Genomic DNA, 115,343 nt, shown 5'->3' on the forward strand with positions numbered 1-115,343 from the left:
ATAGATTAATAGGGTTAGTTCAGCCAGCAATCAGTGGTTTTCTTGCGAATAGTGATAATGGTTTGTCTCAAATTGGTTGTATTGGTCGTATCACGTCTTTTGTGGAAACAGATGACGGTCATTATATTATGACTGTAATCGGTGTTTGTCGATTCCGATTGCTAGAGGAAGCCTATCAGTTAAACTCTTGGCGTTGTTTTTATATTGCTCCATTTATATCGGATCTTGCGGGAAATGATAACGATGGTGTTGATAGGGTCGCTTTGTTAGAAGTGTTTCGCAATTATTTAACGGTGAATAATTTGGATGCCGATTGGGAAAGTATTGAGGAAGCTAGTAATGAGATATTGGTTAATTCACTTGCGATGCTTTCTCCTTTTAGTGAAGAGGAAAAACAAGCCTTACTAGAAGCTCCTGATTTTAGAGCTCGTGCACAGACTTTGATTGCAATTATGAAAATTGTACTTGCTCGCGCGTATACTCATTGTGAAAATAGGTTGCAATAGATTGTTTATTAGTAATGAGAGAAACTATTTTTAATATAGATCCGCAATTGCTAGAGATTTTAGTGTGTCCTTTGACAAAAGGTAACTTAACACTTATTTCGGAAGGTACGGAGCTATTATCAAAAAAAGCATCTCTAGCATATCCAATACGGTCTGGCGTGCCTATCATGCTTGTTTCAGAAGCGCGTCAGGTAGATGATCAGGGTTAGACTTAAGAAAATTTACTAAAGATTTATCTTTTAAGATCTTTACCTGACGGGAGGAGAGGAGGGTAGGCATCTTGGAGTACAGGATAAGAAAGATAGTGTTCCTGGAGTATAAACTCGCACAGTACTTTGTTCATTTGCAAACGTAGCTATTTCTGTGTCAAGGAGTATATCATTGTTGTGTCCCAAAACGATGATGTTAGTGGATCCAAGATTTTTGCCTGTAATGACTACGGTTTTTTCTTTTTCCAAGGCTAAAACATCTACTATTTTATCATCACCAACAATTACTTGCTTAGGGAGTACATCGAACTGCAAGATAAGTGACTGTCCGACTGCTATACGGATACGATTGCTATTATCTTCAGGTGTTTTTTGAGATGCCGTTGTTGGGATTCCTTTTTTTCTTACAGTCTCATTTTTAATTTCTCTTTGGCGCTTACGATGCAAAGGAGGTAAAGGCGGCAAGGGTTTTTTTTCTTGAATTTCATGCTTCATGAGGACGATGGGCTTTTTTTCTAACGTAGGATTATTCTTCTTAATTTCATCTTGCGAAAACGCATAATAACTATGAGTTATCATAAAAAAAGATAAAGCCAATGCGATCTGAGTGCGTGCCATAAATTTAGCCTGTAAGTAATATTTTTAATAAAAATAAATGTATAAACTGTAAATCTTATTTGTTAAATTGTAGTAAATTTTTTGAAATTTCTTGACAAGAAACCATTCTATAGAGGATTTGCCGGTCATCCAATATATTATACGCTGATTTATTAATAAGTGTTATTTTTTAACTGTACATATGTGGATTATTTTGAATTAAGTTGAACAAAGTCAAGCTTGAAGGATAAAGGAAGCCTTGCTTTTTTTCATTTAGCAAAGGGGTATTGGGAGGTGATTGATTTGTGTCTATTTGTTATCGAATTAATTCATTTGTAATACTCCATGCCGTATTCGAAGTACCAACCATTTACTCAGACAGTAGTAAACCGTGCGATCATGTTATATACTTTTCTGCAAATATTTTTATCTTTCTAGAAAAGTTGATCAACATATTTTGTTAATGTAAGACTGATCGCTTATTGAGGTGCAACGAATATTACTCTTAATATATCAAGGAAGTACCGACAAATTTTATTAAAATGGAATATATTTTTCATTTTTTACTATAATAATTTAAGGCATTTTAAACTTTTGACTATTAAGTTGAGCGAGAGATGGCAAACAATCCTTGGTTTTCTCAAGGATGTTGTGAACACAATAAACACAATAATAGATACGTCTAACCCGTTCTATTTTTTAACAGTACTCTGCATCTGGTTCGAAAATGATAAGGATTGTTTTGCTAAATTCCAATGTCGCATTGTCATCAGCCTAAGTAATTAATAGCCCTATGTTTGTTAAGGGTGTATTTTATGGCTTTTGATCTTTTTGCGTCTTTAATTTAAGGAGTTAAAGCTATGATCAATTGTATGAATAAATTATTAAAAGACGAGTCGGGTGCAGCGGCTATTGAATATGGTATGATGGTTGCTCTTATTGCTGTAGCTATTATTGCCGCCGTTACAATGCTTGGAGGTTCGTTAAAGGGAGTTTTTGAAGAAGCCGCAAACCGGATATCTAACGCGAAGTCTGCAAAATAATTAAAGGTATTTTAGACTTTCGACTAGTAAGTCGAGCGAGAGATGGCAAACAATCCTTAGTTTTCTCAAGGATGTTGTGAACACAATAATAGATACGTCTAACCCGTTCTATTTTTTAACAGTACTCTGCATCTGGTTCGAAAATGATAAGGATTGTTTTGCTAAATTCCAATGTCGCATTGTCATCAGACTAAGTAATTAACAGCCCTATGTTTGTCAAGAGTATATTTTATGGCTTTTGATCTTTTTGCGTCTTTAATTTAAGGAGTTAAAGCTATGATCAATTGTATGAATAAATTATTAAAAGACGAGTCGGGTGCAGCGGCTATATGAATATGGTATGATGGCTGCTCTTATTGCTGTAGCTATTATTGCCGCCGTTACAAAGCTTGGAGGTTCGTTAAAGGGAGCTTTTGAAGAAGTCGCAAACCAGATGTCTCACCAAACAACTAAGCCTCCGGTTACGAGACCAGTGACGCCTACGTCTACGGAGATGCCTCCGAGATCGAGATATAATACTGGTATTGGTTATGGTAGAACATAATAAGAAGAATATTTGAAAGCCTAGAATATCTAGGCGATTGCGGGTAATAGAAGTTATCGGCAGTCGCCTAGGGTTTAGGTGACGGGAAATATCGTTGTCATTGCCTTGATAATTCTTTTAATTATTGGCAATATATCTTTGCATATCATATTCATCTAGACTTTTTATTGTCGCAAACTGTAAATAATCTTGATTACGATTCGGGTGTGGCGGCTACTGAATATGTTTTGCTTGTTGCCCTGTTGTTGTAGCTATTATCGGCTTTGTTGTCGCGCTTGGCGGTAGCGGTAAGTTGAAATAATTTTCACCACGGTTTCAACGGTACTTTCTAAAGGCCAGTGCTCAACCAGTCTAAGTGTCAATAATCTCAGAATAATTGCAATAGTGATAGGAATTTGAATTATTGGCGGCTGTTTGAGGTTTCGCCATTTTATAGTCAATTTGAATAATTACACTTTTAATGCAAGCAAAGTCTATCAAGTATGCTCTGCTGAGCTTTTGTTGAAGCGGGCAGTGCTTTTGGCAGGATTATAGCGACGCTGGTTAACAGCATTTACTCTTATTTTGAATAGCCACAATTGATGGTTCAGTCCTTCTGACAGTGACTCTACAATACATTTTGCATTAATCCCACGTATTATCTTGATTGTTTTAGGATTATTTTAATGTTAATATCGCCTATAAATCCCTTTACTGATATGTTTCCGCATATTAAGGGGTTTGTTAATTTAATTTAATTTAATTTAATTTAGGAATTATTTTTATGAAAATGCATATTGTGAAGAATTTTTTGCAGGACGAGTCGGGTGCAACAGCCATTGAATATGGTTTGCTTGTTTCTCTTATTGCTGTAGTTATTATCACTTCCGTTACCACGCTTGGCGGCAAGTTGAAAAAGGCTTTCGAAGCTATCGATAAGGCAATAGTTACGACTTCTCCAGCTGCTTCCTAGACTACTATAGGGTAATCACTCCCCTCTGTTATCAGCTAAAGTTGGTGTTTTAATATTAATATCGCGTATGGGTTCCTTTCTGATATGTTTGGCATATTAGTAAAGGTTCCTTGAGTGATTTTATTCAACCGCTTGAGCATCAATAATACCCAAATAATTGTAACAGTCATAGGAATTACTAACGGTTGTTTTTGTTTTTTACCATTTTAGGTTTATTTGAATAACTTAAACTTTATCTTACTGTTTTATGAACAATTTGAAGACATGTGTACATTGCATGCTTTTGCTTGATTTGCAGTTTTAGAAAACCGTTTTTCGTCGTTATAGTTAGAGAAAAAACGATGAGTTAGACGTGTGATAGCCTATTAAGTATGCCTTTTTATAGGGGAATTCTAAAGAAATATTTGGGCAGTGTTCTTGGTAGGATTATGGTGACGCTGGTACAGTACTTACCTTTATTTTGAACAGCTACAGCCAACAGATAAGTCGATCCTACAACATATTTTTGCATATCGCATTAATTATACATATTATGTTGCTTATTTCGCAATATTTTTAAGACTAACATCGGACGTGGATTCCGTTGTAATATGTTTAGCATATTAGTAAAGGTTCCTTGAGTAGTTTTATTTTAGTTCAGGAATTATTTGTATGAAAATGAATATTGTAAAAGATTTTTTAAAAGACGAGTCAGGTGCAACGGCTATTGAATATGGTTTGCTTGCTTCTCTTATTGCTGTAGCCATTATCGCTTCCGTTACCACGCTTGGCGGTAAGTTGAGCAAAGTTTTCGAAGATATCGAAAAAGGAATAAAAGCCTAAATTTGGTATTGTAATACTAATGTCGCATATAGATTATTTTCTGATATGTTGCGGCATATTAAAAGGTTTTTTAAGTAGTTTTATTTTATTTTATTTTAGGAATTATTTTTATGAAAATGCATATTGTGAAGAATTTTTTACAAGACGAGTCAGGTGCAACGGCTATTGAATATGGTTTGCTTGCTTCTCTTATTGCTGTAGCCATTATCGCTTCCGTTACCACGCTTGGCGGTAAGTTGACAGCAGTTTTTGCGGATATTTCAAGTAAGCTAAATCCAAAATCATGACCAGAATCATAATCAAGATGGATATTTAACAGCAATACCCAAACAATTGTAACAATCATAGGAATTACTAGCGGTTGTTTGGGTTTTTGCCATTTTATATCTGATTTGAATCATTGAACTTTATTGTGCTTGTATTCTGAATAATTTAAAGTTCTAACGTATATGTATACTTTATTTGATGTTTATTTTAATATTTATCCCATCATCTTGTTTTGATCAAAGAACAATAAGTTATGCGTTAATGCAACGACTTATCGAGATTCTTTTGCTGAGTTCTTTTGCTGTTATAGCCATTATTTTTTTATGGGCAGATATTAGAGAGAAATCGATCAGTGCTTTTTTTAGAGATATTCCAATAGCATTGGTCAAATAACGTTTTCTATTATCTTTATTTTATCGGTAATTCTTAATCTTGTTTTTCGGTTCTAATTCTACATGTTATTTTGATTATTTTGCAATTATTTGAATGATATTATAGTATAAAAACTATATTTTTATATTCCGAGGTATATAATATTTTCCTTGGGTAATTTTACTCTAATTCAGGAATGATTTTTATGAAAATGAATATTATAAAAAAAATTTTAAAAAATGGTTCGGGTGCAACGGCTATTGAGTATGGTTTGCTTGCTTCTCTTGTTTCTGTGGCTATTATTAGCGCTGTTAGTACGCTTGGAGATAGGATGAAAGGTGTTTACCAGACGATCTCAACGGAATTAGATAAGGGGGATGTTCCTCCTACTAAGCCAGGTTCTGTTCCTATGCAGCCTGAATCTTCGAATCCTTCTACAAGACTCCAACCTCCTGCTAAGCCAACTTCTATTCCTGTGAAGACTAAATCTTCTAAGAAGTCTCCGAAGAGAATCCAATCCCCTGCTAAGAATAAAAAATCCTATGTTAAGCCAAATAAAAGCTCGTGAAGAAACGATCCGTTAAGAAAAATGCCTTAGTTTATGGATTGTCAATCTTTAGGACTATAAATTTTTTTTTTGAATTTAAAAGGATACATCTAAAGGAATTATTTTAATGGAACTTGATAATATAGAAAGAGGCGAAGCTTGCATCGGATGTTAATGTTATGCGAGTGATGTGTTGTTTTTTTGAATTAAAAGATATTTTTATGCGATTGTTGATGAATTACCATGACAGCAGAATTCACGATTACAAACAATCATTTATTCTCAGGGAATCTATTCGCTTGAAAGTTATTATTGGGTTATATACAGTCAGTCAGTCAGTCAGTCAGTCAGTTATCAACGTTTTGTGAGTTTCGGCAGGATTTGATTGGCATCTTTATGAATGCTAATCAGTAGTTTCTTGTTAAAGGCTTAGGGTTCTTCTATTCTTATGCATAATTGTGCTCTAAGAAGTAGAATCTATGAAAGAGAGTAAAATGGTCTTTTCTGCTGTATTTCTTATACCTCCTTTTTGTTTGGTTTTTGCTGCATTATCTGATCTTTTCTCTGCAATGATACCTAATAGAGTTTCGATTGTCATGCTTGGTTCTTTTTTGTTGACTGCTTTTCTTTTGGGTATGGATTATGAGTTAATAGCTTTACATTTATTGGTTGGTTTGATTGTTTTTATCATTTGTTTTTGTTTTTTTGCGTTTAATATTATGGGTGGAGGGGATGTAAAATTATTGACGTCAACGGCTGTATGGTTTGGTTGGACGCCCTCTTTTTTAAGTTTTTTATTTTTTGTTGCTATTTTAGGCGGAATATTATCTGTCTTTATTTTAACTGTCAGGATGATTACTAATCATATTCCTATATTTGGAATGTTTGTTCCGAAAAGTTTTCTTATGAAAAACAAAATTCCTTATGGTATTGCAATATCTATGGGAGGATTAATTAGTTATCCGGATTCATACTTGTTTAAAGTTGCTTTAATGGGCCTTTCTGCGTAATTTTGGCGTTTTTTAACCTTATTGATACTATTAAATATGATCTTTATGTTATTCAGATGATTGTTCTTTATTAATTATATTTACTATTTTTAAATTTTTATAGGAAAAAAAATGAAATTAACTCGACTGATGGGAATAGTGGTTTCGGGAGTCTTTGCGCTTGTGGCAGGTATTATAGCGATGCGCCTTGTATCTCCCCATCATGTTCAGACAGAAGAGGTTATAACTGAGAATCCAGCTAAGTTTATTAACGTATTGATTTCTAAGGGCGATCTAGCGGTAGGGATGGTGGTGACTCCTAATATTTTAGAATGGGTTGCTTTCCCTGAAGAGAATGTATTTGATGGTTTTATTGATGATGTCCATCAACCCAATGCTATGCAAGAATTAGATGGGGTGTTAGTACGAGTTCCCATTTTGAAAGGGGATCCCATTCGTCTTGAGAAGTTGGTGGATCGCGGGAATGGTGGACTGTCGTCTCTTCTTCCAAAGGGTAAGCGTGCTGCTACGATGGACATTTCGATTTCTAGTGCAGTTGGAGGCATGATTAAGCCTAACGATCATGTAGATGTTGTAATGGTGCGTTCTCTTTCTGAAAGAAAACCGACGGTGACAGTGGTTCTCAGCAACATACGTGTTATTGCAATAGATCACAATATAGATTCGGATGAACGGGTATTAGTCGGGAGTACTGCTACATTAGAGTTGACGCCTATGCAAGCAAAGGCGCTAGTTGCGGCACAATCGGTAGCTAAGTTATCACTAGTATTGCGATCTATAGCGGATTTAAATCCTTCTAGTTCAGAGGATTCTGATGTTTGGGATGTTCAAGAAGAAGGTAAAGAAATCCAAATTATCAAAGCAGGTGTTATTGTGAATAAGGATGGAGAGGGAATATCATAATGAGGTATTTGCAACGCACTTTCTTTACGATGATGAGTATTTTTCTTTTCAGTTCGAATCCTTCAGTAGCAAAGTTACCACCAATTAAAGAGGCAAATGCTGCTGTTATTAATATCAGTGATGTGGAAATAGGTAAAGGTAAGAAGATCAGTATTGGTTTAAATAAGGTAATTATTTTACAAGTACCCGTTGATGTGCAAGATGTTCTGGTATCCGATCCAACTAAGGCAGATGTTGTTGTGCATTCTCCGAGAACTATGTATCTTTTTGGAAAGAATGTAGGTCAGGCGAATGTCATCTTGATTGGGCATGATGGTAAGCAAATGTTGAATCTTGATATTTTAATCGAACGCGATATTGCTCATCTTGAAATGACTTTACGACGTTTCATAGCTGATTCAAACATCCGTGTTGAAATGGTATCTGATACTGTTGTTTTACATGGGATGGTGCGTACTATTCAGGATTCGCAGCGGGCTGTTGAGCTGTCAGAGACTTTCCTTTCACAAAGTGGCAGAAATCAGTATGCGAATTCTTCTAGTAAAAAAGTGATGAATCTGTTGAATATCGCAGGCGAAGATCAAGTAACCCTTAAAGTGACCATCGCAGAAGTAAGGCGAGACATATTAAAACAAATAGGATTCCAACATAGTATCACGGGCTCTTCTTCTGGTCCTTCGAAAAGTTTTGCAGCTGATTTTGGAGGTAAGTTTGTTTCTGAAGGAGGTGATTTCTCTGTGAAGGGTGTTCTTGATCGATTTTCTTTTGAGACTGTTTTGCATGCTTTGGAGAGAGCAACTGCTATTCGCACTTTAGCAGAGCCAACTTTGACGGCTATTTCAGGTCAAAGTGCTAGTTTTACATCTGGTGGACAACATTTGTACAAAACTGTGAGTAGTTCTACAGGTGCGACTAGTGTTACCACTCATGATTATGGTGTTGTTTTACATTTTACTCCGACTGTTCTCTCTCCGGGACGGATTGGATTGCGTATTCAAACAGAGGTTTCAGAGCCAGTAATCGGAGTCAATGCAGGTGATATGCCATCATATCGTGTGCGTAAGGCGGATACTACTGTTGAATTGCCATCTGGGGGTACAATAGTTTTGGCGGGGTTATTGAAAGATGATATACAGCAACTCAAGGAAGGGATTCCATTATTGTCTAAAATACCGATTCTCGGAGCTTTGTTTAGGAATAGTCGTTTTAATAGGGAGGAGACAGAAATATTTATTGCCGCGACTCCTTTCCTTGTTAAGCCTGTTGCAATGAGAGATTTAAGTCGTCCAGATGACCATTATAGTGTTGAAGATGATGCTAAGGCATTTTTCTTTAATCGGGTTAATAAAATTTATGGGCCTAAGGAAGCATCAGAGGTTGAAGGACAGAATTATAAAGGTGCAATTGGTTTTATTTATAAATGATGGTGGAATATATGATAACAATTTTATTCGGAGGTGTGTGTTTCAAGGGGCTAGCTAATATGAGAAGCTTAATAAGCTGTTTAAAGACAATATTCTGGAAAAATTTTTTTTTGAGAACCCTTATGCTGGGACAGTTGTTTTTTCTCCTATTGTTTTATGGAACAAGTGCATTGGCTTATTATGATGAGGGAAGTGATTACCGTGATAGATATCCAATTTTGATGAGAAAAGTAGAGCAAATTGTAGACATACCGTTATTAGCAGGCAGAGGAGAGATAAAATATCCTATTCATGATACGATACGTGGATTTTTAGAGAAATACAAAAATGATAGTGCGAGTGTTCTTTTTCTATTGATTCCAAGTCCGACGGTGTCTTCTGCTTCTATACGGCGTGCTGTCAAAGATATACGTAAAATTATCATTTCTAGTGGGATTCCAGTTTCGTCTATCTCTGAAAGAATATACGATGCTGATTATGGAATGGATGTGGATACTATTCGGCTTAGTTATTTTGCAAGTAAGCCTAGTGCTGGGAAATGTGGCTTCTGGCCAGAAGACATGTTAGGTAACGCTAAAGGAAATCGTAATTGGACTAATTATGGATGTGCATATCAGAATAATTTAGCAGCACAGGTAGTGAATCCTTTGGATTTATTTTCTCCGCGCATGGTTACGCCTCCTGATGCTGAGCAACGTGATAAATCTATTCAGCGATATCGTCAATAGTCAAAATAACAAATAATAGTGGTATTGAATGTCTTAGATAGGGGAAAAGAAGCGCATGAATATTGGATATGATGGACATAATTCAGATTTTCTAGAGAATGAGGATAATCTCTCTGAGTCCATGTGTTCTTTGCCACGTATATCTGTTCATGTTTTTTGTGTAACTGATACCCTCTATTCTGTAGTAGAAAGATCTAAAATTGATCCTCGGATGAGCCAGGTTAATATGAGGATTACTAGAGGATCGATTGCAGAAGCAGTGAGTTGCTTTTCTGATTCTTCTACGCCTGATCTTATTATTGTTCAAACTAAAGTGGATTCTAGGGAAGTCCTATCTGCATTAGAACCTTTGGCTGAGGTTTGTGATTCTGGCACAAAAGTGATTGTGATAGGGGATACGAATGATGTATCGCTTTATCGTGCATTAATTTCTAATCACGTATCTGAATATTTAATTGAACCTTTATCTGTTGCTGATATTATTAATTCCATTAGCGCAATTTTTACTCCTCAAGAAGAAGGAAAAGGATCATCTGGTTGTTCTATATCTTTTATAGGATCTAGAGGAGGGGTGGGTTCTTCAACTATAGCGCATAATTGTGCGTTTAGCATTGCTTCTGTTTTTGCAATGGAAACTCTTTTAGCAGATCTAGATCTTCCATATGGAACTGCTAATATTAATTTTGATAAAGATCCTATAAATAGTATTTCCGATGCTATTTATCCTGTTGGTAGAATTGATAAAGCGTTTGTTAGTCGGTTACCTGTGTTTTATGCAGAGAATCTTTCAATTTTGACGGCTCCAGCTATGTTAAGTCGTACTTATGATTTTGATGAAAAAATGATCGTTCCAGTACTTGATATATTGGAACAGATTTTTCCATTGGTTATTCTTGATGTTCCTCATGTTTGGAATTCTTGGACTCAGGAGGTTCTTACTCTAAGTGATAAAGTAGTGATTACCACTTCGCTAGACCTTGCTGGTTTGCGAAATTCTAAAAATTTAATCGATGTTTTGAAAAAGTTGAGACCGGCAGATAAACCTCCTTATCTTGTTCTGAATCAAGTAAAGACCCCTAAAAAACCTGAAATTTCTATTAGTGATTTTTGTGCGCCATTAGGGATAACTCCTTCTGCTATTATTCCTTTTGATGGTGCTGTGTTTGGTATGTCAGCTAATTCAGGTAAAATGATCCATGAAGTCGATCCTAAATCTGCTATTGCGAATTTATTAGTAGATTTTTCACGCGTTCTCATGGGTCGGGTAACAGTATCGAAACCTCAAAGTGCTATGTATACAAAGATCAAGAAAATTTTCAATATGAAGTGCTTTTCATAATAGGATGCATCTATGTTCGGAAGACGTGATAAGAAATTGATGGGCTCAGTAAAGAGGGAAGATAATAATCCTTTACCACAAGAAGTAGTTGTGAGCTCGAGTAATATTCAAAAACAAAATTTGCAATCATCGTCACCTTCTGCAGAAGGTGAGATTGGTAATTTTGTGAATCGCACTCCTCATTATTATGAAGTTAAGTCGACTATCTTTACAACTTTGATTGAAATGATAGATATAACTCAACTTTCTCAATACGATTCGCAATCGGCAAGGGACGAAATAGCGACTCTCATGAATGAGATTGTTTCTGTTAAAAAGATAACCATGTCGCTTGATGAGCAGTTAGATCTCTTTGAGGACCTTTGTAATGATATTCTGGGATATGGTCCGCTTCAGCCTCTTATCGCACGAGATGATATTGCAGATATCATGGTCAATGGTTCAAATAAAGTGTTTATTGAAGTTAATGGGAAAACTGTTGAAACGGGTATTAATTTTCGAGATAATGAGCAGCTTCTTTCGGTATGTCAGCGTATTGTAAATCAAGTTGGTCGGCGTGTGGATGAATCAAGTCCTATATGTGATGCTCGTTTATTGGATGGTTCCCGTGTAAATGTCATTATTCCTCCTCTTGCTCTTGATGGACCTACTTTAACTATTCGTAAATTTAAAAAAGACAAGCTTACCTTAGATCATCTTGTTAGCTTTGGTGCTGTGACTGCTGAAGGTGCAAGGTTATTGCAAATCATAGGGCGTATCAGGTGTAATGTTTTGATTTCAGGTGGAACTGGTTCTGGGAAAACAACACTACTCAATTGTTTGACTCGTTATATAGATAAAGATGAACGTATAGTTACCTGTGAGGATACAGCAGAACTTCAGCTTCAACAGCCACATGTAGTCCGTTTGGAAACACGACCTCCTAATATTGAAGGTGAGGGAGAAATAACCATGCGTGATTTGGTAAAGAACTGTTTGCGTATGCGTCCTGAACGTATCATTTTAGGAGAGGTGCGTGGTCCAGAAGTATTGGATCTATTGCAAGCAATGAATACAGGGCATGATGGGTCTATGGGAACTATTCACGCTAACAATGCTCGTGAGAGCTTTGGTAGGATGGAAGCAATGATTGCCATGGGAGGATTTACTTTGCCATCTCAAATGGTGAGAGAAATTATAACTTCTTCTTTGGATGTAATCGTCCAGACACAGCGTTTGCGAGATGGTTCTAGAAGGATTACGAATATTTGTGAAATTGTTGGGATGGAAGGGAATGTGATCATTACTCAAGATCTGCTTAAATATGAGGTTATGGGAGAAGATGAAACGGGGAAATTAATAGGCCAGCATATTAGCACTGGTGTTTCTCGTCCACGATTTTGGAATAGAGCAGCTCAATATGGAGAGGAAAAGAATTTAGCGGAAGTTCTTCAATCTCTGGAGAAACAGAGTCGTGCATTGTAGAGAGGTTGATGATGTTTGATGTAAATAGTTGGTTTTTAGTGGGATTGATTACTGTTTCAGTATTCTGTTTTTTATATGCAATATTCTATAACGTGATAAATCCAGGTGATTCTAAGTCACAGGATAATGCAAAGGTTGTAAGGGCTGATAGAGTCATTCCTACTGCTAATACAAAACGGCGTAAAGAATTGCGGGAAGCAATACAAAAGATAGAGCTGAATCACAAGGCAAAGATCGGTAATACCAAGAGTATAGATTCTTTGATATCTTGTTCAGGTCTTCCTATTTCAAAGCAACATTATTACATTGGTAGTTGTGTTATAGGGTTTATATGCGGTGTTTTATCGTTAACTCTATCAAGTAGTTTTTTTACTTTTTTATGTGTATCTGTGTCATCTGCGCTAGTTTTCCCGCGTTTTTTTTTGAAACATTTAATAAAGAAAAGAACAGCTAAATTTTTAGATGATTTTCCCAATGCTCTAGATATTATTGTCCGATCGGTGCGTGCCGGATTGCCGGTCTCGGATGCTGTTGCTGTTATTGTTGGTCAGTCTTCTGATCCTGTTCGATCAGAGTTCCGTCGCGTTATTGAAACACAACATTTAGGATTGAGTCTTTCTGAAAGTATCTCTCGTATGGTTCGCTATATGCCACTTCAAGAAGTTTCTTTTTTTTCAACAGTTATTTCTGTTCAGTCTCAATTAGGAGGTAATCTCTCAGAAGCTTTGGCTAATTTATCGAGAATCTTGCGTGATAGAAAAAATATGAAAGCCAAAGTTCAAGCTCTTTCTATGGAGGCGAAAGCCTCAGCATGGATCATAGGATCTTTGCCTTTTTGTGTGTCCACTCTTGTGTATTTCACATCTCCAGGATATATGAATGTGCTTATTAATGATCCTAGAGGACATATGCTTTTAGGAGTAGCAGCTGCTTTCATGTTGATAGGTATTATGGTTATGCGGCTTATGATTAACTTTGATGTTTGATCTATAGGATTTGAAATGCCTCATTACTTTTTTGATCTGTTTGATGCCACCGAACTTGCTGTTGCTATAACAACTGCGGTTTCGATTTTTTCGTTGATTTATGCAGTGGTTATTCCATCTTTAGGTAGTGGTGAACTAGAAAAACGCATGAAATCTGTTGCTGTTGAAAGGGAAATTTTACGTAAACAACAAATTACGAGTTTACAGAAGGATTCTGCCAGTTCTCGATTACGTACTCGTGATAGCAAGTCTTTGCGAAACTTTGTGAAAAAGCTTAATTTGAAAGCTATTCTAGTAGATGAAAATATAGTAAATAAGTTGCGTGCTGCTGGTTTTCGATCAGAATATTCGTTGAATATTTTATTGGTCGTGCGCTTGGTTGTTCCAATTATTTTTCTTATTTTAGGAATAATATGGATATTCGGTTATGATAAACTTCTTGAATATCCTTTTCAACTTCGTGTGGGGGCTGTCATCCTGATAGGATATGTTGGATTTTGTGCTCCGAGTGTATGGATTTCTAATCTAGTTCAAAAAAGACAGTCTTCTATAAAACGAGCTTGGCCAGATGCTCTTGATTTATTGTTGATATGTGTTGAATCGGGGATTTCGATAGATCAAGCTCTTCGTCGTGTTGCAGAAGATATAGGGGGACAATCAGTTCCGCTTTCTGAAGAAATGCTGTTGACTATAGCGGAGCTTTCATTTCTTCCTAACAGACAGGTGGCATTCGAAAACTTTTATAATCGCACTCAAATGGATTGCGTGAGAAATGCGACACAGGCTTTGATCCAATCTGATCGCTATGGAACGTCAATAGGTGATTCTTTGCGGGTTCTGGTATCGGAAACAAGATCAGAACGTTTGATGGAAGCGGAAAAGAAGGCCGCCTCATTAGGGCCTAAACTCACTGTTCCCATGATTATATTCTTCCTGCCTGTTTTAATTCTTGTCATTATCGGTCCGGCAATATTGAGTATCATTGATACTATGAAAGATCACTAAAAGACAGATCCAATTGCAGGAAAATCCCCCCATGTCGTTTCTATGTACACGACATTCCTTGTTATTTAAAAAAAAAGAGGAAGGAGGGATATAAAGTATACTGAACGCACGAAAAATTTAAACAATCAACTTTTGTTTGCAATTTTTTCTATTTCCAGATCGAACATATAGCGAGAATGAGGGCCAGATCCTATTAATCTAATTTTATCCAGTATCCGACGGAATAAAGCCATTTCTTCATGCTGCTCTTTCACAAACCATTGCAAGAACTGGAAGGTTTGATGGTCCTTTTCTGCTAGGATAGTTTCGATAGCATCATCGTATGCAATTGTTACTTTGTTTTCATGCTCGTACATTAACGAGAAAAGTCCTTCGACGTCATTAGCACTAATCACAGGCGCTTCAATGCTAGAGAACTTTGCTTCTACACCTAAATCTGTTAAATGTTTGAATATCCTTATGACGTGAGAGTGTTCTTCCATTGCATGTTTCAATAGGAAATTACAACACCCATCAAGATTATGAGATGCAGCCCAAGCGGCTGCTTGCATGTAATGGTACTGTGCCACATACTCCATATTCATGAGCTCGTTAAGAACTCTATCTCTTGTATTTGTCATTTAGATTCCCTCTAAAAATTTATAACCAATTTCTGTATAAGGCGCTTGGCTATCCTATTTAATAGAGGTTTGAAATACAAGAGGTGGGATATGTGATTCAACATAAAAATGCAAATATTTAAAATATTTCAGTTATTTTTTATAGAAAAAGCTTAATATAAATAAGAATAAAGAGGTAATGATGATAGATGGTCCAGAAGGGGTATCAAAAATTAATGATCCATAAAGGCCAATGATTATTCCTAAAATTCCAATGATTGTTGCCAATATAGCCATGTTTTCAGGAGATGTTGAAAAGCGTCTCGCTGTAACTGTGGGTAATATCAAAAGGGATGTTATAAGTGTGATGCCAATGAATTTTATGGAAACAGAGATCATCAGTGAGGTTATCATGATAAAGATTAATTTTATTTTTTCCGGTTGCATACCTTCTGCTTTTGCGAGTTCATAGTTTACGGTGGTTGCTAATAGGGGTTTCCATATTTTGAATAGTATCATAATATTCAAAAATCCTATTCCCCAGATAAGCAAGATATCAGTTGTGTTCACTGCCAGAATATCACCAAACAAGAAACTAGTTAGATCGGTATTTACCCATTTCATAAAAGATAATATGACAAGGGCAAGAGATATTGTTGAATGAGTAATAACCCCAAGAATAGCATCAGAAGATAAAGCTTCATTTTTTTGAATTTGTAGTAAAACGAGCGATGTTAAAGTGGCTATCATGAATATACATATGGTTAGTGGTAGTTGAAAGATCAGTGAAAGAGCTACGCCTAAGAGTGCTGAGTGTGCTATTGTATCCCCAAAATAGGCAATGCGTTGCCAGATAATAAAGCATCCAAGCGGTCCAGTAGAGAGAACTATGCCAATTCCAGAAAACAGGGCACGAATGAAGAATTCATTATACATTATGTGATTCCATTTGTTATGCCTTTCCGTTCGTTGGAAAGAGGATTGATATTACCGTTGTATTTTAGTGATCATGTTTGTGATTATGAATAGCTAATATTTCTGTTGCACGTGTTCCAAAGAGGCGGATGTATTCTGCGTTATCCTTGATGGTTTGAGGAGGGCCTTGATAACAAATACGATTATTTAGGCATATAACTGTATCTGTGGAGGCCATGACCATATGTAAATTATGGGATATGAGTAATATTCCGCAACCAGTAGATTGACGCACCGATGTTATCAATTCATATAAAGATAATTCTCCTGGAAAATCAATGCCTTGTAATGGCTCGTCTAAAACTAATAGATTAGGTTTGCGCAGTAATGCTTTTGCGAGAAGAGCCCGCTGGAATTCTCCTCCTGAAAGATCTTTTATATTTCTATTATATTTTCCTATTAGATTAACTCTATCTAATATTTGCAAAACATCATCTCGTGAAGAGGGCATGGAAAGTGTCATGAATCGCATCAAACTGAGAGGTAATGTATTTTCTATGGTGACTTTTTGTGGAACATATCCTACAATCAGTTGAGGATGGCGTTTTACGCTGCCTATAGTAGGCTTGATTATCCCCGTGATAAGCTTGGCAATTGTCGATTTTCCAGAACCATTGGGTCCTATTAGTGTTACTATTTCATTTGGTTTAATAGTGAAGTTAATGTCTTGTAAAATCTTATATCCGTTTTTATGAAAGCTGGTGTTAGACAAGCTGATCAAGGGCGTAATAGATAGGGCGTTAGACATGACCGGTTATGTTCCATCACATTTATTACGGGGAAAAGTATTCGGATATCGACAAAAAGTGGCAGCTTAATGAGGGTTCCGCATCGTGAAAAATTTTTTAATAATACTTATATTTCTTTTTTTTATATTGTCTAGTGTAGCTAGAGCAGGTTCTTTGCAAGTGGTTGTCTCTATTAAGCCTATTCATTCGATAGTATCTTGCATTATGCAAGGGATAGGTACTCCTGCTTTGCTTGTTAAAGGTGCCAGTTCGCCTCATGAGTATAGCTTACGTATATCAGAGGCGATGATGTTGGAGAATGCTGATATTATTTTTTGGCTCGGTGCAGAAATGGAATCTTTTTTAGTTAAGCCATTGCATTCTTTAAATAAACAATCCAACGTAGTTACTCTTTCGCATTCTCCTGATTTACATAGGATTCTATTGCGGGATAACCATTCCCACTTTCACGATAGTGAAGCAGATGATTTACATCTGTGGCTGAATCCTCTCAATGTTCAATATATCGCTCATGTTATTGCTATGGAACTTATTAAGAAGGATCCTCGTAATAAGATAATTTACGAGAAAAATGAAGAAGAATTTAAGAATCAGTTATCCCAATTGGATAAAGAACTACATAGTATATTGCAACCAGTCGAAAAAAAGAAAATCATAGTTTTCCATGAAGCATATCGGTATTTTGCATCTCACTATAATCTTAGTATTGTTACCTTTCCTATGTCTCATTCGGTTTTTATGGGTGCTGCATCTTTACGAAATATTAGAAGTAAAATTATTTCGGATAAAATTTCTTGTTTATTTTATGGTCCAGAATTTGATTCCAAGATAATAAGGTCTATAACAAATGATACTGGAGTTATGTCGGCAATTCTTGATCCAGAAGGAATGTTGATCGCAGAAGGACCTGAACTTTATTTCCAACTAATGAGGAGTATGTCTAATTCAATAGCTAAGAACTGTTCTTAGGATTCCGTGCTTACTTTTTGCCAAGGCCCATGAGGTTCCGATATTTTGTCTTTTCTATCGAAACCATGGGAACCAAAAAAGTCACGTTGCGCTTGTATTAAGTTGGCTGTTCCGCGATCATGTATAAAAGTATCAAAATAAGAAAGAGCTGCTGACAAACTTGGAACTGGATATCCATTTTCTGTGCAAGTGACTACGATGCGTCTTAATGAAGGTATTGTTTTTTTCACTTTTTCTGAAATGCTTGGAATATTGAGAAGATTGGTGCTACTAGGATCTTCTGTTAAACTTTTTACAATATCATTAAGAATTTGCGAGCGAATAATACATCCTGCACGCCAAATACGCGCTATTGTTGCAAGTGATAAACTCCAACTGTATTTTTCTGACGACTTTCCTATTACCCAAAATCCTTGTGTAAAGGAAAGGATGGTAGATGCATAGAGAGCATTTTCCAAATCTTTTACGAAACTATCAAAACATTTGAGAGGAAAATGGGAAGAGGGATTGAAAAACGACTGCATTTTCTTACTCTCGTCCCTATATAGAGAAAGGTTGCGAGCAAAAATTGCCGTTTCCGTAATTGTCATGGATGAAGATAATTTATGTCCTTCAATAATGGATCTGATACCTGTGCCTTTTTGAGATGCTTTGTCACAAATTACATCAATTATCGGCATGCCAGTTATAGTATCAGAGGACGATAGTATTTCAGCGGTGATTTTTATCAAATATGAACTGAGTTTTCCTGTATCCCATTTTGAAAAAAGATGACTGATTTCTAAGGGATTTTTATTAAGGCTATCCCTTAAAATCCCGTAAATATCCGCTATTAATTGCATATTTGCATATTCAATTCCGTTATGAATCATTTTGACAAAATGTCCTGATCCATCGGGTCCTAGCAAGGCGCAACAAGGGCTATTTTGATATTTTGCTGATATAGATAACAGAATATTTTCAACACGGTTATACGCTTTTTCATTCCCTCCTACCATGAGTGATGCTCCAGATCTTGCACCTTTTACGCCGCCTGACACTCCTATTCCGATAAAATAAATTCCCTTTTCGCTTAATTGTAAGGAGCGTATTTGCGTGTCGCAAAAATGAGAATTTCCTCCATCTAATAGAATATCTTCAGGAGATAATAGTGGTTTTAATTTATCTATTAATTGGTCGACAGGATCACCATCAGTTACCATCATAAGTATTTTGCGAGGTTTGCAAACTGCTTCTACCATTTGTTCAAGATTTTTGGTGACGATAACTTTTTGAGATAATCCAGATATTTTTTTAATAAAAACATCTGTTAATTCAAAATCTTTATTGTAGACGGCTAATCGAAAACCTTTGTCAAGAATATTTAAAGAAAGATTCGATCCCATAGAACCAAGGCCAATTATTCCAATATCTGCTTGTTTCATATGGATTTTTTCCTATTTTGTAAATGCTCGTCTTTGTCAAAAATATTGTAATTTTCTTCGCGTACATTGAGAAGATCAAATAGCCTACGCAAAGATCACCATAAAATATATTTACGGATGCAAGAACATATTTTTGATGCAATACAGACGTCAGAGACTCAAAAATTCTATTCCTGCACAAAAATTCTTTGCTCAAATAATTGAGAATGCTACTTAGACATTTCTTTCTCTGGGAGAGCTGCTCTACGTACTTCCTCATTGAGTGCTTTTGCACGTTTTCCAGTGTTTTCTTTAATACGTGCCGCTTTCCCGCGAAGATCTTGTAGATAATATAGCTTGGAACGACGGACTTTTCCGCGACGTATTACAGTAATATCTTGTATCATTGGGGAATATAGAGGAAACAAGCGATTCATACCTTCTCCATAACTAATTTTTCGCACAGTAAAATTCTTATTAATTCCGCGTCCAGAGCGTGCTATACATACTCCTTCATAAGCTTGAATTCGACTTTTATCACCTTCTGTAATAATTGTTTTAACACATAGAGTATCTCCTGGAGAGAATTTAGGTAGACTTCTCTTTGATTCTATTCGAACCATTTCTTCGTGGTCTAATTCATCAATTATATTCATTTATTTCCTCCATTAATTATCATGATATTTATCGAATTTATTTTCTAATACGCAATTTAGCATATTTATTTCTGTAAAATTATTGTGTATTGAGCGTACCTTTCTTTGAAAGAAGATCAGGTCTGTGTTTTTTTGTTAACGCAAAGGATTGTTCTTTGCGCCACTTCTTGATTCTTTCATGATCACCAGAGTTAAGGATAGGAGGTATTGCCAATCCTTCCCATATTTGTGGTCTAGTATACTGAGGGAATTCCAATAATCCGTTTTCAAAGCTTTCATGAATCGTTGATTGTTGATTGCCTAAAACTCCAGGGAGAAGGCGTACCACAGCGTCAAGTAAGATAAGGGCAGCAGGCTCTCCACCAGAGAGTATATAATCTCCTACAGAAATTTCTTCAAGATCACGTGCCTCAATAATACGTTCATCAATTCCTTCAAAACGTCCACATACGATAATGACGCCAAGTTTCTGCGAAAGCTGTCGTACGCGCTTTTGTGTTAAGGTTTTACCGCGAGGACTCATGAGTATTCGGGGAATATCTTCGTGCGTATATTGAGATACTGCGTGATCAATGGCTTTACCCAAGATATCTACTCTAAGTACCATACCTGCTCCACCACCTGCCGGAGTATCGTCTACGCTGTGGTGTCGATCCGTGGAAAAATTGCGTATTTGTATTGCATCCATTGACCATAAGTTGCATGCGAGTGCTTTCCCTGCTACGGATTTTTCCAAATGACCTGGAAACATTTCTGGATAAAGGGTGAGGATACTCGCATGAAAAGTCATGATTTTTTCCCAGCCGAGTCTAGCGGACAGTCGTATTGCGGATTTTTCATAGTCGTATTATTTAATCCTGCAGCAATAGGGTCAATTAATATTTTGTTTTCTTGTAAATTGACCTCCAGTACCGCAAATTTAGTAAAGGGTATCAAAAAGGTTTTCTCCATAGTATTTTTGATCTCAAGTATGGACCCGGCACCAAAATTATAAACTCCACACACTTGACCCCAGTACTTACCTTGGCGATCAAACGTTTCCATTTCTTCTAGATCAGTATTGAAGAATTCATCTTCTTCTAATTCTTCATCTTTGAAGTCTTGGCGTTTAGCATATAGTTTTAGATCACGGAGCTCGGACGCAGAATGGATATTATCAATTCCACTAAACGTAGCGATGAATCTCTTGTTTTTACGATACATCTTTAATATTCTGAGTTCTCGATTGTCATTTGAATACAAAACATAGCGATTTAAATCAATGGGATTATTTGCATATGAATCGATGTACACTTCGCCATTCAACCCGTGGGTAGTGCCAATGGTAGCCATGAGAACTAGTTTGTCAAGTTTGACCATGGCGTATACCGTATGCACACATTAAATCAAATTGGAGTTTCAAATATTCTAAAAATCTAAGCATTTATCTGAATTATAGTGTTAGAACACACTTACGTGGTAGCATGTTCATCTGCATTTTTCTTGGACGCAAGACGCTCTAGTGCTTTCTTTTTAGGTTGGGATTTTTTGGGATTATTTTGAGGGGAGCGTTTAATCAACCCTGCTTTATCCAAGAAAAAAAGAATACGATCTGTTGGCTGTGCACCCTTGCTCATCCAATGTTGAATGCGTTCAAAATTCATTGTGAATCTCAACGGATTTTCTTTTGGTAAAGTTGGATTCCAAGTTCCAAGTTTTTCGATGAATTTTCCATCACGTGGACTACGGGAGTTAGCAACCACAATGCGATAATGGTGACGACTTTTGGATCCTCCACAAGCAAGACGAATTTTCAATGTCATTAATAATTCTCCTTAGAATAATGAATTTTAATTTGGCGATAGCTTGAACTGCATGATTCTTACACACTGCCATTCCCAATACATAATTATCTTGAAATCATCAAGATCACAATACATTAGAGCGTTTAGTACAGGGATAATAGTTATAAATACGACTATATAAATATAAAACCATATCTTATGTAATTATTATAGGTATAAAAAATAATTATTTTGAAAAATTTTTTCCTCTTTTTCTAACAGAGGATAACAATCTACGATACATTATTTTGTTAGATTCAATCCTATTGTGCATGTGCGTGTTTCTTTTACTAAAAACCTTTTCTTGATAAGAAATAATGTTGATATGGAGTGGAGATAGATATTCCTGATTAATTGGTTAACGATTTAGAAGTCTGGGAATCTTCCATTTTTGCCAAATCCTATTTTACTTTTGAGTCTTCCCATTATTTGCTGAGTCAGTGCATTGCCACCAAGTCCTTGTGTAGAATGCATCATCTCTGCTACTTGACGATGTAATTTCAAAAGCTTGTTTATTTTTGCTGCATTAGTTCCTGATCCTGCGGCTATGCGTTTTTTGCGAGAATGCTTTATAATACTTGGGTTAGCACGCTCTTCTTTTGTCATAGATGCAATAATTGCAATATGATGATTAATGGTTTTGTCATCAAAGCTGGAAGGCATGATATTTTGTTTGAGAGAGGGCATTCCGGGTAACATGCGTAAAATAGAACCGATTCCTCCTATTTTTTGTGTTTGACGAAATTGTTCTGCTAGGTCTTCAAGGTCAAATTTCCCTTTGGCAATTTTTTTAGCTGTTAAAGCTGCCTGCTTTTCATTTAGATTGCGGGCAGCTTTTTCCACTAAAGATACTACATCGCCCATACCGAGGATTCTATTGGCAATTCTATCAGGGAAGAAGTTTTCTAAATCATTTATTTTTTCTCCTGTACCGATGGCTTTAATGGGTTTTCCTGTGACTGTGCGCATTGATAAGGCTGCCCCGCCACGACCATCACCATCCATGCGGGTGAGAATAATACCTGTTAAGTCTACTATTTTATCAAAATTACGTGCAAGATGAACAGCATCTTGTCCTGTTAGAGCGTCTGCTACAAGTAAAATTTCATGAGGATTGGTTAGTGATTTAATTTCACTTATTTCTTGCATGAGAGAATCATTGATATGATTACGCCCTGCTGTGTCTAAAATAACGGCATCATAACCACCATCGCGCGCACTTTGTGTGGCACGTATTGCTATTTTTTCAGGTGATTGTTCTGGGATAACTTCGAGAGTATCCACTTGAATTTGCTCTCCAAGATATCTCAATTGTTCCTGTGCGGCTGGACGGTGTACATCAAGAGAAGCCATCAAAATTTTTTTCTTTTTTAAAGTCTTTAGGTGGTAGGCAATTTTAGCAGTTGTTGTGGTTTTCCCAGATCCTTGTAGACCAACGAGCATGATAACAAGAGGAGAAGGAGCGTTGAGGTCTAATTCTATACTCTCCTTTCCGAGCACTTCAACTAGTTCATCATGGACAATTTTAATAACCATTTGTCCAGGTTGAATGCTTCTGAGAATTTTCTCTCCTTTTGCTTTCTCTTGGACTCTTTTACTGAAAGATTGCACCACTTCAAGTGATACATCTGCTTCCAAAAAAGTGCGGCGTATTTCTCGTAAAGTGTTAGAAATATCTGTTTCTGATAAACTTCCTTTTCCAGTAATATTTTGAAAAATGGATCCGAGGCGTTCTTGTAAATTATCAAACACTGCTTTTACCTTCTGAGAATAATTTATCTGGCTATAGATAGTTTAATAAATTTAACATATAAAAAGAGAGATTAAAGAGATTTTTTGCGAGTAAAAACACCAAATTATTTTGACAACGTTATACTCAACAATTTGCATATAATCCAGCGTCACTGATTAAGAAGTAAATCATTGAAAATTTTGTGAATCAAGTTTGAATGTATGACTTTGGTAATGCTTATACTCGCACTTGTGATGGTGGGAAAATAAGGAGGAAAAATGCAATCATCTATGGTAGATTTTGCAAAAATGGAAGGGATAGGGAATAAAATTCTTGTCATTGATATGCGGGGTTGTCACGATAATATAACCTCAGACGCAATTAATGCTCTATCCACGGACGATAATACCCATTTTGATCAAATTATGTTAATTCATGATTTTCAAGATGCATCTGTCGATGCCTTTATTCGTATTATAAACTGTGATGGATCCGAAGTGCAGTCTTGTGGGAATGGGATGCGTTGTGTTGTGCGATTTCTTACGTCTAGGATGAAGAGAAAGTCTTTCACTTTTGAAACCATACGAGGAATTTTAGTGGCTAAAGAAAATAGGGATGGATCGATCTCTGTTGATATGGGTGAGCCGATTTTGGATTGGAAGCTCATTCCTCTGGCACGATCATTTGATAAGATGGATAGGGATCGATTTCATATAGGTCCAGTTAATCACTTGTTTTTGCGGAATCCGTTTGTGGTTTCTATGGGGAATCCACATGCAATTTTTTTTGTAGAAGATGACTTATATCATTATGACCTTGCTAGTTTTGGAAATCTTTTAGCAAAGCATCCTATGTTTTCGGAAGGTGTTAATCTTTCTATAGCACGGGTTACTTCTTTAGAATCTCTTGATTTACGCACTTGGGAGCGTGGCGTAGGTTTAACTGCTGCCTGTGGATCAGCTGCTTGTGCTTCTGTTGTTGCGTCTGGATGTTTGCACAAGACAAATCGTGCGGTATCAGTTAAGATGTTGGGAGGAGGGCTTTTGATTGAGTGGCATGATAATAACCATGTTTTTATGACTGGAGAGGCGAAAAAAGAATGGGAGGGGAAACTGGATATTAAAACGGGGAAATGGATAAAGAAAAATGAGGATGATGAGGCATATTAATCCAATATTATTGGTTTTTATTTTTTCGCGCATCTAAGGTCATTTGTTGCAATTAATTATAAGATTGTGTTTGTTGCAATGGGAAACTTTTTTATGGATTTTTATTATTGTTCAAAGTTTCTACTTGCAACAGCGTAATGGTTTTTTGTCTATTTTAATTTAAATAGCTATAAGAAAATTCTTTTTCGGAGAACAGATTGAGTAATCAAAAAGTCGCATCGGAATCTTTATCTTGGATACGAAAACTAACTAAAGGATTTGCATCTACATCTTTAAAATTGAAGGAAGGGATTACGGATATTATATCAAGCAGACGACTTGATGATGGTGTTCGAGAAGAATTAGAAGATCTTCTAATTCGCTCTGATATAGGAGTAGCGGTTGCCCAGAAGATAGTGGAAGAATTGCTTACAAAGCGTTATGCTAAAGATGTGTCTGTTCAACGTGTGTTGTATGATGTCTCTGAGCTGATTCATAAGATGTTGATGCCACTTTCGAAGCCTTTTAATTGGGACTTTTCTCATAGACCACATGTTATTCTTGTTGTGGGAGTAAATGGCGTAGGGAAGACTACTGTTATTGGTAAATTATCGAAAAAAATGTCAGATGCTGGTTTAAAGGTAATGCTTGCGGCAGGAGATACTTTTCGTTCTGCAGCTATTGATCAATTGAAGATTTGGGCAGATCGTACATCTGCTGATTTTGTGTGTTCTGAAATTGGTTCTGATGCTGCAGCCCTTGCGTATGAGGCTTTCAAACAAGCGCAAGCGAAGAAAGTAGATGTCTTGATCATTGATACCGCAGGTCGTCTTCATAATAATTCTATACTTATGGCGGGTATTGGTAAGATGATTCGGGTATTAAAACGTTTAGATCCTCATGCTCCACATAGTGTATTACAAGTTTTAGACGCCACAACTGGGCAGAATGCTTTACGTCAAGTAGAAATGTTTCATGCTGTCGCAGGGACAACTGGGCTTATTATGACAAAGATGGATGGTACAGCGCGAGGAGGAGGGCTGATTCCTATTGTTGTGACACATAAAATTCCTGTTTATTTTTTAGGGGTAGGAGAGGGGATTAATGATCTTGAGCCTTTTGTAGCAAAGGATTTTTCTGCTGTTATTACCGGATGTTTAGATTATGGTGAGGAGAAGATATGAGTAGATCGCAATCACAAAGTAAAATCGTTTGTTTTTTATTAGAATTCAGTCCTGGGATTGCTTTTTGGTTGTGTAACTTTTATGGGGAAAAGCTGTTTTTTTATTTCCCCATGTTATCAAATTTAGGGGGGATTATCTTTGTTTCAACTCTGTTATTTATGGTGTTGACTGCTGTATCGTTAGGGATGTTTTGGTTTTTTTTTCGTGAATTTCGGGTCATTCCAGTAGTCTCTGGAGTATGCGTATTAGTATTTGGCAGTTTGACTGTTTGGTTGCGTGATGAATCTCTTATAAAAATGAAGCCCACATTCTTCTATTTTGTTTTTTCTGTTGTTTTATTTGTTGGCTATTTATCTGGAAAGAGTTTTGTCAGATTTTTTCTTTCTCAAGTAATATGTTTAGATTCAATAGGTTGGCGTAAGCTGACTCTTCGGTGGGCATTTTTTTTCTTGTTTTTATCTTTTTGCAATGAAATAGTGTGGCGTAATTTCTCTACAGAAACATGGATATTTTTTAAAGCAATAGGAATATTCCCTATCTTTTTAATATTTGGTATAGTGCAAATGAATCTCATTAATAAGCACACTATCCTTCCTGAAGAACGAAAGTAGATCGTCAACTGGTGCCACTTACGTGAATCGAACACGTGACCTCATCATTACGAATGATGCGCTCTACCTAACTGAGCTAAAGTGGCTTACCTGATGGTCAGAAATATATAAGTGCCAGTGCTTCACGCGTGGAATTGACTAACTCGCACAACACATTTTATTCTAAAGTTGTAGAAAAATCTATGATTGATAGATGATTTTTTTAAGTTATTTTGTTAGAATTGGTGGTTGATAGAAGTTAGATTGATTCCTTTAGAGGATATGCTTATTGGACTTATTATCGGTTGTAAGAGTATCTAAGAGATCTTTTGTTATTAAAGTATTTTAAATTCACGTTCTGTAGCTATTGAGATAACCTTTCCATTATTTTAACAGATATAAGTTTTTTGAGGATAACCGAGAATAATATACGGTAAAATGCGTAGAAGGCTTTCTTTCGGTGCTCTTACTGGTTATGAGGAGTGCCGTGAGATATGATTTGTCTTGTATGTGGGGGTACATTCTGTCTGTAATTAAGAGTGCATATTTGAACTGCGGTTAAGAGGTGATGTCGTGCAGGAGCATTGTCGAGAAAGATAAGAAATGTACATTCTTGGGTTGTTGTTTGCGCATAGAGTAACTTAGAGTTTTGAACTGTAGAGGTTGCGGTGAGATTTTTTTTTGTAGTTCTTATGTGTTTTGTTGTCTTGGAAGTATATTGTGGTACAGGAACCTTTGCCCGTAACCGCATCAGGATAGCAGGATCTTCGACATTATTTCCTTATTCCAAGATTATTGCCGAGAATTTCAGCGAATATTTTCCTGAATTTAAGACGCCTTTTGTGGAGTCTGGGGGTTCTAGTGTTGGTCTAAAAGAATTTTGCAGGGGTATTGGCGATGATACTATTGATATTGTCAACTCTTCCCGAAAAATAACTCAGAATGAATTAGATGAGTGTAAGAAGCATGGTGTTTCTGATATTCAAGAAGTGACGATAGGGCATGACGGTATATTGCTGGTAAGCGATAGAGATATGGTAAGTGTTTCTTTGACTGTCGAGGATCTTTACAAGGCATTGGCTTCTTATTTAATCGTCGATGATAAAGTTGTGTTCAATCCATTGAAAAAGTGGTCAGAGATCAGACCTGATTTTCCTGAAGTTCGCATCGCCATTTATGTTCCAAGTGGGAAGCATGGGACTCGAGAAGTTTTGGAAAAAAAAGTCTTGCAAGAGGGTTGTGTGAGATCTAGAAATTTTTCGAAAATGCGTGATATGTTTAAATATAATGTTCAGCAATTGAGTGTGGCATGTACATCTGTTCGACAAGACGGAATTGCTATTGAAGTAGATGGAGATTATACTGAAACTTTAGCAAGGATAGAAGTAAATAAAGATGTTTTTGGTTTCGTCGGTTTATCTTTTTATAAAAACAATGCTGATGTTTTAAAACTTGTGCCAATTGATGGGATTGTGCCTTCCATGGGTACAATTGTATCTGGGTTATACCCTATTTCGCGTCCGCTTTTATTTTATGTGAAGAGACAGCATTTCAATAGTGTCCTTGGACTTAGGGAATATGTTTCTTTTAGTGTGTCAGATGAAATGATGGCTCCTGATTCTCAGCTTTTTCAATATGGTTTAATCCCTATTTCTAATGAAGAACGGAAGTCTGTTCGAGATTCTATTGCAGTTGGAAAGAGCGGTTAGGAAGAGTAGTTCTGGAACAAACTTGTTTAGTAGTTATGTGAGTTGCTTTACCTAGGAAGGATGGTTGCTCTTGTTATCCGGTTTTAGTATAATCTTTTTAGGTCTTGTATCCTATTTTTTAGGATGTTTGCGTGCAAGATTTCTATCCAAGAAAAATGCCATTCGTCTTTATTCCAAAGAAAGTTATTATGGTGTTTATGTGGCTCTTTACTCAATTATACCATATATTTTCATTTTTCTTCTGTGGTTTTTATTTTCTCCGTATATCATTGATTTTCAAGTTAGTAATAGTTTTTCCCACTACCTGAATAGTTTGGCAGAAGGTGATAGACAATTTTCCTATAGTATCCTGCATAAAATTGTTGACTCATTGTCTTCTCTTGATCCTGATACGAAATTCAAAATACAAAAAGGTGATGGGGATATATCCGATTTGTTAAGATATCAGAATGTAATCTCAGGATATGTTCCAAGTCCTTGGATTATTGAAGCGGCGTTTTATCAAGAAATTTTATCACGCAAAAGTCGGATTTTGATGAATGTATGCATGTTCTTATTTTCTTTTCTGGGATGCTCTTATGCTATTTTGCGCATTAAGCCAAGTTTTTGTGCGCGTAGTGCAGTGGAGAAATTTATTGTTTTTTTATTGCGAAACAGTTTGCTTCTCTCTATTGTAATATCGTTTGGTATAATAATCTCTCTTTTTGCTAATACTTTTAAATTTTTTAGCATAATTTCGGCAACAGATTTTTTCTTTGGAATTGTTTGGGATCCTCGTTTCCCCGCTCTTGGTTCGAGTAATGTTATGGGGCAGTTTGGTCTCATTCCTTTGCTGATAGGGACTTTCTACATTGGATTTATAGCCATGTTGTTTTCTGTGCCGATTGGTTTGCTAATTGCTATTTATATGGCAGAATATGCTCCTAAGAAGTTGCGTGCTGTCATTAAGCCTATTACCGAAATGTTGGTTGGTATTCCAACAATTGTTTATGGTTTTTTTGCGTTGTCTTTGGTGGGACCGTTTTTGCGAGATATCTCGATATATATGAATGGTTTAATTACAGGGAATTACAAAAGTTTTATTGAAGCGCAGAGTGTTTTAACAGCTGGTTTAGTAATGGGTATTATGCTTATTCCATACGTATCATCTCTATCAGAAGATGTTATTTCATCGATTCCTCGTTCTTTAAGAGATGGTTCTCTGGGATTAGGGGCGACACGTTCAGAAACTATGAAATATGTTATTTTCCCAGCAGCATTTCCTGGTATTGCGGGGGCTATTTTGATGACTGCATCACGTACCATCGGAGAAACAATGATTGTGGTCTTGGCCGCTGGTGTTGCTGCTCGTCTTCAATTTAATCCTTTCGAATCAATGACCACTATAACTGTTAAGATTATGAATCAATTGACAGGTGATCTTGATTTTTCTTCTCCTCAGACACTAGTGGCTTTTGCATTGGGATTAACTTTATTTTGCATCACATTTTTTCTTAATATCTATGCTATGTATATCATGAAAAAATATCAGAGAAAGTACGAATGAAATCGTTTTCTATCAATAAAAAGAACTTAAAATATCGTTACATTTCTGAATGGTTATTCCGTTTTTATTGCGTAGTAGCTGTTTTGGTGGTTTTTGTGTTTTTGATTCTGTTGTTATCTTCAATTGTTTCGAAGGGCATAGGTGCCTTGTGGCAAACTCATATTTCTTTGCCAATAGAATTCTCGGAAACAATTGTTGACCCCCAGAAAAAGCGTTTTATGGATCCTGCTATCTTGTTAAGGGCAGACTACAATCTATTGGTTCGAAAAGCTTTAGCGCGTAAATTGAGTATTTCTGATTCTAATCATGCGTTATTAAGGCAAGCGAGTCAGATGTTATCTACTACAGCTCGTTATCATCTCCGTAAGACTTTAATGACAGATCCATCATTGATAGGCAAGACAGTAGAAGTATCATTATTGGCTAGTGCTAATATTGATTCTGCTTTGAAAGGATATCTTTATTCGCCTGCAAATGTACACAGGATGTCTGATTACCAGTGGAAGTGGTTTCAAAAATTAGATTCAGATGGTGCTTTATTTTTGGATTTTAATTATGGTTTTTTTATAAATGGTGCTTCTAGTCGACCAGAAGTAGCGGGTATTGGGGTGGCGGTCGTTGGATCTTTATATATGATGTTGATCGTTATAGGGCTATCCTTTCCTTTGGGTATTGCTTCTGCTATATATCTAGAAGAGTTTTCACATAAAGGTTTTTTTTCTAGTTTTGTACAGGCTAATATCAATAATCTAGCATCTGTTCCTTCTATCGTATATGGTATTCTTGGTTCAGCTGTGTTGATTAATTTTTTTAAAATGCCACGTTCAACAGCACTTGTGGGTGGTTTGATTTTAGCTTTGATGACATTGCCTAGTATTATTATTGCTACAGGTGTGGCATTGAGGACAGTTCCTTCATCTATTCGATCTGCTGCATTAGGATTAGGGGCGTCTAAGGTTCAAACTGTTTTTCATCATGTTTTGCCATTAGCAATGCCTGCTATTTTGACGGGGTCGACTGTTAGCTTAGCGCGTGCATTAGGGGAAACAGCACCGCTTTTATTTGTAGGAATGGTTGCTTTTGTAACAGATTATCCAGTAGGTGTTACAGATATTGCTACAGCATTCCCAGTGCAAATTTATTTGTGGGCAGCTGATGCAGAAAGACCGTTTGTTGAAAGGACATTTGGCGCTATATTGCTTTTATTGATTTTTCTAGCAGTTATTAATACAGCTATGTTATGGTTGAGGAATCGCTTTAAAAAGCGTTGGTAATGGGGATTATTGATATATTGTCATGAATCAGATTTATAAAATGATAAGCAACAAGGTGTCCGTATGCTATGGTGAAAAACGTGCTTTATTTGATATAAACTTGAAAATTCCTCAGAATTCGGTTACGGCGCTTATCGGTCCTTCAGGATGTGGAAAATCAACGTTCCTACGCTGTTTAAATCGGATGAATGAAACGATTGATAATTGTGTTTTTACAGGTGAAATTATTTTAGATGGAAAGAATATTTATCAATCATCTGTTGATGTTGTAAGATTGCGTGCTCGAGTTGGAATGGTATTTCAGAGACCTAATCCCTTTCCAAAATCTATATATGATAATGTTGCATATGGACCGCGTATACATGGTCTAGGGAATAATAAAGCAGATATAGATCAAATTGTAGAAATGAGCTTGAAAAAGGCAAGTTTGTTCAATGAGGTTAAGGATAGACTTTTTCACGATGCTTCGCTTCTTTCTGGGGGACAACAACAACGTGTCTGTATTGCACGTGCTTTAGCAGTTAATCCTGAAGTCATTTTGATGGATGAACCTTGTTCTGCTCTTGATCCAATTGCTACAGCTTCTGTAGAAGAATTAATTCATGAATTGCGTGAAAGTTTGACTATTGTGATCGTCACTCACTCTATGCAGCAAGCTGCCCGTGTATCACAGCGTGCTGCGATGTTTCATATGGGACACCTAGTGGAAGAAGATGATACTGATAAGATGTTTACAGCTCCATCTGATCAGCGAACTCAGGATTATATTATGGGGCGTTTTGGCTAAGGTAGTTGTAATTGTTCGTTTTCTTTTTAAGATAGGAGTAGAGAGATGTCTTGTCATATACTATCTGCGTATGATGAAGAGTTAGATTTTCTTTCTCGACGTATTGTTGAGATGGGAATTGTTTCTAGAAAAATGGTTGATTCTTCAGTTCGGGCTTTTATAGAAGGGGATACCGTTCTTGCGCATAAGGTCATCGATAACGATGTTGTTTTAGATCAGTTGGAGAGGGATATAGGAGACAAAGCAATTATAACGATTGCTAAACGTCAACCAATGGCATCTGATTTACGTGAGATAGTTGGATCAATTAAAATAGCTGCTGATTTAGAGCGAATTGGAGATTTAGCTAAGAATACTGCAAAGCGTGTATTGGCTTTGCAGATGTTTGGTGTCCCTAGGAAGTTGGTTTGGACTATTGAGCCTTTGGCAGAGCTATCGTTAGAACAGTTGTCGGAGATTCTAGACGTATATGGTAGTAGATCAACAGAAAAAACGCAGTCGATTTGTAATCGCGATGGTGAATTAGATGCCATGCATACTTCACTATTCCGAGAATTATTGACATATATGATGGAAGATCCACGTAATATCACATTGTGTACACATCTTCTTTTTTGTTCTAAAAACATTGAGCGTATTGGAGACCATGTTACCAATATTGCGGAAACTATACACTATATGACTACGGGAGTGCAGCCCTATAAAGAGCGTGTAAGAAAAGAGGATTGTGAATAGGTTTGGTTATGATCTGAAAAAACTTTTTTTAATTATTCTCCTCCAATAATTCGGTTATATGGGCTTTGTCTAGTGTTTATTTCTTTCCTCAACATGAGGAAAGAAGCGCATATCAGATGCAATAGGATTGAGATACGAGGCACATTGAAAATCAATTCTTTGTTTGCGTCTTGTTTCTTTCTTCTATGTCTAGAGGAGAAGGTTGTTCTATTGTTTCCTTCTTTTCTTCTGTTGGATTCTGGGTCTTGCCTTTAGAAATGCTAACTAAAGCAGGGCGGAGGACGCGTTCATTTATAGCGTATCCATCTTGAACTACTTTGATTATGGTATTAGCAGGTACTGTATCGTGTGGTTCTTCAAACATAGCCTGATGCATGTTGGGATTGAATTTTTGATCTTTAGCATCAATCTTTTTGACACCATATCTTTCTAGCGTTGACATCATTTCACGTCTGGTCATTTCTATGCCCTCAATTAAGGATTTGAGGACGCTTTCGCTTTTCTTTTCGCTATTTGCAAGGTCTAGAGGGGCAGAGTCGAGTGCACGAGAAAGATTATCTGAAACAGATAGCATGTCACGAGCGAATTTCGCTATTGAATAAGATTGAGCATCTTTTTTTTCTCTATCGGTTCGACGACGTAAATTCTCCATTTCTGCAATGACACGGAGATATTTATCGCGAAATTCTTCTGATTGATTCAGAGATTCTTCAGGGATATTAATCTCGGATTTCTCTTCTGCAGTACTTGAATTTGCATTAGAAGGATTTTTTTCTTTGTCAATGTTTTTTTCACTCATGAAAGTCTCCATTGTTTTATTGGCTTGATTTTGTAAAGGTAAAAGATCTTTTTAGAATAATCAGCATTATGACTATTTTTAATTCCACTCACAAGTCTAATAAAACTATACTCGGGAAATAGTTGCCTATCAATGGTTAAAATAGCTGAGCCAAATCTATATCATGATAATTAAGATTTTAGTTCGAAATGATATTTTGGCACTATACTAGATGGACTATAATATGCCAGAAACGCCTCGACGGATTTTTTATCCTAGGGAATCTAAAATATTCTATTGCACTAGATCAATTTTTTTTTGCTTTTTATGACCATCCTTTCATATTAATTTTATTTTAAACATCCTGTTCGTATAGTGAGAGAATTCGCATGGTTTTCACGTAACATAACATAACTATCCGTAGTGATTTATGTCAAAGAACAATAAGAGTATAGTGTATAGGTCAAGAAAAAATAAAGAAAAGGATGTTGGTCTTCTCATATCTCCTACTGGAGACCATTTGGGTTTAGAATATCCTTCTAAGATGGATTTTGACAGAGAAATTATTACTTTGCATGTTGAATCTTTGTTTCGTGTTTCTCCAATTTTACCACTTTTTGTTTTGCTCGTTGCTAACATAGGGACTTGGTTTACTCAAAACCCTATATTCCCTATGTGGTCCCTTATAACATTAGCAGTCTATGCTGCTAATCTTTCACTGGGGAAAAAAGTGATGAATAGTGATATCAAAATTGGGGAAGTATATGTGTGGCGTATATGGCTTCTTGTAGGTCAGATTGCCATTGGATTATGTTGGACTCTTTTGACATTGGTTGAACCGGGAACATGGACACCGGAATATTTGACAATTTACAAAAGTGCGACCCTTCTTATTGCTTTGTCAATTAGCGCATTATCCAATTTCATGCTCCCATACGCTGTTTTTTTATCGTTTTTCCCAGTAGTAGTAGCGCTCAGCACGCAGGCAATTATGAGTATGCATGTTTTGGATATTAGTCTTGCTGGAATGCTTGCTACGGCATTATCTTTTTTCACCTACATTACGTATCATTTGTTTAAATCTAATGTGAAAATTCTTTCTTGTCAGGCTGAAAAAGATGATCTTATTGCTGAATTAGAGGTAGCAAAATCTCTTTCTGATGAGACGAGAAAGCGTGCCGAAGAAGAGAATCTCGCTAAATCCCGTTTTCTCGCATCAATGTCACACGAATTGAGGACTCCTCTGAATGCTATTTTAGGGTTTTCGGAAGTGATAGAATTAGAGACAATGGGTCCATTAAATAATGAAACTTATAAAGAATATATTGGTGATATTCATCGTTCTGGACAACATCTGCTGAATCTCATTAACGAAATATTGGATCTTTCACGTATTGAAGCAGGACGATATGAGCTCAGTGAATCTGCTATATCTCTTATTGATATTGTACGCGAATGTATAATTATGTTACAGCTGAGAGCACAAGAAAAAAATATTGAGATATTTCAAAAAATCGATCCTAGCCTTTCATCTGTATGGGCTGATGAAAAAGGTATGCGGCAGGTAATCTTAAATCTTCTTTCTAATGCTGTAAAATTTACTGCTATCGGTGGGAGAGTGCATGTAACAGTTGGTTGGACTTCTGGAAGGGGGCAATATATCTCTATAAAGGATAATGGTCCTGGAATTGCTGAAGGAGAAATACCGACTGTTTTAACTTCTTTTGGACAAGGATCTATAGCCATTAAAAGTGCTGAACAAGGAGTTGGGCTCGGTCTTCCTATAGCACAGTCTATTATGGCTAATCATGGCGGTCAATTTCTCATTAGGTCTAAGTTGCGAGAAGGGGTTGAAGTCATAGCCATTCTTCCTAATACCCGCGTTTTGAATTTTATCCCTGAAGATAATCATGAATCTACTCAATACAAATGCTATGCATAGTGGTATAAGGTATTTCCACATATTATTTTAGTATTATTTGTGATGTTTTGACTACAAAATGTGGTTTTTTCTTTTTATCTTTATGCGGTGAGAGGTATAGATATTTTTTTGATTCCTGCGATGTTTTCGTCATTGCTTTTGATATCACTATTTGATAGCTATGAGTGCGTGATGATGGGTTTTGACTACTTATTTTCTCGAAATTTATTATCGAAAATATTTTAATAAATGCATTGTTAATTCTCGTTTTTTAAGGAAATATTTTCAAGATCGTCGTATTATACTATGTTGATTCTAATAGTTTAGTTGAATGTATTGAAAATATTTTAATAGATCGTTGCAGGTTGTAGCCATTATTATATGGTAAAAAAGTGCGTTTTTTCCCATTTTTCTTGTGTTTGGTATCAGTTACAATAGTTCTGTGTTGTTTTATGACTTTTATATGATGTAGGAGTAGAGTTTTTAAATATGTTTAAAAGACAGATTTTATCCGTTAAGAGTATTTGCACTGTGGCTTTAACGTGTGTTATTTTTAGTAGTACTTATCTTGTTTTAGAGGCTAAGCTTCCCCCATCCTCTGTAGATCTTCCTCCTGTTATTGCACGCGTTTCTCCTTCTATTGTATCCGTTATGGTTGAGCCAAAGAAAAAGGTATCAGTAGAACAAATGTTTAACGCTTATGGTTTTGGAAATCTTCCTGAAGATCATCCTCTGAAAAATTATTTCCGAAAAGATTTCCATAAATTTTTCTCTGGGGAAGAGCCTATATTATCAGATACAGTAGAAAGGTTAATGTTTGGATCTGGTTTTTTTATTACTGATGATGGCTATATCCTGACGAGCAACCACATAGTGGAGGACGGTGCTAGTTTCAGTGTCATCCTCTCAGATGATACAGAATTACCTGCAAAGCTTGTTGGGACAGATGCGCTTTTTGATTTAGCTGTATTAAAAGTGCAAAGCGATAGGAAATTTATCCCTGTAGAGTTTGAAGATGCTAATAATATTCGTGTTGGAGAAGCAGTATTTACTATTGGAAATCCTTTTAGATTACGTGGAACTGTCAGTGCTGGGATTGTCTCTGCGCTTGATCGTGATATACCAGATAGACCAGGAACTTTTACACAAATTGATGCACCAATAAATCAGGGAAATTCTGGGGGACCTTGTTTTAATGCGTTGGGACATGTGATAGGCGTGAATGCCATGATTGTCACGAGTGGTCAGTTTCATATGGGAGTTGGATTGATTATTCCGCTGTCTATTATCAAAAAAGCTATTCCCTCATTAATCTCAAAAGGAAGGGTAGATCACGGATGGTTTGGCATTATGACTCAAAATTTGACACAAGAATTAGCTATTCCTCTTGGTTTGCGTGGGACAAAGGGTTCATTAATTACAGCTGTTGTAAAAGAATCTCCGGCAGATAAAGCGGGGATGAAAGTTGGTGATGTTATTTGTATGCTTGATGGAAGGATTATAAAAAGTCATCAAGATTTTGTATGGCAGATTGCATCTCGTTCACCTAAGGAACAAGTAAAGATTTCTCTGTGTAAAGAAGGAAGCAAGCATTCTGTTGCCGTGGTTTTAGGAAGTTCCCCTACAGCTAAGAACGATATGCATTTAGAGGTGGGAGATAAGGAATTACTCGGGATGGTATTGCAGGATATTAATGATGGTAATAAAAAGCTGGTGCGTATTGTTGCTTTAAATCCAAATAGGGAGAGAGAGGTAGAGGCTAAAGGTATTCAGAAGGGAATGACTATTGTTTCTGTAAATACTCATGAAGTTTCTTGTATTAAAGATGTTGAACGTCTTATAGGAAAAGCCAAAGAAAAGAAACGTGATTCTGTTCTTTTGCAGATCAAGTATGATCCTGACATGCAATCCGGTAATGATAATATGAGTAGGTTCGTTTCTCTAAAAATTGACAAATAAAAAGAAACCTTGCAACAAGTCGGTGATCGCATTGTATATCGTTAGGGTAACCTTGTTTTTTGCCTCTTGTTGCAAATTCTAGATATTTGGTGTTTCTTAAAAATTATTGATATATTTTTTCTTCAAATTTTTTTATTTTTTTGTATATTCCCAATGTATATGGATACAGGAATTTTTTTTGATTGAGAAGCAATATGAAGGTTCAAGTATGTTCTCGGTTTGCTTGTTCTCCAAGCACGTGAACTATGTGCAATCCAATACTCCATGAATTCTTTCGTGATTGATTTTATATTTTTGGTTCTATTGGCTAATACGGTGCGGATTGCTATTCTCTGGAGTTGCGCTAGTGATTTGATGTTGTTATCTTCTCTATCTTCTTTTAGAATATTTTCTATAAATTGGTTGTCGAACAGCATTGATCAGCCTTGTATGCTTTATGAAATAAGGATAATTTTCCCCACGATATACAAAGACTGTGAATATAGAGTAAAAAATTTTTGAATATTCAAATGGTAATTCTCTCAAATTATCAGGCATTTTTTTAATTGTCACGTATGTATGAAATTTTACATGCCCTATATATCAAAATATTAGCTATTAGCACTTGAGATATTCTGTTGATTTTCCTTTAAACTACCCAAGCTGCGTTGGTTTTAGCAAGAGGTGTAACTCAATTGATTGAGATGAAATGATCATCATGGTTCATTTGATATCGTTTATTATTGAGTGGAGTGTGCTTTTGCGTCAATTTTTTTGAATTGAGAGTACGTACGTTTGAGTTTCTTTATCATCAAAGATTTTTTGAGAGATGTAGATGAAAGATTATCTTTTCTGTGAGTTTGTTGATGTTTCAAGGTTTTCTTTTCCAGAAATGAGGTAATGAGTTCTAAGGCTTTTTGATCTCTTTCCTGACTGGTTGGCATTCCCATAACAACAGCAACTATTGGGTCATCTTTATATCGTAAAGAGGTGACAATGTTAAACCCTGAATTTCGAGTATATCCGGTTTTGATACCGTCTATGTTATGCATCTTATTTAATAACTTATTGTGGTTTGTAATAATTCTATTTCTATATCGGAATTTACGAATCGAAAAATATTTATAGTATTGTGGGAAGTTTTTGCGAAGCAATATGCCAAGAATTGCTTGATCGCGTGCTGTCGTTATTTGGTTTTTGTCATGTAGTCCGCTAGCATTTTTATAAATGGTATTCTGCATGCCAATTTTTTTAGCTTTATTAGACATGAGGATTGCAAACTTTTTCTCTGAACCGCTAATGAACTCTCCAAAAGCTGTAGAAACGTCGTTAGCAGAACGTGTAATCAGTGCTAGAATGCCTTGTTCTGTGGTAAAGTACGTTTTTTCTTTTAAATAGAGTTTAGATGGATTTTGTGTGGCTGCTGTTTTGGATACAGGGATTTGTGTATTTAAGTGTAATTTTTTTGACTGTAAGTATTCAAAAATAATATACAGAGTCATCATTTTTGTTAGGGATGCTGGATAGCGTGGTTCGTCTTGTTTAAACCCAGTCATTTGGTTTTTGTTAACATCAATAACAATACTAGAATATTTGGGTTTTGCATGTAATTCTGATGCCATGCTAATCATTATTATAGAAAGAAAGAGTATTTTCCCCATTAGCTGGATGTTTCTTTGTATGTAAATGGACCCATATGGGTATGTTAGAAACGTTTTTTTTGCTGAAGATTGAATTTTTTGTTGTAACATGTGAAAATTCTGTTTTTGGAATAATGTAAATAGTCCTCGAATGATCTATGAATCCTCTGTTACAGAATCATTCTGATAATAGTCGCGTTCATTTTTATCACGAACACCGTCAATCTCTTAGAAATTAGAATTATATTCTAGTAGAATTTATGACTACTAGATTATCTAGTGACATTTAACTATAGCATTCTTATCTCCTATCTGCTTAATAGTATAGTGTTTATCAAAATGATACAATATTTTAAAATTGAAAAATTATTTTGATAACAATCATATGAAATATTAGCAATATATATATTGATTTTAATGAATGATTTTTTGATTTTAAGTAGAGATATGTGATGATTATATAACTATTATTTCTATGATTTAATATGTTTAACTGAAAACGTTATTTAATTTTTAGTATGCCCATTATTTACTTATGAGATACGTTTTAATGTTGATAGGTGGATAATATATATATGAATTTTTCCAATAACTTTTATCGTTAGTAAATTATTAAAATTTTATATACAAAATTATAGGTGATTTCTACGAAGGTAGGGACAAGATAGAGTTATCTCTTTTATACGATTATGAAGTTCTGCAAAGAGGATAAAAAATGTTTCAAGGTACTCCCGTATTCAATGAGTTTAAGAAGTTTATTGCCCGTGGTAATGTGATAGATCTTTCGGTAGGGATTATAATCGGAGGAGCTTTTAATCGTGTTGTTCAATCTATTGTTGAAGATATTATGATGCCATTGGTAGGCTGTGTCATGGGCAATGGGACTGATTTTTCTAATTATTTTCTTCCATTGAGTTCAGAGATTAAATCTTCGCTTATATCGGAAGCACGTAAACAAGGAGCTGTGTTTGCTTATGGAAGTTTTGCTAGTGTCCTAGTTAACTTTTTTATTTTAGCGGGAGTAGTTTTTGTCCTTATACAATTTATGAACAAGCTGGTTAAGCAGACAGAAAATGTCAAGAATCCTCCTGCTGAAGTACAGTTGCTAACTGAAATCCGTGATTTGTTACAAAAGAATTAAAAATAGTTGGACTTAGCAGTAGGGGCGTCGCCAAATATCGTATTAGAGTTGTATTATATTCTGATTATTTGATGTCTTTTATTTGCATATAACAAAACTATCCTAGGTTTCTTTTATTTTTTCGATTCCATCCCAGAATAGTGAAGCTACATTTTCTCCGCCATTTCGATGGATTTCACGTATGCAAGTTGGTGAGGTGACGTTAATTTCGGTTATATAATCACCAATTACATCGATGCCAGTGAAGAAAAGTCCGCGTTCGCGTAGACTTTCTCCAATGCGTTTGCAGATATCTAGATCAATCTTCGTTAGTTTTGTTAGTTCGGCTTTTCCCCCAGCGTGAATATTAGAGCGATTGTCGACTTCAGAAGGTATGCGATTAACGGCGCCAACGGGTTTTCCATTTAATAAAAGGATGCGTTTATCTCCGTCGCGTATTTGTGGTAAATATGATTGTATCATAAGGGGTTCTGGATATTTTTCGAATAGCATTTCTATTAAAGAAGAGAAATTACGATCTCCTAGTGTGATACGAAATACACCTGTACCACCGTTTCCATATAACGGTTTGATGATGATGTCTTTCATCTCTAAATAGAATCTAGTAATTTGAGTGATATCTCGAGAGATAAGGGTCGGAGGCATCAATTCGGAGAATTCGGTAACAAAAATTTTCTCGGGAGAATTGCGTATCCAAAAGGGATTATTTACTATCAGTGTTTCAGGATTTATTTTTTCTAGAAGGTATGTACTAGTAATATAATGCATATTAAATGGAGGATCCTGACGTATCAGTATGACATCCATTTGTGAGAGATCAATAATTTTCTCTTCTCCAAGGGAGTAATATTGTTCCTTTTTTTCATCTAAGGAAAGTGGTTGTGTATTGGCGTAGATTTTGCTATCGCGCATATAAAGTTGATCTGGTGTGTAGTGAAATATCTGATACCCGCGTACTTGTGCCTCTAATGCTATTGCAAAGGTTGAGTCTTCCTTTACTTTGACAGTTGAGATGTGATTCATCTGAATTGCGATATTACGGATTTTTTTCATGTACAAGACTCAAGATCATTTTTTTAATACGGGCGACTACTGTACACATTAATTCATGATATGACAATAAAACATGTAAATTTTTTCTTTACGCAAAATTAGTCTGATTTTGAAGTTAAGAGAATGTTTGATATCGATTAATTTCTAGTTTTTATAGATAGTTACGTTTTTACCTTCCAATATGCCAAATATTCTTGAGATAAAATTCTTTATAAAAGTGTAACTTTCGCACAAGCTTATATCAGTAGAGACCATGCAGGTAAGTGTATACCATTGTATTCAGTGGGAAAAAAGTGGCTATTTTAGATCAATTATTGCAGTTTTTCAAAAGTGGAACGTCTTTAGGGCGTACGCGTATATTAATTTTGGCTTCGGTCATTCTTGTTCCCATAATGTTATTTATGGCAGCGAGATTTTTCGTGAATAGCCCACATTATGACAATCTTTATGTAAAGTTAGAGGTTTCAGATGTAAATAGAATATCTGTTGCATTGTCAGAAGCTAATATAGATTTTAGAATTTCCGATAATGGTTCTAGTATCTCAGTGCCATCTAGTATGGTGGGAAAGGCACGTATTCATCTTGCTGCTCAAGGGTTACCTAGTAGTTCTAGTAATTCTGGCTATGAACTTTTTGATAAAGTCAATTCTTTTGGTCTGACTTCATTTATGCAAGAAATTACACGGGTGCGTGCGCTTGAGGGGGAAATTGCTCGCACTATACAATCTATTTCTGGGATTGTAGCTGCGCGTGTACATATTGTTATGCCTGATATGGGAAGTTTTCGAAAGATTGGTGCTAGGCCAACGGCTTCAGTTATGATTCGAGCTATTAACCCATCTGTCTATAAATCAGCTGAAGCCATCAGACATCTTGTAGCCGCTGCAGTTCCAAATCTTGATATGGGTGATGTGACAGTACTTGATTCCACTGGAAAATTGTTGACTGCCAATGAAATGGAGAGAAATATTCTTGGAAAATCTCTTAGTATAGTACAGGCTATCCAGCATGAAATTGAAATGAATATTAATAAAGCCTTAGCGGCTTTTTTAGGAGTAGATAACTTCCGATCAGCAGTAGTTGCTGAGTTGAATATGGATACACAGCAGATTAGGGAGATAGTTTATGATCCTGATTCTAAGGTAGAGCGATCTATCCGTTTATCTAAAGATGCTCAAAGATCAGAGACTAGTCAACCAGAATCTGCTGTTACTGTGGAGCAGAATATGCCTCATGTCTCTGATAGAAAAGTGCCATTGCCTCGTTCTTTAGAAAATACTGATAAAAAAGAAGAGCAGAGTAATTATGAGATTAATACCAAAAGTATTGCTACAACTCATGATAATTATAAATTAGAACGTTTATCAATTGCGGTTGTTGTTAATAAAGGGCGGCTTACAGAAGTGCTAGGTCGATCAGCTGATCAAGGTAAGATTGATTCTTATTTAGCAGAAATAAATAAGATAGTTTCTGCTGCGACAGGTATTAATTCTAGACGTGGCGACACCATTACTATTACATCAATGGATTTTTTGGAAAATCAATTGTTCAACTCTGGGACTGTTCAGGTGAGTTTCATGGATATTCTATCGCGTCACTTTGCTACTGTAATCAATGCATTAGTATTTCTAGTAGGCACATTACTTGTAACTTTTTTAGGACTACATGCATTACGCCGTCTCCATAACATAGATGATGCAAAAAAAGGGGAGGTTGGGGGAAAATCTATTTTGAGCCCACCTCCTATTTCTTCCGCGGTTACAACAGGACTAATGCCGAACGATAATATAGCTTTAGATTCTAGTAACCAAGATATTTTTTCACATAGTAGAAATTTACAGTCTCGGATTAATAGTTATGTGAGCAAACAATCAGACCTTCGTCTTTTGCATATGATTGAGATCAACGAGGAACGCTTTGCTAAAATTCTTCGAAAATGGGCTAGATCTGAAATAGAAGATCGATATACTCAACATATTAGCTAGCAATAATACTCTTTTATTGATTTTTAATGGCACATATATCACAAGGGTTAGGTATTCATTGTATCATTATATAACAAAATTGTTTTTTTACTCTTTAACAGATCTCTGAAAAAGAGTAACATGACTGTTGGTGTAGTGTTTTTTTTAGATATTTATTTTTTTAGTGAGTTTACTGTTATTATTTGTGTTTGAAAATTTTATTTTTCTGTCACTTAATTTCTTTTCGATTTTTAGACTTTTTATATTAAGCCGATATAAGTAGAGCTTTTTATATAAGATAAGAAAAAATATTCATTTCCCTCATGTGAAACATGTGGCCAACAAATGTGATTTTGATTGATACTGAAATAGCATATCTTTGAAGGTAATTTGCATCATGAATTTCGAAATACAGCAGGTGAATATTGTTTTAAATAGAGAAGATGAGCAACGGACGTCTTTCGTATCACATCTTCCAACACGCAGTGATTTGTTGGCACGTATGATTCCTTTAGATTGTACGGTTTCTTGGACGATGAGAATGTATGCGCTGACTGAATATGTTGGAGCGAGTCACTTTTTATTAGTGCGGTGGGATTTATTCCAAGAACAAAAATTGGATTCCATAGTGAGTTCTGATTGGCCATTTGATTTAGTACGATGTATGGCATTAAGTGAAAAAGATAAGTACTATAATGTTCTACAACGTCCAACAGAATTATTTTGTCCTGTTTTTCATACGTTGCCAGAAAATATAACTCCACCTGCTGGTATGGATAATCGTTATTGTTCTCTTACATTTGATGTAGCGCGCATACGTATTGGGTTGATGTTATTGTTCCCCAAAGGGCGGATTATTCTACGAGATCGCTTATGGGAAATAGGTTTGCTCGCTGCGTATCAGGCTAATATGTTCAAAAGTTATGATGTACATTGGGGTAAAGACTTCGAATTAACAGGGCGCGAAGTTGAATGTTTGACTTGGATTTCAGAAGGAAAAACTAGTGACGAGATAGCCGTTATACTTGGCATATCTCGTAATACCGTCAACAACTATATTGCGAGCATTATGCGCAAAACAGCTACAAAAACGCGATCTGGAGCCATAGCTTATGCTGTACGTAACAACATTGTTTAAATTGAATTTGTACGAAGTAACCAAATAATTTTGAGGTAAACAAATTTGTCCGAAAATACGCTCACGGGGAAAAAATCATCTAGTCTTCAAGAACTCTCTCCAAGGCTACATTTAATACAAAATAGAATAAAAGCAAGAAATTTTGCTTTGTATACAATTAATAGTGCGCTGGATTTTCCAAGGCGTCAGCAATTGATTTGCGAATTGCATAATTATGATTTGGATAGTGGTGATATTCCCAATATTTTAATCGAGACATATGGGGATGATTTCTTATTTCACTTTAATTCAGGACTTTTACCAATAATATGGCAGAGTATACAAGAAGAAACTGTGATTGAATCGTCAGGACAATTATCCGTTAGATTAGAGGGAGGATTATTGCCATTTGCCGGCATTGCCTTTCCTGTCCGTCTTGGTTTCCATAAGAATGGATATGTGATTTTTACTTCAGAATTTCTGATGCTTGCTAACGAAGTTATTATTGAAGCGCATGGAGCTTGTTATCAAGTAATCACGGATTTTTTGGAACTCTTTAAAAAACGTTCTTCCGCTGCTAGAAATCTGACAGAACGAGAAACTTCATGTCTACAGTTGGCAGGAGATGGTTATACTAGTGAAGAGATTGCCGAAAAATTAGGCTTATCAGTACATACGGTCAATGCATACCTTGGATCAGCAACAGTCAAGTTAGACGCCGTCAATCGCATTCAAGCAATTGCCAAAGCAATTCGTTTTGGATACATTTGCTGATACTTTGGTGATCTTTCCTCTTGGGAATGGTAGGAGATGAGCTTTGTTTGAAAGAGCTTTGAAAATATTAATAGCATTTTGAGGATTACCTACGCAATCCTGCCAAGGTTGATTGCAATCCTTGGCAGAACGGGGTATGTGTTAGATACAAGGAACTAGTTAGTTCTGACTCCTCCTTCCAGTACGTATTTCTCAGGTTCATTGTCATTTGGCTTTTTCTTTTGGATTGCTTTTAATGTTCTTCAGTTCGTCCTTGCATGCTTTGGTTAAATTCTCGTCTTGCGTATGCCTAGCTTCTTCGCATGTCAGTCTTGTGCGTTCAATGTTCAGTCTTGTGCGTTCAATGTCCTTTTTTTCTTTTTGGTATCCATTCATCATATATAAACATATGATCGTAAATATTATTCCCCCAAGAAATTCCATCTCTTATCTTCCTTTGTTTGGATCTTAATCTCTTAGTATTATAAGATATTCCTCACGGTGAATAGGTATGATCAAGGCATCGATCTCCTTTCTTCGCGTTTTTTACCATGCGATACAGGCGTATATTCTAACCAATATTGCTTGCTTTCATATCATGTATCCAAGCGCTTAGTTCCTGAAAGATAGTATCAAGCCACCTTTTTGACCGTTTGAGTCGTAACTCATTCTTGATATTTTTTGGCTCTAATAACCGTTTTTACTCTTTTATAATATCTTTGCAACCCTATATTTTTCATATTTTGTAGTTTTAAGAAGAATGATGATCTTAATAATATGTCATGAACACCTCTTACATGAGAGGTGCGAAAAACTTCTGCATCTTCTTCCATGGTGTACAAGCGTGTTCTTTTCTATCAATGTTCCATTGAATCAGTAACAATATGGACTCCTGCTGTAATAATCTATTTCGATTTAATGTATCTAAAATTCTCTATCGTAGAAGAAAAGATGTGCAACCATTGAAAAAATACTTTAAATTTTTTTATGGTATATTTTGTATATCAGTTGGGCAACTGCTTTATAAAAAACTGGTGGTATGGCGCTATTGATAGGTACTTGTTTAAATAATGATCGTGCTAGTGAAGGCTCTTCAAAAATAGGAATATTGTGTTCATAAGCAATTTTTCGCATTTTTTTAGCAATTAAATTTTGGCCTTTAGCTACTAAAACTGGTGCATCATTTTCCGTTTGTATGTATCGTAATGCTAATGCATAGTGTGTAGGATTAGTTATGATGATTGTTGCGCGCGATGTGGCCTCCATCATCTTGTGTCTTATTCTAGAGCGTGCGATGGATTTTTGGCGATTTTTAATTATAGGATTGCCGTATGATTGTTTTATTTCGTCTTTGATTTCTTGTTTGGACATTTTTAATTTCGAATACCATTGATGGTAACTCCAACCTATGTCTAAAACTGTTAATGTAGCTATGAATAGTAGTATCATGATTAGTACTTTGCGTACTGTAAAAAAAGCATGATATAGTATCGAGTGAGGATTAGCGCTTATAAAATCGAGCATTGTGAAATAATTTTCTGTTAAAGAAATAGTAATGATAGTTCCTACAAGTATTATTTTCACAAATGATTTCATAAAGTTGACTAAATTATTGATACTGTAAATTCTTTTTATCCCTTCACGTAACGATACCCTTTTAAAAGACGGTTTAACATGATTCAGATTAAGAACTGGGATTCTTTGTATTAGATATGATCCAATACCAAACATCATAAAAAGCAATAGTCCAGGTATTACTAGTCTACTAGCGCTTAGACTTAAATGTGTCAAAAGAAAAACTATATGGGAGATGTCTTCTAATTTTCGTTGTGTAGCGCTTGCAAGTAAAACGTGAAGATCACTAGTTACACTATAGATTCCTGGAGAAAAGAAGAATAATAAATAAATGAGACAGGCTAGTATTGAAGAAAATAAAGATGCTTCACGTGAAATAGGTGCATTGCCTTCGTTGAGTGCGTCCTCAATTTTTTTAGAAGAAGGGGCTTCTGTTTTATTATCAGGTGCATCATTTTCAGACACATTACACTCCCTATCTTATTTCTTTTACTTTTTAGTTATTCACCTAATTATTTGCGTATCACTGCTTATTTTATGGGATTGCTTAGCTCTATTTTATTTGTTTTTAAAAGGGAAATCGCTTCTTGTACTATAGAACGACGAGCCATCGCGACTTCTCGTGGAGCTATGGAAGAATCATTAAGGACAATATTTTCCTCTATTATTTTGCGTTGACGATTACTGAGGCAATGAAGTATTGCGTTTTGAGTTTCTATAGAGGTGCCATGAAGGGCTTTTCCTAGTACTTCAAGTGATATATTATTGAATACGATGGATAGATCGTGGGAAGATAAAGTGATTAGATCGTCAAAAAGGAATACTTTAGGACGTACTTTGTCGAAGGCTTCTTTGCTCACTTCCTGCAGAGAAGTGAGAAGTTTATCAACTTGAGGTTTTTCAAGTTCATTTATAAGGTTGGCTACTTTTTCTGGTCCTGTACTGGTATTGGAGTTCGATTGAGGTAGCATTTCTACAATGCATTTTTCTATAGTTTTTTGTATATAAGGGCTTATTTTTGGCAAATTGACGGTACGTTTCATAATATCAGCATGTATTTTATTGGGGAATCGTAATAAAACACTGGCTCCAATTGATGGTGGCATCATGGATAATACATAAGCAGTGGTTTGAGGATGTTCTTTTGATAGAAAATCTGCTATAACGCCGGGATCGGTTTCTTTCAAGTGGTCCCAGATAGAATTGTTGTTTTCTTGGGATATATCTGATTTGTTGAGCAATTTCTCCAACTCATTTTGTTCCAAGCCTTCTTCGAGGATGCTTTCTATATTCTTAGAGTTTTCTGTAAGTCCAATTCCTGCAATGAATTGGGATTCAAACTCATCAATGATATCTTCTAGTTCTTCAGGTGATATTTCTGGTAATAATTTTGCCGAAGCAACAATTTCTTTTAATTCAGCATGTGTAAAATGTCTTAAAAGTTTCCCAGAAACTTGTTTTTCCATTGCTAAAAGGATAGCTGTTGCTTTGTCTTTTTGTGTAAGAGAAACGGGCGAAATTTCTTTATAAAGATTTTTGAAAGATACTGTATCTGTTGTTTTGTTCAAAACCAATACACCTTTTTATTCAGTTTATATGTAATTATTGACAGAGAAAAAGATTGTATTAAAAGACAATTTTTACTGAGCGTTTAAAATTTCTATTACCCGCACTCCAAAGTGTGTATCATCTTCTTCCATGATTGTTATTTCTCCCTTAGCTATTTTTTGATTATTTATTGTAATATCCACGGATTCTCCTACGCGTTTATCGAGTGTGATAACGTCTCCTTTAGATAGATTGACGAGGTTAGAAATTTGCATGCAACAAGATCCTAATATAATTTGCATTTTTACTGGGATATTCATGATAAGATCAAAATTATCAGTCGATTTTTCAAGTATATTATTTGAATCAGAGGATATTGGTTCCGATATATTATCAACATCATTTTTTTGAATGAGCATTTCACTATTATTGGTTGGAGAAGATACATTCGTATCTTGTAAGGGATTGTCGATATGCATTGATCTACCTTCTAAGTTATCTTTTATGTAAGAAATTTTTGAGACTTTTTTGATCAAAATTTATTCTATCTGTTATGCGAATCGTGTAATTTTTCCCAACACGACCTAATTCACAGGAATAAATTTCTTTTCCATTTGCACTTAAAATGGCACATGTCTTTTCTCTATGCAAAAAAGGGATTACTTGTCCTATTTTTAAGGTTACAACGTCTTTCAAGGTGGTTTTTTTGAGATTAATACGAGTATCAATATTTACGTTTAATTGATATGTTTTTCTCGCAAATGGATCAATTAAATCTTCCGATTGATTTTCTGATTTATTTTGTGAGGATAGAGATATTAGTGTGGTTTTAAGTAATGTTTCTTGGGGTATAATCAGGACAAATGATGATGCGACATTTTCTATTGTCATGTTCATATTAATTGTTGTCACAAATTCGTTAGATAATCGGTTTGTATTCTTCTTCAAATAATCAATATCGTAAAAATCTTCAAGATTAGGAGAACTCTCTTGAGTAGTGGATATACATTGATTAAGAACAGCAGATATTTGAGCTATAGTGCGCTTTGCTAATTTCTTTTCAACGGTTGATAAAGAGCGATTATATAACTGTGGTATTGTTTCGTGCGATGCCCCTAATAGGTTTTCAAGGAGTGTAATGACAAGATTATTGCTACAACCAATGAAAAAATTAGATGACCAGCTACTTAAAGAGGCTTGAGAAAAAACAAAGTTTTCTTTGAAGGAATGTATAATGTGAGAAAATTTTCCTGATTGGCAACTAGTATAAGAGATATCTACATCGAGATCCATTTTTTCTTTGAATATTTTCGGCAGAAATTTCTTGTATAAATATCCTAAGCTAGATGATATTTTTTCAATAGTTTTCTTATCTCCTAACTTGCCTGTAAGACGAGCGAGTAGTATAGGATGCAGCGGAGATGTATTTTTATGTATGGATTGTCCGCGCATATTTTAAGATGCTTTCTTATTATGATTGTATTGTAGTACTTCCTGTGCCACAATTTCTATGGAAGGTCTTTCAGACAAAGGTAGTACTTTGCGCCCATATTCGATGGCTACTTGGGGTATCGCCCCATTCATATAAGCAATGAGTGCTTTTTTCACTATGATGTACAATCTATGTTGTTTTAATCTTGTGGATTTGATCTGTGAAGTGAGAGGATTGCAGAGGGAGTATGAAAGTATAATTCCCAATAATGTTCCAGTTAAGGATACTCCGATTGCTGTTCCTAATATCTTGGGTGATTGTGATAGGTTTCCCATAGCCTTGATAATGCCCAGTATAGCACCTACTATTCCAATGGCAGGTAAGGATTCGCCCATGTGGGAAATTGCATGATAAGGTTTTAACTTTTCATATAATATTATATCAATTTCTTCATCCATGAGATTTTCAATTTCGTAGCTTCGAGCATTTCCAACTATTATCATTCTCATATAATCACAAATGAAAGTTGTTAATTCATTATTCTCTAGAACTGTCGGTATAGAAGTGAATATTGTGGAGTTGTACGGATCATCTATATGATTTTCGGTTTCATTGCGAGATCCTTTTTTTAAATTGTACATTAAAATGTACAGTAGTTTTAAGACGTCGCAGTAGGTGTCTTGCCCCAATGCTTTGTATCCGAATATTTCTAATAAGGATACTCCTGAATCCTTGATAACTTTTAGGGGATTTGCCATGACAAATCCTCCAAGTCCAGCTCCTGCTACAATGACTATTTCAAATGGTTGAATTAGAATGTATGGATTGCCTCCCATGGCATAAAATCCACCTATGATACATAAAATTGTTATAAATAACCCTATGATTGTACTCATCTATTCATAACTCAAATTTGGACTTTCCTGTAGTGATCAAAATATGGAGTTAGACTTGTGTGAAGCTATTATGGATGGATCTGTCGTTTACTGACAGTCTTGCGCAAGTCTTTAAAGTATAATGTTAACTAAAGATTAAAATGATGAGGAGCAGGAATGAATGCAGACATCTTTTAACATTGGTCTTGCTGCACAACTTGCTTTGGAACAGAGACTTTCTACTGTAGCAGATAATATGTCTAATACCGATACTGTGGGTTTTCGTACGATTAAAGTTAAATTTTCTGAAGTTGTAGGTGCCATCAAAAATGATATTGATCAAAAAATATCTTTTGTTGCATCTGGAAAGGAATATCTTTCAAAAGAAGTTGGATCCTTTATAAGTACGGGAACGGAATTAGATTTTGCTCTAGAAGGAGATGCTTGGTTTGCATTGGAAAGTCCTAGAGGAATTATTTTGACTCGGGATGGTCGTTTTAAGGTTACAGACGATGGATCATTGGTATCGGCAAGTGGGAAATATCCCGTTCTTGATATGGCAAGTGTACCAATTCAGATACCTCAAAAGGATGAAATATTTAACGTGGGAGAAAAAGGAGAAATATCTCAAAAAGGTAAAGTGATCGCGACCATGGGGCTCTATTCTGTAGATATGTCGCAAGGTTTTGTTCGGCGCGAGAATAGCGGGATATCGCCTAATATTCCTCCTACACCTCTTGAGGATCTTTCTGGAGTAACGGTTAAACGAGGTTTTTTAGAAGATTCTAACGCTAATTCTATGTATGAGATGGGTCAGATGATTCATTTAACACAAAAATTCAATTCTATTACTACGTTAATTGACGAGAATGAAAAATCCATGTTGGAGGCGATAAGAAATATCGCATCGTAATAGTATTTCATATCAAAGATCATCAAGAAATATGCAGAAAAATTTGGAAACGTTAGCACAATTAGCAGAGGACTATTCTAAGAATCTAGTGGTTCAAGGTGGTTATATAAGTAGCATTACGTCTGTTTATTATACGGTTACATGCTTATCTCAATACGTGTGTTTGGGGGATTTTGTTGTCCATCAAGGAAAAAATTCGGATAATTTAGGTCAGGTCATACGTATTAATCTGGATATTGTATACATTTGTCCCGTAGGAATAGGGGAAGAAATAAGTTTAGGGGATTTGGTCTTTCATTGGGGGCGCTTTCGAATTTCGCCTAGTGCATGTTGGTGTGGACGTGTCATAAATGCATTAGGAAAGCCTATTGATGGAGATGATTCATTAGGGAAAGGTGATCTATCCATGGAAATTATGTCGAAAGTTCCACCTGCTATGAATCGTCAACGAGTTGAGAAAGGATTTAAAACGGGAATACGTGTTATTGACATATTTACCCCACTTTGTCATGGACAACGTATTGGTGTTTTTGCTGGTTCTGGAATAGGGAAATCAACGTTGTTGTCAATGTTTGCTCGTTCTGATTGTTTTGATAAAGTTATTATATCTTTAGTAGGTGAGCGTGGACGTGAAGTACGTGAATTTATTGAAGATTATCTTGGAGATAATTTAAAAAAGTCAGTTGTAGTAGTAGCAACAAGTGATGAGAGTCCAATTCTTCGTAAAATGGCACCATTAACAGCTGTCACTATTGCGGAGTATTTTTCTTCTAAAGGAGATAATGTACTCCTAATACTAGATAGTATTACAAGGTTTGCACATTCTATACGAGAAATTGCGACAAATTCTGGGGAATTACCTGTTGCACGAGGATATCCTACTTCAGTATTTTCTGAATTACCTCGCCTTTTAGAGCGTATTGGTCCTAGCGAAAAAGAGAAAGGGAACATTACAGCTGTTATTTCAGTCCTTGTAGACGGAGATAATCATAATGATCCGATAGCGGATTCTGTTCGTAGCATTCTTGATGGGCATATTGTTTTAAACCGTTCTTTGGCAGAAGAGGGACGCTATCCCCCCGTAGATCCTCTTGCATCGGTTTCTCGGCTTGCTGATAAGGCTTGGAGTGCTGATGAGAAAAAATTGGTTTCTTCTTTAACCCATCTTATCCATCGATTTGAGGAAACTCGAGATATTCGTCTTATAGGTGGATATCGTCCTGGAGTTGATCTCATTCTGGATAAAGCTGTTCATCAAGTACCTATTATTTATGATTTTTTGAAACAATCTCCATCGGACTTATCTTCAGAAGATGTTTTTCAGGAAATAACAAAAAAATTACAGTGACAGCTTTATTCTAGTGAGCAATAGAACAAGAGATGGTAAGGTAATATCATTCAATTGTATTGTTTAATTATTGCCGCATCTTTTTTGTAAGGTACGAAGATAATCGACAAAGAAATGAGCTTTAAAGATTGAATTCTCAACTATTTTTTGTCCGCTTCTACTAAATTTCACTCATATATTGTCATTAATTCAAAGGTTGTTCCTCTCCTGTTTCTGCTAATAAATGAAAGGGTAACTTTTCTCTCTACGATTTTCCCATGACTCATTTTTTCAGTCTTATTTCCAAATATCCTTTAGTCGTCTCACCTACCTAATACCGCATCCAAGAGAACGTTCGCCTCAAAGATGTACTAGGCTATCCCTGATACGTGTCTGGAGATGTTCGTATTCAATGGTATTGGATATCTTGGAGGACATCTTCCTCCGAGAAGAGATGTTCTTGTCTTTTATCCTGCTATTTTTTATTTTCTCTGTTACTTTTAAGTCGAATTTTTCTCTAAAAATCTATGACTTTCGAGAGATATGCCGAAATCCATGACAACATAATCTTTTTTAATAACGCTTGGGAGAATATTAGGATCAACAGTTCGTAATTCTTACCCTACCATTTGAATAACAACAGATTTGTAAGAAGATGGAAGAAAGAGAAAATACAAGAGCAGATTTGACAAGCCCATCCCTCAATTAGAACAGCAACATTGAGCAGTACTTGAATTTTATTTGTGCGAACCCATCCAGAACTTCTTTGCTGAATTTTTCCCCTATCTTCTCCTAAATTATCTCAGCCTTAATTCCATTGGCATAGAAAGATTCTATTACATCATTAGTAGTCTTTTCTTATACCTTTAGATGAAGGTTTCTATCAATTGCCATGGACTCATTATACGAATAGTAGATTTGTGAAATTACGATATTTATCGATCGTTTTTTATGGTATTTTCTCTTCTAGAAACTTTATAGGATCCATTGCTATTGCATTTTTTCTTAATTCAAAATGCACTTGAGGGTGTTGTGCATTTCCACTTTTCCCTGAGAGTCCGATGGTGTGTCCGCGAGATACTTTTTGTCCTTTTTGGACATAAGGTGTATCAATATGGCTGTAGACGGTTACTATTGAGTCATCATGACGGATTAAAATCGTATTCCCTAATTCCACAAGATCATTGCCTACATAAATGACCATGCCATCTGCTGCCGCCTTTATTGATGTATTAGGAGGGGTTAAGATATCAACGCCGTTATTATTCTTTTTGAAATTAACTATATTTCCTGTAACAGGCCAAAAATACTTTCTAAGTTTCCTCTGATTGTTTTCGATGGTTTTGGGAAATAAGTAATTGCTTGTATTTTTATTACTGACAGTGTAGGCGTGGTTATTTTTTTTATGATGTATATTTTTGATTTCTTGATTATTTTTTATTTTTAATCTGTGATTTGTGTCTTTTAAATTATTTATATTTTTTCTAGGAGGGATTAACTTTTTTTCTTTCACGCAAACATTAGGTTTTAAATTATTTGGTAAGGGAATTTTTGTTTCTAAATTTGTATTATCGAAGGTATTTATATCAGTGCGTAATCTTTCTTTTAAAAGAGCAATGTGATCAAGTATGTTATTGTTAGCATTCTTTGGAGATTCTTGTTTGTTTTGTGATGGGATATTAATAAGAGAATACTGTAAATTGTGATTTTTTTTTTGTTCTAATAATCTGTGATAATCGATAATCTTTCTAGATGGGATTAAGATATTTGCTGTATTTGCGGTGCAATCTGTTGGTGATAATATTAGAATTATCCCAGAGCTTATGCTCATCAAAGCTTTATGTATTTGATGCGAAAGATAAGGAAATAATGTGCGAATGTACCAAAAGCTTTCATTTATTTTCCCTTTTGACATGATGTTTTTATGGAGTTTTAGTTTGTGTTTGATTAAAAATAAAATAGTTGATCTCATCCCAAAGCTCCTTCTCTAGAATTGGTCATTTCTTTGTTGAGCAAGAAATTGATAAGAGATACCTTTATTATATGTTGTAAAATACCTTTTCAGGTATTTTTGCTCGGGATCATGTAGGTCTGTTGAATCCAGCACTGTGATGCTTTCTTTATTAAATAGAATCTCATGTCAAGAGGATAGCAACTCTATTGTCGCTATATATGTAATCATGTTTCAAGGGATAAAGAGATATATTGTTGAGAATTATAATCGGTAAGATCGGTTGTAATAGGTGTCACCGAAATCATGTTATGTTGTATTGCAAAAGCATCAGATTTTTCACATAGATTTTTTAGATGATCGCCAAATGTTAAGCAATAATGAGACATGTTATCGTTTGTAGATATTTGCTTTGCGTCAATTGAAAAACAGGGTTTCCCTTGTGCAGTGACTACTGTTTTTTGTACTTCTTCTGGAGAACAGCGGGGAAAATTAATGTTACATAGAGTGGTATTAGGAATCTGAGTTTTCAGTAATTGGCGTAAAACGCGAGGTGCATGTGTCTCTGATACTTCCCAAGGAATCATATTTTCGTAGGTATAGGCTTGGCTGAGTGCAAATGAGCGAATTCCCTGTAAGCTCCCTTCGAATGCAGCTGCTAATGTGCCAGAATACGCTACATGATTAGAGGTATTGGTTCCGACATTTACTCCGGATAATATCAAGTCTGGCTTTTTGTCAGACATTTTTTGAAGAGCTATAACAACGCAATCGACTGGTGTGCCATGAACTGCAAAGCGTTTTTTACTGATTGTACGACAAGCTATATTTCTAGACATTGTTAAAGAATTGGCTAGACAGCTTTGATCCATTTCTGGAGCACATATCCAGATATCATCTGAGATGCTTCTAGCTATATTTTCCAAGGTTATTAACCCTTTGGATTTAATGCCATCGTCGTTTGTCAGTAAAATTCTCATTTGTTACTCCAGAATATGTTCTTTTTTGATTACTGCTAAATTATTCATATATGGTCGTAAAACAGTTGGAATGGTAACGGAACCGTCTGCATTAAGGTAGTTTTCTAAAATTGCAATCAAGCAACGTCCTACCGCTACTCCTGATCCATTAAGTGTATGTGTAAATTTTAAAGATTTGCTATTTGGATCGCGGTATCGAGAATTCATCCGTCTTGATTGAAAGTTTCCACAAGTGGAACAAGACGAAATCTCGCGATAGAGGTTTTGACCCGCTAACCATACTTCTAAGTCATAGGTTTTACAGGCACTAAAGCCAAGATCTCCAGTGCATAATGATACGACCCGATAATGCAAATCTAATCTTTTAAGAATTTCTTCTGCGCAAGATAGCATACGTTCATGTTCTGTGAAGGAATCTTCTTCTCTAGTTATAGAGACAAGTTCGCATTTCCAAAACTGGTGTTGTCTTAACATGCCACGAGTATCTCGACCGGCAGATCCTGCTTCTGATCTAAAAGAAGGTGCTAAAGTCGTAAAACGTAAAGGTAGAGATTTAGATTCTATTATTTCATGAGAATAGAGATTAGTTAAGCTTACTTCGGAAGTTGGGATAAGCCAGCGTCCATCGGTTGTGCAAAACATATCATCTGCAAACTTTGGAATTTGTCCTGTACCATACATTGCTTCATCACGGACTAATAAAGGAGCAGATACTTCAGTATAACCATGTTCTGAAGTATGAAGATCGATCATAAATTGACCTAATGCTCTTTCTAAATGGGCAAGGTGACCTGTTAATACCGAAAAACGCGCTCCTGATAGTTTAGTAGCCCGATCAAAATCCATCAAGCCGAGTGCTTCGCCGATTTCAAAATGTTCTCTTGATAGATGTATTGCACTTGGCTTTTTGCCCACGGAACGTATCAAAATGTTTTCATTTGCACTTGTTCCTATAGGAACTTCTTCTAAAGGAACATTAGGGATACAAGAAATCAGCTTTTTTAATGAAGAACACACTTCATGTTCTTCCTTTTCTAGTATAGGTAGCTGTTCTTTGAGAGTAGAAGTTTCATTTTTGAGTGCATCAACAAGAGATAGATTGCCTTCTGCTATAGCTTGTCCAATTTGTGCAGAATTGGAATTACGACGCGCTCTTATATCTTCAATTTTTTTGATCAAGATGCGATTTTTTTCATCTAACGATAAAATGTATTCAGATTGAGGCTCAAGATGGCGTTTTTTCAAAGCTATATCAAGATGTTCTGGATTTTGGCGAATCCATTGTATATCCAACATCATGTTTCCCTATAATCCGATAACACAATAGTCAACTTTAGCGTAGAATCACGCTTTTTTATATCATAGATATTTTAATAGAATCAATAGAAAGAGATCTTAAAGGAGATAAGAGTGATTTCCAAAGGATCTTGTTATGTTGTGATCTATAAAACAATATTAAAAACTATTTGCAAAAGATAAATTTGCAACATGGATCAAAATATTAAATGAAACAAAGATATTTGTTCGCCATCAAAACGAGGAAGGCTACATAATAATGGTTAAAACAATAAAAATGTTCATTAATTAATTTTCTTATACAGTGAAATTTATTCTAGTATAATGCCGTTCATAATAACTTATCTATCGTTATTATTCTGCATAGGATTAGATCGAGAGGCGAGAGGAATAGGATTTTTCTTTTGTTTTGTAATAGGTTTTCTTTGAGGTTGTTTTTTTTCTCGAAGATTTATTCGGGGCTTTTTATCTTTATTGGTATTTGTAGATATCAGTTGTGATGAATTTCCTTTTTTTGTTGGTGTTGCGCCTATATCTTTTTTTTGTAAGGAAGCACGATGGAAGGATGCTGTGTTGTGCTTTTGCTGATAAATGTTAGAAAAAATTTTGTATATATTACGAGGAAAATATTTTAAGCTGCATATTAAATGTAATATGCTCTTAAAGGTGCATGTAAATATGATACACAGCAACATAATAGTGAGAAGATCAAACCAATTTAAATACGACATTTAGCAATTTCCATTTTAAGATCCCGATAATGCCACATATTTTATCATATTTTTCTGGTTCGATCTATATATGAGAACTTAACATGTACATGTGATGTATTATTTGTTTTTTTGCATGACTATATTTGTATGAGTCTATGATGATTGCCTTATTATATATATAAAAAAATGACAATTTCTCCATTACGATTTTGTGATACGATTCATCAAAGTACGATTATGAAATAAGAAAAATGACTGTAACTCAATGTGATCTTCATCATCTTTTAAAGTAAAATTAACTTTATTGATAGAAATTCCTTTTAAGGTTGTTCACAATGCATATTGTGTTCTACCACTTGGTATGTTTTGCAATCGCGGAAATATGAAAGGATGTTTTTTTGAATGATTGAAAAGGATTCCTTTGAAGACGCAATACTTAAAACTTAAAGCCCTTGTGTAAAGCTTGATTGGAGAAAAACTTATACTTGTTAAGGTTATTCGTAAGGCAAGAATAGCAGTTCGTAAGGGAAAAGGGATATGATTAAAAAGAATTTTTCTATCATTATGTTTACCACGTTTTCTATGGGTATTTTTCTTTCTTTTATCTGGTTCTAAAAGTTTTTTATTTGTGATAAGAAGAGGCGGTGCAGAAATCATTTTTTTTGCGTATATTTTATGTTAATTGGGAGTTTTATCCTCTAGCTCCTTTCTTGCTATTACTTTTTCATTGCTTGATAGTGTGGCGGAGTAATTCGACGAATATGTGAACAACGTAAGATATAAATCAATATCAATAACCTTAGCAAATGGGTATTGCTTTCTAGCGGGATATTTTGTTCTTAAAGAGAAGGGAGATGGTATATTTTATGCGCTCTTTCTTCAAATGCTTTTGCAAAAGACAAGAAAGAGGGATCGAATATTGCTTTGAGCATCATGTCGAAAAGACGATTTTTGAGTTCATATTTTATAGAGAAGTGTACTTTGCATTTACTTTCGGAAATTTCTTCAAAATGCCAATGATTTTCTAAAAAATTGAACAGATTTTTTATATGTTTAACCGCAATGTAATGTTCCTTTTGATTGATTCGTACCTGTGTCATAAACTCTCTTTGCATACACGCATAGTTTATCGTCATGCTTGCAACTAGTACTTCGTTTTCCCCGTAGTTGTCACGCTCATGGATAACAACTTTTTTACAAAGTGGCACAAACTCGGGATATCTTTCTATATCGCTTACTAAACTAAGCATTTGTTGAGAGCTATGATTTACAATACGGTCAGCTGTAAAATGATACATAATACTAATTAATCAACCTTTTATTCATGCAAATGTTGTCTACGATTATTTTTCAAACGTAAAAAATCATCGCCTGCATGATAAGAAGAGCGGGTAAGGGGACTGGCAGAAACCATCAAAAACCCCTTGCTATACGCAATAGTTTCATAGGATTTAAAGTCTTGTGGAGTCACAAAAGATTCTACTTTGTGATGTTTACGTGTTGGTTGTAAATATTGTCCCATAGTTAAAAAATCGACGTCAGCTGTACGCAAATCATCCATTAACTGCAATATTTCGTTTCTTGTTTCTCCAAGTCCTAACATGATACCCGACTTAGTAAAAATAAGAGGATCTAATTCTTTTACGCGTTGCAGTAATCTCAGTGAATGAAAATAGCGGGCTCCAGGACGAACCATCAGATAATTTGATGCTACCGTTTCAAGATTGTGATTAAAAACATCAGGCTTTGCTGAAACGACTTTTTCTAAGGCATGAGGTTTACGTAAAAAATCAGGGGTAAGCACCTCAATGGTTGTAGATGGTGCAGATTCTCTGATAGCAGAAATGACTTCTGCAAAGTGTTGTGCTCCTCCATCGTCTAAATCATCACGATCGACTGACGTAATAACCACATGAGATAGTTTCATGGATCTAACAGCCCACGATATATTTTCTGGCTCTTGAGGATCTAATGGTTGCGGTTTTCCTGTTGCAACATTACAGAATGTGCAAGCTCTCGTACAAATCGCTCCTAGAATCATGAAAGTAGCATGATTTTTATTCCAGCATTCTCCGATATTAGGACAACCTGCTTCTTCACAAACAGTAGTTAAGTTACGAGATCGCAGTATGTTGTAAGTTTCTTTATATCCTGATGATACAGGTGCGCGCACACGAATCCAATCAGGTTTTTGCATTTTCTCTGTATCAGGTTTGTGTATTTTTTCAGGGTGCCGCAATCTTTCTGCATTTGGAGTAGCATGTAAGACATGTTTTTTCTTGTTAATTGTATCAAAAACCGTGACCATGAATATTCCAATCAATCTGATAGAAAACGAGGGGTTCTTACTATTTAACCAACGGATGCCTTTTTTTTAAAAAGAGAAACTACTTTCTCTTTTTTAGTCAATATACAAACTATGAATACATGAAAATAGTCTATTTGAAAAGATAAGCGTTGAGGTTATATTCCTCACTTTGCTGAAGGAGGGAGCGTGCTCTATTATCTTCGTTGCAGCATGTAAGCAACCAACTTGCGTTAATCTATACAACATTTTTCTAAAAATTGTGATAATAGATATCCTTTTAAGAATGAATAGCGCGCCCATAAGCATCAAGAATACTTTCTTTCATCGTTTCTGAGATGGTGGGGTGTGGGAAAACAGTATGCATCAATTCTTCTTCAGTAGTTTCTAGGGACATGGCAATGGAAAAACCTTGTATCAGTTCAGTGACTTCTGGTCCAACCATATGAACGCCTAACACTTCTCCTGTTTTATTATTAAAAATAGTTTTTATCATTCCAGAATCTTCTCCAAGTGTAATAGCCTTACCATTGGCAGAAAAACTATGCTTACCAACGCGAATGTCCAAGCCTTGACTTCTCGCTTTTTCTTCGGTAAGACCGATAGATGCAACCTGTGGATTACAATAGGTGCATCCAGGGATTTTGCTTTTATCAAGTGGATAAACTTTGGATTTTCCAGCAATTTTTTCGATACATATTATTCCTTCATGTTCAGCCTTGTGAGCTAACATTGGCGCTCCAGCTACATCACCAATAGCATAGATGCCGGGAACATTCGTTCGTCCATAGCCATCCACAATAATGCAACCATTGCTAGTTTTAACGCCTATTTTTTCCAATCCGATGTTTTCAATGTTTCCTTGGACGCCAGCAGATAATAAAAGCTTTTCAGCTTGCATGGAAGAAACAGACCCATCTTTTCTTTCTACTTGGACTGATACCATATCTCCCTTTTGTTTGACGCTGGAAATTTTTGATTCAGTTAGTATCTTTATTCCTCTTTTTTGGAGAGATCGTTGTACAAATTGAGAAATTTCTGAGTCTTCTACAGGAAGAATGCGATCTTTCACTTCTATGAGTGATACATCTACATCTAAAGATTTATAAAAAGAAGAAAATTCTACTCCAATAGCACCAGATCCCATGACAATAAGAGATTTTGGTGTCTTAGATGGTTTTAATGCGTCAAAGTAAGTCCATATTAAATGACTATCGGGTTCTATTCCCTCTATATGTCGAGGACGAGCACCTGTTGCAATAATAATATGTTTTGCTTTGTAGGTTCCTTCTCCTAAAACTTTTTTTGGTATAGGATGTTGTGGTTGGACTGCTGGTTGAGAAGGTTTGGACACAGTGATTTCGGATGGATTTTTTAAAGTTGCTTTACCCCAAATAATATCTACTTTGTTTTTATGCATTAAAAATTCTACACCACGATTCAATCGATGCGATATATCTCGAGAACGTTTTACAATATCTTCGATATTGAATTCTACTTTGCCCGCTACATTTAACCCATAATGTTGTGCATTTTGAATATGATCAAGAATTTCAGCGGAACGTAAAAGGGATTTAGTAGGGATACATCCCCAATTTAAGCAAATACCCCCCAATCCTGCGTACTCAACAATAGCTACTTTGAAGCCAAGTTGTGCAGCACGTATGGCAGCGACATATCCAGCAGGCCCTGAGCCGATTAAAATTATATCATAGAGCCTCGACACCGATTCTACCATTTCATAGATCCTTTTAATTTACACAAGTATAGTATACGCATACTTCAAGAGAGGGGTAATCAGAACAAATAGCTACATTAACATCCAAACAGGATTTTCTATGTATTCTTTAAATTTGGCCAATAATTTTGAAGCAATGGCTCCATCGACTGAACGATGGTCTGCTGACAAAGTGGCGTTCATGATAGTTGCTACTTTTATTTCTTCATTCTGAAAAACCACTTTCTTTTCGCCGGCTCCTATAGCGAGAATTGTTGATTGTGGTGGATTGATTACAGCACAAAAACTATTGATACCAAGCATTCCCATGTTCGAGATAGAGGTTGTTCCCCCCTGATATTCTTCAGGTTTAAGCTTTCGTTGTTTAGCTCGCTGGGCGAGCTGTTTCACTTCAAGAGAAATATCGAGGATGCTTTTTTGGTCTGCCTGACGAATAATAGGAGTAACGATCCCTCCTGGAATACTAACGGCAACGCTGATATCAATATGTTTATGACGAATCATTGCATTGGTTGTCCAAGAGACATTGGCTTCAGGCACTTGTATCATGGCCAATGCAAAAGCTTTTAAAATTATGTCATTCACGGAAATTTTGTTAGAAATTTCTTCTCTATGGAATTGTAACGTGCGATTCATTTGTTCTCTTAAAGAGAGAAGATTATCAATATTACAATCAATAGACACATAGAAGTGTGGTATCGTTTGCTTGGATTGCTGGAGTCGACACGCAATAGTTTTGCGTATGTTATCATGTGGGATCACTTCATAGGAATCTTTGGCAAAGAGGTTTAAGATATTGGCATCAATAGATTCATCAACTAATCCAAAAGATTGTATGGTTGAATAATCTTTAACGTTTGTTTTTGTTGAGATGAGAGTTTCAATATCACTCTTAACTATACGACCATGTGGACCAGATCCAGATAATGAAGATAGATCAATACCATGTTCTCCTGCAAGTCGACGTGCCAGAGGGGAAGCAATTGGACGATTTTTACTGTGTTTTTCTCTAACAACAACCGGAGAAGAATGGGAATGTTCTTCTCTCACCTCAACAATATTTTCCTTTGATAAAGGAGGAGAGGGAGGGATTTCGGTAGAATCCATTAAAATATTTAATATCGGGCTATTTACAGCAATGTTTTCGGTGCCTGCTGGGACAAGTATTTCGTCAATAATTCCTTCGTCTACTGACTCAAATTCCATGATTGCTTTATCTGTTTCAATTTCACAGAGGATGTCTCCAGGGCTTATTTTATCGCCCTCTTGTTTTATCCATTTTGCCAATTTACCCTCTGTCATAGTCGGAGATAAGGAAGGCATAGTTATTGTGTGTATCATCATTAGCTCTTTGCCTTTCTTTTGTAACAAATAGATTCAACAGATTCAATGATTTCATCCACATTAGGAAGGGCGAGTTTTTCAAGATTGGCAGCATATGGCATCGGAACATCTCTGCCCGTAATTGTTAAGATAGGAGCGTCAAGATAATCAAATACTTTTCTTTGTACTTGGTTGGCAATCGTAGAACCAACGGACGATTGCGGATATCCCTCTTCAACAGTCACCAGTCTTCCAGTTTTCTTTACTGATTCAAATATTGTTTGCCAGTCCATTGGACGGATAGTACGCAGATCAATCAATTCTGCATCTATGCCATTTTTTTCTAATTCAATTGCAGCTTTGGTGGCATATGTCATCCCTATGCCGAAAGAAATGATAGTGACGTCGCTTCCTTGGCGATGGATACGTGCTCTACCGATTGGAATAACCAAATCATCTACCATAGGAACTTCGAAGCTACTACCATAAAGAATTTCATTTTCTAGGAAAATAACGGGATTGGGATCGCGGATAGCGGCCTTCAGAAGGCCTTTAGCATCAGATGCTGTATATGGTATGACGACTTTTAATCCGGGAACATGACTATACCATGCTGCATAACATTGAGAATGTTGCGCAGCAACACGTGCTGCGGCGCCATTGGGTCCACGAAATACAATGGAAGTGGTTATTTGACCACCAGACATATATCGAGTTTTGGCTGCAGAATTAATAATTTGGTCAATTGCTTGCATTGCAAAATTGAACGTCATAAATTCCACAATTGGCTTTAATCCTGCAAAGCTTGCACCGATTCCAATACCCGCAAAGCCATGCTCAGTGATAGGTGTATCTATTACTCTTTCACATCCAAATTCTTGGAGAAGCCCTTGAGTTACCTTATAAGCTCCCTGATATTCTGCTACCTCTTCTCCCATTATAAAAACATCTTTATCGCGGCGCATCTCTTCCGCTATAGCATCACGTAACGCCTCTCGAACGGTTATAGAAGATGTCGGAGCATGTGCAAACGAAGAATCCTGAATATCATTTTTGGATTTTTGATGGTCAACTTTATCGTTGTCCTCATTAGAAAAAACTAATGTCGTATTTTTTGATGATGGAGATATAGCAACATCAGGCTTTTCTAATAACATTTTGTCAATATCTAAAGCAGTTTCTCCTTCTTGCAGAATAGCGGCAATAGGAGTGTTGACTTTGACATTCTTTGTTCCATTGGGGCAGAGTATTTTCCCAAGAATTCCTTCATCTATGGATTCAACTTCCATAACTGCTTTATCGGTTTCAACTTCATAAATGATATCTCCCTGTTTGATAAGGTCTCCTTCATTTTTTTTCCACTTGGCGATATTTCCTTCCGTCATTGTAGGAGAGAGAGAGGGCATCGTTACTAAAATCGGCATTTTTTATTTACTCCTGATCAAATCAGAATATCTGAATAAAGTTCTGCGGGATCAGGCTCTTTATCAGACTGGGCGAATTCTACACTATTATTTATAATTTTACGCACATTCATTTCTATTTCTTTTAAGTCACCTTCACTGGCCCACTTGTTATGTAGTAATCGTTTACGAACTTGTTCAATTGGATCATGATTGCTACGCATTTCATTTATCTCTTCACGAGTGCGGTAATTCGCTGGATCGGACATAGAATGTCCTCTGTAGCGATATGTCAGCATTTCTATTATAATTGGCCCTTTGTGAGCTCGACAATACGCCACAGCTTTGTCCATTGTAGCCTTAACAGCTCGTATGTCCATCCCATCGACTTGCATACCAGGGATGTTAAATGATACACCTCTCTTTGAAAAGTTAGTTTGTGCAGATGCTCGGGATACAGAAGTACCCATAGCATACTGGTTGTTCTCAATTACATAAATCACATTAAGATTCCAGAGTGCTGCTATGTTAAAGCTTTCGTATACTTGTCCTTGGTTGGCAGCGCCATCTCCAAAACACACGACACATATCTTATCAGATCGGCGATATTTGTTCGCGAATGCTATTCCTGTGCCAAGAGAAACCTGAGCTCCTACGATTCCATGTCCTCCGTAAAATCCATTTTTAGTAGAAAACATATGCATAGACCCGCCTTTTCCTTTAGATATACCTCCTTGACGGCCAGTCAATTCTGCCATTATTTTCGATGCATCCACTCCACAAGCGAGGATATGTCCATGCTCTCGATAGGCGGTGATCATCTGATCGCCTTCTGTAAGAGACATTTTCATCCCGACGATAACTGCTTCTTGTCCAATACAGAGGTGGCAAAATCCTCCTACCATTCCCATACCATATAACTGCCCTGCTTTTTCTTCAAAGCGACGAATCAACAACATTAATCGATACGCCGATAATTCTTGTTCCTTATTAAATTCAGAAACTTCGAAACCTTCTAGGAAAGGAATATCTACACAATCTACCGAAGAGGTTGCGGCTCTTTTAGCAGATACAGATGGGTTAAGAGCCATTTTTATATCTCCAACAGTCACGTCTTGTTTTGCTACATACATCGCAGTTAGCTTTAATATTGCAGAATATACTCCACATCAGCTAGTTCAAATTGTTAATCCGTATAAAGTCAATAGTCATATACTTTCTTTTATAAGCAAGGAATAGGCTGGCATTTAAAAATCAGAATAGAACAAAATAATCTCATCGCTACGAGATAAATTAAGACTATAACGTGCCTTCTCATCCAAGAGATCTTTTTCCAAAGACCCATCGCTCATCAATTTTACTTTACGTTCTAATCTAGAACGATTTTCTTTTAACTCCGAAAGAAACCTCTCTCGTTCAATAAGAGATTTTTCTAAGGATTTATTTGCTTTCAAACCATAATCACCCACTATAGCATGATTAGTAAAATAAACTACGCAACAAAAAGCAATAACCAGAAAAATTGCTCTAAAAAAATGATTTTTCTTATAATATTTCGTCCACATGTCCAAAAGTTTGATAATTAAAGTACTTTATTGAAATAAGAGCATCGCATCTCAGTAGATGCACCATAAAATTCTCTGCGTCAATTAAAACATCTGTCATTTATTGGTGAATAAGTATGGATCGTCCTGCAAACTTAGCTTGTTTCCCAAGGCTTTCTTCAATTCGGATTAATTGGTTGTATTTTGCGATTCTATCCGATCGCGCTAGAGATCCTGTTTTGATTTGTCCGCAATTAGTCGCGACTGCTAAATCTGCTATTGTGTGGTCTTCTGTTTCTCCCGAACGATGAGAGATAATGCTTGGATATCCTGCCATCTGCGCTTTTTCTATGGTGTTGAGCGTTTCAGAAACAGAACCTATTTGGTTAGGTTTGATGAGTATCGCGTTTGCGACTTCTTCGTTTATCCCTTTATGCAAACGTTCAGGATTGGTGACAAATAAATCATCTCCTACTAACTGACAGTTTGATCCTATTTTATTAGTTAGAATTTTCCATCCATGCCAGTCATCTTCGGACATTCCATCTTCTATGGAGTAGATGGGATACTGGTCAACAAGATTGGCAAGGTAAGATGCCATCTCATTTGGTTGCAGTTCTAGATTTTCACCTTTTAAAATGTATTTTTCCTTTTTAAAAAATGCGCTAGCAGCGCAATCAAGAGCAATAAGCAAATCTTTTCCTGCGTTATATCCTGCTTTTTCTATAGAGTTGGCAATTAAATCAAGCGCAGAATCGGCTGTTTTAAGATTGGGAGAAAACCCTCCTTCATCTCCGACGTTAGTGCTGTATCCTTTTGATTTCAGTTCTTTTTTTAAGGTATGAAATACTTCCGCTCCCATGCGAATAGCTTCTCTTATATTTTCTGCGCCCACGGGCATTATCATAAATTCTTGAAAGTCAAGAGCATTATCGGCATGGATGCCGCCATTCAAAATATTCATCAAGGGGACAGGAAGAATATGGGCGCTACATCCCCCTAAATATTTGTATAAAGGAAGATTGGAAGTTTGTGCTGCGGCTTTTGATACAGCAAGAGATACGCCGAGAATAGCGTTGGCACCAAGACGAGATTTATTAGGCGTGCCGTCAAGATCAATCATTATTTTATCGATGAGAAGTTGGTCTCTTGCATCACATCCCAGCAACGCTGTCCGAATTTCGTCGTTAACGAAGGCAATAGCTTTTAGAACCCCTTTCCCAAAGTAACGTTTTTCTTGATCGCGTAATTCAAAAGCTTCGTGAATTCCAGTAGATGCTCCAGAAGGAACCATAGCACGACCTGTACTTCCATCTTCCAGACAAACATCTACTTCAATAGTGGGGCTTCCTCGGCTATCAATAACTTCGCGGGCGATAATATCGTTAATGAACATAATCTCTTCTTTGGGCTCTCAATAAGTATCATATGCGGATTGTTGAATCCATCCATCAGACTTTAGAGTGGTTTTATAATTTTGTCGATAGCCAGCAATTGAGATAGTAGTTTCGGAAGGTCCTTTATATTGATCATATTGGGTCCGTCAGATGGAGCATTGTCAGGATCTTGATGGGTTTCCAAAAAAATTCCAGCAATGCCTATGGCAACTGCAGCTTTGGCAAGAGGAACGATGTACTGTCTTTCCCCTCCGGAGCAATTTCCATGTATTCCAGGTTGTTGCACGGAATGACTGGCATCAAATATAACAGGCACCCCCATAGATGTCATGATAGGAATAGAGCGCATATCGGTAACGAGGGTATTATAACCGAAAGAGGTTCCACGTTCACAAAAAAGCACGTCCTTTGCTCCATGAGCATGGAGTTTTTGTAAAATATTATGCATTTCCCAAGGCGATAAAAATTGTCCTTTTTTGACGTTGATGACACGTCCTGTCTGGGCTGCTGCTGTTAACAGGTCAGTTTGTCTACATAGCAGTGCGGGAATTTGTAAAATATCAACACTGTCAGCTATCGCTTCACATTGTTGTTCGGTATGAACATCTGTGAGGATAGGAAAGCCGTATTTTTTTTTCAAATCTCGAAAAATTTCTCGTCCTTTTTTAAGGCCTACACCACGTTTTCCTGCTAGAGAACTACGATTTGCTTTGTCAAACGACGATTTGTAAACCAATCCTATATTCAGAGATTGACATATCGCATATAGCTTTTCTGCTATCATAAAAGCATGGTCGTGGCTTTCTATCTGACATGGTCCAGCAATCAATACAAAGCGTTGTTCATTAGAAAATGTAACTTGGTTTTTACCGGATCCAAGGTGTATTGCTGCATTAGTATGTATCATGTGATTTTTATCTATCCTTCTTTGTTTTTCCTCTAGATTCTGTGGATACAGAATATGCAAGGAGGGCGCAATCCTGCGCGTAACATAGAATGAACAAAAGGCATGGATATTTTTTTGCTCAACACTATAATTATGATGGGTATAAAAGAGATATTTCGATTTTTGCCATATTTTTCTTTATATTTCATGTAGATATTTTTTTGTTAAGAGAAATCCTACAAATGCTAATGTTTAGAGTAGGATTATCAATATATAAAGAAAGTACAACTTCAAAAAAATAATTGTAACGCACAAAGAAACAGCACAAAAATTCGAATTTTTATTGTATAATCTTGCGACTGGAGCAGATCTTACAGAAAAATTTTCTAAAGGTAAGTTGAATGTCGCTGCAGTTAAGTGTGAATTAAAAGCAGAGGTCACAGTTACTAGAGCTGCAATTGTCGAAGCTAAAGAATTACACTAATCGCTAAAATGAAGCAGTTGAAAGCTACTGTTGGTGATGTTGGCAATCGCAATACCAATAATCCTGTGGTTTATCTGGAAAAGTGTGTAGCTTACTTTCTCTTCTTTTTACGCCGCAGCGTTCCGCGGTGTTTGAAGGGTTTTTCACCCCTTAGTCGCTTATTTTTATCCTAGAAAAACTGATGAAGGTGAAAATTAGTGAGGGAAGAGTAACACAAATACTCCTATAATCATTGGACATAAGATTGTTCATCTATTGTCTCTCTATTATATTCTGCTCGTTTTTTCTTTTTCTGGCTGTTTTATTTTAGTGATATTCAATCATCTGTTTGAGATAGCGAAATGAAGCTTTTTCTACGTCGTAGGGCATATTCCAAATGATGCGCAGGGATATAGACAAAGCGATTGTTCGTGGCATTTTGATATTTTGTAGGAGATTATAGGAGGGGCATTATCGGCAAATCTTTGCTTCACTAGTACTAATCGGATGGATTCAGGAAAATTGGTCAAAGGATCTATATTTTTCGTATTGTAGGCCTGAACGTTTTTAAGACCGAAACCGTACCCGTTCTGGAGGATTCCTGCAATCAATGATGAAAGGACTTCTTCACGCTGACGATATCGAATTTAGGTTCACCGCCGTTCAGAGACTGGTTTTCGCTTTTTATCCTTCTGCAGTAGTATGGGAGTTTGGAAGGATATTGACAGCGACGTGTCAATAACGAATGACAAAAATAGCATTGTAGGTGTATATGTTGATAACTATGGGGATGGGTCGTACAGATGAGACTACAGTTGCGGAGATCCTCGTAGGATAAGCGCATGGATAAAACAAACATATTCAGGTAACGCATGGTGGGCAATCGTGCTTTGCAGAAATTAGGGTGATATTATTGAAGTCTGGAATGAATGCTCGGTTGGTTTCCTCTCATTTATTGTCTTGCGTGATGAGGAAGCGTATTTCTTTAACATGCCTATTGGATTTAGAGTATGGAGATAGTGCATTTCGTCTTCTTTCACAGAGAGATCAGATATTGGTGCGTGCTATTGTCAATGTAACATTGCGTTTTTTACCTCGCATTGATGCTGTTCTTGATTTTGTCCTTATTTCCTCTCTTCCAAGGAAAAAATATTCTTTACAGCAATTATTACGTGTTTCTGTTGCTCAAATTCTTTATTTAGATGTTGCGGATTATGCTGTTGTGGATTTAGCGGTAGAACAAGCAAAACGCGATAAAGAGAATCGGCATTTTGCGAAGCTTGTAAACTCTATTTTACGGAGAGTTTCTAGGGAAAAGATAGAGTTATTGCAACGTATTGCAGGTATATCCATTATTCCTGAATGGTTTAAAGAACGTTTGGAAAATTTCTATGGAAAGGAAAGAGTTCTTGCTATATCTGACGCTTGTATTTCTCCTCTTTATATTGATTTAACCGTGAAATTTGATATTGAAACATGGGCACATAAGTTAAATGCTGTTATGTTGCCTACAGGGGGAATACGTCTCAAAGAATTGCCAGAATCTATTGTATCTCTTCCTGGTTTTGCAGAAGGTGTGTGGTGGGTACAAGATGCTTCAGCTTCCATTCCTGTTCAATTATTTGGGACATTAAATAATCTCTCTGTTTTAGATTTATGTGCTGCGCCTGGAGGGAAAACAGCACAGCTTATTGTGTCTGGGGCAAAAGTGACAGCTCTTGATGTTTCAAAAAGGCGTTTAGAAAAGTTACGTTGTAATCTTGATAGATTGCATTTGTATGCCGAGGATATCATTGAAATGGATGCCTTTGATTATTGCCCTAAAAAATTATTTGATGCTGTTCTTGTAGATGCGCCTTGTTCATCTACGGGAACGATAAGGCGTCATCCGGATGTATTATGGACGAGAGATACAGACGATATAGTAAAGTCGGCATGTTTTCAGCGAAAATTGCTTTTGCAAGGGATAAGTTTTGTTAAGCCGGGGGGGATAGTTGTTTTTTCCAATTGTTCATTAGATAAACAAGATAGTGAGGAAGTTGTTCAAAAAGTTCTTCGATCTTCTCCGATTCCGGTTGAACTTGTTCCCTTAAACAGTGCTTATTGGAAAAGTATAGATATGGCCATGGCCCTTTCTCCTGAAGGATGGATTCGTATTACCCCAGACATGCTGGAGAAAATAGATGGTGTATCGTCGGGAATGGATGGTTTTTTTGCAGTTGCATTGCGGCGATTAATACAGCCTAAGTAACAAGGATCATGTTGGATTTTTTTTAATTGTAGTGGCTCATATTTAATCTGATAATTAAAAAGGTTACATTTGAGTTACATATTTCTCCCGAATTTGTTTTCCATCCTGTTGCGTGCGTTGGTTATTGTATTTTTCTAATCGTTTGCCTAAACCATTATAAGGTCTGCCATATTCACATTCAAGACTGATAGTTTTTATTTGGTCATTGACTATTAAAATGTTAAGTAAAATTCAAAATAAAGTGATATTAGGTTATTTTGCCCGATATAGATATTGGTTCTTTTTCAGCACCGGCTTCAATGGTATGCCAAGAGGCAATCCCCGTGTGTAAATCAGAAACAATTTTAGTATTGTATCCATATGAGCCGATTACCTCATCCATCTCAACACCAAATCAGCATTACTGATATCAGATTGATGGATTGATTTAATATTTCAAAGGCTATCAAAAATTTTTGGTTCTTAGCGCTCAAATGTTTGTGCATGAAGTCGATTGCTGAATATGATTTTTAACGCTTCTTGCTATTGCAGACTCCGTTTCCTCTACTACGCTAACGATCCTATATGGCGGAGTGAATCGTGTTGAATTTTAAACCTTGACTCTTTTGATTGTAAAGAGACTTATTCTATACAAGTGTTGTATAGGAAAGAAGTCAGATTCTTGGGTTATAGCACACCCGTGCTAATTCTAAAAAGTAGTGCAATCAAAGCTATGTTCTTTTGGATTTTGGGTGATATAATGTATAAACAAATGATTTTACATTATAATTATTGTTTATACTCAAGTTATGTAAATATGAAAAGGTGGTTTTGGGGAAGACAACTCCCCTAAATGCTGATATCATGTTTATAAGTATGTGACTTTGAATTTAATAGAAGACAGTTCTCTGTTATTATCAAAAGGTTACTTACTTACTTGCTTAGTTTTTGTTTTTGCATTGTTGGATTTCTGTGTCAGGTAGGGGGTTAGATGGATTGTTTTCATAGAAAAGATGGTGATCATGGTGAAATTGCAGTCAAAACTGCGTTAATATCTGTCCACAATAAAACGGGCGTTGTTGAATTTGCTAGCCGGCTACTTTCACGGGGTATCAAAATTATATCGACGGGTGGCACTTGTCAGTTACTTGAAGAAGAAGGAATTCCTGTTACCAGTGTTTTTGATATTACAAAATTTCCCGAAATAATGGGTGGACGAGTTAAGACTTTGCATCCCAAGATATATGGGGGTATTTTAAGTATTCGTGATAATCCAGCACATATGAAGTTCATGCAGGATCATGAACTGGAATCAATTGATCTTGTAGTAGTCAATTTATATCCATTCGAGGAATCTTTTTGTAGAGAAGATGATTACTATACTATGGTCGAGAATATTGATATTGGTGGTCCATCTATGATTAGGGCTGCTGCAAAGAATCATGACTATGTTACCATTTTGACGAATCCACAGGACTACCCATTATTTCTTGCTGAAATGGATGTAAATAATGGGAAGATACCGTATAATTTTCGAAAGAAAATGGCGCGACAAGCTTTTTCTAGAACCGCTTCTTACGATACTGCAATTTGTCGTTGGCTTGCTAATGCGGAAAGTGAGAATTTTCCTGATTATCTAAATATCACTGCTGTGAAAAAACAAGAGATGCGTTATGGGGAAAATCCTCATCAGAAGGCTGCTCTCTATTCTACTCCGGAGAAAAAATCTGGCATAGCGCATGCAGTTTTAGTGCAAGGAAAACCACTTTCTTACAACAATATAAATGATCTTGATGCTGCCTTTGAACTTGTTTCGGAATTTCGTTCTCAAGATTGCGCCGCTTGTGTGATTGTCAAACATATGAATCCATGTGGTGTAGCCACTGCAGATACGTTGGTTGAGGCGTATCGTCGAGCATTGTCATGTGATCCGATTTCCGCATTTGGTGGGATTATCGCATTTAATCGGGAGGTAGACCAAGAAGTTGCGAAGGAAGTAATAAAGGTTTTTACTGAAGCTATTATAGCGCCAACCCTTTCTGAGGAGGCTGCCGATGTCCTTGCCAAGAAGCCGAGTATGCGTTTTCTAAAGACATCTAGTTTGCTTGATTTCCATGGTGAAGAGATTGTCTTGAAAACGGTTTCGGGTGGGATTCTTGTGCAAACGCGTGACAATGTTGTGGATAATAAGGAATTGACGGTGGTGACTAAAAGAAGCCCAACTGATCAAGAATTACGTGATATGAAATTCGCTTTTAAAGTAGTGAAACATGTCAAATCTAATGCTGTTGTCTATGCCAAAGACGGTCGTACTGTTGGGATTGGTTCTGGTCAAACTAGCAGAGTCGATTCGACTCGTTTTGCAGCAATAAAAGCTCATAATATTTCTGCTCAAGCCGACGTTAAATCTATGACAAACGGCTCGGTTATTGCATCTGAAGCATTTTATCCTTTCCCCGATGGTATTGTAGAGGCAATCAAAGCGGGGGTTACCGCGGTTATTCAGCCGGGAGGATCTGTGCGAGATTCAGAAGCTATTACGGTCGCGGATCAGCATGGTATAGCAATGGTTTTTACAGGTATAAGACACTTTCGTCATTAATAATTGTGCGCTGTGCGAGCATATTTTCAATGAATCATCTGGTATCACAGGTGAATTCATTGCTTGTAGGATCCAAGATCCATAGTTTGCCAGAGCTAATATCAAACCAAGCGCCGTGGATTTGTAGCATATGTTCTTTTTCCAATTTGTTAACAAAAGGGAAATTGCGTATATTCTTTAAGGAATTGCGAATTGAGAGTTGTTCTAGAATAGTTTGTTTTTCGGTAGGATTGTTTGCAACTATTTTTTGAGCAATAGGACGTACGATGTCCATCCATTTTCCGATAAAATCTCCAGGAGAGGTAGAAGAATTATTCGAGTCTAAAACAGCTTGTATTCCTCCGCAACGTCCATGACCCATAACCACTATATGTTCAACATTAAGCCCTTGTACTGCAAATTCAATTGCAGCAGAAGTTGCGTGATGTTGTCCATCTGGCTCATAGGGTGGCACAATATTTGCGACGTTGCGTACTACAAAGAGCTCTCCTGGTTTAGCATTGAATATTGTCTCGGGTGCGACACGTGAATCACAACAAGAGATAATCATTATCTTAGGCTTCTGTTGATTTGCGAGTTCTTGAAATAACTTTTTATCATACTGATCTTGAATGAACTCGCGATGACGTTCAAGTAAGGTGTTAGGAAAGCTAGTCATAATATCCAATTGTGTCGTTTTTTACTGGAAAAATCAAGCACGATATTGTTTATACCAATAAACGAAACGGCTATTCCATAAGTAATAATTTTTTAAAAAGGAAATGATAAAAATTGAGAGTGAGTTAAGCCTTTATCAATACAATTTATTTGATCATTACGGTTAATGAAATGATTCGTTCAAGTGAGAAATAAATTTTTTGTGCCTTGGTTGAGATTATATAGATTGAAAAATTTTCATAATCCTAATTGATACACGTGTCCATTAGTCGTAATAGGATAATGATGGTGATTTCGAGAGATTTAAAACGAAGTAAAATCATCGGTGACGTTGATATAGCAATAGCTATTTTAGGATTGCCGTCATTTAGTGCTTCCGCAATGTTTGGAGAAGCTAGTATTGATGATCTTGAGAAGTATACCCCGCAAATGCTTGCTCTTACTTCTGTTGTCTCATATGATATTTTTGCGGGTTGGGATCATTCTAGTGCGTGTTGTATAGATATAAGAGAAGTTGAAGGTATTAATCCTTCGGGGATATCTATCAGTATTATTACGGTTATTGTGGATAATATTCCTTTCTTATACCAATCTATTATAGGAGAAATAGTAGCGAGATGCCGCAATCTGACGATGGCTGTTCATCCAGTTTTTACAAAAGATAAAAATTGTGATTGGCAGTTATATTCTCCTGAAAGCTGTGGCATTGCACAAAAACAAATCAGCTTGATACAAATTCATTGTCTAAAAATCACGCCAGAAGAAGCTATAGAAATAAAAAAACAACTTATTTTTATCATTGAACAACTCAAGTTGGTTTCGCAAGATTCACGGGAAATGCTTGCATCTCTTGAAAAAATGCAAAAATCTTTCTGTCATTTAACGGGTATTAAAGAGTATGCAGTCGAAGCCTTGACCTTTCTCAATTGGTTGAATGAAGATAATTTCCAATTCATGGGCATGCGCTATCATCCTCTTGTAGCAGGACAAAAACAAGTAAAATTAGATCATGACATGCCAACAGAATTAGGAATCTTGAGGGATTCTAGTATTGTTGTTTTGGGTTTTGATCGTGTAACGCCAGCAACTCGTAGTTTTCCAGAAGGCAATGATTTTTTAATTATTACTAAATCTAATGTGATATCAGTTATATATCGTCGTACTTATATGGATCATATAGGGATTAAGCATTTTGATGAAAGAGGAAATCTTATAGGGGAGCTGCATGTTGTTGGATTTTTCACGCGATTAGTGTATTCGCAAAGAGCATCCAAGATTCCATTATTGCGTGAGAAAATTGTTAAAGTTCAAAATTTGCTTAATTTTCATCCTAACAGTCACTCAAGCCGTATGTTACAGAACACGTTGGAATTTTATCCAAGGGATGAGTTATTTCAAATTGATTCAACGCTTTTAGCGTCTTTTTGTGAACAAATTATTGATATTATGGATAGACCTCGTGTACGTGTTCTTCCTCGAATTGATCGTTTTAATCATTTTTTTTCGTCCCTTATTTATATACCTCGGGAATATTTTGATTCTTTTGTGCGGGAGAAGATTGGTAATTATTTATCCGAAGTCTGTGAGGGTCATGTAGCCTTTTATTCTAGCATTCTTGAAGAAGGATTGGTAAGAATTCATTTTGTAATAGTTCGTTCAGGTGGAGAAATATCTCATCCATCCCAAGAATCTCTTGAGGAAGGCGTTCGCTCTATTGTTGCATGCTGGGAAGATAAATTTTACAAAAGCGCTGGTGATGGAGTTCCGCGTTTTATATTTTCCCAGACGTTTCGAGATGTCTTTTCTCCTGAAAAGGCGGTAGAAGACTTACCCTACATTATCAGTTGTGCAGAAGGCAAAGAAAAGCTACGTGTGTGCTTTGAAAACAAAGAAGATGGGAAAGTGCAGATTAAGATTTTTCATGCTAGGGGTCCGTTTTCTTTGTCGAAACGTGTGCCACTGCTTGAAAATTTAGGCTTTACAGTCATTAGTGAGGATACGTTCGAAATTAAGATGCTAGCAGATGATGAAGAGCATCTGGTTGTCTTATATCAGATGGATTTAAGTCCTGCTACTATTGCGCGATTTGATCTTGTAGATCGTAGAGATGCTCTTGTCGAAGCTTTTAAATATATTTTTCACGAGAGAGTAGATAACGATTCCTTCAATCATTTGATCATGCTTACGGATTTACGTGTATATGAGATTAGCGTTTTACGCTCATATGCTCGATATCTCCGGCAAGCATCTGTTACATGGTCACAAAACTTTATTGCACGTGTTTTAAGTAAGAATCCTACAATCAGTCAATTGCTTTTTAGTCTTTTTCGCTACCGTTTTGATCCTAGTTTATCTGATCAAGAGCGAGGAGAAAATACTAAGAGAATTTTAGGGGAAATAGATTCTGCTTTGTTGAAAGTTCCCAGTTTAGATGATGATACTGTATTGCGTTCTTATGTGAATTTAATTTCTGGTACGCTGCGAACTAACTATTTTCAAAAAAATCAAGATGATATTGCGCTCGTCTTTAAATTTGATTCTCGTAAAATTAATAGTGTGGGTACAGATGAATTACACCGAGAGATTTTTGTTTATGGTGTTGAAGTTGAAGGGGTTCATCTAAGATGTGGAAAGATAGCACGAGGTGGTTTGCGTTGGTCTGATAGAGCGGCAGATTACCGTACAGAAGTTCTCGGATTGGTAAGAGCACAAAAAGTAAAGAATGCTGTCATTGTTCCTGTTGGTGCTAAAGGAGGGTTTTATCCTAAGAGATTGCCATCTGAAGGGCGTAGAGATGAAATAATTAAAATAGGGCGTGAAGCCTATAAGACTTATGTCCGTGCATTACTTTCCATAACGGATAATTTTGAAGGGCAGGAAATTATTCATCCGGATAATACTGTTTGTTTAGATGGCAATGATCCTTATTTTGTTGTTGCTGCGGATAAAGGGACAGCAACGTTTTCAGATACGGCGAATATCTTAGCTCAGGAGGCGAAATTTTGGTTAGATGATGCTTTCGCTTCGGGTGGATCAATGGGTTATGATCACAAAAAGATGGGGATCACTGCACGTGGTGCGTGGGAAACAGTAAAGAGACATTTTCGCGAGATGGATATTGATATTCAATCTACGCCTTTTACTGTTGCTGGCGTTGGCGATATGTCGGGAGATGTATTTGGAAACGGCATGCTTTTATCTAGGAAGATACAGCTTGTTGCTGCCTTTGATCATAGTGATATATTTATTGATCCAGATCCAAATTCGGAAACTACGTTTGATGAACGTAAGAGGCTTTTTGATTCCCCATCTTCAAGTTGGCAGGATTTCGATCGGAAAGTGTTGTCTAAGGGTGGAATGATTATTTCGCGAAAAGAGAAAGCAGTACAGTTGACTCCTGAAGCTGTAGCTGTCATAGGGATATCAAAACAGATAGCGACGCCTTCTGAGATTATTTCGGCAATTTTGATGGCTTCAGTAGACCTTTTATGGTTTGGAGGTATTGGAACTTATATTCGTGCACCTAGAGAAAATAATGCGGATATAGGGGATAAAGGCAATAATATATTGCGTGTAACTGCCGACAAGGTACGCGCAAAGGTTATAGGAGAAGGGGCTAATCTTGGGCTTACTCAACAAGCCCGAGTTGTTTATTCATTAAATGGTGGACGCATTAATTCTGATGCTATTGATAATTCAGGTGGCGTCAATTGCTCTGATCTAGAAGTCAATATAAAGATTGCATTAGCTTCAGCAATGCGTGATGGAAGGCTTACTTTAGAGAATCGTAATAAGCTTTTAAGTTCAATGACTTCTGAAGTAGTAGAGCTTGTTCTGCGTAATAATTATTTACAATCTTTAGCTATCTCTTTGGAATCACGCAAGGGCATGGCGATGATGTGGAATTTTGCGCAACTGATGAAGTTTTTGGGTAAAGAGGGGGCTCTTGATCGGGAACTGGAACATTTACCAAGCGTTGTGTCTTTCGAAGAACGTATCCGAGAGGAAGTTTCGCTTAGCCGTCCTGAAATCGCTATTTTGCTCGCATATGCTAAGCTTAAATTATCAGAACAATTATTAGACAGTACTCTCATAGATGATCCATTTTTCTTTAGCATATTATTGAGTTATTTTCCACGGCAGTTGAGTGAGTTATATTCGGAAGATATTATGAATCATCAATTACGTAGAGCAATTGTTGCAACAGTTCTAGCTAACGAAATTATTAATAAAGGGGGATCTTGTTTTGTAGTAAGCTTGGCTAAAGAGACTGGTTCTTCGACCGAAGATGTCATTCGTTCTGCCGTGATAGCGTACGCTGGTTATGAATTGGAATCTCTTTGGCAAGAAGTCGATAAGTTGGATAACCAAATTAGTGGAGAGCTACAGAATAAAATATATGAAGAGATTAGATTGATTTTTATTAATCTGACGCGTCTTCTCATAAAAAATGGAAAGTTTATTGGAGATATTGGTAACGCAGTCAAACGTCTTGTAACGGCATTCCATAAACTTAATAGTCTATTGCAAGAAAAGATACCAGTAGAATGGTTAGAGCGTTTTAACAATTGGGTGACGAATCTCACTAACAAAGGTTTTCCACCCGATCTTGCGGATAGAATTGTTCGTATGCAATTTTTAATGGTTGTCCCAGATTTAATTGATATATCAGAAACGTGTGATACGAGTCTATTAGTAGTGCTGGATATGTGGTCGGCTATTTCAGTGGGATTAGGTGTTGATAGATTGCTGTCTGTAGCTCACAACGTTGTTGTAGATGATCACTATGAGAATCTTGCGTTGTCGGCAGGTTTAGACTGGATGTATTCTGCGCGACGTGAGATGATTGTCAAGGCTATTACCACTGGTAGTTCTGTTGCTACTATTATGCAGAATGAGAAATGGAAAGAAGTTAAGGATCAGGTTTTTGATATTCTCTCTGTCGAAAAAGAAGTAACTGTTGCGCATATAACGGTAGCAACCCATCTTTTGTCAGGTTTTCTCTTGAAAATATAGGTTAGCACGGCGCTTTTCCGTAATGTTTGAGCAGGAAAATGTTTTTCCTTTGCTATATTACTTTAGATCATACTTGGGAATTTTTATTTTTTTGATGACATATCATCTCTGTCGATGCCTGTGATGCTAATAGGAATATTTTGTGAGTGAGGAGAGTTATGAACATGACTAACCACTTTGTAATATATGATTATGAAACGTTTGGCCGTGATGTTGCGTTGGATCGTCCTGCACAGTTTGCGGGTGTGCGTGTTGATCGGCAATGGGAGAAGATAGAGAGTACAGAAGTATTTTTTTGCAAGCCCGCTGATGATTATTTGCCGGATCCAGAGGCGGTATTTATTACGGGAATCACGCCACAAAAAGCATTGCGTGATGGTGTCGTAGAAGCTGAGTTTTCTCGACGCATTCATCAGTTTTTTAGTGTGCCCAATACCTGTATTATTGGGTACAATAACATCAGATTTGATGATTATTATAGCCGTAACATTTTCTATCGTAATTTTTATGACTCGTATCGTTGGAGCTGGGACAACGGAAATTCTCGATGGGATTTATTGGATGTTATGCGGGCTATTTATGCTTTCTCTCCTGATGGTATCCAATGGCCATCCAGAGATGATGGGGCTACAAGTTTTAAGCTTCAGGATTTGGCACTGGCAAATGGTATCGAACATGTCAATGCGCATGATGCAAAAGCGGATGTTTATGCTACTCTTGCATTAGTGTGGTTGATACGTGAGAAAAAGCCCAAATTATTTGAGTATTTGTACGATTATCGCAATAAAAATCAACTGAGAAAGTTAATTGATATCCAGAACATGACGCCATTAGTACATGTTTCGGGCATGTTTGGAGCTTCTCGGAGTAATACCGCTCTGATTGCTCCTGTAGCATGGCATCCTCGTTACAAGGATAGTGTAATCGGCTGTAACTTAAGTGGTGATATGCGAGTATTTCAGGATTTGGATAGCGTTCAACTAGCAAAACGATTATTTACAAGTCATGATGAATTAAAGGGTTTGGTTCCTGTCCCTATCAAAGAGGTGCATCTTAATAAATGCCCGATTCTTATGCCTATTGATTACTGTAAGAAAGAACACTTTGAGCGTTGGGGAATTGATCATAAACGTTGCTTAGAAAATTTAACATTATTGCGTCAACAAACTAATCTACGAGATAGATTCAAGGCGATATATAATAAGCCTTATACATCATCATCGCAAGACGTAGATTCTCAACTATATGATGGTTTTTTTGCAGATGTAGACCGTCAAATAATGGATCGTATACTTCGTACTGCACCGGAACAATTATCAACGTTAAATCTGCCATTCAGTGATCGGCGATTGCCTGAATTATTCTTTCGTTATAGAGCGCGCAATTTTCCCCATACACTAAGTGAAAAAGAGAAACAAGATTGGTTAGAGCATCGCAAGAAAATGCTCACGCGGTCTCGCATTGAAGAGTATAAAAATAAACTACAGAGTCTCAGTGGCGAATACAAAGGAGACGAAGGAAAAGAAGGGCTAATTAATGCGTTGTACGAATATCTTCAATGGGTTATTCCGAAGGAATAACAATTTTGTCTTGTGAAAACGAAATATATTGGTTGAAATGAGCATTTTTTTCTTGGAATAGAATAAAATGCTTGATTATTTGGTGCAATCTCAACATATTTCCTAGGTGGAGAGGTGGCCGAGTGGTTGAAGGCGCACCCCTGCTAAGGGTGTATACGGCAACGTATCGAGGGTTCGAATCCCTTTCTCTCCTCCATAAGTCAATCAATTTGCCAATTTATGCATCATCACTCAAATGTTTGTAGCATGCACTGTGTTTTTGGTGTTATGTATGGGATTATCACGTTTATTAGATCGGCTGGAATTTTTTTTGCAAATCATAAGATTACGTAACTATTGTTCTATGAGTTGATCAGCGCCGTAGTATTCCTTTGACAGTTTCAATAGTTCGCTATTGTGAAAAATAGTAACAATTCAATCCTAATACTATTCTTGCCTAATCGTTTTATCTTTGTTCAATATGCATCGACAGCTGTGTTTACTTATATCAAAGAACAATACGAGGATTGCTGCTTATGACGAATTTGATTGTTTCTCGTGTAGTAAAGTTAGATTTAGAGAGAGCTGTCTTTATATTATGTCATCTGCAATTTCAAGATTAGAGTACACACTTTGGACGTCATCATCATCTTCTAGGTTTTCAATCATTTTGATGATAGACTTTACTTTGTCGGCATTTGATAGTCGTATATAATTTAAAGGTTTCCATATAACTTTAATGCTTTGTGCTTCACCAATTTTCTCTTCTAATTTTTTAGAAGTTAATCCTACATTGTTGAAATCACAGTAGAAGATATATTCTTGATCTTCGAATAGCACTTCGAAAGCATCGGATTCGATAGCAACTTCCATAGCTAAGTTAGAATCTCCGATGTTTGAATGATAAATAATTTCTCCAATTTGTTCAAAGAAACGAGTTGTCGATCCTGTAGATCCAAGAGATCCATTGGCTTTAGTGAAAATAGAGCGTATGCTAGATGCTGTACGGTTGCGATTATCTGTCAAGGCTTCAATAATGATAGCAACCCCTTCGGGTCCATAGCCTTCATATCGAATGTTAGTGTAATTACCTAGATCGTCGCTTCCTGCTTTTTTGATAGCCCGTTCAATATTTTCTTTGGGCATTGATTGATTTTTAGCGTTTTGAATAGCCAACCTTAGGCGTGGATTTTCTAATGGATTTTGTCCGGATAATTTGGCCGATACGGTGATTTCACGAGATAATTTGGAAAATATTTTTGATTTCAGGGCATCTTTACGTTCTTTGCGATGCATAATGTTTTTAAATTGAGAATGTCCAGCCATCAATGTAATCCTTTTTAAACCGTGTAGCTCAAGTAAGGGGGATATTTCTTGTTATGTCCAAAAATCAGGACGTGTTTCCGAAAGTCGAGGTCCAATACGAATAGGGGCAATCTTCTCTGCCAACCCAGTGACATCAGAAATCTCAGCGCAGATGCCACATAACGTTGCGGGTCCATTTGCTATAACGAAACGATTGCGTGGAATTTGTGTAATGAAACGATTAATCGGCTCTTCTTTATCTAAACCGATGGACGAATTATAGTCTCCACACATTCCGAGATCAGTTATATAACCAGTACCACCATCAAGAATTTGAGCATCAGCAGTGGGGATATGAGTATGGGTTCCCACTACAAGGCTAGCGCGACTGTCGACAAAATGCGCAAAACATTGTTTTTCACTAGTTGTTTCGGCATGGAAGTCAAAGACTATAACATCCGCTTGTTCTTTTAAAGGGCATGTCGCTAAAATTTTATCGGCTGTTCTAAAGGGATCATCTAATAGGGGGTTCATGAAAACTCTCCCCATGATATTAGCGACTAAGACATTTGAGCCATTTTTCGCGCAATATAATCCAGATCCATTGCCAGGGGTATTTGGAGGATAATTTGCTGGGCGTAGAAATTTACAGTGACGTTGAGAAAAGACAAGTGCTTCTCGTTTATCCCAAACATGATTTCCTGTGGTGATTACATCTATCCCAGTTTCCATCATCTCGCAAAATATTTTTTCAGTAATACCAAAACCGCCGGCGCTGTTTTCTCCATTGGCTATTACGAAGTCCAGTTGAAAATCCCGAATTAGGCGTGGCAGCATCTCATATACAATAGATCTACCTGTTTTTCCAACGATGTCACCAAGGAATAAAAGTCTCATACTTTCTCTATATGCTCCGTACTAAATTGACTAAATCTACTCTCCGTCAGAATCGCATGTAGACGAATATCTGTAGCTTCCGCCTGAATGCATGAGGTTTCTTGCATATCAAATGCAATACCCAAGAGATAAGGATTTTTCCCTTCAAGGCGTATATCAGCTATAGCTCGGTCATAATATCCTCTCCCGTATCCTATTCGATTTCCTTTAAGATCAAAAGCAATAAGTGGCATCAGTATAAGATCTGGGCTCATTTCTTTAGCATACGATGGTGGTGATAGAGTGCCAACGGCTGATTTTACCAGATCAGTAGGATTTTCGTATTGACGAAAAATCATTGTGTTTCCTGTAATCGCTGGGAGGCAGAATGAGCATTCTTTGTGTGCTATTTTGTCGACTAGGATATTTACATTGACTTCCGATTGCATAGGATAAAAAGTTGCGATTTTGGTTTTTTTTTTTCAATGGGATCTTTTTTGCGCCGAGATCTGCGAGGCTAATGCTTTTCATATGGCGATATGCTGGAGAAAGTAGATTGCGCGCGATCATTTTTTTTTTGCGTATCAGATTTTTATGTTCTCGTGGGGTCATTCATGCAAGATCCTTACACCTGATTTTTATCGTAGCGCACATAATGTAGACGATTTCGATGAGAATGAGCAACTCATTCATGATGCTTTTTGGGTTCTTTCTTTTCATGAGGATGCACGACTAGATCAGAAATCACAGAAGATGGGGGGATGTTTTGTCTACGAGAGGATATCGAGTTTAATTCATCGACTGTAGATTTGATTTTATCTCCTGTACATGAGGTCAAGTTATTCTGGATTAACATCAGCTAATTATTTGGAATTTTTTTTAAATATGCGCTTCATTTTAAAATATTATAGAGCGTTAGCAAAGAATATTTTCACTATCGATCAAGCATTAATCATCTTTGAATAATTGCATAATTTGCTCTGTTCTTATTGAGCAAATTATTCTATTGAGTTAACATGGTTTGTTAAAGAAAAGTGATAAATAAAGTACAACGAAGAGTGAGGAAATTAAATTAGAGTAGATTTTCGCATATTGTAATGTTGTATTTTTTGACAGTAAGATATTTGAGAGCAATTTCGAGGGGGATTGGGGCATCCTGTTGGGGGGAGAAATGTGGTATTGATGAAGTATGATGACGATTACAAAAAGATGGCGGATGCTATTAGATTCTTGTCAATGGATGCTATAGAAAATGTTAATTCTGGACATCCTGGCTTGCCTATGGGAATGGCAGATGTTGTTACTGCACTTTTTACGCAATGCATGGTTTTTGATCCTCAATGTCCGTATTGGCCAAATCGGGATCGTTTTGTCTTGTCAGCAGGACATGGCTCTATGTTATATTACGCATTACTCTATCTGCTAGGCTACCAAGATGTAACGATTGAGGATATAAAAAATTTTCGAACTATTGGTTCCAAAACAGCAGGGCATCCCGAGTATGGTTCGTGTGCTGGTATTGAGGCAACGACTGGTCCTTTAGGACAAGGCATTGCCAATGCTGTGGGCATGGCTATTGCAGAGCGTAAATTGAGAGAAGAATTTGGTGATGTATTAATCGATCATTATACCTATGTGTTGGTTGGTGATGGTTGCCTGATGGAAGGTATAAGCCAAGAAGCGATTTCTTTCGCGGGACATCTTGGATTAAGTAAACTAATCGTTCTTTGGGATAATAATGGTATTTCGATAGATGGTCCTATTTCTTTAGCAGATTCTACGGATCAGTATGCTCGATTCCGTGCTTCTGGATGGAATACTCTTTCTGTTAATGGACATGATCATCATGCTATTACCTCTACCCTTAGAAAAGCGCAATTGTCTGACAAACCAACGATGATTGCTTGTGAAACAGTTATTGGTTTTGGATCTCCCAATAGGGCAGGGACCAATAAAGTGCATGGTTCTGCATTGGGTCAAGAGGAAATAAAAGCTACTCGTAAGGCACTGAATTGGGATTTAGATCCTTTTTTTATTCCTGATGATATAATGAAGAAATGGCGTTTGGCTGGATTACGTTCTTCTCAAACAAGAGCAGATTGGCAAGAACGCCTTTCTTCTATGAAAAGTAGTATTCGAAAGGAATTTGAACGCCGGTTTTCAGATGCATTGCCTGATTGTTTTGATAATGCCTTTATAAATTTGAAGAAAAAATTTGAACATTCCAAGCCAATGATTGCCACGAGAAAATCTTCTGAGCTTGTGTTGGAAGTAGTGAACGATTGTTTGCCAGAACTTATAGGAGGATCGGCAGATCTTACTGGTTCTAATGGTACAAAAACTAGTCAGATGAAAGCTATTTCGAAGAGTGATTTTTCAGGGCGCTATTTACATTATGGTGTTCGTGAACACGCGATGGCTGCCGCAATGAATGGGATAGCCTTGCACAAGGGATTGGCACCATATTCAGGTACTTTCATGGTATTTTCTGATTATAGTCGTCCTGCTATAAGGCTAGCATCTTTGATGGGGATAAGAGTCATTCACGTTTTGACACATGATTCTATAGGTTTGGGTGAAGATGGTCCTACCCATCAACCTGTAGAACATTTAGCAGCATTGAGAGCTATTCCTGATCTTCTAGTATTGAGACCTGCGGATTCGATAGAGACATTAGAATGTTGGCAAGTAGCTCTTAAGGAAAAAAACCGTCCGTCTGTATTATCTTTATCTAGACAAAATTTGCCTTTTCTCCGTACCCAATATGAATCAAATAATTTATGTGCTCTAGGAGCTTATGATTATATTTCCACACCTAATGCACAAGTCACAATTTTTTCTTCAGGTTCTGAATTAAAAATCGCTGTAGAAGCGTGTGAAATTTTATCATCTCGGAATATTTCTACTCGTGTAGTATCGGTTCCTTGTTTTGAATTGTTTTTTGAGCAATCAGATTCGTATCGTGCGCAAATTATAGGTTCATCTCCAATCAAGATCGCAATTGAAGCAGGATTACGTCAAGGATGGGATGCTTTCATTGGATCTGATGGATCATTTATTGGAATGCAAGGTTTCGGGGCTTCAGGATCGTGTGATCTCCTCTATCAACATTTTGGCATTAATGCTATCGCAATTGTGGATATGGTTGAGAGAAAACTATCAGTGTAGTGTTTTAATTTTTCTAGATGTTTCTTTTGTATATTGTATGAGGAAGAGAAGAATGGTTTGCAAAGTTGCTATAAATGGTTTTGGTCGTATTGGACGATGTATTCTTCGCGCTGCAGTTGAGTCAAGACGCGATGATGTGAGAATTGTAGCGATTAATGATCTTAATTCTATAGAGACAATGGCTCATTTATTGCGGTACGATTCGGTACATGGAAGGTTTCCAGGAGAGGTGAAAATCATAGGCGATACCATAGATGTTGGTTTGGGACCTATACAAGTCACTAGTATTCGCGATCCGCAGGATCTTCCATGGGGTGATGTTGATGTAGCTATGGAATGTACAGGTTTTTTTGTAACGCAAGAAAAAGCTTCGCTTCATTTATCTAATGGTTCTCAGCGTGTTTTAGTATCTGCGCCGTGTAAAGGAGTCAAAAAGACTATCGTTTACGGTGTCAATCATCAATCGTTAAATAAAGAGGATAAAGTTGTTTCCAATGCTTCTTGCACCACTAATTGTTTGGTTCCAGTGGTCCATGTTTTAGATAAAATGTTTGGGATTGAAAAAGGATATATGACGACTGTTCATTCTTATACAGGTGATCAGCACGTTCTAGATGCGGGACATAGTGATCTTTATCGTTCACGAGCAGCAGCTATATCGATGGTTCCTACCTCGACTGGCGCAGCCAAAGCTGTAGAGCTAGTTTTGCCGAATCTCAAAGGTAAATTAGACGGTTCGTCCATTCGAGTTCCCACGCCTAATGTATCGATGGTGGATTTAAAATGTGTAACAAGTCGTGATGTGAATATTGACGAAATCAATGCAACGATGAAATATTTTGCCGAAGGAGATTTAAAAAATATTCTGGGCTATGTCACTCTTCCATTGGTTTCTGTAGACTTTAATCATACGTCTTATTCATCCATATTTGCAGCTGATCAGACAAAAGTAGTTTCTCAGAATCTTCTTCGTGTACTGGTTTGGTATGATAATGAGTGGGGTTTTTCCAATCGTATGTTGGATACCGCATCAGCAATGGCTAATCTCTCATAGAACTTTGTTCATTTCTCTTTAGTTGTCATATGATCTGATTTTTAAGTGGAAAGGTTAAAATTATGAGTCGTCTTAGAACCATGAATGATCTTCGTGATATAAGGGGGCTTCGTTGTTTGTTGCGTGTTGATTGGAATGTTCCATTTATAGATGGAAAAGTCGCAGATGTTACTCGTATTGAGCGTGTAGTTCCAACAATTCTTGAGCTTGTAGAAAAGAAAGCAAAAGTCGTTATTTTTTCTCATTTAGGACGTCCTCAAAGTAAATCAGATAAAGATTGTTCTTTATTTAAAGTGGTCTCTATCGCGGAGTCTATTCTTCACAAAAATATTCTTTTTGTTAACGACTGCATTGGTTCAACCTTGTCGCAATCAATCGCTTCTTTGTCAGAAGGGGGCATTATTCTTGCAGAAAATGTTCGTTTTTATTCGGAAGAAGAAAGGAATGATCCAGATTTTGTAAGGATGTTGTCGCGAAATGGCGATTTTTATATTAATGATGCCTTTTCTGTTTCTCATCGGGCACATGCTTCTATTACAGGTCTTTCTCATTTATTGCCTTCCTATATTGGTCGTGCCATGCAAAAAGAGCTTAGTATGCTAGAAAGTTGTTTTAGTGAATCTAAAAAACCTTTAGTTGCAATCGTGGGAGGCTCTAAGGTTTCTACCAAGATCACGTTGCTCATTAATCTCGTAAAAAAAGTTGATAAGTTGGTGATTGGTGGTGGTATGGCCAATAGTTTTTTAGTAGCACAGGGCATGGGAGTAGGTCGCTCGTTGTGTCAACGTGATTTTTCTGACAATGTACACCAGATAGCATGGGAAGCTAAAAGATCTGCTTGTGAAATTATTGTGCCACGAGATGTTGTCGTTGCTAGAGAAATGAAAACAGGAATTCCCACACAAGTTGTTTCAGCGCAATCTGTGCCTCTGGATTCTATTATATTAGATGTTGGTTTTAAGACAGTAGAATATATTAAACAGGTTATTGCGCAAGCAAGAACTGTGATGTGGAACGGCCCACTTGGTGTTTTTGAAATAGAGCCTTTCGATAGGGCTACGGTTGAAGTAGCACACTATGTAGCCAAACTAACAAAAGAAAGAAGAATTATTTCTATTGCAGGAGGGGGGGATACCATCACTGCACTTGCTCATGCGGGTATTTCGAATGAATTTACATATGTTTCTACAGCTGGAGGGGCATTTCTTGAGTGGTTAGAAGGTAAGGATTTACCTGGGATTGTTGCGCTATCTGGTCATTGCTGATGGGACAGGATGGTTTTTAGTATCTGGAAATCCAAAGGTATTCGTTTATTTGTGATAGGAGTTCAATATGTGGATTTTTTCTTGGAAAATATTTTATGGAGATAATAGAAAATGATGCAAGATCTTGAAAATAGTGTTGCCATGATGCTTCAAGCAGGGAAAGGAATTCTTGCTGCGGATGAGTCTAATGCTACGATACAAAAGCGTTTTAAGGCAATCCATTTGGAATCCACAGAAAATTCTAGGCGTGATTATCGAGAAATGTTATTTCGAGCAAAAGATGCGATGCAATATATTTCTAGTATTCTCCTTTATGAAGAAACACTTTATCAGAATGCTCAAGATGGTACATCATTTGTAGATCTTATCTCTTCTTCTGGTGTATTGGTTGGGATTAAGGTTGATCGTGGATTAAAGCCTTATCCTTTATATCCAGGGGAGCATATTACTGTTGGTTTGGATGATCTAGATGTGAGATTAAAGCAATATAAAGATGCTGGGGCTCGTGTTGCTAAGTGGCGCGTTGTTCTTTCTGTTTCTGATGTATTGCCAAGTATGACTGTTGTTAAGGCTAATATGCACATATTAGCGCGCTACGCTGTTCTTTGTCAGAATGCAGGTCTTGTTCCTATCGTTGAGCCTGAAGTGCTTATGGAAGGGGATCATACAATTGAACGTTGTGCTGAAGTGACGGAATTTGTATTGCGCACGCTATTCAATGAATTGTATACTATGAGAGTGTGTTTTGAAGGGTTAGTACTGAAATCCAATATGATCCTTCCAGGGAAAAGTGCCCCTCAAGTATCCGATGAAGAGATTGCAAGCAACACTATAAAAATATTTAAACGCGTAGTTCCATGTGCTGTTCAAGGTATAGCATTCCTGTCTGGAGGACAGTCTGAGCAAGATGCTACAGCGCGTTTGTCAGCGATGAATTCTATGGGTGATTGCCCGTGGAGATTAAGTTTTTCCTATGGTCGTGCTTTACAAGAATCTGCGCTACGTGCATGGAATGGAAAGCAAGATAATGTAGTTGTAGCACAACGTGTTTTATCGCATCGTGCTCATATGAATAGTTTAGCAACAAAAGGTTGTTGGAAAAAATCTCTAGAAAATAGTAATGGCAGATAGTTTTGGAAAAAGAATAAAAGGCTATTTAAAAATCATGGAAAGTGGTCTTGTATTACGCAATGGTTCTTTTTATCGATTTTAATTTTTATGCTAAAGCGGGAATTAATATTTTCACTCCTCGGAGGATTTTAGGAAATTTTAGATAAGGGTTGGTTTATGTCTAATCGTGTTTCAGGTTCAATTAGTTGTCTGAATAGAAGGCTTTTTTCTATGCGATTGAAGGTTCTTTATAAAGAGAGCATTGCTCTTGTAGAAGAGACTTCTTGTTATTTTGACCGAGAAGGGCATTTATTGTCGAAGACGCTACCTCGTGCAATTTCAAAATTATATACTTCTGAATCGGTTCTTTTAACGACGCGCTTAATGCAGATGGTTTCTTGGTTATTTTTACAACGTGCTTTGGAAGATGGCAATATGACTCTCGAGCAGGTCATGTCGGAGAAAGAAAAGATAAAGTTTGATTATTCTGGTCTAGATTCTACTGTTCCTGGATGGACTGAGCTTCCGTGCTTTTTTAAAAATCTTGTAGAGCGTTCTTCACAGCTTCAAAGACGGATAGTCCTTTTGGATCAAGAGATTTATAGGGCAGATTTCGATGAAATTTCGCGTGGACCTAATCATGTTCAAACACAAATTAAATTATTAGAAGCTTGTTTTGAAAATTTTTAAATACGGCTTATTTATCGTTCTAGATAAGAGGGGTTTAGGAATTGAATAATTCTTATTGCTTTTATTTTTTGTAGCTGTAAGAGGTGATCCTTTCTTTTTGATAGTAATGGTTCAAAATACACCTCGTTTTTTAAAATCTTTATTGTTGTTATTCAGTTCTCATATAGAATAATTTCGCAAAAAACATGCAAAAGATTGATAGAATTTCTGACAATGGAAGGTAAGGGATTTAGGGGATGAATTTGGATATTAAGTTCACATTGCATATAAAATAGTTAGCATTAGGCATGAAGAATATATGTTGATCACCAGTTTATATCATAATATTTACAATAGAATTCAGAGTATTTTATCATACGTTTATATGATACATCACCGTAGTTTTTAATGTTAGATGATCTGATCTGAATCGAGAGATTATCACCATGTAAATTTATTTCATAGGTAATAATTAAACATTGCTCTAATTATTATATTCCCTTGTTTTTTAGGAGAATTATGACTTTTCTTTGAAAAATTACTTTATTTCTGATATGCTTTTGTTGTAATCTCGTTTATACTATTCTAAGGACAATGTTTGTCTTGTATAAGCGCCCGTAGCTCAGTTGGATAGAGTACCAGACTACGAATCTGGGGGTCAGGAGTTCGAATCTCTTCGGGTGCGCCAAAAGCATAGTAACGCATTGGCATGCGGTTGGTTTTTTGATATTGGAATGAACATGTCTTGGCCATGATATGGGCTAGGGTAAGCAGATATTGATCGTTTTTATAATACAAATAAAATGCGTGGACTTGTTTCATGCCTTGTCGATAAGGTGTTATTTTTATTAGGTAACAGGGTCAGTTAATCCCGAAATACAATTTTTGTGGTAATATGAGATTGGTTTGCTATATTTTTACTTAGTTCTTTCGATGTTTACATCTAGTGCCTAGCGGTGCTCGAATCAGACAAGGCAGCAGATACCTCTTTGTATACTATAATTTGGCGAATAATTGGTGATGGATTATTTTTTGCTTGATTCAGTAAGATTGCATGCCGTTGATCAGCAATAGGGGAAAGAAAGCAAGTCGAGCTCATTAAAAAAAATGTCTAACATTTTCGACAATGATTTCACATCCTTAGCGTTTGTTACCATGAATTGTTTTACGGTACTATATGCCCAGTGTACGCGTATTATCTTGTTCTATTATTTTTTTTCGAATCGCTGTAGAGCTGATGATATGATGTCTATCATGAATAAATAACCAAGAGGGTGGGGAAGTCGTGCATAGGATATGACTCAGTGATTCGTCTAATCGAGCATATTCAAATGTTTTTGCCATTGGCGACGATATATAGTTAAATGTTACATCAAATCTATCAATGATTGCGATTGGCACTGTCGTGACAATTCTTTTCCAGTGGTGCCACTGGTGAAAACTTTTTATATTATCGGCACCCATAATCCAGACAAAATTCACTGATTTATTATGTTTTTTAACTTGCAGTATTGTATGGAAAGTTTCTGTGTGATTTAGATATGCCTCAAAAGCAGTAATGCGGATACGTGGATTTTTGATCAATGACTGGCTTAAAGAAATACGTTTTTCTAAAGAAGAGGATAGATTATAATTTTTCACAGAATTAAAAGGAGTAATAATCCACCATAATTGATCTAAGTTGAGCTTTTTGATAGCAATTTGAGCTATTTCTATATGTCCATGGTGCGGAGGATTAAAATTTCCGCCAAATAGCCCTATCTTCATGCCTGGTTCTACTTTTGGCATACGCATAATATCTTGCAGAGATTGGGATTGTTGCATTGTTATGACTCTAATTTGTCTAGATTGATTATGCTTGGAAAATAAGTGTTTTTCATTAGTATAATGATCTCGTTTAATATTTTTTTCTAAAAAATTTCCGTTGTACTATTTGTTTTGAGCAAGAAAGTTATAAATGGATCAAATATAAAGAGTTTAAGCATTGTCCGTAGTCAATAAACTTTACATTTCTTTCTAGGTTCTCTTTCTTAGAATTCATTTTCTCCTCGGATAGAAAAAATTTTATCATGAAGACATTCCAATATTTGTGGTATCCCATGTCCTGTAATAGATGAAAATTCAAATGGTACCTGTCCGCATTGAGTGGCAAGTTCGTTTTTTTTCCTAGCAAGGGTATCACTATCCACTGTATCTATTTGGGAAAGGCCCACTATTTCTATTTTTTTGCGCAACTCGCTATTATAAGCGGATAATTCATCTAGGATACATTGATACGCCGCTTGGACATTCTCTTCAAGAGCAGAAACGATATGCAATAAGACATGCGTGCGTTCGGTATGCTTTAGAAATCGATCTCCAATGCCTGCACCTTGATGGGCATTTTTAATGATTCCAGGGATATCTGCCAATATAAATTCTTTATATCCTTCTTTTACGATTCCTAAGTTAGGATACAAGGTAGTAAACGGATAATCAGCAATTTTAGGCTTTGCTCTTGTTACCGAGGCTAAAAAAGTCGATTTCCCTGCGTTAGGGAGACCAATAATTCCAATATCAGCAATTAGTTTCAATTTAAGCCAAATAATTTTTTCTTGTCCAAGGATGCCAGGATTGGCATAATAAGGTGCCTGATTAGTAGATGATTTGAAGTGAGCGTTGCCAAAACCGCCATTACCACCAGGTGCTAATATAATACGTTGCCCTTCTTGATCGAGATCACAAATAAGGCTAATTCCATCTTCCTCGAATACCTGTGTTCCGACAGGAACAGTAAGTACGACATCTTCGCCTTTTGCACCGCTACGGTTTCGTTTCATGCCTTTTTCGCCATGTTGTGCTTTAAAATGCTGTTGATAGCGAAAATCTATCAAAGTATTGAGATTGCTAGTGGCTTGAATCCATACGTCTCCACCACGTCCACCTGATCCACCATCTGGTCCGCCAAACTCAATAAATTTTTCACGTCGAAAAGAAATGCCCCCAGCACCTCCATCTCCTGATCTAATATAAACTTTTGCTTCATCTAGAAATTTCATTGAATCCTGCTAGGATTATAACAATTGTATACTCTTATAACTCATTAATTTTTCATAGAAATCTTCGAAACAACACAGGCGCAGTTTTCCCTCTCTTTCGAAGACCAATGATTTTAAAAAACAAATACGATAAACCCCGTTGGAGAACGCTTCCTTTATAAGTGTAAATCGTGGAAGTGTTTAAATATATTACCAATCAAAATAGAAGGAGCTTTTGATTACTGAGTGTCTTCTATCTTTGGAATCACAGATACATATGCTCTTCCTTTTGAAAATTTTTTAAAAAATCGCACATGTCCATCAACGAGTGCATAAATAGTATGATCTTTCCCTAGACCGACATTCAAGCCTGGGTGATAACGTGTTCCACGCTGACGTATAATTATGTTTCCTGCTATGACGGACTGTCCACCAGATTTTTTTAAACCAAGTCGTTGTCCTGCAGAGTCTCTTCCATTTTGTGTTGATCCACCGGATTTTTTATGTGCCATTATATCTTCCTATAGAGCTTTAATATTTCTCAAAACACCTTACTTTATTAAGTCACAATGCTAGTAATGCGTACGACTGTCATTTCTTGGCGATGTCCATGGGTTCGCCTGTAATTCTGTCGACGGCGTTTCTTGAAAACAACAACCTTTTTCGTACGAAGTTGTTTGACCACTTCGGCTTCGACATAAGCTCCTTCTACGCGAGGTGTTCCTACCGAAAGATGTTCATCCTTCCCGACTGCGAGAACATTATCAAATCGTATATTATCACCGTCCTTAGCAACAATCTTTTCTACTGTAATAGTATCGGTCGCAGATACGCGACTCTGTTTTCCCCCATGTTCTATAATTGCAAACATAACGTCTTTCCTTTCATCTGCAAATAAAACTGAATATCGTGCAATTTTTGCATCAGCACAATCAACAAATACTAGAGAAGACTAAATTATCCGTTGCAGTTAAGCAATAATCATGACATTCTGTTTTTAGAATTTGCCAGTTTATACTAATATAGTAGCTAACCAAACCTTCATTCTATGTCAAGGAAAGTATGATATTCAAGGTGTATTTGCTTACATTTAGTGGAGAGATGGCAGAGTGGTCGAATGTACCGCACTCGAAATGCGGAGTACCTAACGGTATCGGGGGTTCGAATCCCCCTCTCTCCGCCATTCATTGATTGTATGACCTAATGCTTGTTTGATGGACAGTCTAGAAAAACCCAACAATGCGATTCCGAAGGGGCGCTGAATATGTGTTGTATAGTTGTTTTGTCTTTCTACAGGCTGTGCGTTAATTTCTGTCGTCGCAATGTGATATCTAAAATGGATTATTCCTAGGAAGGGTAGGTTGTACCTGCTAGATATTCTATGATGTTTGCAACTTAGTGACGTCGCTAAATTGAGATGGGATTTGCAACTTTATTTTGAAAATTTGTGGCGACTAATAATTTCCTTCAAGACACCATAATGGGGGATGACATAATTTTCTGTCATAGATAAATTCTCGGGATTATCATGAGCAGCTGAGTTTAACAAAGTAAGGGTATCCTGTAAGCTTCTACGCTCCTCTTATCCTCAGGTATGCACCTGTGCTTGTAGATAAATTCCAGCAATTTTTTCGCGCCTTTATACTGCCGGGGATAGATATGCTCTCCTTCTCAGATAACTTTCGTAAGAAGCTCTCTACAAGGATACGCATTTTCACAGCTGCACTTTTGAAATCCCCTTCGTTTATTATCTGCCGAATATGGTTGAGATCTTTTTGTAAACCGAGATTTTCTTTCACTTGCGCCCCTTTTGATTTTTTTGAAGGAGGAGTAAAATCATAGTGCATGCATACATATTGGTAAAAATTTTATCATGAGAAAGCACGATTACTTGCTTACCGTGTTTACGGATGAGTTTTTTCAGTACCGTCACTATAAAACTTTCAGTGTGGTTATCATCCATCGATTGAATTGGATTATCGAAAACGATAAAGCCAAATGGTGATTGTTGAGAAGTGGCGCACATGAGCCCCATACCGCTAAGCCCAAGCAATTAAGCTGACACTCACTGAGGTTTGCCGGTGCTGACATCTGCTCACCGTAGCTCAAGGCATATATATTTGTTTTCTCATGTCCAGGTTCCATAATGTCAAAACTTACTCCTGAATTAGGGCTTGAATCATCAGGATGAGGGATGAGGGTATCATACCAATGTTTTATTTCCTTTGCGCGATCTTGTAGAATCTTATCCTGTAAGTTATTGATATGTTTTTCGGTTTCCTGCGTTAGGCGCCGTAGGATTTGCAGTGATTCTCCATACTTTGTTAGCAACATGATATCATTACGGTTTTTAACAATATCGTACAGGGCTTCAATAACTTGCGCGTTTTCAGAAGAGGCAATGCGCGCAGAAAGGCTGTGTGCAAACTCTTCCCCAATAGGCATATAGGTAGCGATGTTTGTTGCGTACTTTTGATGGGAATCAGTCAGATTGGCAATAACCGTGGAGTATGGTTTCTCGTATTCTACCGCTTGAGGATCTGCCGTCGGTACCTTCTGCAAAAATTGCAAAGTAGCATTCATAGTTTTTTTGATTTCTATGCCTGCAGTAGCGTGCCGATCAAAAGCATTAAAGAATTTCTGGCATAACGTGTTCTCGGGCAGGAAAAAATATTTGAGCGATTTTTGTTCTTCTTTGGAGAGTGCAGGTAAGATATATGGTTTTGCTTGCATGAAAAAAGACCGGATTGAATCAGTGGCAACATCGCAAGCCTCTTTAAGTTTCTCGTTCTTTCGTATCACCGTGGCGTTGTCATAGATTCGCTGTTGAACTCGTCTTTCTTAGGTTGCGTAGGCGTCGTTAGATCTTCGCACATAGGGCGCCTAGTTGCAGACCCTTTTCCAAAATTTTAGTATTTCTGCATTTAATGCCTCTCTTTGTGTGTCCAATACATAATCTATTGCGTCTTTTACAATTTTAAGTTTTTTTGAGGAATTCTGCCACCTAGACGCAAGCAGGTCTATATCTGCTCCCGAGCTGAAGCTAATTTTGCTACTATCAAAAATTTTCTTTTTTTTCATGTAGCACTATAGAGAGCGATTTTTCTAATTCTGTTAATTCCATTTTCGTATTGATCTGTATTTCCAGAAGAGAGCTAGCAATTCTTATTATATCTATTCGGTCCTGATCATAATTGAATTTCCCCTGTGACCAACGCTCGTGTAAAGCCTTAGCACTTTTCTGATTATCTAGTACCAACACATTTCTTTAATGGATCCATAGCTGCGGAAACCATATTGGGCTTCCTTGATTGCAAGGATTGTTGTAATTCCCTTAAAGCAGTCTTCAGCGAGGTCATTTCTCCGAAGCCCAGTATATCACTGAGTTTATCACGCCTATTTTTGGGCGTTATATGAATAAAAGATTGTAACTCTTTTTGAGCTACGACAGGGTAGAAAAATTCAAGTGACTGAGCACCGATGGTTTTAAAATCATTACCGCTAGGTATGTCATCGATCAGCGTAAAAGACCCTTCACCTTTCTCGTGCATCTGCCGAGCGATTGTGTATTTTTGCCCATCGAGAAATTCTATTTTAGCTGATATTTGCACCGGGGAACCGCCATGCACATTGGCATAGGAGTTTTTATACTCCTCTTTTTTATACTATCCCCATGCTTGCGACGTTGTGTATATCCATAAAAAAGCCATTCTATCGCTTCAGAAAGACTACTTTTACCATAACCATTCTGTCCATTGACAATAGTCAAATGGTCTGCAAACTCGATCTTTTGGATTTCAGTAAAGCCCCGGAAATGCGAAATCTCGATATCAAGTAATTTAAAAATCAGTTTCCTTGCGTAGTAACTTGTCAAACTCTTGCTTAAGCAAGCGCACGTATTTTTCTTCCGAAGTCTTGTCACAGCGATGGATATTCCTAAATTTTTTCAGTATGGCAAATGCTATAAAGGACTATCCTTGTGAGTATCAATAAGCCGATCAAGATATTCTTCAGTATTGTTTGCCATTATGATTTCCGATCGTGGGTTGTAATACCAAATCAGCCAGCATTGGGCTGGTTTTATTATGATACGAGTGAATACCTAGCTTTCTAGGGCCAGATTTCCTTTCTATTCACAGCTGGTAGGAGCGGAGACTGAGAGAGAAGATAATATGTATTTCTATCCTGCACTCAGCGATTCTCCTGAGTAGGTTCGCAACATAAATTCTTCGCCATACTGCCAACCACGCAATTTGATGATTGCCGCCTCTACCGGCGAAAATATCGGAATCATCTACTTTGTGAATGCAAACAGTTATTCTCGAGCAGATACAACTACCCATCATTTCAAAGGTGATACTCTGCAGTCGTTATCACGCTATTACTCATTTTGAATGAGATTCACGTACTCCCTAAAATAAGTAACGAGTCACTATAACATTCTTAGGTTGATGATACTTTTTAATTCCTGATAAAAAATTGTTTATCTCTGATAGAAATATCTTCGCTCGTCATGGGCGAAGGATACGGTATTTCTGTTGTAATGATGGAAAAAACAGCTATTCAGGATTGGATTGAAACATTTGAATTAGGTAAAGAGCACGGGCGAAAACTTGAAAAAACATGCTGCTAATCATTACTAGATCAACCGATATTATTACCGTAACAATGATCTTTTCTGCTGGTATTATAGGAAATTCGCGGGGATATCTCGAGCAGTACTACCAACTTTTTATCTACAGATATCCTAGTTCTGTTCAAATGGTGACGTACTTTAACACCATTGAGGGAAGGTATGATGATATCTTAATTCTCACCAATGGCAAAATGCGTGTGCTGAGTGAATGACTAGCATTTAGGTCCAGAAGGCACAGTGGTATGTCAATAATGATAATATTATTGTATTTGTTGCAGTCGTTGGTTCATACCCAAAGGTGCCTCCTGTGCATTGTCAATCGCTCGAATAGTCACCTTATTGTGGCTAAAATTTTCTTTTTATTACCACTGTTTCTTATCTTCAAATATACAAAGTATTGAACTTATTTTTTTATTCAGGTCTCCTCCTTATTGAAATTAAAAGATTTTGATTACGATCAGGGGCTTTATTTTCAAAAAATTTATGTTTGGTTTTGCTATTATGATTAATTTTTCAGGGAATCAAAAAAATCCTTCATTCGTGCAAAAAAACCTGTGGACTGCGGATTATTATCTTGTGAAGATATTTGTTCAAATTCTTCTAATAATTCACGTTGACGCTTATTTAATTTTTGCGGTGTTTCTACTTGAACCTGAACGTAGAGATCTCCTTTACGTCCGGAATTAATTACTGGCATTCCCTTGCCTTTTAAGCGAAACTGTTTGCCCGTTTGAGTCCCTTCGGGGATGGTAACACGCGAATGTGTGGCGTCGAGTGTTGCTACGTCAAAAGTACCTCCCATCGCAACAGTGACTATGGAAATAGGGACTGTGCAATATAAATCAGCTCCATCTCTTTTGAAAAATTGATGTTTTTTGACGGAGATAAAGATATATAAATCCCCTGGAGCTCCTCCATAGACGCCTGCGCCACCTTCACCAGATAATCTGATACGTGTCCCATCATCAACGCCTGGAGGAACATTGACAGACAAGAGTTTTTCTTCTGATACGCGACCTTGGCCATGGCACTTAGAGCAGGGATGCGGGATAATCTGTCCAGATCCTCGGCAGGTGCTACATGCACGTTCAATGGAAAAAAAACTTTGAGCTGTTGTATAAACACGTCCAGATCCATTGCAAATATTGCAATCCATTGGATTAGTGCCAGGTTTAGCTCCAGATCCAGAGCAAGTACTGCATTTGACAGCAGTAGGGAAGCGAATTTGTACTGTTTTTCCAGAAAATGCTTCTTCAAGAGAGATTTCTAGATTATAACGGAGGTCTGCTCCAGCTTCTCCTGTCGATGAACTGCGCTTGTAACTGCGTCCGGAGCCCATTATTCCACCGAAGATACCTTCGAAAAGTTCCGAAAAATCCGAGTTTCCATACATACCTGCTCCGAATCCTCCAGCTCCCTGTGATTGTGCGCCGTATTCAAGAGCTTCGTGACCACCTTGGTCATAAAGAGCACGTTTTTGAGGATCACGCAGCACTTCATAGGCTTCGCTTATTTGTGCAAATTTTTCTTTTGCTTCAGGATCATTCCGATTCTGATCAGGATGATATTTCATTGCTAGAGATCGAAAAGCAGTCTTAAGTTGTCGATCAGTGGCATTGCGATCTATGCCCAGCACTTGATAGAAATCAGCTTTTTTCATGCTAAATTTATCCTCCGATGATGGAAATCCGGTCGTATGAAAACAACCGGATTTCCCCTGATAGTGTTATGTACGACTAAGAAAAATACTAAGTTTTTTTCTTGTCCTTTTCATCATCCTTAATTTCTTCATAATCGGCATCTACTACATCATCCTTCACATCTGTTTTTGCAGTAGTATCTGCTGTTGCTGTATCTGCTGCCGCATCTTTTTTCGCTTGTGCCTCATAAATAGCTTTTCCAAGATTCATAGATACCTCCATGAGCTTTTGAGTAGCTTCTTTGATTTTGGACTCGTCAGGATCTGCATCATTAAGAAGTGTCCGTAGCGCATCAATCGATTCTCGAATAGACTTTTGTTCTGCTTCAGCAATTTTATCGCCATGTTCTCTCAAAGATTGTTCCGTTGAGTATATCAAACTTTCAGCATGATTTTTTGTTTCAACGGCTTCACGACGTTTTTTGTCCATTTCGGCATTCATTTCTGCATCTTTAACCATCTTCTCAATATCTTCAGAAGATAAGCCACCTGAAGCTTGAATGCTGATTTGCTGTGCCTTGCCTGTTCCTTTATCTAGGGCAGATACTTGGACTATCCCGTTTGCATCAATATCAAACGCGACTTCTATCTGTGGCGTTCCTTTAGGAGCAGGGGGAATACCAACCAAATCAAATTGACCTAATAATTTATTATCAGCGAACATTTTTCTTTCGCCTTGGCCAATGCGGATGCTAACTGCTGATTGATTGTCGGCGGCTGTTGAGAATACTTGGGATTTTTTAGTAGGAATTGTACTATTACGATCAATAATAGAGGTAAATACTCCTCCCAACGTTTCAATACCAAGAGAAAGAGGGGTGACATCCAATAGAAGTAGGTCTTTTACATCTCCCTGAAGAACTCCTGCTTGTATAGCCGCTCCCATAGCAACGACTTCATCTGGATTAACACCTTTGCTAGGAGATTTATTGAAGAAATCTTGAACAGACTGTTGAATCTTTGGCATGCGTGTCATACCACCAACTAATACGACTTCATCAATATCGCTAGGAGATAATCCTGCATCTTGTAAACATTTCTTACATGGCTCAACAGTTTTTTGTATCAAGTGATTTACTAAACGTTCAAACTGGGCGCGCGTTAGTTTCATGTTGAGATGCTGTGCGCCGGCACTATTTGCAGAAATAAAAGGCAGATTAATTTCTGTTTGTGATGTCGAAGATAATTCAATTTTTGCCTTTTCTGCGGCTTCCTTTAAGCGCTGTAATGCAAGAGTATCTTGTTTTAAGTCTATGCCATTTTCTTTTTTAAAGGTATCGCAAATGTGTTCTACAAGGCATGAATCAAAGTCTTCTCCACCGAGAAATGTATCTCCATTTGTGGCTTTTACTTCGAATACACCATCTCCCATTTCGAGGAGTGAAACGTCGAAAGTTCCGCCACCAAAGTCAAATACTATGACGGTTCTTGCATCTTTTTTGTCTAATCCATATGCAAGAGCAGCGGCTGTAGGTTCGTTAATAATGCGCAATACATCAAGTCCTGCTATACGACCTGCGTCTTTCGTGGCTTGTCGTTGAGCGTCATTAAAGTATGCTGGTACGGTGATAACGGCTTTGCTAACGGTTTCTCCAAGAAAACTCTCAGCGGTTTCTTTCATTTTTTGCAGGACAATTGCCGATATTTGAGATGGCGAATACTGTTTTCCCTGTGCTTCGATCCAAGCATCCCCACCTTTTCCTTCAACAATTTTAAAGGGTACTAAACTCGCATCCTTTGCTACAGTAGAATCATTAAAACGTCTTCCTATAAGGCGTTTTGCTGCAAATATTGTATTAGAAGGATTAGTTACAGCTTGACGTTTTGCAGGCTGTCCTACGAGTCTTTCTCCTTCATCAGTAAATCCTACCATAGAAGGAGTGGTGCGAGTTCCTTCAGTATTTTCAATTACTCGCACATTTTTTCCATCCATAATAGCAACGCATGAATTAGTTGTGCCGAGGTCAATTCCTATGACTTTTGACATGGTTCTTTTCTCCTTTAAGCAAGCTGTTTGGACCCCTTTAGAGCGTTCCATTGACAGCTCCTAGTAAAAATACAATGAACGATCGCAAGACAAATGCGACTACTCAAGTACATATAAGGAGGTAATTTCATAACTGCAAGGAGCATTTTGAATAAGAATTCAGTAAAAGATGTCATAATTGGAAAATTTTCATATTTATTGGGGTTACAAAATGCTACTTTGCCATAAATTTTTTTATTTTCGTAGATATGCTTGATTGCAAGGAAAAATTAATGTGAAGAAGGAGTGATCCTCAGTTTTCTTTGCATAATGAGGAATGATTTCAATATGGGTTTTGGTGGCTATAATTTGAGTACAGGAGAAATATTATACTATGACAACTATACGTGTACATGAAGGAGACATCCCCGCTGAATGTGCTGCAAGATATGTTGATGCTATTGCAGTTGATACGGAGACACTTGGTTTAATGCCACGTCGAGATCGTTTATGTATCGTACAGCTATCTCCAGGGGATGGAACTGTTGATATTATTCGGATTGCTGCTGGGCAAAAAAACGCTCCTAATCTTGTCGGAATGCTTGTTGATGAAAAAAGAGAAAAAATTTTTCATTACGGTCGTTTTGATATTGCCGTATTATTCTATACTTTTGGAGTGAGAGTAAGACCAGTTTTTTGTACTAAAATTGCCTCACGATTGACTAGAACCTATACAAACCAACATGGTCTTAAAGATAATTTGAAAGAATTACTGGGAATAAATATCTCGAAAGCACAACAATCATCTGACTGGAGCGCAGATGATTTATCTGATGAACAACTTCAGTATGCTGCTTCAGATGTAGTTCATTTACATGCACTGCGTTTGCAGTTTACAGAAAAACTTCAGCGTTTAGGGCGTTCGGATTTAGCTACTTCTTGTTGCAATTTTTTAATGGACAGAGCTGAGTTAGATCTGTTGGGTTGGGAGAATGTTGACATATTTTCACATTCTTGATGAACCTTGTATTTATTTATTCTCCAAGGAAAGATTGTCCGACCATTATCTCAAAAAATAACGGCCGACATATCCAAAAATACTTCCTAAAATCCTATGGAAGAAAACTAATCTTGGAGCGGGCGAAGGGATTCGAACCCTCGGCCCCAACCTTGGCAAGGTTGTGCTCTACCCCTGAGCTACACCCGCTCGTCATGTTCTTTGAAATAAAGAACATCAAGAGGTTATATTGCCTAAAAAATATTTGGAAGCAATAGTAAAAGTAATAATTTTTAATATTTCCAATAATCAAAATTATAGTGAATCATCTTTTGTGTGATACATTATATCAATAAGAACACTCAATTGCCATTAATTATGCTATAATTTCTTATAATTATTTTTTCTACGGAACATTTCCTATAACTCTATTTGGCTCTATGAGATCTAATGCTATGCGTATTTTTCTCAATGATTCTGTTTGTGTAATAAGATCGTTTATGAGATTGCGAACTATTTTATTCCCTTCAGGGTTGTTTTCGCTGATCATTTGATCAAAAGACTCAATATTTTCTGCACGGTCTTTGAGAATATGAAAATCCTTCATAGTATTAGAAAATTTGTCGTTTATTTCTTGGGCTAAATTTCTGTTATTATGACTTATAAGATCGTGTATAGATGCTCCATGAATTTTTTCTCCATTCATGCGTATGTATTCCCCTGTATAACTGGAAATTATACCGATAACATCGTTCAAATACGATGCATATGTATTATCTGAAAAACAATCAATTTCTTGTTCAGGATCGTGTAGTATGAGTCCTAGATTCATACGTTCTCCTGCTAATTCATTATAAGAAAGGGATGTCATGCCGGTGATTATAGAATTCAATCCTGCGTTTATATCTTTCATGAGGTCTTTAGTTGCCTGTCCATCTGGTCCCCAAGCTTTCATCATTTCTTCTAGATCTGATACTAGTATCTTTGAAACGACCTTGAGATATTCTACGCGTCTGCGGCAATGACCACCAGTACAATTTCCTATATCAAAATCGGTATATGGTCTGTTTCCTGGTTCGCGAACATTTGTTTTTAAGTCTTGTCCCCATAAGAGAAATTCTATCACATGATAGCCGGTGGTAATATTGGTATCGATACCATTGGCTCTATGTAACTTTCTAAGTAAATCTGGGGAAATAATGGATAGATCTATTTCTTTTTCGTTGACGATAATTTTTGAATTGGCGATGATATTGGCTGTATACAGGTTATTTTCCTCATTTTCCTTTCCGTATGAACTATCAACATAATCTATAAATCCTTCATCTAGAGGCCAAGCATTGACCTTTTTATCCCATGTATCGACGATTTTATTTCCAAAACGATATACTTCAGATTGTTGATATGGGATTCGGGCTCTGATCCATTGAAGACGAGCGTTTTCAAGATTTTTCTTATTAGGAGTGGTAACGAGGGTTTCAATAGCGCTATCTAATGTACGAGCACACATTAGAGCATCTTCATATTTGGCGTGTGCGATAGTAGCATAATTTTGTAATACCTTTTCTAGACTTACGTTCGGTACAATGCTTAATGCGTGTGATGGAAGAGTAAATACGATGCTAATAATGGTAATAAAATACATAAATAAATTTTTTTTCATTGTTGTTTCCAAAAGAGATACGATAAGTTTACGATGCATTGGATTCATTATACCCACATCATATGTCACATTGCCTGTGCATACATTGCATGTATCTATGGAAAGTAGAGATAATTATATCGCAAAAAGAAGGAGATATAATTATAGGTAATTATAAATATATTTCATATAGTTATTGCATAGAAATTAGATTTCTAAGAGAGGTATTTTTTTATTGAGTACCCAAGGATATTTGTCTTAAGTATGGCGTTTAAGTCTACAAAAGAAAAATCCATCTGTATTTGTTAGAAAAGGCGTTAGAACACAACACCCGTTTTCAATAAAAAGCGATGGGTGGTTTTTTAAATCATACAGTTGGTTCCAATCATCAATGATAGAATCTATACTAAAATGAGGGTTCTTTGATAAAAAATAATTGATTTGCTGAATATTTTCTTCGGGAAGAATAGAACAAGTAATATAAACAAGATAACCTTCGGGTCGCACGAATTGTGCTGATTCCTCTAGAATTTTTTTCTGTTCTTCAGTTCTTTCTATAAGGTTTTTTTGTGATAGTCGCCATTTTATATCTGGACGTCTTCGCCATGTTCCTGTCCCTGAACATGGTGCATCAACCAACACTGTTGTAAAATGTTCTTGTAGATTGCGTAATGATTCCCAGGAACTGTGTAACTGTACGTTGTGGATACCAGCACGTTTGATGCGGGCTACAATAGGAGCCATTCTACTTTTGTTGTTATCCCATGCATGGATTTGACCTTTATTGTTTAATAGCATTGATAATGCCAGTGTCTTTCCTCCTCCTCCAGCACAAAAATCTAAAATTTGTGAACTGTTTGTAATTGCTGTGAGATTTGAGACAATTTGTGATCCTTCGTCTTGTATTTCAAACCATCCGCGTTGAAATGTAATGTCATTCATGACATTGGGCAAACGTGATTTTCCTTTTGTTGCGGGTATTCGCAATCCGAATCGAGATATAGAAGAGTGGTGTACGCCATAATGGCAAAGATTTTTGAATAATTTGCAACGGTTAACTTTGAGTGTATTAGTGCGTAAATCTAAGGGAGCACGCATAGATAATGATTTTGCTTCTTTTAGCCAAGTGTCTTTGAAATATGATTGAAAAGACGATTGTAACCATTGCGGAATGTTGCCTTGAATATGTAAAGGTGCATTTTCTAATTGACGAGAATGAAAGGATTTGATGACTGATTCTTTGGGAAGAGGAGGGGAAAAGAGATCTTCTTTCAACATGGACAACATTTTTTCCCATGGAATATCCCAGTCTTTCATTATTACTGCGTATACTAGGGATTCAGGATCATCACTATCCATTATGTAGGCGCTAGAAAGATATTTTCTAAGGACATCATGAACAATATTGCTAATTGATGCACGGTCGCTAGAACCAGCAAAACGATGAGACATGCCCCAATCTTTTAATGAATTTGTTATGGGTTTCTTGTGAGTTCTAATATCTTTTAGAATCTCAATAGCTGCGGCAATTTGTCCACCTAAACGCATGCAAAATATCCTTTTTTAGAGAAAATGCGAATTTTAAAAGCACATAAAATGAAATTTTTTATAAGATTTGGCAAAAGAGTATTGGAGAATACATCTTATGCAGAATAGTAGAAGAACAGAAGATACCATTTTAAAAAAGATATTGTGAGTTAATAACAGATTTTTGAAATGCAAAAGGATATTCATGTGATGAACCCATTGATCATATTTACAGATAATTCTCTACCTTTATGCGCTGATGCACGCAAAGATTGGATAGTGGTACTACCGTTAGGAGCATATGAACAACATGGTCCACATTTACCGATGAATACTGATACTATTATTGCAGCAGGATTAGCAGAGCGTATCAAAAGTATTCTTCCCCCTAGACTTCCTGTTACCTGTATGCCAGTAGAACCCATTGGTTATTCAATTGAACACATGTATGTTGATGGGACAAAGACTCTCACTTACGCTGAAGCTATAGAACATTGGTTAGCTATAATAGATGCAATACGAAAAATGGGAATACGTAAGATTGTCATTTTGAATGCGCATGGTGGTAATTCACCTTTGGTATCTATCGTCTCTACAGAAGCGCGAATGCGTTTTTCAATGTTAGTAGTATCTACTAGTTGGTCGAGATTTACTATTCCTCAGGGTATTATTTCGTTTCCAGAAACCGAAATTGGGATACATGGAGGGGAAATAGAAACGAGTATGATGTTGGCGCTTGCCCCTCATTTAGTAAAAATGGATTTAGCGGAAAATTTTTCCTCGCGACAATCGGAATTCTTGCGTAATTTTAAATATCTACGCGCGCATGGGTCACATAGTTTTGGATGGAGCATGAAGGATTTAAATCCTAAAGGAGTTGTGGGCAATGCCATGGATGCTACTGTTAAAAAAGGAGAGGGTTTGCTCTCATATTTTGCGAATTGTTTCATTCAGCTTCTCAATGATATCAATTCTTTTGATGTAAGCATATTTGATAAAGATGTTCAAAAATAATGTTAAGCAGTGTAGCATTTTATCTCAAAAAACTCTCTCATGGAGAACATGATAGGAAAGATAGATGGCTTTGAGACGTGGGTACATTTAAGAGTGAATAAATTATTCTCTTTTGGTCTGTAAATAAAATAGCTCAGAACAGAAATATTTATAATTTATAAGCATAATAAAGACCTATTTTTAAAGGGCCTTGTGTTTATTGTTGTATTCTCTCTCTACGTCATAGTCACTAAATCGACAGAATGAAGAACACCATAATTATCACCCAGACGCACGTTGATTTGACCACGAGCAACATCAGTGATGTACGGCACAACAGGTTTAACAGCAACAATACTAGAACCAAGACCACATTGCAATTGAACCGCTGGTGACATATCCACGCGAAATGATACCATCAATGATTCAAGCGTCTCCGGTCCATTGATCATCGCAGCTGCCGTGATACCCTTTAAATAATAATCATCATCAAAACTTCATGCCTTTTGTATATGAAGTATAACATATAGTCCCACCCTAGATTCGGCGCTAAGTTCGAATCCCATACTTAAATTTTTGGACGTATCTAAATAGCGAGTGTACTTATACTTCAAATCGCCACAATTGGGAGGGTCAGATAACAACTTCTTTTGCATCACGACCCATTAAGGTCATTGGTATTGCACTAACTATACCAAAGTTGATAGCTAATTCACTTTATGATGTTTGGAAAGTTCTCTAATATAACGTAATTAATGCACAGATTATAGCAGAAAAATAACGTATCATTACTCATATTTGACACATAATTTGATTTTTACACTAATGCGATCCTTTTTCTTCGTTATTAGTAGAGCGAAAAGGGCATCTTTGAGACACGACCTCTCTCATGCTTGCATCGCTTTTATCCTTGGATTTTGGTTTACGGATAATATTGTGCGGCAGAAGAAGGGGGATGAATCTTGTATTATCAAGATCTTCTAAATTCTTGATGGATTTTTTCTAATTTCTCCTTTGCATTCATTCGCCGTTGCTTTCGCAGCTTCTACACTATAGGTCAGTTTTGATCTCGACGACTGTCTCAGGAGCCTTTATATCGCCTCCTTGGCAGGGGTTTCTACTACTTCTGCCTTGGAAGGGGTTTCTTTTCTTCTCATTATCTTTGGTAGTAATTGCATTTTTCTCTACTTCTATTCCCGCTTTATGCTCTCGATCTATGTTATCGGAACACCCGCTCATTATAGCGGTTGATGATATTAGAGAAGCTTATTAATCTCTTGATATTCATTGAATTAATCCTTTCATTAATCACTCACTAAAAACGCACTTCTAAGTGGCAAATCATCTATTATAAGTTGATTTAAGTCAATATTTATGCTATAATTAGGTTGTTAATTCGTTAAAAAGCAATTTTTTATAGAATTACGGTTGAAGGGTTATCGCTTTGTTTCAAGAATTTTTAGGATGATTTTGACGGTTTAATCCCATTCTTATTAATATTCAGTGGTTCGAGTTTCAAAGAAGTTATTTTCTTTTTTCAAATCCATTTTTGACTTATGAAAAATACTATTCGACATGATAGTTTTTTGATAATGGAAGTAAAATCCAGGTGAACTCTCTTCATGAATCAAGTCTGATAAGTGGAAATCATCCAATGCCCTGTCATTATATAGTATTTGGAATATTTTTTATTTAGACTAAAAAACAAGCCCACGCTTTGCTAAATCGCCGGATAGCACTGCAAGCTCGTTTCTGATATCGTTCTTCAATTTTCCTAATTTGCTACGAAATAATGAAAAGGTTTGTCCGAATATTTGTGTATTGAGAAAATTAGTGGATTCAATTAATTGCGAAGAATTAATACTAGCAGGAAGAATAATAATACTATTTTCAATCTGTTCACTTTTTCCTACTAGAACAACCGGTACTTTGGTAGAATCATTCTATATGTTTCAGCGCTAAATCTCTCTTGGTAGTTAATACTATCGCTTCATATGAAATTCTTGAAAGCAATCGTCTAACTTCTCGCATAATATATTTTCAAGTGATTTTTTCTTTGATATAACAGGAGCGTTTTTTCTTGAGATAGTTCATGTGTTTTCATCAATGTATTCACAAAATCCGAAGCCCTAATTTTGTGGGTAGACGTCCTGCCTTATATGAGGGACCAAGTAGAGGCATTTTAAATAAATCATAACGTCACGTTATCGATTCTGGAAAAAGGGGATCATATTTTGACGTTTCTATGTGCTTCATCATCACTCCTAAGAAAATTCTTGGGATAATCTTTAAAAATGGAACATTGATTTATCTATTCATTATTTATTGTGTAGTGTTTCTTGTTTTTTATAGTGATATATTGAAGAAATCGAGGTTATTAAGGAGAATGGCTATGCGTTTATCAGGTCGACAAGAAAATCAGATGCGAGAAATATCATTGACAAGGCGTGTTTCTAAATATGCTGAAGGATCTTGTTTGGTAAAGTTCGGTGACACTCATTTACTAACGACTGCTACGCTTGAAGAAAAAGTTCCAATGTGGATTCGCAATACGAAACATGGATGGATAACAGCAGAATATGGAATGTTGCCTCGTTCTACGGGAAATCGTGTAAAACGTGAAGCTGTCAGTGGGAGACAAGGAGGAAGAAGCCAAGAAATACAACGTATGATAGGCCGCGCGTTGCGTTCAGTCGTCGATCTTTCGGCTTTAGGGTCGCGTCAGATTATTATAGATTGTGATGTTATCCAAGCTGATGGAGGTACACGTACTGCTGCGATTACTGGGGCATGGGTTGCGTTGCATGACTGTCTGCAACATATGGAAGATTGTAGTAATAAATTTCAATTATCACAAGTTCTTAAAGGTCATGTAGCTGCGATATCTTGCGGGATGTTATGTGGGTATCCTATAGTAGATCTTGATTATGGGGAAGATTCTACAATTGATGTTGATGCCAATTTTGTAATGACTGATTCAGGTCATATAGTAGAAGTACAAGGTTCTGCAGAACGCGCTACTTTTTCTCAGGATCACTTTTTCGCTATGTTAAATCTAGCAAAAGATAGGATTGCCGATCTGATAAAATTGCAGAAAGATGTGATATCCAATGAGGTTTAATCTAAGTGCGTAAATTAATTGAGAACAATATTGTCATTGCAAGTCATAATGTTGATAAAATCCATGAGATGGACAGTCTCATTATGCCATTAGGTATTATGACCACATCTGCTCTTGAATTAAACTTAATCATTCCAGAAGAAACGGGAAATTCGTTTGAAGAAAATGCGATGATTAAATCGTTAACTGCAGCTAAAAATGCAGGCATGCCAGCTCTTTCGGATGATTCTGGGCTTGTGATTGATGTACTGGATGGAAAGCCAGGAATCCATAGTGCTAGATGGGCCGAAAGCAATACTGGTGAGCGTGATTTTGATATGGCAATGCAAAAAATAGAAAATGCTCTTAGATCCAAATTTGCTCATGATCCTGCTTTTCGTTCTGCACATTTCATTTCGGTTTTATCTCTTGCTTGGCCTGATGGTCATGTAGAGAATTTTTCTGGAAAGGTAAGTGGAATTATTGTATGGCCTCCGCGTGGTCAATTGGGTTTTGGATATGATCCTATTTTTCAGCCAAATGGCTATGATCGTACTTTTGGTGAGATGACAGAAGAAGAAAAGAACGGAGGAATAGATAGTGCCACACTTTTTTCCATATTGAGCACAGATCTTCTTTCTCACAGAGCGCGTGCATTCAAGTGTTTTGTCGATAATTGTTTGCGTATAGATGAGAAATGAAATATCTCAGTGCATACGAAAATAATATGACAGGTCAGGGATCCAATTCTCTAGGAGTTTATGTCCATTGGCCTTTCTGTGTTAAAAAATGTCCCTACTGTGATTTTAACAGTCATGTTCGACGTTATAAAGTGGGTCAAGAAAATTTCATTCAATCTTTTCTTACAGAAATGCAGTGGATGAGACAATTGACTGGACCTCGATCAATTTCCAGTATTTTCTTTGGTGGAGGGACGCCTTCTCTGATAGAGCCGCAGAACATTGCGCTTATTCTTGATGGTATAGCAAAGAATTGGACTGTATCGTCAAATGTTGAAATTACCATTGAGGCTAATCCTTCTAGTGTAGAAGTGAATAATTTTCAAGGATATAGAAAAGCGGGTGTGAATCGCATTTCTCTAGGTGTGCAATCTTTAGAGGAGCAATCCTTAAGGTTTTTAGGTCGCAATCATAATGCTTCCGAGGCTATTGCAGCCATACATTTAGCGCGCAATATTTTTCCACGCATGTCTTTTGATTTAATATATGCCCTACCAAAACAAACTATGACACAATGGGAAATGGAATTGCAAAGAGCTCTTTCTTATGCGGTAGATCATCTTTCGCTTTATCAGCTTACAATAGAAAAAGGAACATTGTTTTACAAGATGCATAAAGATGGAGATCTCGTTCTTCCTAGCGAAAATGTTGCCGTGGATCTTTATAATTTGACTCAAAGCATTACTAGTGCACATGGGTTACATGCATATGAAATATCTAATCATTCTTTTCTAGGTGCCGAAAGTTTACATAATCTGAATTATTGGAGATACGGTGATTATATTGGAATTGGTCCAGGGGCACATAGTCGTGTTAAGGTTGGTTCTCACCGAGTGGCAATATCGATAGAAAAACATCCTGAGAGTTGGTTAAAAATGGTGAGAAAAAATGGACATGCTGTTGTTGAAAAAGAATTTCTAAGCTCTGAACAGCAGGCTGATGAATTTTTAATGATGGGTTTGAGATTAAGAGAAGGAATAAGTGTCAAGGATTGGGAAATGTTAGCAGGGCGTAATTTGGATATTGAATGTGAAAGAAATCTTCAAAGACAAGGCTTTATTGAGCGCGTTCAATTTTCAAGATTACGATGCACTCAGCGGGGAATGACGATGTTGGACTCGGTAATAGCAAATCTTGCTGTATAGATATCTTTTTCTTTAGAAGATAAATCCTATAAGACGAAAAACAGCAATATCAGCAACTATAGGTCTATTAAAAATGATATTTTTTCATTTACGTCGGTTCGCGGAAGACTATGCATCATCTCGATGAGCACAGCTTGTGTTACTTGCACATGAGATGATTTATCGGGAATATATAAGAATAGGGTAGGAGAATCCTTCCATTCTTTGCGTTAAATCAGTAAATACACTGTAACAAATCTTTATTGATATAACGCGAAAGAATCAATACGGGATCTGTTGATGTTTATTCTGATATTAATCTTTTAAGCAATTCTACTTCTTTTTTAAGGGTAATATCGGTTTCCAGCATCTTTTCTACTTTTCGAACGGCATGGAGGACAGTTGTATGATCTCTATCTCCAAAACGACGACCTATTTCTGGAAAAGAACGTGGAGTCATGATTTTGGACAGATACATAGCAACTTGGCGAGGTCTTACAACAGTGCGAACGCGACGGTTAGACAAGAGGTCATTACGCGATATATTATAGTGCTTGGCTACCATGCGTTGTATATCCTCAATTCGCATTTTTTTAGTTTCGCCAGTATTGACGAGATGTGACAACAGCTCGTCTGCAATCTCCGCCGTTAAAATAGGTGCAAAGGAATGCCGAAAAACAAGTTGATTAAAAGCTCCATCTAATTCGCGTCCACTTGTTGTGACAGTGCGTGCAACGTGCATAAGAACTTCTTCATTGATGTTCAGTTTAGGATCTTCTTTTTGGGATATCGCAAGGCGATTTTTAAGGATAGAAAATCGCATTTCGTAATCATGTAATCCCAAAGGTACTGAAACACCTCCTTGGAGACGGGAACGTATGCGTGGATCGAGAGATTCTAGTTCAGAGGGAGGACGATCCGCTGCTGCCACAACTTGTTTGGCGCTATCCAAGAGGGAATTTAACAAGTGACAGAATTCATGTTGGATGAGTTTCCCTTGTAAGAATTGCATATCGTCAATTAAAAGTAAGTCTATATTGCGAAGACTGTCTTTAAGGTTGAGAGCGCAGTTATCGCGTATAGCACTAGCGAATCTCCACATGAAATACTCAGCGGTTAAATAAACCACTCGAAGATTCGGTTGTCTTTTGATAGACGCGTTGGCAATAGCTTGTAAAAGATGCGTTTTTCCAAGTCCGACAGAAGCGTGGATAAATAAAGGATTTAACCTTACTGTAGTGTAACCATGAGAATCGACTTCAGCAATACTCTGAGCTGCCGTAAGCGCGACGCGATTAGAAGAGCCTTCTATGAAAGTAGAAAATACAAATCGGCTATCAAGAGGTGATCCAAATACTGGGCTAATGGTTTGCTTCCCGAGTATAATGGGACTTTTGCTTATGTTCGTGTTGATCGGAGATAGTTTTGTTATCGAAGGTGAAGAGGCTGTTTTTTCTACAGAGGGTAATGCGACAGATCTGACAAGAATTTCCACTCCTTGGATTCGGCTATGTTCTTCTTGGAAAAGTTTTGTAATGGTTTCAAGATAGCGATTTTTGATCCAAGCTTTTAAAAAATTGGTTGGGACAGATAAGTGCACAATATTATGCAAAACCGAGTGAAACTTGAGTCTTTGGAACCAGCTAGCATATACATCTGGGCCTACTTGATTTTTCAGGCGCGACGATACGATCGTAAAAATAGACTCGCAGTTTACTTCCAAGCACCTCTTATCAACATCTACATTTGGGGTTTTTTCAGCTATTTCAACATCATTTTCCTGAATACAAGCGGCTACTTCTCTTAATTGCATTTTCTATGCCTTCCATCCCAATTGATTCAAACAAAAAAACCTAAAGTGGTTTTTAGACGTTAGCTCTTAAATTTTTTGACCTTCATCAATTCTTATTTAGGCAGGAACGAGCGATAAGATCAATGATGATTTTTTAGGAAACGAGACTTTCGGGGATTGACTTTTAAATAGATATTTGACGGATTTTACTATCAGAGAAAGAAACGCTTTTGAATCAATGAGATTCGAAAATTTGATTCTTTGAGAACTTTTCAAAATAAATTTTATATTTATTCAAAGAAAGAGTTTGGCTTTTAATTTGCTTATTCTGATTCATTGTTTTTTTAAAGAATCTTATTGCGGAACACCACGTTGAAGAGATTTTTGCGAATCAGTCGCCAAGAGGTTAAGAGGTGATGGCTTGGTTTTGCGATTTTTTACTTGTGTGAATCAACTGACTGTTTTTGGAAAAATAAAGCGAAGCGAACGCAGGTGTTAGATAAAAAAAATCACCAATAAATCCATTGGTGATCCCTTTGTATAACTTTATGATATCGTTAGACAACTAAACAAAACACATCATGCAGATGTGAGTATACCCTTCAAACGCTTTGATAAGCGTGAAACCTTGCGAGAAGCCGCGTTTCCATGGAATATTCCCTTACTTTTAGCTTTTTGTATGACAGACTCCGCCTTTCTACAGGCTTCTGTTGCCTCTTCAATTTTTCCAAAAGTAATCGCCTCATTTGCGTGACGCATGAAGGAACGCACAGAAGAACGTCGACTCTTATTAATCAACGTACGACGAGCAATTTTGCGAATCATTTTTTTCGCAGAATCCTTATTAGCCATTAAGCACCTTTCATTAAAAACATCATACTCATGAGAGTACAGAATAAAAAAAAGAAGAACACGAGTCTACCACTGCATCAGTCGTAGATAAAACAAGTAAAATACAGCCCTACGATAACCATAGAATACATTGTCGTCAATATTAAACCTCGCGATTAAGATATATTCTATTTTATTTTTGACAATATGTACAGTAAAAGGTAGATCTTCCTGCTTGGACAATGCGACGTATCATCTGTCCACAATTTGATAGACAGGGTTCGCCAGTTTTCCCGTATACAGAGAATGCATTTTGGAAATAACCTATTGAACCATCTATGTGCACATAATCGCGCAATGAAGATCCTCCAGCATCGATAGCATCAATAAGAACTTTTTGAATTTCTTGGATCAGTTTATAAAGTATATCTTTGGGAGTTCCATTGTTTTGTATAAGACTTCTTGTTTTTCGTATAGGAGAGAGTTTAGCACGCCATAGTGCTTCACATACATAAATGTTGCCAATCCCAGCTACTATTTTTTGGTTAAGGAGGGCATTTTTGAGATTGCTATTTTTCTTATGAAATTGGTGAGTTAAATATATTGCATTGAAGCTGTTATCTGCTGGTTCTGGACCTAGCGTGCGTAAAGGGGGGTATTGGTATTTTAAACTAGTTTCTACTAGATCCATAAATCCAAAACGACGAGGATCGTTATAAATGACGCGATATTTTTTTGTGTTAGTGTTATTCGTGAGAGAAATAGTCACATGATTGTGTTGGGGATTTTTGATTGGTTTTGCACAAGATGTGTGTTCAATGATGAAGGATCCGGACATTCCTAGGTGTACAATGATTGATAAATTCCCCTCAAGTTCAATGAGCAAATATTTTGCGCGTCGGGAAACATCAATGATTTTTTTGCCTCGTGTAGCCGCAGAAAAATGATGGGGAAAATCAAAACGCAAATTTTTTCGATGTAAGCATATGTCTGTTACGGTCATGTTTTTCATAACCATCATGAGATTGCGTCGAATGATTTCTACCTCTGGTAATTCAGGCATGGGATAATTCTTATTTTAGTAGTTATTTTAGAGGAAGATTCTCTTAACTAAAAGTCTAATTCGTGGGTTTTGATGTTATTTTGTTATTTATGATCTTCTTAACCTCTAGTAATTGTATTCTGAACTATGAAGAT

102 protein-coding genes and 5 tRNA genes (1 of these 107 cut by a window edge) are annotated in these 115,343 nt (G+C 36.7%); 52 read left to right on the forward strand and 55 right to left on the reverse strand.

Going from position 1 to position 115,343, the window contains the following annotated elements:
• A protein-coding gene (locus CD16_RS02355) for an LON peptidase substrate-binding domain-containing protein (RefSeq protein WP_015452424.1) crosses the window boundary here: on the forward strand, positions 1-506 show its 3' portion. It extends 160 nt beyond the left edge of the window; 506 of the gene's 666 nt are visible here — the last part of the coding sequence; its start codon lies beyond the left edge, outside the window; its stop codon occupies positions 504-506.
• A 14-nt stretch (positions 507-520) separates the two neighbouring features.
• Positions 521-715 carry a Trm112 family protein gene (locus CD16_RS02360; protein ID WP_015452425.1) on the forward strand — a complete coding sequence of 65 codons (195 nt, stop codon included), beginning with the start codon at positions 521-523 and terminating at the stop codon, positions 713-715.
• A 39-nt stretch (positions 716-754) separates the two neighbouring features.
• Here the strand turns inward: CD16_RS02360 and CD16_RS02365 are convergent, their stop codons facing one another.
• Positions 755-1,333 carry a pilus assembly protein N-terminal domain-containing protein gene (locus CD16_RS02365; protein WP_015452426.1) on the reverse strand — a complete coding sequence of 193 codons (579 nt, stop codon included), beginning with the start codon at positions 1,331-1,333 and terminating at the stop codon, positions 755-757.
• Between the two features lie 839 nt (positions 1,334-2,172).
• Between CD16_RS02365 and CD16_RS02370 the strand changes: the two genes are divergently transcribed.
• The 15 genes from CD16_RS02370 to CD16_RS02440 all read left to right on the forward strand — a co-directional run bounded on the left by CD16_RS02370 (position 2,173) and on the right by CD16_RS02440 (position 14,718).
• A complete protein-coding gene (locus tag CD16_RS02370) occupies positions 2,173-2,355 on the forward strand; it encodes a Flp family type IVb pilin (RefSeq protein WP_040055300.1) in 183 nt (60 codons plus the stop codon).
• A 316-nt stretch (positions 2,356-2,671) separates the two neighbouring features.
• A complete protein-coding gene (locus tag CD16_RS05920) occupies positions 2,672-2,899 on the forward strand; it encodes a Flp family type IVb pilin (protein ID WP_015452427.1) in 228 nt (75 codons plus the stop codon).
• 763 nt (positions 2,900-3,662) lie between these two features.
• A complete protein-coding gene (locus CD16_RS02380) occupies positions 3,663-3,851 on the forward strand; it encodes a Flp family type IVb pilin (RefSeq protein ID WP_015452428.1) in 189 nt (62 codons plus the stop codon).
• Between the two features lie 651 nt (positions 3,852-4,502).
• Positions 4,503-4,673, forward strand: coding sequence for a Flp family type IVb pilin (locus CD16_RS02385; protein ID WP_015452429.1), 171 nt, complete (start codon positions 4,503-4,505; stop codon positions 4,671-4,673).
• A gap of 110 nt (positions 4,674-4,783) precedes the next feature.
• On the forward strand, positions 4,784-4,960 hold the full coding sequence (locus tag CD16_RS02390) for a Flp family type IVb pilin (RefSeq protein ID WP_015452430.1): 177 nt from the start codon (positions 4,784-4,786) through the stop codon (positions 4,958-4,960).
• A 241-nt stretch (positions 4,961-5,201) separates the two neighbouring features.
• On the forward strand, positions 5,202-5,333 hold the full coding sequence (locus CD16_RS05880) for a hypothetical protein (RefSeq protein ID WP_015824888.1): 132 nt from the start codon (positions 5,202-5,204) through the stop codon (positions 5,331-5,333).
• 184 nt (positions 5,334-5,517) lie between these two features.
• Complete coding sequence (locus tag CD16_RS05925) at positions 5,518-5,880, forward strand: Flp family type IVb pilin (protein ID WP_015452432.1); 363 nt, start codon at positions 5,518-5,520, stop codon at positions 5,878-5,880.
• A gap of 458 nt (positions 5,881-6,338) precedes the next feature.
• Complete coding sequence (locus CD16_RS02405) at positions 6,339-6,869, forward strand: A24 family peptidase (protein WP_015452433.1); 531 nt, start codon at positions 6,339-6,341, stop codon at positions 6,867-6,869.
• Between the two features lie 111 nt (positions 6,870-6,980).
• Complete coding sequence (cpaB, locus tag CD16_RS02410; protein ID WP_015452434.1) at positions 6,981-7,772, forward strand: Flp pilus assembly protein CpaB; 792 nt, start codon at positions 6,981-6,983, stop codon at positions 7,770-7,772.
• Complete coding sequence (locus CD16_RS02415; RefSeq protein ID WP_015452435.1) at positions 7,772-9,196, forward strand: type II and III secretion system protein family protein; 1,425 nt, start codon at positions 7,772-7,774, stop codon at positions 9,194-9,196. The genes cpaB and CD16_RS02415 overlap by 1 nt, the downstream gene beginning before the upstream one ends.
• 59 nt (positions 9,197-9,255) lie before the next feature.
• Complete coding sequence (locus tag CD16_RS02420; protein WP_236301233.1) at positions 9,256-9,924, forward strand: CpaD family pilus assembly protein; 669 nt, start codon at positions 9,256-9,258, stop codon at positions 9,922-9,924.
• A 55-nt stretch (positions 9,925-9,979) separates the two neighbouring features.
• Positions 9,980-11,263 carry a CpaE/TadZ family protein gene (locus CD16_RS02425; protein WP_015452437.1) on the forward strand — a complete coding sequence of 428 codons (1,284 nt, stop codon included), beginning with the start codon at positions 9,980-9,982 and terminating at the stop codon, positions 11,261-11,263.
• A 12-nt stretch (positions 11,264-11,275) separates the two neighbouring features.
• Positions 11,276-12,727 carry a TadA family conjugal transfer-associated ATPase gene (locus CD16_RS02430; protein ID WP_015452438.1) on the forward strand — a complete coding sequence of 484 codons (1,452 nt, stop codon included), beginning with the start codon at positions 11,276-11,278 and terminating at the stop codon, positions 12,725-12,727.
• 11 nt (positions 12,728-12,738) lie between these two features.
• Positions 12,739-13,713, forward strand: coding sequence for a type II secretion system F family protein (locus CD16_RS02435; RefSeq protein WP_015452439.1), 975 nt, complete (start codon positions 12,739-12,741; stop codon positions 13,711-13,713).
• 15 nt (positions 13,714-13,728) lie between these two features.
• Positions 13,729-14,718, forward strand: a complete 990-nt coding sequence (locus CD16_RS02440; protein WP_015452440.1) for a type II secretion system F family protein — start codon at positions 13,729-13,731, stop codon at positions 14,716-14,718.
• A gap of 125 nt (positions 14,719-14,843) precedes the next feature.
• Here CD16_RS02440 and CD16_RS02445 read toward each other — a convergent pair whose 3' ends face one another.
• From CD16_RS02445 to CD16_RS02455, 3 genes are all read right to left on the reverse strand, one after another.
• The gene (locus tag CD16_RS02445) at positions 14,844-15,338 is read right to left on the reverse strand and encodes a ferritin (RefSeq protein WP_015452441.1); all 495 of its coding nucleotides are present in this window, start codon (positions 15,336-15,338) and stop codon (positions 14,844-14,846) included.
• A 132-nt stretch (positions 15,339-15,470) separates the two neighbouring features.
• Complete coding sequence (locus tag CD16_RS02450) at positions 15,471-16,253, reverse strand: metal ABC transporter permease (RefSeq protein ID WP_015452442.1); 783 nt, start codon at positions 16,251-16,253, stop codon at positions 15,471-15,473.
• 64 nt (positions 16,254-16,317) lie between these two features.
• Positions 16,318-17,040 carry an ATP-binding cassette domain-containing protein gene (locus CD16_RS02455; protein WP_015452443.1) on the reverse strand — a complete coding sequence of 241 codons (723 nt, stop codon included), beginning with the start codon at positions 17,038-17,040 and terminating at the stop codon, positions 16,318-16,320.
• Positions 17,041-17,125: 85 nt separating this feature from the next.
• Here CD16_RS02455 and CD16_RS02460 point away from each other — a divergent pair, with 85 nt between their 5' ends.
• Entirely contained in the window at positions 17,126-18,010 is an 885-nt protein-coding gene (locus CD16_RS02460) for a zinc ABC transporter substrate-binding protein (protein ID WP_015452444.1), read from the forward strand.
• Here CD16_RS02460 and gndA read toward each other — a convergent pair.
• The 6 genes from gndA to ffh form a co-directional block, all read right to left on the reverse strand.
• On the reverse strand, positions 18,007-19,434 hold the full coding sequence (gndA, locus tag CD16_RS02465; RefSeq protein WP_015452445.1) for an NADP-dependent phosphogluconate dehydrogenase: 1,428 nt from the start codon (positions 19,432-19,434) through the stop codon (positions 18,007-18,009). The genes CD16_RS02460 and gndA overlap by 4 nt on opposite strands.
• Before the next feature lie 209 nt (positions 19,435-19,643).
• Positions 19,644-20,069 (reverse strand): 50S ribosomal protein L19, encoded by a 426-nt coding sequence (rplS, locus tag CD16_RS02470; RefSeq protein ID WP_015452446.1) that lies wholly within the window; start codon positions 20,067-20,069, stop codon positions 19,644-19,646.
• 79 nt (positions 20,070-20,148) lie between these two features.
• Positions 20,149-20,859, reverse strand: a complete 711-nt coding sequence (gene trmD, locus CD16_RS02475; RefSeq protein WP_015452447.1) for a tRNA (guanosine(37)-N1)-methyltransferase TrmD — start codon at positions 20,857-20,859, stop codon at positions 20,149-20,151.
• Positions 20,856-21,428 (reverse strand): ribosome maturation factor RimM, encoded by a 573-nt coding sequence (gene rimM / locus CD16_RS02480; protein ID WP_015452448.1) that lies wholly within the window; start codon positions 21,426-21,428, stop codon positions 20,856-20,858. Before rimM ends, trmD begins: the two co-directional genes overlap by 4 nt.
• A gap of 92 nt (positions 21,429-21,520) precedes the next feature.
• Entirely contained in the window at positions 21,521-21,871 is a 351-nt protein-coding gene (rpsP, locus tag CD16_RS02485; RefSeq protein WP_015452449.1) for a 30S ribosomal protein S16, read from the reverse strand.
• Between the two features lie 387 nt (positions 21,872-22,258).
• A complete protein-coding gene (gene ffh, locus CD16_RS02490) occupies positions 22,259-23,644 on the reverse strand; it encodes a signal recognition particle protein (RefSeq protein ID WP_015452450.1) in 1,386 nt (461 codons plus the stop codon).
• Between the two features lie 258 nt (positions 23,645-23,902).
• Here ffh and dapF point away from each other — a divergent pair, with 258 nt between their 5' ends.
• From dapF to CD16_RS02505, 3 genes are all read left to right on the forward strand, one after another.
• The gene (dapF, locus tag CD16_RS02495) at positions 23,903-24,793 is read left to right on the forward strand and encodes a diaminopimelate epimerase (RefSeq protein ID WP_015452451.1); all 891 of its coding nucleotides are present in this window, start codon (positions 23,903-23,905) and stop codon (positions 24,791-24,793) included.
• A 197-nt stretch (positions 24,794-24,990) separates the two neighbouring features.
• A complete protein-coding gene (ftsY, locus tag CD16_RS02500) occupies positions 24,991-25,956 on the forward strand; it encodes a signal recognition particle-docking protein FtsY (protein ID WP_015452452.1) in 966 nt (321 codons plus the stop codon).
• Positions 25,953-26,567 carry an inner membrane-spanning protein YciB gene (locus CD16_RS02505; protein WP_015452453.1) on the forward strand — a complete coding sequence of 205 codons (615 nt, stop codon included), beginning with the start codon at positions 25,953-25,955 and terminating at the stop codon, positions 26,565-26,567. Before ftsY ends, CD16_RS02505 begins: the two co-directional genes overlap by 4 nt.
• Before the next feature lie 9 nt (positions 26,568-26,576).
• On the opposite strand, the gene CD16_RS02510 is transcribed toward CD16_RS02505, so the two are convergent.
• Positions 26,577-26,653: transfer RNA gene (locus CD16_RS02510), tRNA-Thr, on the reverse strand.
• A 561-nt stretch (positions 26,654-27,214) separates the two neighbouring features.
• On the opposite strand from CD16_RS02510, the gene CD16_RS02515 reads away from it, so the two are divergent.
• The 5 genes from CD16_RS02515 to phoU all read left to right on the forward strand — a co-directional run bounded on the left by CD16_RS02515 (position 27,215) and on the right by phoU (position 32,597).
• Positions 27,215-28,255 carry a substrate-binding domain-containing protein gene (locus CD16_RS02515; protein WP_015452454.1) on the forward strand — a complete coding sequence of 347 codons (1,041 nt, stop codon included), beginning with the start codon at positions 27,215-27,217 and terminating at the stop codon, positions 28,253-28,255.
• 64 nt (positions 28,256-28,319) lie between these two features.
• Positions 28,320-29,801 carry a phosphate ABC transporter permease subunit PstC gene (pstC, locus tag CD16_RS02520; RefSeq protein ID WP_015452455.1) on the forward strand — a complete coding sequence of 494 codons (1,482 nt, stop codon included), beginning with the start codon at positions 28,320-28,322 and terminating at the stop codon, positions 29,799-29,801.
• The gene (pstA, locus tag CD16_RS02525) at positions 29,798-31,075 is read left to right on the forward strand and encodes a phosphate ABC transporter permease PstA (protein ID WP_015452456.1); all 1,278 of its coding nucleotides are present in this window, start codon (positions 29,798-29,800) and stop codon (positions 31,073-31,075) included. The genes pstC and pstA overlap by 4 nt, the downstream gene beginning before the upstream one ends.
• Positions 31,076-31,097: 22 nt before the next feature.
• Positions 31,098-31,862 carry a phosphate ABC transporter ATP-binding protein PstB gene (gene pstB, locus CD16_RS02530; RefSeq protein WP_015452457.1) on the forward strand — a complete coding sequence of 255 codons (765 nt, stop codon included), beginning with the start codon at positions 31,098-31,100 and terminating at the stop codon, positions 31,860-31,862.
• A 45-nt stretch (positions 31,863-31,907) separates the two neighbouring features.
• Positions 31,908-32,597 (forward strand): phosphate signaling complex protein PhoU, encoded by a 690-nt coding sequence (phoU, locus tag CD16_RS02535; RefSeq protein ID WP_015452458.1) that lies wholly within the window; start codon positions 31,908-31,910, stop codon positions 32,595-32,597.
• A gap of 151 nt (positions 32,598-32,748) precedes the next feature.
• On the opposite strand, the gene grpE is transcribed toward phoU, so the two are convergent.
• Complete coding sequence (gene grpE, locus CD16_RS02540) at positions 32,749-33,396, reverse strand: nucleotide exchange factor GrpE (RefSeq protein WP_015452459.1); 648 nt, start codon at positions 33,394-33,396, stop codon at positions 32,749-32,751.
• Between the two features lie 409 nt (positions 33,397-33,805).
• On the opposite strand from grpE, the gene CD16_RS02545 reads away from it, so the two are divergent.
• Both CD16_RS02545 and CD16_RS02550 read left to right on the forward strand, forming a co-directional pair.
• Positions 33,806-35,317, forward strand: a complete 1,512-nt coding sequence (locus tag CD16_RS02545; RefSeq protein ID WP_040055302.1) for a sensor histidine kinase — start codon at positions 33,806-33,808, stop codon at positions 35,315-35,317.
• 468 nt (positions 35,318-35,785) lie between these two features.
• Positions 35,786-37,255 (forward strand): trypsin-like peptidase domain-containing protein, encoded by a 1,470-nt coding sequence (locus CD16_RS02550; protein ID WP_015452461.1) that lies wholly within the window; start codon positions 35,786-35,788, stop codon positions 37,253-37,255.
• Between the two features lie 122 nt (positions 37,256-37,377).
• Here the strand turns inward: CD16_RS02550 and CD16_RS02555 are convergent, their stop codons facing one another.
• Both CD16_RS02555 and CD16_RS02560 read right to left on the reverse strand, forming a co-directional pair.
• Complete coding sequence (locus CD16_RS02555) at positions 37,378-37,671, reverse strand: hypothetical protein (protein WP_015452462.1); 294 nt, start codon at positions 37,669-37,671, stop codon at positions 37,378-37,380.
• Positions 37,672-37,974: 303 nt separating this feature from the next.
• Positions 37,975-38,856, reverse strand: coding sequence for a D-alanyl-D-alanine carboxypeptidase family protein (locus CD16_RS02560; RefSeq protein WP_238556185.1), 882 nt, complete (start codon positions 38,854-38,856; stop codon positions 37,975-37,977).
• A 733-nt stretch (positions 38,857-39,589) separates the two neighbouring features.
• On the opposite strand from CD16_RS02560, the gene mscL reads away from it, so the two are divergent.
• A complete protein-coding gene (mscL, locus tag CD16_RS02565) occupies positions 39,590-40,015 on the forward strand; it encodes a large conductance mechanosensitive channel protein MscL (protein ID WP_015452464.1) in 426 nt (141 codons plus the stop codon).
• Positions 40,016-40,117: 102 nt separating this feature from the next.
• Here the strand turns inward: mscL and gshB are convergent, their stop codons facing one another.
• Positions 40,118-41,068, reverse strand: coding sequence for a glutathione synthase (gshB, locus tag CD16_RS02570; RefSeq protein WP_015452465.1), 951 nt, complete (start codon positions 41,066-41,068; stop codon positions 40,118-40,120).
• 293 nt (positions 41,069-41,361) lie between these two features.
• Here gshB and fliF point away from each other — a divergent pair, with 293 nt between their 5' ends.
• From fliF to CD16_RS02585, 3 genes are all read left to right on the forward strand, one after another.
• Positions 41,362-43,053 carry a flagellar basal-body MS-ring/collar protein FliF gene (fliF, locus tag CD16_RS02575; RefSeq protein ID WP_015824893.1) on the forward strand — a complete coding sequence of 564 codons (1,692 nt, stop codon included), beginning with the start codon at positions 41,362-41,364 and terminating at the stop codon, positions 43,051-43,053.
• A gap of 376 nt (positions 43,054-43,429) precedes the next feature.
• A complete protein-coding gene (gene visN, locus CD16_RS02580) occupies positions 43,430-44,170 on the forward strand; it encodes a transcriptional regulator VisN (protein ID WP_015452467.1) in 741 nt (246 codons plus the stop codon).
• Positions 44,171-44,215: 45 nt separating this feature from the next.
• Complete coding sequence (locus tag CD16_RS02585; protein WP_015452468.1) at positions 44,216-44,923, forward strand: helix-turn-helix transcriptional regulator; 708 nt, start codon at positions 44,216-44,218, stop codon at positions 44,921-44,923.
• 954 nt (positions 44,924-45,877) lie between these two features.
• Here the strand turns inward: CD16_RS02585 and CD16_RS02595 are convergent.
• The 5 genes from CD16_RS02595 to motA all read right to left on the reverse strand — a co-directional run bounded on the left by CD16_RS02595 (position 45,878) and on the right by motA (position 50,353).
• Positions 45,878-46,942, reverse strand: coding sequence for an EscU/YscU/HrcU family type III secretion system export apparatus switch protein (locus CD16_RS02595; protein WP_015452471.1), 1,065 nt, complete (start codon positions 46,940-46,942; stop codon positions 45,878-45,880).
• A gap of 65 nt (positions 46,943-47,007) precedes the next feature.
• Positions 47,008-48,045 carry a flagellar motor switch protein FliG gene (locus CD16_RS02600; RefSeq protein ID WP_015452472.1) on the reverse strand — a complete coding sequence of 346 codons (1,038 nt, stop codon included), beginning with the start codon at positions 48,043-48,045 and terminating at the stop codon, positions 47,008-47,010.
• Between the two features lie 72 nt (positions 48,046-48,117).
• Positions 48,118-48,504, reverse strand: coding sequence for a flagellar motor switch protein FliN (gene fliN / locus CD16_RS02605; protein ID WP_236301235.1), 387 nt, complete (start codon positions 48,502-48,504; stop codon positions 48,118-48,120).
• Between the two features lie 16 nt (positions 48,505-48,520).
• Complete coding sequence (locus tag CD16_RS02610) at positions 48,521-49,477, reverse strand: FliM/FliN family flagellar motor switch protein (RefSeq protein ID WP_015452474.1); 957 nt, start codon at positions 49,475-49,477, stop codon at positions 48,521-48,523.
• A 3-nt stretch (positions 49,478-49,480) separates the two neighbouring features.
• Complete coding sequence (motA, locus tag CD16_RS02615; RefSeq protein ID WP_015452475.1) at positions 49,481-50,353, reverse strand: flagellar motor stator protein MotA; 873 nt, start codon at positions 50,351-50,353, stop codon at positions 49,481-49,483.
• Between the two features lie 160 nt (positions 50,354-50,513).
• On the opposite strand from motA, the gene flgF reads away from it, so the two are divergent.
• Positions 50,514-51,245: a flagellar basal-body rod protein FlgF gene (gene flgF, locus CD16_RS02620; RefSeq protein ID WP_015452476.1), complete on the forward strand. Its 732-nt coding sequence runs from the start codon at positions 50,514-50,516 to the stop codon at positions 51,243-51,245.
• A gap of 31 nt (positions 51,246-51,276) precedes the next feature.
• Positions 51,277-52,593: a flagellar protein export ATPase FliI gene (locus tag CD16_RS02625; protein WP_015452477.1), complete on the forward strand. Its 1,317-nt coding sequence runs from the start codon at positions 51,277-51,279 to the stop codon at positions 52,591-52,593.
• A 928-nt stretch (positions 52,594-53,521) separates the two neighbouring features.
• Here the strand turns inward: CD16_RS02625 and CD16_RS02630 are convergent.
• The 12 genes from CD16_RS02630 to kdsA form a co-directional block, all read right to left on the reverse strand.
• Positions 53,522-54,544: a murein hydrolase activator EnvC family protein gene (locus tag CD16_RS02630; protein WP_015452478.1), complete on the reverse strand. Its 1,023-nt coding sequence runs from the start codon at positions 54,542-54,544 to the stop codon at positions 53,522-53,524.
• A 206-nt stretch (positions 54,545-54,750) separates the two neighbouring features.
• Entirely contained in the window at positions 54,751-55,503 is a 753-nt protein-coding gene (gene surE, locus CD16_RS02635; protein ID WP_015452479.1) for a 5'/3'-nucleotidase SurE, read from the reverse strand.
• A 3-nt stretch (positions 55,504-55,506) separates the two neighbouring features.
• Positions 55,507-56,799, reverse strand: coding sequence for a serine--tRNA ligase (gene serS, locus CD16_RS02640; RefSeq protein WP_015452480.1), 1,293 nt, complete (start codon positions 56,797-56,799; stop codon positions 55,507-55,509).
• A 1,552-nt stretch (positions 56,800-58,351) separates the two neighbouring features.
• Positions 58,352-58,810 carry a type II toxin-antitoxin system RatA family toxin gene (locus CD16_RS02655; RefSeq protein WP_015452483.1) on the reverse strand — a complete coding sequence of 153 codons (459 nt, stop codon included), beginning with the start codon at positions 58,808-58,810 and terminating at the stop codon, positions 58,352-58,354.
• Positions 58,811-58,830: 20 nt separating this feature from the next.
• Positions 58,831-59,820: a lipoyl synthase gene (gene lipA, locus CD16_RS02660; RefSeq protein WP_015452484.1), complete on the reverse strand. Its 990-nt coding sequence runs from the start codon at positions 59,818-59,820 to the stop codon at positions 58,831-58,833.
• 277 nt (positions 59,821-60,097) lie between these two features.
• Entirely contained in the window at positions 60,098-61,543 is a 1,446-nt protein-coding gene (gene lpdA / locus CD16_RS02665) for a dihydrolipoyl dehydrogenase (protein ID WP_015452485.1), read from the reverse strand.
• Positions 61,544-61,627: 84 nt separating this feature from the next.
• A complete protein-coding gene (locus CD16_RS02670) occupies positions 61,628-62,899 on the reverse strand; it encodes a 2-oxo acid dehydrogenase subunit E2 (protein ID WP_015452486.1) in 1,272 nt (423 codons plus the stop codon).
• Positions 62,899-64,302 (reverse strand): pyruvate dehydrogenase complex E1 component subunit beta, encoded by a 1,404-nt coding sequence (locus CD16_RS02675; RefSeq protein WP_015452487.1) that lies wholly within the window; start codon positions 64,300-64,302, stop codon positions 62,899-62,901. Before CD16_RS02675 ends, CD16_RS02670 begins: the two co-directional genes overlap by 1 nt.
• Before the next feature lie 17 nt (positions 64,303-64,319).
• Positions 64,320-65,372 (reverse strand): pyruvate dehydrogenase (acetyl-transferring) E1 component subunit alpha, encoded by a 1,053-nt coding sequence (gene pdhA / locus CD16_RS02680; protein WP_015452488.1) that lies wholly within the window; start codon positions 65,370-65,372, stop codon positions 64,320-64,322.
• 156 nt (positions 65,373-65,528) lie between these two features.
• Complete coding sequence (locus CD16_RS02685; RefSeq protein WP_236301236.1) at positions 65,529-65,735, reverse strand: septum formation initiator family protein; 207 nt, start codon at positions 65,733-65,735, stop codon at positions 65,529-65,531.
• Positions 65,736-65,946: 211 nt separating this feature from the next.
• The gene (gene eno / locus CD16_RS02690; protein WP_171816669.1) at positions 65,947-67,224 is read right to left on the reverse strand and encodes a phosphopyruvate hydratase; all 1,278 of its coding nucleotides are present in this window, start codon (positions 67,222-67,224) and stop codon (positions 65,947-65,949) included.
• A gap of 59 nt (positions 67,225-67,283) precedes the next feature.
• The gene (gene kdsA / locus CD16_RS02695) at positions 67,284-68,129 is read right to left on the reverse strand and encodes a 3-deoxy-8-phosphooctulonate synthase (protein WP_015452491.1); all 846 of its coding nucleotides are present in this window, start codon (positions 68,127-68,129) and stop codon (positions 67,284-67,286) included.
• Positions 68,130-68,451: 322 nt separating this feature from the next.
• Between kdsA and CD16_RS05700 the strand changes: the two genes are divergently transcribed.
• Together CD16_RS05700 and CD16_RS02700 are read left to right on the forward strand one after the other, a co-directional pair.
• Complete coding sequence (locus CD16_RS05700) at positions 68,452-68,592, forward strand: hypothetical protein (RefSeq protein ID WP_015452493.1); 141 nt, start codon at positions 68,452-68,454, stop codon at positions 68,590-68,592.
• A gap of 892 nt (positions 68,593-69,484) precedes the next feature.
• A complete protein-coding gene (locus tag CD16_RS02700) occupies positions 69,485-70,822 on the forward strand; it encodes an RsmB/NOP family class I SAM-dependent RNA methyltransferase (RefSeq protein WP_015452495.1) in 1,338 nt (445 codons plus the stop codon).
• A 247-nt stretch (positions 70,823-71,069) separates the two neighbouring features.
• On the opposite strand, the gene CD16_RS05885 is transcribed toward CD16_RS02700, so the two are convergent.
• Positions 71,070-71,204 carry a hypothetical protein gene (locus tag CD16_RS05885; RefSeq protein WP_268906888.1) on the reverse strand — a complete coding sequence of 45 codons (135 nt, stop codon included), beginning with the start codon at positions 71,202-71,204 and terminating at the stop codon, positions 71,070-71,072.
• Between the two features lie 588 nt (positions 71,205-71,792).
• Here CD16_RS05885 and purH point away from each other — a divergent pair.
• Positions 71,793-73,403 (forward strand): bifunctional phosphoribosylaminoimidazolecarboxamide formyltransferase/IMP cyclohydrolase, encoded by a 1,611-nt coding sequence (gene purH / locus CD16_RS02705; protein ID WP_015452496.1) that lies wholly within the window; start codon positions 71,793-71,795, stop codon positions 73,401-73,403.
• Positions 73,404-73,437: 34 nt separating this feature from the next.
• Here the strand turns inward: purH and CD16_RS02710 are convergent, their stop codons facing one another.
• A complete protein-coding gene (locus tag CD16_RS02710) occupies positions 73,438-74,061 on the reverse strand; it encodes a carbonic anhydrase (protein WP_015452497.1) in 624 nt (207 codons plus the stop codon).
• 284 nt (positions 74,062-74,345) lie between these two features.
• On the opposite strand from CD16_RS02710, the gene CD16_RS02715 reads away from it, so the two are divergent.
• The 3 genes from CD16_RS02715 (at position 74,346) to CD16_RS02725 (ending at position 80,852) form a co-directional block, all read left to right on the forward strand.
• Entirely contained in the window at positions 74,346-79,076 is a 4,731-nt protein-coding gene (locus CD16_RS02715; RefSeq protein WP_015452498.1) for an NAD-glutamate dehydrogenase, read from the forward strand.
• Positions 79,077-79,240: 164 nt separating this feature from the next.
• Positions 79,241-80,656 (forward strand): exodeoxyribonuclease I, encoded by a 1,416-nt coding sequence (sbcB, locus tag CD16_RS02720; protein WP_015452499.1) that lies wholly within the window; start codon positions 79,241-79,243, stop codon positions 80,654-80,656.
• A gap of 108 nt (positions 80,657-80,764) precedes the next feature.
• Positions 80,765-80,852: transfer RNA gene (locus tag CD16_RS02725), tRNA-Ser, on the forward strand.
• Between the two features lie 374 nt (positions 80,853-81,226).
• Here CD16_RS02725 and CD16_RS02730 read toward each other — a convergent pair.
• The 4 genes from CD16_RS02730 to CD16_RS05755 all read right to left on the reverse strand — a co-directional run bounded on the left by CD16_RS02730 (position 81,227) and on the right by CD16_RS05755 (position 83,672).
• On the reverse strand, positions 81,227-81,961 hold the full coding sequence (locus CD16_RS02730; protein ID WP_015452500.1) for a YebC/PmpR family DNA-binding transcriptional regulator: 735 nt from the start codon (positions 81,959-81,961) through the stop codon (positions 81,227-81,229).
• Between the two features lie 51 nt (positions 81,962-82,012).
• Positions 82,013-82,837 carry a TIGR00282 family metallophosphoesterase gene (locus CD16_RS02735; RefSeq protein ID WP_015452501.1) on the reverse strand — a complete coding sequence of 275 codons (825 nt, stop codon included), beginning with the start codon at positions 82,835-82,837 and terminating at the stop codon, positions 82,013-82,015.
• Positions 82,834-83,265 (reverse strand): 5-formyltetrahydrofolate cyclo-ligase, encoded by a 432-nt coding sequence (locus tag CD16_RS02740; protein ID WP_244392104.1) that lies wholly within the window; start codon positions 83,263-83,265, stop codon positions 82,834-82,836. Before CD16_RS02740 ends, CD16_RS02735 begins: the two co-directional genes overlap by 4 nt.
• A gap of 236 nt (positions 83,266-83,501) precedes the next feature.
• Entirely contained in the window at positions 83,502-83,672 is a 171-nt protein-coding gene (locus CD16_RS05755; RefSeq protein WP_015452503.1) for a hypothetical protein, read from the reverse strand.
• Between the two features lie 326 nt (positions 83,673-83,998).
• Here CD16_RS05755 and tkt point away from each other — a divergent pair, with 326 nt between their 5' ends.
• From tkt to CD16_RS02770, 6 genes are all read left to right on the forward strand, one after another.
• Positions 83,999-85,984, forward strand: coding sequence for a transketolase (tkt, locus tag CD16_RS02745; RefSeq protein ID WP_015452504.1), 1,986 nt, complete (start codon positions 83,999-84,001; stop codon positions 85,982-85,984).
• 52 nt (positions 85,985-86,036) lie between these two features.
• Positions 86,037-87,038, forward strand: a complete 1,002-nt coding sequence (gap, locus tag CD16_RS02750; RefSeq protein ID WP_015452505.1) for a type I glyceraldehyde-3-phosphate dehydrogenase — start codon at positions 86,037-86,039, stop codon at positions 87,036-87,038.
• A gap of 62 nt (positions 87,039-87,100) precedes the next feature.
• Positions 87,101-88,303 carry a phosphoglycerate kinase gene (locus CD16_RS02755; RefSeq protein ID WP_015452506.1) on the forward strand — a complete coding sequence of 401 codons (1,203 nt, stop codon included), beginning with the start codon at positions 87,101-87,103 and terminating at the stop codon, positions 88,301-88,303.
• A 111-nt stretch (positions 88,304-88,414) separates the two neighbouring features.
• Complete coding sequence (locus CD16_RS02760; RefSeq protein ID WP_015452507.1) at positions 88,415-89,434, forward strand: class I fructose-bisphosphate aldolase; 1,020 nt, start codon at positions 88,415-88,417, stop codon at positions 89,432-89,434.
• A 156-nt stretch (positions 89,435-89,590) separates the two neighbouring features.
• The gene (locus tag CD16_RS02765; RefSeq protein ID WP_015452509.1) at positions 89,591-90,103 is read left to right on the forward strand and encodes a DUF1465 family protein; all 513 of its coding nucleotides are present in this window, start codon (positions 89,591-89,593) and stop codon (positions 90,101-90,103) included.
• A gap of 590 nt (positions 90,104-90,693) precedes the next feature.
• Positions 90,694-90,770 (forward strand) — tRNA-Arg (locus CD16_RS02770).
• A gap of 485 nt (positions 90,771-91,255) precedes the next feature.
• Here CD16_RS02770 and CD16_RS02775 read toward each other — a convergent pair.
• From CD16_RS02775 to rplU, 4 genes are all read right to left on the reverse strand, one after another.
• Complete coding sequence (locus tag CD16_RS02775) at positions 91,256-91,906, reverse strand: nicotinate-nucleotide adenylyltransferase (protein WP_015452510.1); 651 nt, start codon at positions 91,904-91,906, stop codon at positions 91,256-91,258.
• 206 nt (positions 91,907-92,112) lie between these two features.
• Complete coding sequence (gene obgE / locus CD16_RS02780; protein ID WP_015452511.1) at positions 92,113-93,120, reverse strand: GTPase ObgE; 1,008 nt, start codon at positions 93,118-93,120, stop codon at positions 92,113-92,115.
• A gap of 218 nt (positions 93,121-93,338) precedes the next feature.
• On the reverse strand, positions 93,339-93,611 hold the full coding sequence (rpmA, locus tag CD16_RS02785; RefSeq protein ID WP_015452512.1) for a 50S ribosomal protein L27: 273 nt from the start codon (positions 93,609-93,611) through the stop codon (positions 93,339-93,341).
• A gap of 47 nt (positions 93,612-93,658) precedes the next feature.
• Positions 93,659-93,970 carry a 50S ribosomal protein L21 gene (rplU, locus tag CD16_RS02790; protein ID WP_015452513.1) on the reverse strand — a complete coding sequence of 104 codons (312 nt, stop codon included), beginning with the start codon at positions 93,968-93,970 and terminating at the stop codon, positions 93,659-93,661.
• A 224-nt stretch (positions 93,971-94,194) separates the two neighbouring features.
• On the opposite strand from rplU, the gene CD16_RS02795 reads away from it, so the two are divergent.
• A tRNA-Ser gene (locus CD16_RS02795) sits at positions 94,195-94,282 on the forward strand.
• Between the two features lie 749 nt (positions 94,283-95,031).
• Here CD16_RS02795 and CD16_RS02805 read toward each other — a convergent pair.
• The 5 genes from CD16_RS02805 to dnaK form a co-directional block, all read right to left on the reverse strand.
• Entirely contained in the window at positions 95,032-95,901 is an 870-nt protein-coding gene (locus tag CD16_RS02805) for a hypothetical protein (RefSeq protein ID WP_015452515.1), read from the reverse strand.
• A 443-nt stretch (positions 95,902-96,344) separates the two neighbouring features.
• Positions 96,345-96,710 (reverse strand): hypothetical protein, encoded by a 366-nt coding sequence (locus CD16_RS02815; RefSeq protein WP_015452518.1) that lies wholly within the window; start codon positions 96,708-96,710, stop codon positions 96,345-96,347.
• Positions 96,689-97,021: an AAA family ATPase gene (locus tag CD16_RS02820; RefSeq protein WP_015452519.1), complete on the reverse strand. Its 333-nt coding sequence runs from the start codon at positions 97,019-97,021 to the stop codon at positions 96,689-96,691. Before CD16_RS02820 ends, CD16_RS02815 begins: the two co-directional genes overlap by 22 nt.
• Positions 97,022-98,240: 1,219 nt before the next feature.
• Entirely contained in the window at positions 98,241-99,395 is a 1,155-nt protein-coding gene (gene dnaJ / locus CD16_RS02825) for a molecular chaperone DnaJ (RefSeq protein ID WP_015452521.1), read from the reverse strand.
• Positions 99,396-99,483: 88 nt separating this feature from the next.
• Positions 99,484-101,421 carry a molecular chaperone DnaK gene (gene dnaK / locus CD16_RS02830; RefSeq protein ID WP_040055319.1) on the reverse strand — a complete coding sequence of 646 codons (1,938 nt, stop codon included), beginning with the start codon at positions 101,419-101,421 and terminating at the stop codon, positions 99,484-99,486.
• A gap of 373 nt (positions 101,422-101,794) precedes the next feature.
• Here dnaK and CD16_RS02835 point away from each other — a divergent pair, with 373 nt between their 5' ends.
• Positions 101,795-102,418 (forward strand): ribonuclease D, encoded by a 624-nt coding sequence (locus CD16_RS02835; RefSeq protein WP_015452523.1) that lies wholly within the window; start codon positions 101,795-101,797, stop codon positions 102,416-102,418.
• Positions 102,419-102,532: 114 nt separating this feature from the next.
• On the opposite strand, the gene CD16_RS02840 is transcribed toward CD16_RS02835, so the two are convergent.
• The 3 genes from CD16_RS02840 to CD16_RS02850 all read right to left on the reverse strand — a co-directional run bounded on the left by CD16_RS02840 (position 102,533) and on the right by CD16_RS02850 (position 105,587).
• Positions 102,533-102,607: transfer RNA gene (locus tag CD16_RS02840), tRNA-Gly, on the reverse strand.
• A gap of 196 nt (positions 102,608-102,803) precedes the next feature.
• A complete protein-coding gene (locus CD16_RS02845; protein WP_102134465.1) occupies positions 102,804-104,060 on the reverse strand; it encodes an imelysin family protein in 1,257 nt (418 codons plus the stop codon).
• 237 nt (positions 104,061-104,297) lie between these two features.
• Positions 104,298-105,587 carry an RsmB/NOP family class I SAM-dependent RNA methyltransferase gene (locus CD16_RS02850; protein ID WP_015452525.1) on the reverse strand — a complete coding sequence of 430 codons (1,290 nt, stop codon included), beginning with the start codon at positions 105,585-105,587 and terminating at the stop codon, positions 104,298-104,300.
• A gap of 189 nt (positions 105,588-105,776) precedes the next feature.
• Between CD16_RS02850 and CD16_RS02855 the strand changes: the two genes are divergently transcribed.
• Positions 105,777-106,580, forward strand: coding sequence for a creatininase family protein (locus CD16_RS02855; RefSeq protein ID WP_015452526.1), 804 nt, complete (start codon positions 105,777-105,779; stop codon positions 106,578-106,580).
• A 215-nt stretch (positions 106,581-106,795) separates the two neighbouring features.
• Here CD16_RS02855 and CD16_RS02860 read toward each other — a convergent pair whose 3' ends face one another.
• Together CD16_RS02860 and CD16_RS05955 are read right to left on the reverse strand one after the other, a co-directional pair.
• Complete coding sequence (locus tag CD16_RS02860; RefSeq protein ID WP_015452527.1) at positions 106,796-107,011, reverse strand: hypothetical protein; 216 nt, start codon at positions 107,009-107,011, stop codon at positions 106,796-106,798.
• A gap of 1,245 nt (positions 107,012-108,256) precedes the next feature.
• A complete protein-coding gene (locus tag CD16_RS05955; protein ID WP_109298660.1) occupies positions 108,257-108,454 on the reverse strand; it encodes a hypothetical protein in 198 nt (65 codons plus the stop codon).
• Positions 108,455-108,951: 497 nt separating this feature from the next.
• Here CD16_RS05955 and rph point away from each other — a divergent pair, with 497 nt between their 5' ends.
• From rph to hemW, 3 genes are read left to right on the forward strand one after another with little or no spacing between them, the layout of a single operon-like run.
• Entirely contained in the window at positions 108,952-109,680 is a 729-nt protein-coding gene (gene rph / locus CD16_RS02875; protein WP_015452529.1) for a ribonuclease PH, read from the forward strand.
• 5 nt (positions 109,681-109,685) lie between these two features.
• Positions 109,686-110,360, forward strand: a complete 675-nt coding sequence (locus tag CD16_RS02880; RefSeq protein ID WP_015824906.1) for a non-canonical purine NTP pyrophosphatase — start codon at positions 109,686-109,688, stop codon at positions 110,358-110,360.
• On the forward strand, positions 110,357-111,544 hold the full coding sequence (hemW, locus tag CD16_RS02885; protein WP_015452531.1) for a radical SAM family heme chaperone HemW: 1,188 nt from the start codon (positions 110,357-110,359) through the stop codon (positions 111,542-111,544). The genes CD16_RS02880 and hemW overlap by 4 nt, the downstream gene beginning before the upstream one ends.
• Positions 111,545-111,827: 283 nt before the next feature.
• Here the strand turns inward: hemW and dnaA are convergent, their stop codons facing one another.
• The 3 genes from dnaA to mutM all read right to left on the reverse strand — a co-directional run bounded on the left by dnaA (position 111,828) and on the right by mutM (position 115,209).
• On the reverse strand, positions 111,828-113,336 hold the full coding sequence (gene dnaA / locus CD16_RS02890) for a chromosomal replication initiator protein DnaA (protein ID WP_015452532.1): 1,509 nt from the start codon (positions 113,334-113,336) through the stop codon (positions 111,828-111,830).
• Positions 113,337-113,894: 558 nt separating this feature from the next.
• Complete coding sequence (gene rpsT, locus CD16_RS02895) at positions 113,895-114,167, reverse strand: 30S ribosomal protein S20 (protein ID WP_015452533.1); 273 nt, start codon at positions 114,165-114,167, stop codon at positions 113,895-113,897.
• A 172-nt stretch (positions 114,168-114,339) separates the two neighbouring features.
• Positions 114,340-115,209 (reverse strand): bifunctional DNA-formamidopyrimidine glycosylase/DNA-(apurinic or apyrimidinic site) lyase, encoded by an 870-nt coding sequence (mutM, locus tag CD16_RS02900; RefSeq protein WP_015452534.1) that lies wholly within the window; start codon positions 115,207-115,209, stop codon positions 114,340-114,342.
• Between the last annotated feature and the right edge of the window lie 134 nt (positions 115,210-115,343).

Source organism: Candidatus Liberibacter asiaticus (assembly GCF_000590865.3).
GTDB classification, from domain to species: domain Bacteria; phylum Pseudomonadota; class Alphaproteobacteria; order Rhizobiales; family Rhizobiaceae; genus Liberibacter; species Liberibacter asiaticus.

Excerpts from the sequence above, each read along its gene's own strand:
- CD16_RS02360 (WP_015452425.1), top strand. The coding sequence starts at position 521 with ATGAGAGAAACTATTTTTAATATAGATCCGCAATTGCTAGAGATTTTA.
- CD16_RS02365 (WP_015452426.1), bottom strand. The coding sequence starts at position 1,333 with ATGGCACGCACTCAGATCGCATTGGCTTTATCTTTTTTTATGATAACT.
- CD16_RS02370 (WP_040055300.1), top strand. The coding sequence starts at position 2,173 with ATGATCAATTGTATGAATAAATTATTAAAAGACGAGTCGGGTGCAGCG.
- CD16_RS02380 (WP_015452428.1), top strand. The coding sequence starts at position 3,663 with ATGAAAATGCATATTGTGAAGAATTTTTTGCAGGACGAGTCGGGTGCA.
- CD16_RS02385 (WP_015452429.1), top strand. The coding sequence starts at position 4,503 with ATGAAAATGAATATTGTAAAAGATTTTTTAAAAGACGAGTCAGGTGCA.
- CD16_RS02390 (WP_015452430.1), top strand. The coding sequence starts at position 4,784 with ATGAAAATGCATATTGTGAAGAATTTTTTACAAGACGAGTCAGGTGCA.
- CD16_RS05880 (WP_015824888.1), top strand. The coding sequence starts at position 5,202 with ATGCAACGACTTATCGAGATTCTTTTGCTGAGTTCTTTTGCTGTTATA.
- CD16_RS05925 (WP_015452432.1), top strand. The coding sequence starts at position 5,518 with ATGAAAATGAATATTATAAAAAAAATTTTAAAAAATGGTTCGGGTGCA.
- CD16_RS02405 (WP_015452433.1), top strand. The coding sequence starts at position 6,339 with ATGAAAGAGAGTAAAATGGTCTTTTCTGCTGTATTTCTTATACCTCCT.
- cpaB (WP_015452434.1), top strand. The coding sequence starts at position 6,981 with ATGAAATTAACTCGACTGATGGGAATAGTGGTTTCGGGAGTCTTTGCG.
- CD16_RS02415 (WP_015452435.1), top strand. The coding sequence starts at position 7,772 with ATGAGGTATTTGCAACGCACTTTCTTTACGATGATGAGTATTTTTCTT.
- CD16_RS02420 (WP_236301233.1), top strand. The coding sequence starts at position 9,256 with ATGAGAAGCTTAATAAGCTGTTTAAAGACAATATTCTGGAAAAATTTT.
- CD16_RS02425 (WP_015452437.1), top strand. The coding sequence starts at position 9,980 with ATGAATATTGGATATGATGGACATAATTCAGATTTTCTAGAGAATGAG.
- CD16_RS02430 (WP_015452438.1), top strand. The coding sequence starts at position 11,276 with ATGTTCGGAAGACGTGATAAGAAATTGATGGGCTCAGTAAAGAGGGAA.
- CD16_RS02435 (WP_015452439.1), top strand. The coding sequence starts at position 12,739 with ATGTTTGATGTAAATAGTTGGTTTTTAGTGGGATTGATTACTGTTTCA.
- CD16_RS02440 (WP_015452440.1), top strand. The coding sequence starts at position 13,729 with ATGCCTCATTACTTTTTTGATCTGTTTGATGCCACCGAACTTGCTGTT.
- CD16_RS02445 (WP_015452441.1), bottom strand. The coding sequence starts at position 15,338 with ATGACAAATACAAGAGATAGAGTTCTTAACGAGCTCATGAATATGGAG.
- CD16_RS02450 (WP_015452442.1), bottom strand. The coding sequence starts at position 16,253 with ATGTATAATGAATTCTTCATTCGTGCCCTGTTTTCTGGAATTGGCATA.
- CD16_RS02455 (WP_015452443.1), bottom strand. The coding sequence starts at position 17,040 with ATGTCTAACGCCCTATCTATTACGCCCTTGATCAGCTTGTCTAACACC.
- gndA (WP_015452445.1), bottom strand. The coding sequence starts at position 19,434 with ATGAAACAAGCAGATATTGGAATAATTGGCCTTGGTTCTATGGGATCG.
- rplS (WP_015452446.1), bottom strand. The coding sequence starts at position 20,069 with ATGAATATAATTGATGAATTAGACCACGAAGAAATGGTTCGAATAGAA.
- trmD (WP_015452447.1), bottom strand. The coding sequence starts at position 20,859 with ATGACTTTTCATGCGAGTATCCTCACCCTTTATCCAGAAATGTTTCCA.
- rimM (WP_015452448.1), bottom strand. The coding sequence starts at position 21,428 with ATGGTCAAACTTGACAAACTAGTTCTCATGGCTACCATTGGCACTACC.
- rpsP (WP_015452449.1), bottom strand. The coding sequence starts at position 21,871 with ATGACATTGAAAATTCGTCTTGCTTGTGGAGGATCCAAAAGTCGTCAC.
- dapF (WP_015452451.1), top strand. The coding sequence starts at position 23,903 with ATGCAATCATCTATGGTAGATTTTGCAAAAATGGAAGGGATAGGGAAT.
- CD16_RS02505 (WP_015452453.1), top strand. The coding sequence starts at position 25,953 with ATGAGTAGATCGCAATCACAAAGTAAAATCGTTTGTTTTTTATTAGAA.
- pstA (WP_015452456.1), top strand. The coding sequence starts at position 29,798 with ATGAAATCGTTTTCTATCAATAAAAAGAACTTAAAATATCGTTACATT.
- pstB (WP_015452457.1), top strand. The coding sequence starts at position 31,098 with ATGAATCAGATTTATAAAATGATAAGCAACAAGGTGTCCGTATGCTAT.
- phoU (WP_015452458.1), top strand. The coding sequence starts at position 31,908 with ATGTCTTGTCATATACTATCTGCGTATGATGAAGAGTTAGATTTTCTT.
- grpE (WP_015452459.1), bottom strand. The coding sequence starts at position 33,396 with ATGAGTGAAAAAAACATTGACAAAGAAAAAAATCCTTCTAATGCAAAT.
- CD16_RS02545 (WP_040055302.1), top strand. The coding sequence starts at position 33,806 with ATGTCAAAGAACAATAAGAGTATAGTGTATAGGTCAAGAAAAAATAAA.
- CD16_RS02550 (WP_015452461.1), top strand. The coding sequence starts at position 35,786 with ATGTTTAAAAGACAGATTTTATCCGTTAAGAGTATTTGCACTGTGGCT.
- CD16_RS02555 (WP_015452462.1), bottom strand. The coding sequence starts at position 37,671 with ATGCTGTTCGACAACCAATTTATAGAAAATATTCTAAAAGAAGATAGA.
- CD16_RS02560 (WP_238556185.1), bottom strand. The coding sequence starts at position 38,856 with ATGGCATCAGAATTACATGCAAAACCCAAATATTCTAGTATTGTTATT.
- mscL (WP_015452464.1), top strand. The coding sequence starts at position 39,590 with ATGTTTCAAGGTACTCCCGTATTCAATGAGTTTAAGAAGTTTATTGCC.
- gshB (WP_015452465.1), bottom strand. The coding sequence starts at position 41,068 with ATGAAAAAAATCCGTAATATCGCAATTCAGATGAATCACATCTCAACT.
- visN (WP_015452467.1), top strand. The coding sequence starts at position 43,430 with ATGAATTTCGAAATACAGCAGGTGAATATTGTTTTAAATAGAGAAGAT.
- fliN (WP_236301235.1), bottom strand. The coding sequence starts at position 48,504 with ATGCATATCGACAATCCCTTACAAGATACGAATGTATCTTCTCCAACC.
- CD16_RS02610 (WP_015452474.1), bottom strand. The coding sequence starts at position 49,477 with ATGCGCGGACAATCCATACATAAAAATACATCTCCGCTGCATCCTATA.
- motA (WP_015452475.1), bottom strand. The coding sequence starts at position 50,353 with ATGAGTACAATCATAGGGTTATTTATAACAATTTTATGTATCATAGGT.
- flgF (WP_015452476.1), top strand. The coding sequence starts at position 50,514 with ATGCAGACATCTTTTAACATTGGTCTTGCTGCACAACTTGCTTTGGAA.
- CD16_RS02625 (WP_015452477.1), top strand. The coding sequence starts at position 51,277 with ATGCAGAAAAATTTGGAAACGTTAGCACAATTAGCAGAGGACTATTCT.
- CD16_RS02630 (WP_015452478.1), bottom strand. The coding sequence starts at position 54,544 with ATGAGATCAACTATTTTATTTTTAATCAAACACAAACTAAAACTCCAT.
- surE (WP_015452479.1), bottom strand. The coding sequence starts at position 55,503 with ATGAGAATTTTACTGACAAACGACGATGGCATTAAATCCAAAGGGTTA.
- serS (WP_015452480.1), bottom strand. The coding sequence starts at position 56,799 with ATGTTGGATATACAATGGATTCGCCAAAATCCAGAACATCTTGATATA.
- CD16_RS02655 (WP_015452483.1), bottom strand. The coding sequence starts at position 58,810 with ATGTATCATTTTACAGCTGACCGTATTGTAAATCATAGCTCTCAACAA.
- lipA (WP_015452484.1), bottom strand. The coding sequence starts at position 59,820 with ATGGTCACGGTTTTTGATACAATTAACAAGAAAAAACATGTCTTACAT.
- CD16_RS02670 (WP_015452486.1), bottom strand. The coding sequence starts at position 62,899 with ATGATGATACACACAATAACTATGCCTTCCTTATCTCCGACTATGACA.
- CD16_RS02675 (WP_015452487.1), bottom strand. The coding sequence starts at position 64,302 with ATGCCGATTTTAGTAACGATGCCCTCTCTCTCTCCTACAATGACGGAA.
- pdhA (WP_015452488.1), bottom strand. The coding sequence starts at position 65,372 with ATGGCTCTTAACCCATCTGTATCTGCTAAAAGAGCCGCAACCTCTTCG.
- kdsA (WP_015452491.1), bottom strand. The coding sequence starts at position 68,129 with ATGATACATACTAATGCAGCAATACACCTTGGATCCGGTAAAAACCAA.
- CD16_RS05885 (WP_268906888.1), bottom strand. The coding sequence starts at position 71,204 with ATGGATGAGGTAATCGGCTCATATGGATACAATACTAAAATTGTTTCT.
- purH (WP_015452496.1), top strand. The coding sequence starts at position 71,793 with ATGGATTGTTTTCATAGAAAAGATGGTGATCATGGTGAAATTGCAGTC.
- CD16_RS02710 (WP_015452497.1), bottom strand. The coding sequence starts at position 74,061 with ATGACTAGCTTTCCTAACACCTTACTTGAACGTCATCGCGAGTTCATT.
- CD16_RS02715 (WP_015452498.1), top strand. The coding sequence starts at position 74,346 with ATGGTGATTTCGAGAGATTTAAAACGAAGTAAAATCATCGGTGACGTT.
- sbcB (WP_015452499.1), top strand. The coding sequence starts at position 79,241 with ATGACTAACCACTTTGTAATATATGATTATGAAACGTTTGGCCGTGAT.
- CD16_RS02730 (WP_015452500.1), bottom strand. The coding sequence starts at position 81,961 with ATGGCTGGACATTCTCAATTTAAAAACATTATGCATCGCAAAGAACGT.
- CD16_RS02735 (WP_015452501.1), bottom strand. The coding sequence starts at position 82,837 with ATGAGACTTTTATTCCTTGGTGACATCGTTGGAAAAACAGGTAGATCT.
- CD16_RS02740 (WP_244392104.1), bottom strand. The coding sequence starts at position 83,265 with ATGCAATCGGAAGTCAATGTAAATATCCTAGTCGACAAAATAGCACAC.
- CD16_RS05755 (WP_015452503.1), bottom strand. The coding sequence starts at position 83,672 with ATGTTAATCCAGAATAACTTGACCTCATGTACAGGAGATAAAATCAAA.
- tkt (WP_015452504.1), top strand. The coding sequence starts at position 83,999 with ATGAAGTATGATGACGATTACAAAAAGATGGCGGATGCTATTAGATTC.
- gap (WP_015452505.1), top strand. The coding sequence starts at position 86,037 with ATGGTTTGCAAAGTTGCTATAAATGGTTTTGGTCGTATTGGACGATGT.
- CD16_RS02755 (WP_015452506.1), top strand. The coding sequence starts at position 87,101 with ATGAGTCGTCTTAGAACCATGAATGATCTTCGTGATATAAGGGGGCTT.
- CD16_RS02760 (WP_015452507.1), top strand. The coding sequence starts at position 88,415 with ATGATGCAAGATCTTGAAAATAGTGTTGCCATGATGCTTCAAGCAGGG.
- CD16_RS02765 (WP_015452509.1), top strand. The coding sequence starts at position 89,591 with ATGTCTAATCGTGTTTCAGGTTCAATTAGTTGTCTGAATAGAAGGCTT.
- CD16_RS02775 (WP_015452510.1), bottom strand. The coding sequence starts at position 91,906 with ATGCAACAATCCCAATCTCTGCAAGATATTATGCGTATGCCAAAAGTA.
- obgE (WP_015452511.1), bottom strand. The coding sequence starts at position 93,120 with ATGAAATTTCTAGATGAAGCAAAAGTTTATATTAGATCAGGAGATGGA.
- rpmA (WP_015452512.1), bottom strand. The coding sequence starts at position 93,611 with ATGGCACATAAAAAATCCGGTGGATCAACACAAAATGGAAGAGACTCT.
- rplU (WP_015452513.1), bottom strand. The coding sequence starts at position 93,970 with ATGTTTGCAATTATAGAACATGGGGGAAAACAGAGTCGCGTATCTGCG.
- dnaJ (WP_015452521.1), bottom strand. The coding sequence starts at position 99,395 with ATGAAAAAAGCTGATTTCTATCAAGTGCTGGGCATAGATCGCAATGCC.
- dnaK (WP_040055319.1), bottom strand. The coding sequence starts at position 101,421 with ATGTCAAAAGTCATAGGAATTGACCTCGGCACAACTAATTCATGCGTT.
- CD16_RS02835 (WP_015452523.1), top strand. The coding sequence starts at position 101,795 with ATGACAACTATACGTGTACATGAAGGAGACATCCCCGCTGAATGTGCT.
- CD16_RS02845 (WP_102134465.1), bottom strand. The coding sequence starts at position 104,060 with ATGAAAAAAAATTTATTTATGTATTTTATTACCATTATTAGCATCGTA.
- CD16_RS02850 (WP_015452525.1), bottom strand. The coding sequence starts at position 105,587 with ATGCGTTTAGGTGGACAAATTGCCGCAGCTATTGAGATTCTAAAAGAT.
- CD16_RS02855 (WP_015452526.1), top strand. The coding sequence starts at position 105,777 with ATGAACCCATTGATCATATTTACAGATAATTCTCTACCTTTATGCGCT.
- CD16_RS02860 (WP_015452527.1), bottom strand. The coding sequence starts at position 107,011 with ATGATCAATGGACCGGAGACGCTTGAATCATTGATGGTATCATTTCGC.
- rph (WP_015452529.1), top strand. The coding sequence starts at position 108,952 with ATGCGTTTATCAGGTCGACAAGAAAATCAGATGCGAGAAATATCATTG.
- hemW (WP_015452531.1), top strand. The coding sequence starts at position 110,357 with ATGAAATATCTCAGTGCATACGAAAATAATATGACAGGTCAGGGATCC.
- dnaA (WP_015452532.1), bottom strand. The coding sequence starts at position 113,336 with ATGCAATTAAGAGAAGTAGCCGCTTGTATTCAGGAAAATGATGTTGAA.
- rpsT (WP_015452533.1), bottom strand. The coding sequence starts at position 114,167 with ATGGCTAATAAGGATTCTGCGAAAAAAATGATTCGCAAAATTGCTCGT.
- mutM (WP_015452534.1), bottom strand. The coding sequence starts at position 115,209 with ATGCCTGAATTACCAGAGGTAGAAATCATTCGACGCAATCTCATGATG.